Below are 114535 nucleotides of genomic sequence, written 5' to 3'. Positions count from 1 at the left end.
GGCTGCACGGATGAACGTTCTGCAAAGTTACTGGCCCTTGGGCAGCTCTCGGAGGATACTCGTCACATCCTCTGCCACTCGCTCCGGACACTCCCACAGCACCAGGTGACCGGTGTTCTCATAGATTTTCAATCGGGCGCCTTTGATGCGGCCAGCCAAGGTTTCTTGGTGCTGTCGCGGCACGAGGTGATCGTGGGCACCCCAAAGCATGAGAGTGGGGACGGAGATATCGCCGGTTTCCGTCGGAGGAACCGCCTCGTAGAATCCCCGCAAGGAAGCCTTCCAGATTGAGGCCGGCATGGCGAGACCGTCCTCGACCCGATCCTCGATATATGAGGTTGGCACGGCGTGCAGCAGCCGATACCACGCCAACGACTCGCGCATCCAGCTTTCCGAGATCGGGTCGCTGAGTCCCTCGACCTCGTTCGCAAATGGTGGCTTCCCATGCAGGCTCAGGGGTGCGCCAACCAAGGTCAGGGATGCAACAAGATCCGGATGAGTAACAGCGAGTTGCTGCGCAACATAACCACCGCTGGATGACCCGAGGACGTGTGCGCTTTCGACACCCAAGGCATCCATGAGAGCAACGAGGTCCTCAGCGACTTCGTACAGCGAGTAGCCGTCTACCGGTTTGTCCGCACCACCATGCCCTCGCAGATCAGGCGCCATAATCATGAACGTCGGAAGCGAGGCAATAAGACGACCGAAACTCCGCCAAGATTCGCCCCACGCATGCAATAGCAGCAGCGGCGCGCCGCCGTCGTCGGCTGTTTGCTCAAGGTTCCCTTGCACGAAACAGGGCACACTGATCCCGGCGCTTAGAGAGAAGGCCCTGACCTCGGCCTCCATGGCCCCAGCGTACGCTCGCCCCGCCGCTGACAGGAAGGTGAGACCTACCCCCGACCCGACTCCCACTCCCTAACCCCGTCAGCGATCTCCCCCGCGTGCGTGTGGTGCAGGTAGTGCTCGCCGGGGAGGGGAATAACGGTGCCGTTGGTGACGCTCGCGGCCTGGCGGTGGTGCAGCTCGAGCCATTCCGGGGTCTGCTTGTTCTCCGCCACAACGAACAGCAGCAGCGGCGGATCCTTCGGGAAGTCGATGCCCAGCGCACGTTCGAAGTTGCTCTTGATGCGGCCCATCTCGTTGAGGTAAGTAGCTGAGAGGAAGTTCCGGTGGGTGAGCATCTGCATCTGTTCACGGGCATGGTCGGTGTAGTTCCCGGAGGTGTCGTTGGCGTAGGGGACTGCGCTCATCAGGCGGAGCAGTCCGAGGTTCTTCGCAGCGGACAACAGGCCCGGGGAACTGGGCACAGCCACACGTTCAGCCAAGTCGCGGACGCTTGGGCAGCTCTGCGATAAAGCCCGCCGCTTCCCCTGCCACGCGCTCCGGACACTCCCACAGCACCAGGTGACCGGTGTCCTCGTAGACCTTCAATCGTGCGCCCTTGATCCGTCTAGCCAAGGTTTCTTGGTGCTGCCGCGGCACCAAGTGGTCGTGGGCGCCCCAGAGCATCAGTGTGGGGACGGAAATGTGGCCGGTCTCCGTCGGAGGAACGGCCTCGTAGAATCCGCGCAACGAAGCTTTCCAGATTGATGCCGGCATAGCGAGGCCGTCTTTTACCCGGTCGTCGATGTAAGAGGCGGGAACGGCGTGCAGCAATCTGTACCAGGACAAAGAATCCCGAACCCAGTCCTCTGAGATCGGATCCTTCAGCACCTCTACGGCGTCGGCAAAAGGTGGCTTCCCTTGCAGGCTCAGGGGTGTGCCAACCAACGTCAGGGACGCTACAAGATCTGGATGAGTGACAGCGAATTGCTGTGCCACGTATCCCCCGCTGGATGAGCCCAGGACATGCGCGCGTTGGACGTCCAAAGCATCCATCAGGGCAACTACGTCCATAACTATTTCGGACAACGCATAACCGCTTTCGGGCTTGTCCGCCTCACCATGACCTCGTAGATCGGGCGCCACCATCACAAACGTCGGAAGCGAGGCAATGAGGCGACCAAAACTCCGCCGGGATTCACCCCACGCATGCAATAGCAGCAGCGGTGCGCCGCCGTCGTCGGCTATTTGCTCAAGGTTCCCCTGAACGAAACAGGGCACACTGATCCCGGTGCTCAAAGCTACGGTCCTGACCCCGGACTCCATGACACCAGCGTACGCTCGCGGCTTGTCAGGCTGGCCCGGTTGCCTCCATAGGTGAAGCATGGTTCACTATTTTCACGGAGGGGAGTATCCCCCAATGTTCCGTCGTCAATCCGGCCGTCCGTGTACGGCCCGGCGGGACAGGCCACTTCTTGACAGTGGCTGGGAAAGACCTCCAGTTGGTTCACCGACTGGAAGAGGTTTCCTCATGAATGTTCCCCTATGGGCGTGGCTAGCCGTTCTCGGCGTTATTGTTCTGATGCTCGCCGTGGACTTATTCGCCCACCGAAAAGCCCACGTGATCGGCGTACGGGAAGCAGCCCTATGGTCAGCGGTGTGGGTTGCCTTTGGAGTTGGTTTCGGCGCGCTCGTGTGGCAACTCTTCGGAGCTGAATTCGGTCAGCAGTACTTCGCCGGATACCTGATAGAGAAGTCCCTGGCCGTGGACAACGTATTCATCTGGGCCATCATCTTCACCTACTTCGCCGTCCCCCGCGAGTACCAGCACCGTGTGCTGTTCTTCGGCGTGCTGGGGGCTCTCATTTTCCGCGGCATCTTCATCGCGGCAGGATCAGCCATCATCGCCAGCGCCGGATGGGTGCTATACCTGTTCGCAGCCTTCCTCCTCATCACCGGCTACCGCATGATCCGGCACCGCAACGAACACCTCGACCCCGAAAAATCCAAAACCCTGGCGCTGTTCAGGAAAAAGATCCCCATGACCAATGACTTCCACGGCCAAAGATTCCTCATCCGAAAGAACGGCGTCCTTCTTGCCACACCCCTGCTAGCGGTCCTGGCCCTGATCGAATTCACGGACATCATCTTCGCCGTGGACTCCATCCCGGCGATCTTCGCCGTCACCGACGAAGTCTTCCTCGTCTTCACCGCCAACGCCTTCGCGATCCTCGGCCTCAGAGCCATGTACTTCCTCCTCGCAGACCTGATCCACCGCTTCATCTACCTCAAAATCGGCCTCGCACTCGTCCTCATCTGGGTCGGCATCAAGATGCTCCTCAAAATCGACATCTACTACATCCCCACCCCCATTTCCCTCGCCGTCATCGCCACCATCTTGGGCGTATCCATCGGCATGAGCCTCTGGGCTACCCGAGGACAAGGCCGCAAGGAACTCCCAGCGCCAGCAAAACCGCCCTTCGGGACAGCCACACCCCAACAACTCGAAGCACTGGAACCACTCTGGCGAAACAGCTGGGCGAAGAAGCAGCACACCCCACAGGAACACCCTCAGGGCAGCGGGGAACACCGCCCCTCTGTGAGCGAAGGAGACAAGAAATGAGCGTTGACCCGCACCGGGCCATGTGTCCTTATCAGTCGCGGAAACGCCGGCAAGGCATCTGCGAACGCGTACTACGCATGCGTCGCTCCCAATGAGCTGGAAGGAAGCGTTGCCCGCTATGCCGCCTCCGCCCCTGCCTCCGCGGAAGCGGCATAGCTGGACCTTCCTGACGAACCACGGACACGTCCTGCTTTCCGTGGCCACAGACCCCGGGATCAGGGTCACGGAAATAGCTGAACGTGTTGGGATCACACCACGTGCAGCCCTTCAAATACTCAAAGACCTCGAAAACGAGGGGTATCTTCACCGCAGCCGAGTGGGACGCCGCACCCACTACACCCTGGAACCCCACCAACACTTCCGGCATCCCACCACATCAGCACATGAAATTGACGAGCTGATCCTCCTGCTCGCCCCTCATGCACCTTCGGCGTCTACCGAGGACGACTGACCTCACTCAGCGCGGGCGCTTGCAGTTGGGCGCGGGCGACGGCTAACCACGGCTCTTCGATTGCCTGGCATGCGGGGTTTGGCTAGGGGCCGGCGTGTCCGCATCTGCTTCGACCCATCGCAAGGGTCACGCGAGGGAGAGGAAGAGCTTCTCCAGCTCCTTCTTGTCCATGGTTGCGTCCTTCTGGACAATGCACTGTTCCAGCCCCGTGGCGATGATGGCGAACCCTGCCCGGTCCAGCGCCTTGGACACTGCCGCCAGCTGCGTCACCACGTCCTTGCAGTCACGGCCTTCTTCCAGCATGCGGGTAACCGCGGCCAACTGGCCTTGCGCGCGCTTGAGGCGATTGATGACGGGGGTCAGTTCTGAGGGATTGAGTTCCACGTACTTCTCCAATGATCAGGATCCTAACCTCGATTCTATACCCCCTAGGGTGTTTTGATTACCCCCGGGGGTATATGCAATACTCGGTGGGGTATCCACCTATCCCCTTCCGAGAGGTCAAAAATGACTCCCCCTTCCACGTCGCAAGCCATTACGGCCCTTGCCCCGGAAACCCTGCGGACCTGGATCCATCAACACCAGGACCTCATGGTGATCGATGTTCGCTCCGCGGCTGAGTTTGAGGCGATGCACATCCGCGGTTCCTACAACGTGCCCCTCCCGCTGCTTTCAGAACACACAGACGAGCTGGCCACCCGCTTGGGCTCCAGGGTGGTTCTGGTCTGCCAGTCAGGAGCACGCGCCGAGCAAGCCCGGCAGCGCCTGGGCAAAGCCGGCATGGAAGGTGCGTACGTCCTTACCGGCGGTGCTCCCGGTTTCGCCGCAGTTGGCGGGGACGTGGTCAGGGGCAAGAACCGCTGGGACCTCGAGCGCCAGGTCCGCCTCACCGCAGGATCCCTGGTGGTCCTAGGCCTGGCCGGAGGCAAACTCATCTCTCCCAAGGTCCGCCTACTCGCTGGCGCCATTGGAGCCGGGCTGACCTTCTCCGCCGCCACCAATACCTGCGCCATGGGTAAGGCTCTTTCAGCCATGCCGTGGAACAAAGCCGCCAAGGAACCCACCCGCGAAAGCGCAATCCTTCAGCTACCCCTGGTATCCCCTGGGGGTGCCGCAGCATGATTCCAGCCCTGGGCCTGGGGCTAGTGGTTGGCGTTGTCCTGGGTGTAGTAGGCGGTGGCGGGTCCATCATCGCAGTGCCGGCCCTGGTGTACGGGGTGGGCATGCCCCCCTCACAGGCTATTCCGACGTCGCTCCTGGTAGTGGGCGTGTCCTCCCTCGCCGCTCTTTTGCCCCGGGTCCGTGCTGGCCTGAACTGGCCCGTGATCGCATTGGTTGGAACAGCCGGCATACCGGCAGCCTGGGCCGGTGCGGCCGTGGGCAGACTGCTTGATCCCAGCATCCTGATGCTCGCTTTTGCCGTGATCATGGTGGCTGCAGGCATTCGGATGCTGATGAAAACCCGCGAATCCGAGGGGTCCTGCAGTACGGGCCCACACCGCGCGCTCCGATCCTGCGTTCCGAAAGCCGTAGGAGTGGGCCTGCTGGTGGGGTTCCTCACCGGTTTGCTGGGTGTTGGAGGAGGTTTCCTGATCACCCCCGCACTGACCATCCTTCTTGGCCTGCGCATGAAACAGGCAGTGGGAACGTCCCTGGCAATTATCGTGATCAACTCTGCCGCCGGGTTCAGCGCCCACGCAGCCGGCTACACCATTGACTGGGCCACCACCCTGGCATTCGCGGTCCCGGCCATCCTGGGATCCCTTGCAGCAGCCCGCCTGGCACGTCACCTGCATGACAAGCACATCCGCATCTCATTTGCGGTACTCATCTTCGCCGTCGCGGCATGGGTCACCGCCGGCACAGTCACTGCCTGACCCAAGCAACCCGATACAAGCAACCGGCCCCAAACAACTGGGCCTATTCAACCGGACCTATTCAACTGGGCCTATTCAACTGGCCCTATTCAACAAGGGAGCGAACATCATGCTTATTGAGCGTATTTACGACGAAGACCTCGCCCAAGCCAGCTATCTGATCGGCTGCCAAGCCAAGGGAGAGGCCGTTGTTGTGGACGGCCGCCGAGACATCGCGGTCTACCAGCAACTGGCTGAAAAGAACGGCATGAAGATTGTTGCCGTCACAGAAACCCACATCCACGCTGACTATCTGTCCGGCACCCGTGAACTGGCCGCCGCCACCGGCGCAACGATCTACGTCTCCGGCGAAGGCGGCCCGGACTGGCAGTACAAGTTCGACGGCGAGCGCCTCTACGACGGCCACAAGATCACCATCGGCAACATCAGCATCCAGGCCGTGCACACCCCAGGCCACACACCTGAACATTTGTCCTTCCTGGTCACCGACGGCGCATTCAGCGACCAGCCCGGCTACCTGCTCTCGGGCGACTTTGTTTTCTCCGGTGACTTGGGCCGACCGGACCTGCTGGACGAGGCAGCCGGGGGTGTGGACACCCGCTTCGAAGGTGCAAAGCAGCTGTTCGCTAGCCTTCGGGATAAGTTCCTCACCCTGCCGGACTATGTCCAGGTCCACCCGGCCCATGGTGCCGGGAGTGCCTGCGGCAAGGCCCTCGGCGCCATCCCGTCTTCCACCGTTGGCTACGAGCGGCTGTACGCCTGGTGGGGCCCTTACCTTGCCGCCAACGACGAGCAGGGTTTCATCAACGAGCTTCTGGACGGGCAGCCCGACGCTCACGCCTACTTTGGGCGGATGAAACGGGAAAACCGTGAGGGCCCAGTGGTGATGGGTGAGCGGACACCTCTGGCCGAACTGGCGGTAGACGTGGTTGCCGCTGGTCTGGCCGAGGACACTCTCACGTTCATTGACACCCGCTCCCACCGTGAGGTCCACGAGCGCACGGTGGACCGTTCCCTGAATGTTCCGGCCGGCAAATCCGTGGCGAGCTACGGCGCTTGGGTGGTGAACCCGGAGACGGACAAGAACCCCTTGGTACTTCTAGCACGGGACCAGGAGCAGGCCATGGACATGTGGGACCATTTGGTACGGGTTGGCATCGACAACGTGGCAGGTTACATCACCAGCATTGAAGGGCTTCCCCTGGTGACGCCAAAGCTGATCCAGCCCGAAGAGTTGCAGGGTTTTGACGCCGCTTTGGTGCTGGACGTTCGCAACCGCAGCGAACACGTGGCCGGGAATATTCCTGGTTCCTACCAGCTAAGCGGTGGGCGGATCATGTGGCATCTGGACGAGCTTCCCACCGAGGGAACGCTTGTGACGTACTGCCAGTCAGGTGTCCGGAATTCCGTGGCGGCCAGCGCCCTGCGCCGTGCCGGATACGACGTAGCTGAGCTGGATGGCAGCTATGCAGCGTGGAACGCTCAGCAGAACTCTGCCACGACGGCCTAACCAGCCACGTCCCTTCAGACCGCCCGGGCAGGTCCCCCCTCTTGCCCGGGCACCTTCACGGCGGCGGGGCCGGACACCTGTACCTGCGTACTGTGTCCGGCCCCGGCCTGCGGTTCGTACAACCGCCAACTATTGGGGGTTTATTGGAGGTAGTTCATGAGCCGCTGAGATCAGTTAAGTCCATGAGGTACTCACCGGGCACGAGTAGTGAGTACTCGACTTTCTGCCGTATCCGAGAGCTGGCTACTTGCTGTGGGAGCCCGTTTTCCTTGAAATCCCGCGGCCGAAAACATGCTACGGATTGATACAACCCGGGAACAGACCAGCTGAAATTATCAGCCGATGATGGGCCGCTCTTCGGGTAGCTGGAAAAGCCTTGGCCGGGATGCCAAGGCGATGGCTGAGGCAACAGTGACAGTGCCTATACGGCCGGCAAACATCAACGCCATCAGCACCCATTCGGCGGTGGGAGGCAGGTTGTAGGTAATGCCCGTGCTCAGCCCTACGGTTCCGAACGCCGAGATGGTCTCGAAAAGCACTTTCTCCAGGCTGTAGTCGGTGGACATGAGGAGCAACAGCGTCCCAAGGATCACCACTCCCACACCCAGCAGGGCCACGGTGAGAGCCTGGCGTTGGGTGGAAGAACTAATGGACCGGTGTGCGATGGTGACGTGCTCGCGTCCCCGAATTTCGTTCCACATGGCAAACCCCAAAACCAGGAAGGTGGTGATCTTGATTCCGCCGGCCGTTCCTGCGCTGCCACCGCCAATGAACATCAGGATGTTGGTGACCATGAGGGTTTCGGGAGTGGCTGCCCCGTAGTCGATGCTGTTGAATCCTGCCGTCCGGGGAAAAACTCCTCCCCCAAGCGCCCCCAGAATCTTGCCGCCAAAGCTCAAAGGACCTAAGGTCTCCGGACGGTTCCACTCAAAGGCACCGAAGAGCACGGTGCCTGCAATAAACAGCAGCACATAGCCGAAGATGGTCAGGCGAAGGTGAATGGTCCAGTTCTTGACGTTGAAGGGATTCCTGAATAACTGGATGATCACCGGAAACCGAGTCCCCCGGCAATGATGGCAGCGCAAATGGGAACGATGATCCAAGGGTCCTCCGCGAAGCCGGCCGTCAATTTCTTCCCGGCCAACGACGTCCAGCTGAACCAACTCATCACCGCCGCCCGGCTGTCCAGCCTCGCCGACGAAACCCCGGAGGGCCGTTCCATTGTGGAACTCGCTGACGCCAAGGGAGTAGAGGGCCCCGATCTCGCCGGTCTCCGCAACAGTTACTCGGAGATCGCCATAGTGGAGTTCACCGCCAGCACCCCTATGAGCGGCCTGGAGGTGGACGGGCGCCTTATCCGCAAAGGTGCGGCGTCCGCCGTCGGGAATTTTGTCACCGACGCCGGCGGCCACCTTCCAGCCGAAGTCCAGTTCCGCGTGGCAACCCCCGGCATCTGATCACCGAGCCGGGCATGGGCTACAGGTTTGTTCCGTAGCTGGTTTGTTCCGTTGCCGGTTTGTCCCGTAGCCGGCGGCAGCAGCGCCGTCGTTATTTCTTTTCCTTTTCGGCCGCCGCCTTCAGGTCTGCCGCAAACCGGGTGAAGCTGGCGTCAAAGGACGGGATCTTTGACGCAAAGAGCGGAAAGACGGGACCGCCGATCTTCTCGGCCATCTCAAAGAGGGAGCGCCCGTCGTTGGTCTCCGTGATGGTGTAAGTCCTGGTTCCCAGAGCGTCACCCCAGGCGAGCTTTTGTGGGGCTTGGAACTCTTTGACCTTGAGTGTGAAGGTACGGCTGGGATCCAGCGTGGAGACCAGCTTGATTTTTGATCCCGGGGCGATTTCACCGTCCACCGAAACCACCGTGGAGTTCCATGCGGGGTAGCCTTTGGCATCAGTGAGAAGCCGCCACACAGTGGACGGAGGCGCGTCGATGGTGGTGGAGACCCGGGTTTCACGGCTGAAAGTTTTACTGATTGTGGTGGCAGTACCGTCAGGTGTTTCAGGCATTTTCGGTCTCCTTAACGCGCTAAATGCGGTGGTGCTTCTGATGCTACAGCGGCGCTGCTACATTGAAAGCCATGACTTGGGGGCTCGGGAAGTTTGGCGCTGTGATCACTACCGGCGCGTTGTTGGGCGGCGTCGTTGTAGGTTGCGCCGGGCCGCAGCCGGGCAGCTCACCCACTCCCCTGCCGGTGTGTGAGCCTACGCGTCCGTTGGCGCCAAAGGACGGGATTCTTGCCGGCGTGAACCTCGATTGGGAGCACGAGACCCTGGAGCAGTATGCGGCCAATCTTGGCAGCCGCCCGGCCGTTACAGTCACCTTCACCGACTTTCCCATGTCAGAGAAAGACAAAGAGAACGTCGACGCAGCCTTCGAACAGATCCGTGCCAATGGTGGAACCATGCTCCTCACTCTGGAGCCCAAACAGGGTTTGGCATCAGTGACGTCGGAGAAAGCAGACGAACTCGCATCAACGCTGGCCCGATTCAACAACGCAGGCGTCCCTGTCATAGTGAGGTTCGCCCACGAGATGAACGGCTCCTGGTACCCCTGGGGTCAGCAACCGGCCGCATACGTCGCCGCGTACCAGCTGGTGGCCGAAGCGGTCCACACCAAGGCTGCCGGCACCGCCATGATGTGGGCACCCAACTACGGCGGCGGTTACCCGTTCAGCGGCGGCAAATATGAAGCCGTGACCGGATCCCCTGACTTCGCAGCCCTGGACACTGACAAAGACGGAGCCATCACAGGTACTGACGATCCCTACGCGCCCTACTACCCCGGCAACGATGCCGTGGATTGGGTTGGCATGTCCCTCTACCACTGGGGCAACACTTATCCGTGGGGCGCAAACGTCATCCCGGAACCGGGGAAATTCCTTCAGCAGCTCACCGGCACCTACGCCGGAGCCGGCGGAAACGATCTGGCCGTCCCCGACTTCTATGCCGACTATGGAACCGCCCGGAACAAGCCAGTGGCTATCCCCGAAACTGCAGCTCTCACAGTGGCATCCGGCGAGGGTGCCGACGTTTTGGCGATCAAGGAAGCCTGGTGGGGCCAACTCTTCGACCCCGCCATCCCCAAGGACTACCCCGCCCTGAAGATGATCAACTGGTTCGAGTGGGACAAGAACGAAGTAGAGGTCAAAGCCACCGTGGACTGGACAGCAACCAAGGACCCGCTGGTTCGGGAGGCCTACACGGCAGCGCTCCCCGACTGGTTCACCTTTGCCGAGACCCCTGAGAAGTGCACACCCGCCGAAAGCGCAGCTTCCTGAGCTAGGGCCACAGGACAGAACCAGCCGCCGTCGACGTTTGGCTACTCAGCGTTGAAAACAGGTTAGGACTTATCCCGGCGAGGGACCGGCTGAGGCGGAACGGCAGGGTCCGACGCCGGTATACAGAACCTCAGCCCGTCGCCCAAAAATCCGCTATTGGTGCAGAACAGTGGCACCGCCTCGTCGCCACTGATGTGGAGCGTGGGATTCCGCATGCGTTTAGCTGAGTAGCTCAACTCAACTGCGCCGTCGGCTGACTTGCAGCTATAGGCACCGTTCCACGGACTCAGGTCTTCGCAGGCGTTGAGATGCCTGGATACGCCGTCCCGGTCCACGTACTCCCACGTCCTGTCCGACTTCTCGCCCACCTGAATCACAGAGTTTGGAACGGACCGGGCATAGTCGCGGGTAAATGGGCGCTCGTCACAGCCCGCGGCCGTCAGAGTTAACAGCGCAAGCAGAGCAAAGCCTATTTTTGTTTCACAACGCATTCCGTTGTCCCCCAAGGCAGGTTTTGATTAGTGCTCCGACGGTATGTCTACCCTGCCGGTTGAACTCGGCTTAGGTGAACCCCGTAGCTTTCGGAGCTGCGAAGCCCGGAACTCCTGAACGGACAGCGTGACCGCATAGAACGTGAAGCCACCAGCCAAAGTAGTCAGAAACAGCGCACCCCACATCGGTCCCTGTCCTTGCCCCAGCGGCGCCAGCAACAGCACTACAGAGAAAACCGTGAGCATGGCGGCAACCACGGCCAGAATCCCCATGCCCCACCACGTGCTGACCTGCGCATGACCGCGGCCAGGCGCAAAACCAATCTCGTCCGCAGGGTAGCTGTGAAGTTCGCCGGTTTTGGTGTTGAGAAGGACGCGCTTCTCCCCTGCTGCTACCGCCGCCTTGTGCTCGGCATACACGGCGTCATTGTGGCGCTCGCGGTCTGAATACATGGTCCGTTTCCTTAATTGCTCTCGAACAGGGTGTCACAACAACCGGGCAACTCCCCGCCTCATTCGCCCGAGCTTGGCGTTGGCCACTTCCAGCGACCATCCTCAGTGATCTCGTAGGCCACCTGACCAAAGAGGAAATCACTCGTGCCGGCTGGGTTGCCACCATGCGCCCGGTATATGACCTTTGTGGCCACACCTCGCCGCCTCAGGGTTGTGACAAGCCACCAGACCGCGCCAGCCGCGCACAGCAGCGGGATGACGACCAAGGCCCACTGACGTACCCCAACCCAGTGCAGGGCAAACAACGGGAGCGCATATGAGCCGCCGCCAACGAGCGCTACCTGAAACCCGATCCAAAAGCGAAGCTCACCATTCGATGGCCGATCATCAATGTCGAACAGATAGTCATCCAGTGATTTCACGTAGTCAGTAAACCATCCACCAAGGTGGCCAGCGAATGTTTTTGGCAGACGTGTAATCAATCGGCCCCTGCCGGAAACAACATGTATGAGCAGAAGAACTGCTCCATCACTCCGTGGGGGAAGGAACCCAAAATGAAGTACCGTCGATCCGGACATGCCAAGTACGCCACTCTCGCAACGCTGACCCTGGCACTCACGCTCGCCGCCTGCGCACCGGCTACCCCGGTCGCCAGTAATTCATTCACCACTGCGGCAGCAGAAACCAGCAGCCTGGTGGATCTCCCCGCAGTCCCTTTGGAAGAAGTAGTTGCTGCTCCGGTTTCCGAACACAACCCCTCCGCACAAGTCAGCCAGCCGGAAGTCGCTGTTCCCCTGGCCAATGCTCCCGTCGTGATCACTCCCGTGCAGGAAGTAAACGTTCCGGCTCCGGCAGCACCGACCACTCCCGCAGTGTCTGCTGAACCTGTTGTTCCGGCGCCACCTGTTGTTCCCGCGCCGCCGGTGGAACCGGCACCGCAGGCAACCAATCCGCCGTCGACCGTTGCTCCTTCCGCGCCAGACCCAGCGCCGATAACACCCACCGAACCGTCAACCCCTCACGTCTCGCCCGACTACCCGCAGATCGGCTTGTACACGTTCCCGGACGGGCACATCTCCTTCCTGCTGCCGGCGGACTGGACCGCTCAAACCGAGCGACTGCCCTTCAACTTGAACGGTAAGCACTACGAAACAGTCACAGCGCACATCCATGACGAAACGGGCGCTGAGGTTGCGCAGATCACCAGCGGTATTTACGGCGGCGTGGTGGGCGGGCCCGTGAACCGCACCATCCTGGACTCCCAGCCACTGACCGGCTTCAATAGCCGACACGGAGCCTCCCACTTCGCCTTCTTCAAGGACGAATACCCCTTTGACACCGAATACACCCGCTACTTCATGGGTGTGGTGACAGATGACCTAATGACTGAGGGCCCGGACAGCACCTCGGCCAGCAGCTTCCTGATTATGGGCAACGGCGGAGCCCAAGCCACCACCAACATCGAAGTTTCCATGACACCCGAAAGCGCTGCGGCCTGGATGGAAACCGAGCAGTACAGCAAGCTCAAGGCCCTCCTGACGAGCCTGCAGTACGCCGAGTAACGGCTCAGGCCCCGCCCGATACCCGCACGCCCGTAGAAAGGTGTACGGGTATCGCGGTGGCCATGCTGGCCGCCGAGGAAACGCTGGAGTCCTCAGGCCGGAATCGCGCCATAGCCCAAGTGCGGAAAGCTCGCGGTACCAGGACCCTGCGCGGCAGGTTGAGGTGTCATGACACCCCTGTAGAATAGGACCGAAGAGGCCCCTGGAGGGAGGTCACCATGTCGGCAGGTACGCCCAGACGTTCGGTCCGTATTGAGGACGAGCTATGGAATCAAGCACACGCCAAAGCGGCCAGAGAAGGGACGACTGTCGCTGAACGAGTCCGCGCCGGCCTTCGAGAGTACGTCCACGGACCAGAGGCCAGACACACCATCGCCGATTCCCTCTTCTACCTCGTCCCTGATTCCCTTGAAGAACTGAACGGCCCATCATCCGGTGTTGTGGAACTACCCATCCACTTGGACTGGGGACCCGAGCGTCACTACGACGTCGCCGATGACGCCCGCTGCAGAACGCTCTACCAGCTGACGCTGCAGAACTCCGGCTCCACCCAGGAGATGGCCCGGATCATCAACGCCGGCAGACTGATCACTTTATGGCCCTCCATGCGCCTCCCGAACCGCTGCCGGCAGCTATGGAATGACGCGTTTGCCCAGCTGCCCACCCACCGTGAAAGCAAGGAACATCCGGCATGGACGACGCTCAACGCGCAGCAACAGAAATAGCCCTTTCCGTTCTCGCCGCTGACGGGTTCATCCTCGCCGTCGGTCAGGCACTTGCCGAACACGGTGTCACCAGCCGGATGTCCGATGACATTGATCTCTTTGCCCAATACCGCAGCCACACCCCGGAGACCTTCGCAGCCTCCGTGGACAAGATCACGGATACGCTAGCTGGGGCCGGGTACCTGGTGGAGGTCACTCGCCAATACCAAGAGTTCGCCAGCCTGACCGTGACCAAGGCTGAAACGACCGTCGTGATTGATCTTGGCCACCGCACCCTCGACCCCACGGAGTTCACCAAGTACGGGCTGCCCCAAGCTGAGCTCCCACAGCTGGACCAAACCCTCACCGGCTTCGCAGAGAACATAAGCCAACACCCCCGGTCGGGATCACCAGCAGAACCCGTGGACCTCATAGGACCAGCGCCCCTGACAGGAAAGACACAAACCACTCGTTGCCTGGCCCTAGTCGATGACGAGCAGGTCGCCGACCTCACATTCAAGTACCCGGCAGATGGCTGCCAAGGTGGAGAAGCGGATAGCCCTAGCCCTGTCATTTTTTAGGACGGAGAGATTTGCGAGAGTAACCCCTACCTCCCGGCTCAAGTCTGTCAACGTCATACCCCGCTGCTCCAGAAGCTCATCGAGCCGGCAATGAATCATGTCCTCGTCGGCTTGTTTAGCCGGAGCCATCGCTATACCAGCCCCTCGGTGTCGCGCTGCAGTTGCGCACCCTTCGCGAACACAGCGGCCAGGAGCAGAAGGGCGACCCCCAATACCACTGGCAGGAGGTCGACGCTGAAGACTATGTAGTAGTCCAGATTGCCCTTGCCAATTGGACTCTCGACAGTGAGCACATTGTCCAAGCTGTCTACGATCAAGAGTTTGCTGAATCCCTGAAGAATCGGAACAACCACCCCGATCAGGACAAGCACCCCACCCATGATGGAGATAGAACGAGTTAGTGTCGGTGCGAACGGCACCCCCCGCAGCAAACGCCAGCACAGCATGATCACGGCCGCACACACCAGCAGAGTGGTTAGCTGCCCGAGGACCGCGGCTGCGGTATTCAGGACCAGCGCGTCTCCAGGAAGGTCGTGGAGGACGAGGTCGATATTGCCTCCATGGAGAACCTGCTGAACTTTGGGGCCAAGAATGCTGGGAGCGGAGGGATCTGTCCTGCTGATGCCCAAGGTTGGCAATGCCACCGTGGTCACCCCGGCAAACGCATATCCAATTGTGGACACAAGCCTAAGGATCGCCGCCACAGCGACTCCACAGGCAGCTACAAGCAGGAGCCACAAGCCCACCTTTGCCACCACGTTAACCGACGTTTTGGTCGAGAATGCAGTTTTCACGCGCCCGCTCCTTATCGTTTATCAATATATTGATAAACGATAACACGTCTGCTTGCCGCATGTCCTTGGAATCGGAAAGTCCGCATCGAATACGCTGATCCAAACGCCAGCTGCCTAGAAGCACTGGAACTTTCATGCGCTGAAACCTCAAGGAGTCCTGTGCCGACTGACATCCCCTGGAACCGCGGTGAGTGGACCAACCAGCCAGCCGCCGTCGTCGAGCAGGAAGGCGACCTCCTGGTCACCGCCGCCGAAGGCAGCGACGCTTGGCGCGTCACGTCTTACGGTTTCATCCACGACACCGAACACGCCCTACTGGCCCCCTTCGCGCAGGAGAGCGCTATGGAGGTTGAGTTCACGGCCGCGTTCTCCCAACAGTTCGACCAAGCGGGCATCTTCGTCCGCATCAGCGCCGAGCATTGGATTAAGGCTGGCGTGGAATTCGCCGACGGCGCCGCTCAACTGGGCGCGGTGGTTACCCACCGCTTTTCGGACTGGTCCCTAGCACCTGTTCCGGGGTGGAACGGTGGCCGGGTCCGCATTCGTGTCAGCCGCTCCGGCGACGCCCTCACCATCCGTGCCGCTGCAGGCAGCAACGACCTCCAACTGGTGCGGGTTGTGCCGTTGGCACCCGAATTGGTGGCCGCTGCCGGGCCGTTCACCTGCGCACCAACACGCTCAGGGCTGACCGTCCCCTTTCACTCCTGGCGGGCTACGCCCCCGGACAGCCAGCTCCACTGAGGCCACCCAGCCCGGCGAACTTGCGGGCTTCACCGTTCATGAGATTATGGAGTTTCCGGCAGCCTGGCATTGACAGTGCTGCGACTCAGTTGGCTCCATAACAAGCCTATGGGGGGCACATCACGGTGGAAGATACTGCAAGTCTTTGGCGCACTGACCCTACGACGTTCCGCGACGTGGTGATCAACCGTCAAGCCTTGGAAGCTGCGCTGGAAGGCGATTGTCCACCCGTTGAACGAGTCAGGTACTTGGCATTACTCGGCCGGGACGCTGAAGCCCTGGACCAAGGCTTCAAGCTGCTACCGAACTCGCCTGACCGCCGGGAGCTGCTGCTGGTGCTTGCCCACATCCATCAGCGCCAGTACCGCTGGCATGATGCCGCCGTGCTCCACGAAAAAGCCTTGCGAACAGTCCGGTCCCCCGAAGAGGAAGCCTACGTTCGTCACCACATTGCCCGGAGGCTCTTCGACGAGGCCCGCTTCCGTGCTGCCGCCGATGAGTTTCAATGGGCGGCAGACCTATACCGCGTCGCCGGTCAACCTGACCTTGCCGAAGAAAACCGCCAAGCTATGCGGCACGCCCTCCATGTTCACAGTGCCGATCAAGGCGCAGGACGATCCGCGTACGAGCTCTCCTAGCCTGACACGCTCCACAGCGCTTTGCTCCGCTCTGAGGCCACCGACGGACTGCTATGCTCAGCTCAAATCGGAGCCTGAATGGGCGGAGCTGGGGGAATCTTGGGGACTTTTGCATCTGCCGTGAAATCGGCTGTACTTGCCGCAGTGTTGGTGGGACCCGCTGCCGTTGCCGGAGTAGCACCAGCCGCAGCCACAGCGCCATCAGAGGCCACACCGCCATACGTTTTTGTGCCGCCCATTGTGGGTTTGCCTTACGTGGGTTCCGAGCTGACCTTGGGCATCACTCAGTTCCAAAAGTGCAAGACCGAGGAAGCACCTAACGGATTCATCCTTGAGTGGCTCAGTAACGGCGTTCCTCTGCCAACCGAGCGGCAAGGGGAATTCCTCACGCTAACCCCGGAGGACCGGGGCAACCGAATCTCCATGAATGTCCACACCACGTGCGAAACACCGAGGGTCTTCCACAGCAGGGAGACGCGTCCCGTCGCCGCCTCCAACCGGGCCATGGGGTGGACGGGACGCGGCAACTTTGAACTGCTGGGACGGACTGACGACGGCGACCTTGTTCTCTATCCGCGGACATACGAGCCGAACTGGGTCTATTGGGGACCTGGCATGGAACTTCTCCAATTCCCCAGCTCCTGGGATGAACCCCGGGTGGTGGGAACGGGCTGGAATATCTTCAACATCGTCTTCTCCCCCGGCGACTTCGATGGAGACGGACACAACGACGTCCTGGGCCGTGACAGCACCGGCAACCTCCATCTTTATCCCGGTGATGGCGAAGGCGGCTGGCTGGCGCCCTCTCAAGTCGGTGCCGGCTGGAATATCTTCGATTCAATCGTGGGACCGGGTGATTTCGACGGTGACGGCATCAACGACGTCCTCGCTCGCGACCGTCAAGGCAAGCTTCATCTCTACCCCGGCGACGGCGAAGGCGGCTGGCTTGCCCCCTCTCAGGTGGGCTCAGGCTGGCAGATCTTCGACAAGATCATTGCCGCCGGAGACACCACCGGTGACGGGACAGCGGACATCTTCGCCCGCGACCGTAACGGCATCCTCTTCCAGTACCCCACGGATGGACAGGGCGGCTGGAGTACACCATCGAGGGTGGGCCACGGCTGGGACGAAATGCCCGAAATCAGCAGCGCCGGCCCCTTCATTAAGTCATACAACATTTCCCGCAGTGACCTCCTCGCTTACAACCGGGACGGAAATCTCTACAGCTACGCCAACCTCGGCGTGGAAGGAGACTACTCGCTTTTCAACCAAGGTCAGATCGGCAACGGCTGGAACATCTTCAGCAGCCTGATCTAAGAAGCCGCGGGACCCCATCGTTCACCGCCACGTCCGATTGCAGCACAGGCCTAATGTAACCTAGTAAGCAACCTGACTATTCGGAAGCGTGGGGGTGCCTGAATGCCTGATATGGAACGATGGCCAACCAGCCGGCTGCTGTCCACTGCGGCGCGGCTTGTGGAATTGGCATGGAACGACAAACTACGTCCGCTGGGGCTGACCTATCCAGCGGTGCTGACCCTTGACGCCGTGGCGACGGCAGGACCCATTACGCCCGGGGATCTTGCCCGGAGCGTCCGCGTGCAGGCCCAGACCATGGGCCCGCTACTGACCAGACTCGAATCGCGTGGGTACATCAGCCGTCAACCCAACAGATTCGACCGACGCAGCCAACTGATATCAATCACTGACCTGGGCCTGTCACTGCTGGAGCAATCCCACCAACAGGAGGACAACGTATTGTCCGTGATCAATCTGGACTCCGAGGGGCTCCGTGAAGAACTGCTGGCAATCGTGCGGCATACAAACTTCAACTAACGGTTGAGGATAGGCTGCGTAGACGAAACTCCGCCAAACAAGGCAGTATTGAGTCAACCGCTGATGAAGCCCGGCGATCCGAGGGGACAATTCTCTTCCCCACCCCGGGCTAGCCATAAAGAGCGTGATGCCCGGACAAGCAAAAAGGGCGTCATGAGTGAACTTCAAATAGGCGATAGCCTTCCGGTGGAACTTCTGAGTTTCAGGGCAGCAGAATGCCTGGTATCTACAAGCGCCAACGAATCCGAGCACGTGTGCGTCCTGGATGCAGGGCACACCGGCAACCATTTGTCTGCAGGGGCAGACATGGTGGTTCGGGCGGCCTGGAGCTGAGCAAGCCGACGGCTAGCGACCCGGCCTGGCGGCTGCGTCGCTAGCCTGTCAGCAGCTTCAACCGCCAACCGCCCTATGTACCGCAGAAAGTCCGGTACGGGCCAAAGCTCTCCGGTGCAGGCTCGGCGAACTTTTCCAAGCCAGGGCGTTCGCTGTAGGGGTCAGATAAAGCTGCGAGCAACTGTTCCGTTGGGACCATGTCCCCCGCAGTTGCAGCAGCAATAGCTTCCTCCACCAGGTGGTTGCGCGGAATGTAGATCGGGTTGACCCGGTCCATGGCATCGGCGTCCGGGACGGTATCCTGCCAACGAGCCAGCCACGAATCGAAGGCAGCCAAATCCAGGACCTGACGGCGTGCGGGTTCAACATCCCCGCGGGCCGCCTTGCCGAGACTGCGGAAGAACGACGTGTAGTCTGCGCGCGCCTCCTGGACCAGCTCAAGGAGCTCATCCACCAAAGGCGAGGCAACGGCGTCGTCAATTTCCTCAACCAGCCCAAGCTTGGCCTTCATGCCGTTGAACCATGTGGCGCTGTATTCCTTGCGGAATCCGCCCAGGGCATCAACGGCAAGTGCCACCGCCTGCTCCTCATCCTCATGGATCAAAGCCGCGATTGATTCGGCGAACCGGGCCAGGTTCCACTCCGCAATCAGCGGCTGGTTACGGTAGGCGTAGCGTCCCATTTCATCAATGGAGCTGTACACCGCCCCCGGATCAAAGCCGTCCATGAAAGCGCACGGGCCGTAGTCGATGGTCTCGCCGGACACAGTCATGTTGTCCGTGTTCATCACGCCGTGCACAAACCCAACCAGCATCCACTGCGCCAGAAGTCTCGCCTGGACAGAAATCACGTCCTTCAGGAGCGCGAGGTACCGGTTGCTCTCACCGCCCGACGACGGGTGGTGGCGTTCGATCGCATGATCAGCCAGGCGCCGCAACAGATCCATGTCATTGCTGGCCCTGGCGTACTGAAAACTGCCCACCCGCAGGTGACTGCTGGCCACCCGCGTCAGGACGGCTCCCGGCAAAAGAGTCTCCCGCTGAACCTGCCGCCCGGTGGCGACCACCGCAAGGGACCGGGTGGTGGGGATGTTCAGTGCAGACATCGACTCGCTCACGATGTACTCCCGCAGCATGGGCCCCACCGCGGCCAAACCATCCCCGTTCCGGGCAAACGGCGTCCGCCCCGAACCCTTGAGATGGACATCGCGGAGCTTCCCGTCAGCGCAGGCAACCTCACCGAGCAAAAGCGCGCGCCCGTCCCCCAAACGCGGAGAATAGAAACCGAACTGGTGACCCGAATACCCTTGGGCCACAGGTGTAGCTTCCTCCGGGATGGTATTACCGATCAGCAGCCGTACGCCCTCCGGGCTCCGGAGAAAATCCGGATCAAAACCAAGTTCGACGGCGAGCGGCTGGTTGAGCACCAGAAGCTGCGGATCCGGTGCTTCCTCCGCCTGCCAAGGAATGGCCAGCTCCGGGAGCTCCCGGGCGAAACGGCCCTCAAAGGCGACAGTGGAATGCGCGACTTCACTCATCTCTCAAGGATATAGATGCTGTACCCGGCGCGAAATGATGGTCCATCCCCGGCTAGCATGTGAACCACTGCCACATGGCGGGAGATCAGTGGGGGGCGGTTTCCGCCAAAAAGTTTGGCAATAAGTGGCTTCATCTGCGCAAGTGCGTCGTTTTCCAGAAACAAGAGGGTGGGCCGTGGGGCTCGCAGCTACATCCTTGCTCGCATTCCTGGGCGGTATGGCCCTCTTCTTCAGTAACACCTTCCATCTCCCATGGACAGGCCCTGCCCGCTTCATACTAACGGGACTCGTCGGCCCGCTCACCGCGAGTCTTTCCGCCGTCGTGCTGTTGCGTCTGACCAGCCGCGTACCTGCCGCTGGCGCCCGCTTTGTGGCGCTTGCCGCGGTGCCTGCGTGGGCGCTGGCGGCGACGGCCGCAGCGAGCGGGGCCGTCCGCTTTGACGAGGCGGACGCGAATCAGGGCTACAGCTGGTTTGGATCCTCCACGCTGCTCTTCATGATTCCGGGGTGGATCGCCGGGACCGCGTGCCTGGCTGTTGCCCTGTACTCCTTGATGGTAAGCCGGCGTTCGCGCTGGGACTGCTGGTGGTCGGGCTGGCGTGTGCGGTCTTTGCCGTTACGGGGAGTACCTGGGCACCCATTGCCACGGATTCCACCCACGCCATGAACCTCGGGTTGGCCTACGGCGCGTTCGCCAGCATCCCTTTGCTGGTTCTTGCGGGGCGGGTACTTGCCCCTCGCCTGGGGCCCACTACGCCGTGGTCTGTTCTTCTTGGATGCGCGTCCATGGTGGTCCAAGGGTGCGCGCAGCTCCTGGGAGCCGGCCACACCTTGCAGTGGAACGGCATCCTCATTGCAGCAACCCTTATGGGTTTTGCCATCGCACTGCCGTTGGGTGGTTTCGTGGCTGGTGGCCGACTTACGCGCGTCACTGTGGTGGCAATGATGGGTCTTGCTGCATCCGCGGTGGGACTCCCGCTTGTGATGATGTCCGCGTTCCTGGCGCCGCTTGGGTCCGCCGTCCTACTCGTCCGGGCTCTCATGGCCGGTAGCGTGCGGCAGCCGCGGCTCAGCTCTGAGCAGATGTGAAACTATCCACCCATTCGCGGAGCCTGGATGGAACCCGGCCCCGCGATTTCAATCAGTTTGTCCAATGATTCGGGGCTCGCGGCGAGTTCTATTTTGTTTGTCTCTGTCATCAGGGTTATGGCCCGGAACCCGTACGCTGGCATGTACTTGCGGTCCTTGCCGGTCACTTTCCGGCGCTCCGGCAAAACTTCCACCACGTTAAGCTCCGTGGACCTACCCGACAGTTCCAGGTTGTCGTACACAGCAGGCTGGAAACGCAACGACCCCGGAGCCGGTGTTGCAATACCTTGGTTCCATATCCCGCTGAGTGACCCCGGCAAAGAGTCGGGATTACGGATGAATGTCCTGAACTGGCCGGCTTCATCAAGCCGTTTCTGTGTTTTACGCAGATTTTTGATCTGGAACAGCGCCAGTAGAACGTAAATCAAGGAACTCATGAACGCTTTGGACAGGGAATCCGCCAAGTCATTCGAGCCCACAATGAGCCAGACACAGGTTGTGAACGCAAAGACCAAAAGGTAGCCAATGGCCAGTGCTAAATAGGGATGTTTGCGGACCCACATTTGTCCACGATAACTGCCCGCCACGCGGTCCATGAGCCGCGACGTACCTTGTCCAAGACGTGTCTGCGGGTAGCATCCCAAAGAATGCGCTGCTCAGAGCGCACAGAATCGAATATGGGGAACCCAGATGCCCAAGGCACTTTCGTGGTTGGCGATCCTTTCGCTGACCGCGTCGGCGGCTGTCTTCATGCCGCAAACCGCGATGGCCTCAGATACGGCCAGCGTTTCAACTCTTTTCTCATCGTTATCTGTCGCTTCAGAAACGAACACCGGCTATAACCGCGACCTCTTTCAGCATTGGATAGATGCTGACGGCGACGGCTGCGACACACGCTCCGAAGTGCTCCAACAGGAGTCCCTGACGCCGGTGACGTTCAGCTCGGGATGCACCGTAGCTACGGGGCAATGGAATTCCTGGTACGACGGCGGCACCTGGACTGTAGCGTCCGACGTCGACATCGACCATATGGTCCCCCTCGCCGAGGCGTGGGGTTCCGGCGCGAGCGCCTGGACGGCCGAGCAGCGGCGCGACTACGCCAACGACCTCACGTTGAACGTGGCCTTGGAAGCTGTGACAGACAATGTGAACCAGTCCAAAAGCGACCGCGATCCGGCAGAGTGGATGCCTCCACTGGCTGGGACTGCTTGCCGATACGTCACGGACTGGGTCCTCGTAAAATACCGTTGGCAGTTGACTGTGGATGCGGCTGAATCGGCGGCAATTTCGTCCACATTGCAGGGCGGCTGCGGAACCACCACGGTTGCTGTGCCAACCATCGCGGTTGAAAGCACACCCGTTGACCCAGGCCCCGTCACTTTCAGCGACGTCACTGGGTCCACACAATTCAACGTGGAAATCGCATGGCTCGCCTCGCAAGGCATCTCCACCGGTTGGGTGGAAGCGGACGGGAGCCGAACCTACAGGCCACTTACTGCCGTGAACCGTGACGCCATGGCGGCCTTCCTCTATCGACTGGCCGGCGAACCTGGCTTCACACCCCCGGCGACGTCGCCCTTCGCCGACATCACGCCGTCGAGCAAGTTCTACAAGGAAATCACCTGGCTCGCAGCGAGCGGCATTTCCACGGGTTGGACAGAACTGGATGGCTCCACAACCTATCGCCCACTCAGCCCGGTCAATCGCGATGCCATGGCTGCCTTCCTGTACAGGTTCGGGGGCAACCCCGCCTTCACTGCTCCTGGCACTTCTCCATTCGTGGACGTCCAGGTCGGAAGCCAGTTCTACCAACAAATCACGTGGCTGGCGTCCAAGGGCATCTCCACCGGCTGGGACATCGGATACGGCTGCCGCGCCTATAACCCGGTCCAGCCAGTGGCGCGTGACGCCATGGCTGCGTTCATGTACCGGTTCGTCAACGGCGGCAACGGTGGCATCACGGGCAGCACCTGTTCGCCTCCGCCGCCTCCCGTGACGCCGCCGCCGGTGACGCCGCAGCCTCCGGTCACACCTCCGCCGCCGGTAACGCCGCAGCCACCGGCAAATCCGGGTGACAGCGTAAACTGCACGAGTTTCAGTACGTGGCAGGCCGCCCAGGCATGGTTCGACAAGTACTACCCGTGGTACGGGGACGTCGCGAAGTTGGACTCAGACAAGGACCGCATAGCCTGCGAGACTTTGCCCGGCCACCCGTAAGGGGCCACCAAAAAAGCGGGTCCGGCTCACTATGAGCCGGACCCGCTTTTGCGACGCCTTAGCGGGCCTTGTCCGCGATTCGATATAGAAACGCCGCCATCGGGGACGTGGTGCTTACCGGCTGCCCAGCCGTTTGCTGGAAATTAATATCGAGCACTTTTATGGACTTATTTACTAAAAAGCCTTTATGATCACCGCACCAGCGTACTTACACACCCAGTGAAAAGATGCTGATACCAGCCCACCGCAATAGCTCAGTATTGCAACTAAAGCAACATAAAAATTTCCGTTCGCACCCAGGTCCATCACCAGTGAGGCAATTGGTGACGGCCACATGACGTTATATGAGAGAGCGCCCCTTGAGCAGATCGCCTTACCCCACCATGCCTATCCCCCCTGTGGGGCATCAAAAGAGGCAACGCTTTTCCCGATCCAGCCGTACCGTGATGGTTGGTTTTTTCTGTGCTTCGTTGGTGCTCACGGGCCAGACAGCGGCTACCGCCGCTGGTGAAACCGAAAAAGCCGTTACCTTCACCGATGTCCCCGCAGGCATGATGTTCGCCAAAGAAATGTCGTGGCTGGCAAATGAGGGAATCTCCACCGGCTGGTCCGATGGAACATACCGCCCCCTCACTGCCATAAACCGTGACGCGATGGCGGCATTCCTCTACCGGCTAGCAGGCAGCCCTGAGTTCACGGCACCCGGCACCTCGCCGTTCCAAGACGTCAGTCCGGGCCAGCAGCATTACAAGGAAATGGCTTGGCTGCATCAGCAACAAATCTCCACTGGCTGGGACGTGGGGAACGGCAAACGGGAGTACCGGCCCACATCCGCGATTAACCGGGATGCGATGGCGGCCTTCCTCTATCGCTTTGAAAATAAGCCTGAATTCCAAGCACCAACAACGCCTCCGTTCTCTGACATCAGCAGCACCACGCAGTTCTACACTGAGATTTCCTGGCTCCATGCGAAGGGAATCGCCACGGGTTGGGACAACGGAGACGGTACTGCTTCTTACCGTCCCCTTTCGCCCATCAATCGTGATGCCATGGCGGCCTATCTTTACCGGTTGTCTTTGCCGCCAGCCGAGGATGGCGTGGTCACCTCGCCGGATACGCTCATCATTGACAGCGCCACCTTGGCACAGAAGTACATTCAGGGCGATACCACCATCACCTTCAACTCCGTAGGAGCGGGGGCCCCGGATATCGACCCCGGAAACGTACTTGTATCCGGATTCTCAGAATTCACCCCAGACGGGATGCTGGTACGGGTCCAGCAGGTCACTAATGCCCCCGACGGCAAACAAACTGCCGTTGTTCAGCAAGCCACCCTGCCTGACGCCATCTACGACACCAACGGCCTGGTGACGCCAACCACCACCATCGTCAAGCAAGAGTTCCTTCCCGCCGACGGCGTCGAAGTGATCGACAACGCCCAGGCATCCGCTGCTCCTTTCAACCGCAATGGCGGGCGAATTCCGGCAGATGAACTGGCCACAGCCAGTGACGTGTCACTGCCCATTTTCGAGAAGACCTTCAAGTTCTCCGACACTCTGAGTAAATCCGTAACCGGCACAGCGTGGAAGACTGTGGATGTAGAAGGCACCGGCACGCTGGCACTCAGCAGCGAATTCGGCGTCAGTTCCAATGTAAACGCCGAAGTAGATATCCACTGGGCCTCACTAAAGCAGGCTAAATTCACGTTGGACACGGGCTTGTCCGCTGAAACGACAGCCAGGGCAACGGGTACTTTGACCGGAACGGCCGAGAAGAACCTGGGAACCGTCAACACCTGGGCTCACGTCCAAGTGGGACCTGTGCCTGTGGAAATCCAGTTCATTTCCTCCATTGATCTCAAGGCCAAGAGCGAATGGACGGCAGATACGTTCGTCACGGCGGCGGCGTCTGCGACCACCACGGTTGGTATGTCCTATAAAGACGGCAACTTCCAGCCTGTAGCTGAGTACGGCGGCAACGCTGAGGCAACGTTCCAAGGACCGCAGTTGACCAGCGAGTCTTCCGTAACCATCGGCCCCACACTGACTGCCAAGTTGTACGGAATTGCTGGCCTCACGGGTGGTTTCGATGCCTATGCAAAGTACGCCACCGGGCCTGAAACGTGCGCCCACGAGGTGGGACTGGCAGGGAGGATAGGCGTGATTGCCGGCGTCGAGGTCTTTGGCATGAAGCTGACAGATGAGTGGAAGAAGGAACTCACCAAGAACCTTGTCCTCTGGCAAGGCGACCTCTGCAAGCCCGTGACGCCGCCGGTTGACGACGTCACCGAAGAAGTCTTCGGTGACGGCATTGCAGTACAGGAAAAGGGCGGCGCCGGGGACTCGTCCCAGTGGGGCCGGGCCACTGACTACGGCCCCGGTGGTGCTGCGTGGATCCTGTCAACAGGCAACATGCAGAACTCTGTGGGAACACCCGGACAGGAGGCTTCCAGCGATTTGGGAACCCCTGGTAACACCACGTTGTCCGAATTCATTGGAGGTCTGCCCACGTTCGATGCAGCCTCGTACTGGGCAAAAGTTGTTCCCTCCGGTGACACTCTTCACGTTCGGTATTTCTTCGCCAGCGAAGAATACCCGGAGTATGTAGGCAGCAACTACAACGACGTCATGGGCGTCTTTGTCAACGGCACCAACTGCGCGTTGGTACCCGGGACACAAACCCCGATCAGCGTAAACAGCGTCAACGATCACACGAACCAAAGCTATTACATTGACAACACCGCCGGAGCAAGCGGATTCAACACCGCCATGGACGGTATGACCACCGCCCTTACGTGTTCAGTTCCGGTGCAACCAGGCGTTCCTGTCACCGTGGAAATTGCTGTTGCTGACACCAGCGACGGCATCCTCGACAGTGCCGTGGCATTGCTCGACGGAGGCATCTGGTCCGACTAGATCCGATCAACAAAACAGGGCCTTCCGCCATCAGGCGGAAGGCCCTGTTTTTTTGATAAGCCTCCGTAAATCGACTACCGCAGTGAAATTCGACGACGGCGGTCCGTCCCGCCGCGGAGGTCACGGTTGAGCCGGCGGTCACCGTGGTAGAGGATGGATTCCCAATCCACTTCCTCGGGAGTCTTGGGAACAACCAACGATTCCGGCTTGACCTTCTTCTTCGGTTCAACGTAAAGCCAGTTGACCGCCCCCAGGACAACATCCACCACGGAGTTCCACAAGCCGATGTATGCCTGGATGCACCACATGGCCAACACCGCGTTCAGTGAGGCGAAAGCGACGTTGCCCCAATTGCCCTGTTGGGCGTCCCGCCAAACCGTCAGGACAGAGAACGCGACGATTGCGTAGGGAATGAGAACGTAGATGGCGGGGGCTGCTGTGCGGTCCTTGACCTTGGGGGTTCGGACAAAGGGAATCTTGTCCCCTGTGAGGCCTTGCTGGAGAGACTTCAAAACACCGGCCAGGTTGACCGGCAGCAGGATGAGGTTGAAGCCATAGATGCGGAATATGTCGCTGAAGCGGTGGCCACAATCGCGGAGGTCCGACCCCATGCAGAGGAAGTACGGCAGGGCGGCAATGAAGACTGCAGGGCTGAGGAGCCTACTGTCATAGGGGTACGCCAAGAGGAATAGAAGCCCAAAGCTGGCCCAGGTAATAGACGCCATGTAATTGACGCGCAGGAGAACCTCGCGGATCAGTATCCGTTGGCGTTGACTTCGCCGCTGCGAGAGTTGGTTCCAGAGCTTGGGAAGGATCAGCAGTCCGCCATTTGCCCAGCGTCGACGCTGCACCACCAGGGAACCGAAGTCCGGCGGCGTGGCGCTGTAACTCAAACGCTCCGGATAATTCACCAGGGTCCATCCGTGGGTTCCCAGGTCAATGCTGGATTCCGTGTCCTCAATGACGGTCCGGTCCTGAATATAGGTTCGAATTTCGAACCCGCCAACCGTTTCAACTTCAACGATGTCCTCAATGGCGCATTTGCGGATAATCGCGTTGGCACCCACCCAGAAAGTGGCTCCATGGAACGTCATTCCTTGATGGAGGATGTGCTGAATATCCGTGGTGGCACCGGCAATCCTCTCGATGCGGGTGGGCGCACCGCGGAACGACGAATACGGGGTCTGCGTAACTGCCACACGCTCGTTGCCCGCAGATTCCAGGAAATAGACCAACCGCAGGCAGTAGTCCCGCAGCAGTAGAGAATCGGCGTCCAATGTCAGCAAATAGGTGCTGTCCGGAACCAACACATCGTCTTCACGCGGAACCAGGGACGGGCGAAGCACCACGCTCCCGGCTGTCTCTTCCCGCCGCCACCGCTTACCCATGAGGGAGATGTAGGCGTTGAGGTTCATGGCCTTATTCGCCTCGTGGGAAAGGCTGGCGTAGCGCTTACGTTCAAAAGTCTCAGTGCGGACATTGAAAATCCACGTGAGCCGTAGGTAAAGCTGCTCCATCCGTTCGGGGCTGGGCGCCGTGTTTTGGGCTTTTGCGGCGTCCAGCGCCAACAGAACGAGCCTCAGTTCACGTGCCAGTCCCATGATGACCAGGTCCACAAAGAACTCGTCCACATGGTCTTCTACAGTCTCGGCTTCAGCCATCGCTTCCAGCCACTCCACGGCCGCTTCATATTCCGCAATCAGGAGACCGAGCTCATGGGCTTTGTCTGCTTGATTTACGCCCCGGCTCCCCTCTTGAAGGAGCAATCCGCGCCTCTCCCGGAAGGTATTCAGGGCTTTGTTCGCACGTTCCGCCGGGGAGGACAAAGCATCCGCGATCTGACCCGCCAGCGCCCTGGTCTGTTCAAGGCGGTGAATCTTTTCCGGCTCAGTAGGGTGCGGTGGATCGTCCAAGAGCAAGACCACCCGCAAATCCGGAAACTCCTGGAGTGCAGCCGACCACAGCGTTCCCCTGACCACCTGCGGTTCTTCGGCATAGGAGGGCACCAACACCGTCACGGCCTCTTTATAGTTGGCAAAGTGGGCGTCAAGTTCGCCTCGGGGTACCCTGCGATGCTCCTTGAACCGGTACAGCGCCCCTTGCCGCGCCATAAGGTACATCAAGGCGGAAAAGGTCAAGAACGTCACAACAATGAGGTAGGAAATAGACTCAAATCCGAATCGGAATCCCGAGTTCGGGTTGTCAACAAACTGCCGAATAATGGTGGAAACCACGTAGTAGAGCCAAGCCCCTACCGTCACAAGCATGGCGAGCCTGCCGAGCACGATCTTCCGGGAAGACGGCGTCGGATGAACAATAGCCAACGGTTCAGACCGCCGCTCAGACCCCCATTGCCTCTTCCTACCTGCATTTTCCGGACGGTCCGCAGGATGCTCTTTAGGATCCCGCTCGACGTCGGATAAATCAACCAACTGGTCCGTCATTATTCCCCATCAGACTGCGAAACGCGCCTTCCGGCCGCATAGCCGGTTGAACGTCCGCTTCCGTGGCAGAAGCGTCGCCAATTGCCCTTATAGTAATCGATAACAGGAGCCTTGGATTCCAATGCGGTCTAGGGAAATTTATTATGTTGGGGGAATAATGTCGAAGCACTTTCCTGGGCGAAAGTTGTCCTGGGTTCGGCTCTCCGTGCTGCTGGCCGTCGTAGCGGTAGTTGTAGGTGCCGGCGTGGTTTCCTGGCGTAATTACACCGATACCCGTGCCGCGGCAGCGTCACCATCGCATTTCATGGGATACGTTGATGTGACGGCAACACCCCGGTACGCGTTTGAGCAACCGGCCGGCGCCACCAGCAAATCAGTAGTCCTGTCCTTCATCGTGGCCGATGCCAAGGACGGATGCACCCCCTCTTGGGGATCCTTCTACAGCCTGGACGCAGCCGCTTCAGACCTTGATCTTGACCGGCGCATAGCCCGCCTCCGGCAGACCGGCGGCGATATAGCTGTTTCCTTCGGCGGGTTGTCCAACCAGGAACTCGCCACCGCATGTACCGACGACGAACGGCTCCACCAGGCTTACGCAACCGTGGTGGACCGCTACCAACTCAACACCATTGACCTGGACATCGAGGGCGCTGCGCTGGCAGACAAGGCCGCCCTTGCACGGCAAAGCAAAGCCATTGCCGCTGTTCAAAAAGACCGGCAGGCCGAGGGCAAGAGCCTGTCCGTCTGGCTGACGCTACCCGTGGCGCCCACGGGCTTGACCCCTGACGGAACAGCCGCCGTCGAGCAGATGCTCTCAGCAGGCGTGGAACTGACCGGTGTGAACATCATGACCATGGACTTTGGTGAAAGCCGCGCGGCCGGGCAGTCCATGCTGCAGGCCTCCATCGCGGCAGCCGAGGCTACCCATGCCCAGTTGGACAATGTCTACTCGGCGGCGCGGCAAAGTCTCGGTGCACAGACCCTGTGGCGCAAGATAGGCCTGACCCCCATGATCGGCCAGAACGACATCGTGGCTGACGTGTTCACCCTGTCCGACGCCCAGGGTTTGCATGATTTCGCGCAGAGCAAGGGTGTTGGCCGCATGTCCATGTGGTCCTTGAACCGGGATGCCGAATGCGGGCCGAACTACCCCACCCTGACTGTGGTATCCGACGCCTGCAGCGGTGTGCCACAAGGCGCCGCGCGTTTCTCCGACGTCCTGGGCATGGACATTGACTCCAAAGCAACGGCCTCGCCCACCCCGCTGTTGCCAACCACCACTGCCACCGCCGTAGTGGATGACCCAGCCACCAGCCCCTACCCGGTGTGGTCGCCGGTAGCCACGTACGTGCAGTCGGACAGGATCGTGTGGCAAGGCAACGTCTACGAGGCCAAGTGGTGGACAAAAGAGGACGTTCCCAATGACCCCGTCCCGGACCGGGCAGCGGCCCCTTGGAAACTGATCGGGCCCGTCCTGCCCGGCGACCGGCCCCAGCCTGAGGTCACCGTGCCCCTAGGAACTTACCCTGCGTGGTCTGCCACAACCGTCTACCACAAGGGCGACCGGGTGATGCTGGACCAGCGCGTCTTCGAAGCCAAATGGTGGGTCCAAACGCAGAGTCCGGAAGCCGCATTGCAGGGCTCAACGGATTCGGCATGGATGAAACTAGGCAACGAAGAATTAGCCAAGGTGCTTGCCGGCCAGGCAGCAAAATAGGAGCAACACAGCATGAGGAAGTACCTGACAGCGGTGGCATTGCTTGCAGCGGCCACCCTTGTCCTGAGTGGATGCGCTCAGGGGCACGACGACGCCAAAGCCAGCGATCTCGGCACCACCTTCGCTTACTCGTTGGCGGGTCACAACGGCAAATTCTGCGAGCACCTGGACAGTTCCAGTGAACAAAGCGTGGACGACTGTAAGAAAAGCGAAGCGGAAGCAGCTGCCAAGCAAGAGGCCAACCAAGAGCCAATAATGTGGGTGCCCAAGATCTACCAGCTGATTCCCGGGAAAGAAAAGACTCTCGGAATAGTGGTGGAGTTCAACCGGGCGGGAAACCAGGAGTTTGTTGCCATTGAAGCAATACATCGGGGAGACGAGTACAAAATCCTTCGCTGGGCCTATCCGGATAAGGCCGACTACAAGACCGACCGTGCAATCACCAACACCTTCAGTTGGTGAATCCGAACCTTCTCAGCGCATGAAGAGTTTCGGTAGTCGCGGCCACGGCCACCAGTCACCCCTTGAATACGGGAGCCCGCTTCTCCTGGAACGCACGGAAACCTTCGGCGTAGTCGTCGGTTTTGCACAGCCGTGCCTGCTCCGAGTTTTCCTCGGCCATGGATGCCCACAGGCCCAGGCGCTGATCGCGGATGTGCGCCACCAGTTCCTTGGAAGCATTGAAGGCCTCAGTGGCACCAATGGCCACGCGCGCGACTATGGCCCGCGTCTCGTCCAGCAAAACATCCGCCGGCATCGCCCGGCTGAACATTCCTTGCTCCACGGCTTCCGCCCCGGAAATAAGGTCCGCGGTGTATATCAGGTCCAGCGTGCGGTGCATGCCCAAACGTTCCGTGAAGTACCAGTGCCCGCCCGAGTCCAACGTGGCCCCAAGCTTGGCAAAGGGTGAACCGAACTTGGCGTTGTCCGCCACGTACACCACGTCCGTGGCCAGCAGCAGTCCCAGCCCAACCCCCAGGCAGGCGCCGTGCGCGGCGGCAAACGTGGGCGCCGGGAACGCAGCCATCTTCCTCAGCAGCGGTTCAACAAGTCCGCCAAGATAAGCCTGGGCATCATCGGTTTCCGGTGTCACCCCTGAAATGTCGCGCCCGGCACAGAAGGCGCGGCCTTCTCCGCGAAGCAGCAGCGCCCGCACCTCACCGCGTGAGGCGGCGGTAGCAGCGTCGTCGTACGCTTTGTCCAGCTGGGCAAGCGCGTCCTCGTTGAGCGAGTTCAGCTTGTCCGGGTAGTTGAGGACGATTTCGGCAATGCCGTTGGCAAGGGAGAGCTCGATCATGGGACTCCTTAGACGTCGAAGTCGACGGTAACTTCTTCGCTGGTGGGGTGGGACTGGCAGGTGAGGACGTAGCCTTTGTCCAGCTCGTCCTGTTCAAGGGCGTAGTTCTCATCCATGGTCACCGTACCGGTGATCAGCTTGGCACGGCAGGTGCCGCAAACGCCGCCGGCGCACGCGAACGGAACGTCCGGGCGGACGCGCAATGCAGCGTTGAGGATGGACTCGCGGGCGTGGGTGGGGCTGGCAACATCACCGGTCAACCCATCCAGGGTGAAGGTGATCTTGTAGGTGTCCTGCGACTCGTCCTCCACAACCGGGCGGCCGGCGTTGCCCTCGGGACGATCCGGACGGCCCGTGGTGAACAGCTCGAACCGAACATGCTCGGGCTCCACGCCCCGGGCAGCGAGGGTGTCGCGGCACAACTGGACCAACTCAAACGGCCCGCACAGGAACCATTCGTCCACGTCCTCGGCACGGATGGCACTGCTGAGCAGGGCCTGAAGTTTCTCGGAATCGATACGTCCGGTCATCAGCGGCGCAATGCGCTGCTCGCGGGACAACACGTGGTGCAATGCCAGGCGGGACGGGTACTTGTCCTTCAGGTCCGCCAGCTCTTCGAGGAACATCACGTCCATGGCAGCCTTGTTGGCGTACACCAGGTCAAAAGTTGTCTCCGGATTGGCGGCCAGCAGCGTCCGGGCGATGGCGATGACCGGCGTGATGCCCGAACCCGCGGCGATCGCCACGAAGTTGCCCGGCTCCCCCGCCAGCTCCTCCGGGTGGTTCATGGAGTTCATGACGTTGTGCTGAACCGAGGCGCCGTCTCTGCCGTGCCGGGAGATGAACGCACCCTGCGGGCTCATCACATCCAGGACATCCCCGGCTTTGAGCTCGGCGTTGGCCCACGTGGAGAAAAGGCCGCCCAGGTCTTTTTTGATGGCCACGCGGATCTCGCTGCTGCCGTCCTCAAAGCTGCGCGGCTCTGCGCAAATCGAGTAACTGCGGCGGACCTCGTGCGGCTCACCGTTCTCATCCGGCAGCGTGGCGCGCAGGGCGACGTACTGCCCCGGGAGGTAGTCGTACTGCCCGGCAAGCTCGGCCGGAACACCAAACGTGACCTCAATGGCATCGTCCGTGAGGCGCCGGACTTCCGCGACGGTCAGGTTGTGGAAAGACGCACGACGGCGGCTGGCCGTCTGGGTTTCGGTGGTCATGGAATTCCTTATAGGACTTTGAAGTAGTCGAACGGTTCCTTGCAGTCCTGGCAGACGAACAACGCCTTGCAGGATGTGGAACCAAAGCGGGTGATTTCCTTGGTGTTCAACGACGAACACTGCGGACATTTCACAGCCAGGCTCAGGCGAATAGGACCGGAGTGGCCCCCGGCGGCAGCCATGCCGCTGGGCGGGGCAATCCCGTACTCCTCCAGCTTGGCCTTGCCGGACTCGGTCATCCAGTCAGTGGTCCACGCCGGAGACAGCACCAGGTTTACGTGCACGCTCGCGTAACCCTCCTTTTGGAAGGCTGTCCGCAGGTCGTCACCAATGGCATCCATCGCCGGGCAACCCGAGTACGTGGGCGTGATGGTGACCTCGACGGCGGTAGTTGCGGTGCCGCCGTCGTGCCGGCCGTCTGCGGTGGCCGCCTCAGTCGACTCAACAACCCGCACGCCGCGAAGAATCCCCAAGTCCTCGATGGTGAGGACCGGGATTTCCGGATCGCAGACCGTGGACGCGATGTCCCAGGCCCGCTGCTCAGCTGTCTTTGACTGCGTCGCCATGCTGGTCACCAGCTCGCGCCTGGATGCTCGCGGGCCAGGACCTGCATTTCAGCCAGGATGTAGCCCAGGAACTCGGAGTGCTTGCCGTGCCGCCCGCCGCCCAATGACTGCGGGACACCGGGAACTTCCAGCTCTGCCTCGGCCATGATGTTGCCGGTGAGGCGATCGAATTCCGCACGGAGGCTGGAAGGCTGAACAGTAACTCCAGCTTCAGCCAGGCGGGTGGTGAGATCGTCATCCTCGAAGAGTTCGTCCACATACGGCCACACCAGCTTGAAGCCTTGGATGATGCGTGCACGGGACTCATCAGTGCCGCCGGCGAGCCTAAGCACCCACTGTGCGCTGTGGTCGCGGTGGTAATCCACCTCTTTCACGGCCTTCGCGGAGATGGCAGCGATGGTGGGATCGGTGGACTCCATGAGCTTGGTGTAGAGCTCGAACTGGTAGAAGCTCACAATGAACTGACGGGCGATGGTCACCGCGAAATCGCCGTTGGGCTGCTCAAACAGGTGCGCGGAACGGAATTCGTGTTCGCGGCGGAAGTACGCGAGGTCGTCCTCGGACTTGCCCCAGGCGGCACCGGCATAGGTCAGGAACGATCTTGCATGGCCCAACTGGTCCAGTGCGATGTTGCCGAGGGCAATGTCTTCCTCAAGCTCGGGGGCACGGGAAATCCAGTGGCCCAGGCGCTGGGCGAGGATCAGGCCATCGTCGCCGATGCGCAGGGCAAACTCTGCAACATCGTCGGTGGGCTTGACCTGTCCCCGGCTGATCTCAAGGGCAATGTCCTCCGGGCGCAATGCGTTGCCCGGCGTGATGCGGGTGGCGCTTGCCGAACCGTCACCGGACGCACCTGCTCCGTGCACGCCAACGGAGATGTCGCCGTGGCCTTCGATTGCGAAGTCAGTATCTTTGGTAGTCACGTCTTTGGTGCTCACGTCTTTGGTGCTCACGTCTTCGGTAGTCACAGGTGCTTCACGCCCTCACTCTTGGTGTAGTACGTTGCGTGGCGGTAATCCTTGCCCTGCGGAGATTCGAAGAAGGAACCCTTGGAATCGGGATCGCTGGAGGAAATCGCCTCGGCCGGGACAACCCAAATGGAGACACCTTCATTGCGGCGGGTGTACAGATCCCGGGCATTCCGGAGGGCCATGGCCGCATCCGGTGCGTGCAAGGAACCGGCGTGCACGTGGGACAGGCCGCGGCTGGAGCGCACAAAAACCTCCCAGAGTGACCAGGGAGACTCTTCCTTCGCCCCATGCGAGGCGACGTCCGGGCCTGAGGCCGGTGCCGTCGTCGTGCTTTCAACGTTGGTGGTGGCCGCAACCTTGGGGGCCTCGCGGTTGATTTCGCTGGCGGCGCTGGCCGGTGCTTCCGGGTTACCGTGAGGAGCCATTATGCTGCGTTCTCTTTCTGTGCTTGCTTGCGGGCGTAGGCCACGGCGGCTTCGCGAACCCAGGCACCATTTTCGTGTGCCTCGCGGCGGCGCTCGACGCGCTGCGAGTTGCAGGGACCGCGGCCGGCCAGGACTTCCTTGAACTCGTTCCAGTCCAAAGGTCCGTGCTCCCACTTCTTGGTTTCTTCGTTGAAACGGATGTCCTTATCAGGCAGGGTCAGGCCGAGTACCCGGACCTGCTCCACCATCATGCCCACGAACCGGCTGCGCAGCTCGTCATTGCTGAAGCGCTTGATGTTCCAGGCCATGGATTGCTTGGAGTTAGGTGAATCGTCATCCGGCGGGCCGAACATCATCAGAGATGGTGCGTACCAGCGGTTCACTGCATCCTGGGCCATCTGCTTCTGGGCAGGTGTGCCGTTGGAGAGTTCAAGCAGGATTTCGAAACCCTGGCGCTGGTGGAACGACTCTTCCTTGCAGATGCGCACCATTGCGCGACCGTAAGGACCGTACGAGGCACGGCACAAGGGCACCTGGTTGCAGATGGCAGCGCCATCAACAAGCCAACCGATGGCTCCCATGTCTGCCCAGGAAATCGTGGGGTAGTTGAAGATGGACGAGTACCGGGCCTTACCGGCGATCAGGTCTTCCATCATCTGGTCCCGGGACTGGCCCAGGGTCTCAGCGGCCGAATAGAGGTACAGGCCATGACCGGCCTCGTCCTGAACTTTGGCCATGAGGATTGACTTGCGCTTCAAGCTCGGCGCCCTGGTGATCCAGTTGGCTTCCGGCTGCATGCCGATGATTTCCGAGTGTGCGTGCTGCGAGATCTGGCGCAGCAAAGTCTTGCGGTAAGCCGCCGGCATCCAGTCGCGCGGTTCAATGCGCGAGTCCTCCGAAATGATGCGATCAAAATACGCCTGACCGGCCGCCTCCCGCTCCTGCTCTTCCGGGGACAGCTCAGCGGGCACTGACTGCAGATTCTGCGATGCCATGGTTGCTCCTAATAAATTACCGACCGTTCGTTCAGAATATGCGGAGCGGGTGATTTCAGTCAAGCGTTCGTTCCCGCGTTTGGACTTGATTCAGCGGCTCCGCGTTGTTGACAAGATCCGCGCTGCCCGCCGTGTTAACTTGGGGTGGGACCTCAGTTGTCCCCCATCAACGCTAGAAAAGAGCCTTACGTGGAATCGCCCCAGCCGTTCAGGATTCTCACCGTCTGCACAGGGAACATCTGCCGCTCCCCCGTGGCCGAACGGTTGCTGCAAACGGGGCTCAACCAGGTAAGCCCCGGCTCCTTTGAGGTTCGCAGTGCCGGAACGCGGGCCATGGTGGGAGAACCCATCCAGCCGCTCTCAGCCCAAATCATCAGCACATTCCGCGGCAGCCCGGACGACTTCGCAGCCAGGCAACTGACCCCCCGGATCCTCAAAGAAACCGACCTGGTGCTGGCCATGACATCCAAGCACCGCGGCGAGGTCCTTCAGCTGGATGCGTCCCTGTTGAAGCGCACCTTCACCGTCCGCGAATTTGCCCGCATGCTGGCTGTGCTGGAGAACCGTGGCGATACTCCCCCGGCCGAAGACATCACGGACTTTTGGCGCGCACTTCCCAGCCGCGCGGCCTCAGTCCGCCACCTCGCGTTGCCCTCCGATCCTGCAGACAACGACGTGGTAGACCCCTACCGACGATCGGAAGAGGTCTACCACCAGATGGAGGATGAGCTGGCCCCGGCCATCCTGGGCATCCTCCGGTTCGCGCGCCTGACGGCGCCGGCCTAGTATTTCCTGATTAGTTGAGCGCAATCACCAGCATCTGACTGGTGCCCGGGATGCAGGTCTGCAGGACCACTGCGGGAAATCCGCCGAAGACTGCTGCCACATCATTGGTGCTTCCCGGATTGGGTACCTGGCCCCTGCCGGTGGCCGTGAAGGTTCCGTAACCCGGAATGGAGACGGTTTCCCCCACGCTGATGCCGGAGAACCGGCCCCATCCTCCACAGAAATCATGCTCCGTTATGAACGTGGCGTAGGCGTTGGTTGGCGTGTAGTGAATCGGCCCGATGCAAGCATCCACCATGGATTGCCCGCCGGCTCCTGCTACGTAGATGGTCCTGACGGCAGGCGCCGGAGCGGGAGCGGGTGCCGGAGCTGGGGCGGCAGCAGCGGGAGCGGCCGCGGCTGGTGCCTGGACAGGTGCAGCCTGAGCGGCTGGAGCCGGTGCTGGTGCTGGTGCTGGTGCTGGTGCTGGTGCGACTACCGCCACAGGCGGTCCGGTGAGCTTCAAGACCTGTCCCGGCACGATCACCGAATAGGCGCTGAGTCCGTTGGCAGCCAACATGGCAGTAACATCCACACCGTAGCGGGAAGCTATGGAACCAACCGTGTCCCCCGAAGCAACCGTGTAGAGGTTGGGGTCACCAGCCGGCGCTGCAGGGACGGCCGCCACTATCGGTGCCTCCACAGCATCCGGAGCCGGCGCTGCGGGTTCCGGCGCCGGGGCTGCGGGTGCAGGAACCGCTGCGGGCACTGCAGCTGCGGGCGGCGCAGCTTCTGCTTCCACGTCCTGGACAGGCAGGGCTGCAGGCGGTTGGGCCCCGTCGCCTTTGGAGAACGGGACTTGGTCCTGCGAAACAGTTTGGTCAACATCACCTGCCGGTTGCGTCGCCCAGTTCACCACGCCGAAAAGCAAGGGAATCAGAGCTAATATCGCGAGCACTGCGCCGGCAATCAACAGCTTGGATTTTGTGGACTGCGGCTGCCGAACATCGCCACCGCTCTTGGTTGTGAGGGAAGTTTGAAGATCTAAGTCATTCATATTCATGGGAAACCCCGGAATCCATGGCTCTGGACCGCGCAATGCAGGCTGATCTTGGCCCAAATGAGAAAGCGCAGCTACGTATTGGGAGGAGCACCACCCACAAAGGGCGGGGGTGCAGTCCACCGCTGAGCCGGAGGAACGGAAGTGCAATAACCCTACGAATTTCAATAGTAGGAATGGGCTGTTCCCGGTGCACGAGTAGGAACTACTCGACTTTCCTCCCAAGGGCCGGAACGGTTACTTGGGCATTACGCAGTTTCCGGAAATGGACTACTTGCTCCACCCGGCCTGGAACGTCGTCCAGCAGGCAGTAATCGTTGATTCCCGGGCATGGATCAAACGGATCAGCAATCGGCTCGTCAGCGCTCCGCCGCAGTACGTTGGGCCAAGCCCTCGCTGCTGCTGCCAACACCAAGGAACACATGACGCTCCCCACCCCTGCCCGAAACCGCTCCGCGGGACGACGTTCACACAGTCCAAAGAGTAGGAAGACCGCCAGGAATGTGCTTTTAGGATTCGCGGCGGCAGTGCTTGTTGTTGGGCTTATTGCCGGGGCCTATGTATTCACGCTGATACAAACTTTCAACTCAGGCTCTACCAGGATTGAGAATGCCTTTCCTGAAGAGTCCACCCGGCCGCAGAAAGCCGATGGCAACACGGCAATGAACATTCTTGTGATGGGCAGTGATACACGCGGTTCTGACGTGGACGTTGAAACCAATGCCGCAACTAACCAGCGCGCCGACACTCTGATGTTGGTACACCTTCCCGCCGACCGAAAAAAAGCCTATGCAATATCTCTGATGCGGGATCTGTGGATTGATATTCCCGGAAAAGGCGAATCAAAGATCAACGCCGCCCTCGCCTACGGTGGTGTCCCCCTGATGGTTCAAACTGTGGAGACGCTTTTTGATCAACGCATCGACCACGTAGCCATGATCGATTTCGAGGGCTTCAAGGGCCTCACCGATGCTCTTGGCGGCGTGGAGGTGGACGTGAAGATTCCGTTTGCGCCAAGCTCAGGACCCATGGCCGGACAGGCCTATAAGGCTGGCAAGCAGACCTTTGATGGAGATGAAGCCCTCGCCTTCGTCCGTGAGCGACTGGCGTTCAGTGACGGCGACTACCAACGTGTGCGAAACCAACAGGGATACCTCAAGTCCGTGATGGGCAAAATCATTGCCCGCGAAACACTGACCAATCCGGTGACCATCAGCAACATGGTCGCGGCGGTGTCCCCGTTCGTGAGCGTGGATAAGAACTTTGATGCTGCTGCGATCGGCAGTCTCTCCCTGTCCATGAAGGATGTCCGGGCCCAGGACATAGTGATGTTTACCCTTCCCACCCTTGGCACGGGAACCTCAGCGGACGGGCAGTCGATTGTCCTGGCTGACACCACGGCGATCGCGGACATCGCCACCGCACTCTCCAAGGACCAATTGGGCACGTACATCGTGGCGCATGCCCTTGATAAAGGACAGTGAGCAAATCGGGCCCTCATCGCTGGGCGCTGGTGAGGGGCTGTGTGATGGTGTGGGCGCTTCCCCACTTGGTGAACGGGAACAGGAATCCGTCCACACGGCCAATAATGTCTGCGCGGCCGGCAGTCTTGACGCAGCTACCCGTTGACCCCGCGGCCCGGCAGGCGGTAACGGAATCCTCGGACCGGGAGCGGTGGTCGCCCAAGAGCAGGTACTGATCCTCGCCAAGAAGGATGGGCCCGAAGCAGCGCGGCGACCTCACCGTCGTCGAACAGTCCGTGCTGCCGGTAATGAACGCGAGATCCTCGAAAACGTAGGGTTCCGCAACGGCCCCACCATTGACTGTGACGTGTCCGCCGACGTCACAGCATTCCACAGCATCGCCGGGCAAACCGACCACCCGCTTGGCCAGGTATTCGGTGTTGGCGGGGCCGATTCCGGTCACCTCACCAAACCAGCCAACTCCTGTGCGCAGGGTGCCGCGTTGGGGCGCTGGCCCCCATCCCGCCGGTTTCCTGAAAACAACGACGTCGCCGCGTTTGGGTTCCGAGCCGGTGTAAGCGGTGCGGTTGACCAGCACCCGGTCACCGACGTTGAGTGTCTGTTCCATGGAGCCCGACGGCACCGAGTAGACCTTCACAAGGAATCCCTGAACCAAGGACACTGCCATCAGTGCGAGCAGGACGTGAATCCATGGCGAGCGGAGCAGCGTACGGGCTTTCACCGTCTTGGGAGTCATGTTTGCGGAAAGGATCAGCGTTGAAGGTCTAGAGGATGCCCGCACCGATCGGAACGGAGATGCTACTGGTTGCGATCAGGGTGCGACCCCCAATGACCACGGTCACGGTGACCGGGAATAAGGCCAGCAAACTGACGGATACGCCGGTGCTGGTGCCTGCCAATCCGAAAACAATCGGCAGATTCAGTGTGCCGTTGCTCGCCACCGTAATGGGGACGCTGTTGCTCCACGTGGTGGAGGGAAAGCCGTACTGTCCGATGACCGGCGCGGACTGGTACGTCGTAGTGCGCTGGCCGGCGATGGTGGCTGTCCCGTTGAAGGAGTACACACCGAATCCGCGAGCCCGGCCAACCGGGATGTTGATGCCGGTAGGGCGGGAAATCGACACTGTCACCAGAGCGTTGTCCGTGACCGCTCCGGGGCCGTTGGTGAGGGTAAGGATGGTGGGGACGGTGACCAATGACTGGGCCGTGAGTGCACTGGTTCCGTCCAGTAGCCGGAGGCTGAGCAGCGATGTGGAGGAAGCTGTGAAGGCAAGGCCCAGGGTGTTCACGGAGGCTACCGCAGCGGGGGCCGCAACGGCGGCAGCAATGACGGGCATGGACCATGCCACACCCTTAACCACAGCGCGACGGGCATGCGGCTTGGAAACGGTACCTTCGTTGCTCATCGCTCTTCTTTCACTCATTTTGAGCCGACGTTACGATACCCGGGACGCAGGGCAACAGCTGCTGTAGTAGGAAGGGCTAGGCTGTCCAGCCCACTTCTACCGGATAGTGGACGCGAGCTTCTTGGCTACCACCAGGCCCGCCAAGGCCCCCAAGGTGTTGGCAACGATGTCCGACCAAGCAGTCACCCGCCCAGGTATCAGCAATTGAACGACTTCGATGGTCCCGGACGATGCAGCAGCGAGAAGGGCAAGCGGCCACCACTTCCACAGCGTTGGTTTCAGCAGCCGGACAAACACCCCGAAAGGGACAAACATGACGATGTTCGCCATGAATTCCACTCCGATGCCCGCCGCCTCCTGTGGAATGCCGAGAACCGAAAGCCAGCCGGCAATGACCCCCACAAAACCTGTGACCGTGCTGGCTTCGCGTGCGGGCAGGAAGACAACAAATGCGAGCGCAACCAGGTAGGCGATGAAAAGGGTCTTTAGCCACCACGTGGCGTACTGCCGTACAAGCACTTCTGGCCTTTCCTGAGGCTTCCGGCGCCGTCTGGGGTTTGCGGCAGTGAACTACACCAACTATAGGAGTGAACGGGCTGCCGCCCTGGTGGCCCAACACGCATGGACTATGAGTGTGATCCATCCCTCAACCGGGCTTTTCGGCGTATGCTCTCCTCAGCGCTGGATAAACGCGTTTGTTCGCTTTTGGTGGGGCCACTTTTGAAGGCGGGGGTTCAGTGGCAGGAGTGAAGCACGGGGTTCTTGCTACGCGCCCGGCTTTGCGGCATGGTTGGCCGTTCTTCCTGGTGCCTGTTGGGGTCTGTTTGGTTTTGCTGGCTTTCGGTCTGGCAAGCGGATCAGGAACCACGACGGCGCAACTCGCCGGCGACCTGGCAATCCTTCTGGCTGCACTCACCGCGCTCTCAACCCATACCCTCGCTGCTCTTGCTGGCCGGAGAAACCCGGACAACAATCCGGGTCGCTGGTTCATCGTGGCCGGCCTGGCCATCTGGAGCGCCGGTCAAACAGTCTGGACCATCAACGGCATCACCCTGAACCACCAGTACCCTTTCCCGTCCTTCGCGGATGTCGGCTTTGTTTGGTACGCGCTGCCCACCTCCATCGGATTAGTGCTGCTGCTAAAAGGCCAAGGGCGCCGCATCCCGCTGCGTCGCACCATCCTGGACGCAGGAGTAGTGGCAAGCTCTACGTTCTTCATTGCGTGGAGCTCCGTGCTGGGACCCTTGGCCGGGGCCACCGGCCAGGACGCTTTTGCCCAGGCCACACAGATGGCTTATCCCATCGCAGACGTCTTCATGGTCTCCGTGGTGATCGTCCTGACCATGCGCGCAGCCCGGGGCCGCAGGCTTCCCTGGCTGAGCCTGGGAATTGGCTTCTGGGTCCTCGCCATCACGGATATGGCGTATATGAGTTTCACGCTCCAAGGCGTATCCGGTGTCACGGGATCCCCTTTGGCGTTGGGGTGGGTACTGGCCTTCCTGTTGGTGGCCCTGAGCCCCTTGCTTCCGGAAGCCGGCACCACGCAAAAAGACGGGCGGGTTTACGCCGCAGCCCTTGAGCTGCTTCCCTACCTGCCCGTGTTCAGTGCCGTGTTCTTCTCGCGCAGCCGTCCCATCGGGGAGGACCGCGTCCTGCTGCTCACCGGGCTGGTGGTGATTGTCTTTGTGATGGTGCGGCAGGTGCTGATCGTCGTCGAAAATGTGACGCTGACCCGTGACCTCGAATCGAAAGTGGCTCAACGCACCGCCGAGCTGGAGGGTCTGGGGGCGATCGTGAATTCCTCCGGCGACGCCATCATCGGCGAAACCCCCGACGGCGTGATCACCAGTTGGAACCCCGGTGCCGAGAGGATCTTCGGCTACCCAGCTTCTGAAGCAATAGGACGGAAGGGAGACTTCTTCGTTCCGCAGGAACTGATGGAGAACGAACGCCTCGCCTTGGAAAGCACCGCACAAAGCGGTGAGGTGCAGAACTACGAAAGCCAGAGGCGACGCCGCGACGGCGAAGTCATTCCGGTGTCCGTGACGTTGTCCCCGGTGCGGGGTGAATCCGGCATCCGCGGCGTGGCCACCATCTCCCGCGACATCACCGAACGCAAAGCTGCCGAGAAAGAACTCCTGACAGCCCGCGAGGCAGCGTTGGAGTCCAGCCGCCTCAAGTCCGAGTTCCTGGCCACCATGAGCCACGAAATCCGGACCCCACTGAACGCGGTGATCGGCCTGACCTCGCTCATGATGGACACGCCCCTCAGCGAAGGGCAAAGGCAGTACGCCCAAGGAGTCAAAGGCGCCGGCGAGGTCCTGCTGACCCTGATCAACGACATCCTTGACTTCTCCAAGCTGGAAGCCGGGAAAGTGGACCTGGACATCAACGTCTTCGACCCACGGGCGCTGGTGGAGGAAGTAGCGGGACTGGTGGTGGAAGCTGCACAGGGGAAAAACCTGGAGCTCATTTCCTACTGCCACCCGGACGTGCCGGCACGTATGATGGGCGACGCCGGCCGCATCAGGCAGATTCTGCTGAACCTGTCATCCAATGCCGTCAAGTTCACCCCCACCGGCGAAGTGGAAGTCCAGGTCTCAGTCCTCGCCCAAGACGCGAACAACGCATCACTGCGCTTCGAGGTCAGGGACACCGGCATTGGCATCAGCGCCGAGAATCATCAGAGGCTCTTCGAATCCTTCGCCCAGGCAGACGCTTCCACCACCCGCCGCTACGGAGGAACCGGACTCGGCTTGGCAATCTCCCGGCGCCTCACCGAAGTCATGGGCGGCAAGATCGGACTGGACAGTGAGCCCGGAGTGGGCAGCCGGTTCTGGTTCGACCTTGAACTGCCCCTTGGCCCGGCCTCCTCCGACACGGAAAACCTACCTGCCACGCTGGCCGGCCGCCGGGTGTTGGTGGTGGATGACAACGCCACCAACCGTCTGGTGCTGGAAACACAACTGGCCAGTTGGGGCATGCTTCCAGTCTCCGTTGCCGACGCTGCGTCCGCCCTGGACGAATACCGTGCCGCTGCCCTAACAAGCCACCCGTACGACATCACGGTGGTGGACATGTGCATGCCCGACACCGATGGGCTCCAACTTGCCCGCAACATCAAGAACGACGCCAACGGCTCCGGCGGCCCGGGAATCATCCTGTTAACCTCCACCATGCAGGTGGAAAGAAGCGACCTCACCTCAGCCGGAATCCGCGAATACCTCACCAAACCCGTCCGCAGCTCTGAGCTCTACAACCGCCTCCTGCGCGTGCTGGCCACCAAGAGCGCCGGTGCGGCTTCACCGCCGGTGCTTGCCGTTGTTGAAACTTCGGATCCCAGGCCCCGCCTCGGGACGCTGTTGGTGGCCGAAGACAACGAAGTAAACCAGTTGGTGGCGCGCGGAATGGCCAACCGCCTCGGCTACGAAGTACATATTGTGGACGACGGCGAGCAAGCCGTGTCCGCGGCCCTGTCCGGCAAGTACGCAGCGGTCCTCATGGACTGCCACATGCCGGTCATGGACGGCTTCGACGCGACCCGGGCAATCCGTGCCCGCAACGGCCACGCTGCCAGAATCCCCATCATCGCCATGACGGCCGGCGCCCTGGACGAGGACCGCGAGCGCTGCTTCGCTGCTGGCATGGATGACTACATCAGCAAGCCCGTGGATCTGGCCAAGCTCTCTGAGGTCCTCTCGCGCTGGGTACCGCAACAAGAGCAAGAGTCGACGGCGGCTGGCGGGCTGGACGCTGTTGCGGCGCCGGACGCCGTGGTGGAGGCTGTTGCGGCGCCGGACGCCGTGGTGGACGCTGTTGCGGCGCCGGACGCCGTGGTGGACGCTGTTGCGGCGCCGGACGCCGTGGTGGAGGCCGCGCAGCAGCCGGCGGAAGCACCGGCGTCGGGCTCTGTTGTCCTTGACCTGGCGCGACTGGAGATCCTCCGGGAACTCGGGCCCGCCGACGGTTTGGGTTTGTTGCCTGAAGCCGTGAAGGCTTTCCGGCAGGATTCCCAAGGAGCTTTGGACACCCTGCGATGGGCGCTGGACACCGGGCACGCCGCAAGGGTGGAGGCCGCAGCGCACAAGCTTGCCGGTGCGTCCGCCAATATAGGAGCAGCCGGTGCCGCCGGCCTGTGCAAGGAACTGGAACGGCTGGGCCACGTTGCGGGACCAGACCTTGGAGCCAGCGGATTGCCAATACTGGACCAATTGCGCGCCGAACTCACGCGCGTGGACGAAGCACTGGAACGAACACTAACGGGGGCACACGTGCGGGAAGCACCACTGCGGGAAACGTCATGAAAATCCTCATCGCTGACGACGACCAGATCTCCAGGATGATCACCAAAGCCGCCGTGGAACAGTCCGGCCATGAGTGCATCGTGGCCGTGGACGGCGACTCGGCCTGGGAACTCTACAAGGAACACAGCCCCGAAGCTGTGGTGACAGACCTCATGATGCCCGGCCTCAACGGGCTGGATCTTTGCCGCGCCATCCGTGCGGCCGAGGCCGACAGCTACACCTACGTGATCCTGGTGACCTCCCACGGTTCACGGAAAGACGTTCTGGCCGGAATGGAAGCCGGAGCTGACGACTACGTCACCAAACCACTGGATCCGTTCAGCCTTCACATCCGTCTCCTTGCGGCCCACCGCATTACCTCCTTGCACGCGGACCTTGCCCGGTACCGTTCGGCGCTGACAGAGCAGGCACGGACCGATCCCCTCACCAAACTGCACAACCGCCTGAAGCTGGCCGAAGACCTCGGCACGCTGCACGGCGGGGGCAACAAGGATCACGACTATTGCCTGGCCATGGTGGATGTGGACAATTTCAAAAGCTACAACGACATCTACGGCCATCAGGCGGGCGACGCCGCACTGATTGCCATTGCGTCGACGCTGGCCGGCGCGGTACGAAAGTCCGATGCCGTCTACAGGTTTGGCGGCGAGGAATTTCTCCTTGTCCTGCGCGATCAGCATGTGGACGGCGCAAGGACTGTCATGGAGCGTGTCCGGTCCGCAGTGCAGGACTTGAGGATTGAACATTCCGGCGATCCCGACGGCGTCCTGACCATCAGCGCTGGAATCTCCGCCTTTACCGCCGGTCACCGGGCAGGAACCGAACAACTCCTGCGTGAAGCTGACCTGGCGCTCTACGCGGCAAAGGCCTCCGGCCGGAACCGGGTGTCCTTGGCTGGTGCCCTCCGCTCAGAATGACCGCGCCCTAGGCCCGCCACGGCCGGGCACAAAGTATGTTTCCGGTTTCAGTGGGATCACTCCGCCGGGAAACAGTGCATCTACCTGTGTGGGGTATTGCCTGATACGCCCAAGTTTTGCGTCAAGGCCCTCGTCCCAGGTCCACGGAACGAATCCCATAGCGGACAAGTACCTTTCATCCGGGCCGGCCGTCAGATCGTAGGGAAAGTCAGAGTACATCACCACGTTCTCAGGGTGTCCTTTGCCTACCGCGCGGGTGATGAGGTGGTCCACGTGCTTCCCCACACCTGCCGGGCAAAACAGCAGTTCGGCTTGGGTTTGCGCCATGAGAACTGCGACGTCGGTGCAGAGCTGGCGGATGAGTGTCCGATCCCCTTTGGCGACCCTTCCGTGCGCGATATCAAACCTGTAGGTGGGGTACCGGTGTGTCAGCTCCGGGAGCAGCCGGTCCCATGCGCCGCTCCCCATCGCTAATGGCTTGCGTCGGCGTCGGAACAATGCGTCCACCTCCCCCAAATGTATGGATTGCACTCCCATGTCCTCCAAGACGGCGCGGTCCTCGGACTGTCTCGCCTGGAACAGTTCCCCGGCGTCCGGAACGGTGCATTGGCGCATGAAGGACCGTGCTGCGCGCGTAAGCGGTGCTGGTGTTGCCTCGGTGAAGATCGTGGCCACGATGATCTCGCGTCCTTGGGCCTGTGCTTCAATCAGCGCACCGCAGGACAACACAGCATCATCAAGGTGGGGTGACAAAAACAGCCACGGCGCGTCGCCCGCCATGGAACGTTCAACTCGTGACGGAAACGGCATTCAGGACCTTTCAACGTGGCGGACAGGCTGCTGCCGGGTTGGAAGTTCATTGAGGTCGGCAAGCGCGCTGTGGTAGGTCCGCGCCTGCATCCCGGCGAGCGCATCCCAGTTGTAACCGGCGGCAAATTTTCGTCCCTGCTCAGCCACGTGCGCCAACCCTGCCTGTGAATAGCGGCGGGCAATCTCTTCTCCCAAAGCCTTAACATCGAACGCTTCCACGATCCACCCCGTGCCGGGCGGGACGATCTCCTTGAGGCAGGGAATATCAAAGGCGATCACCGGAGTGCCTGCCGCAAGGGCATCGATGGCCACCAGTCCGAAGGTCTCGTGCCGGGACGGAACAACCAACAAACGGGCGTGGCTGAGAGCTTGAAACTTCTTGTCGCCGGACAGCCATCCGAGCATCCGCACGCGATCGGAGAGGCCCGCTTGCTGAATGGACGTGCGCAACCGTTCTTCGTCCGGGCCCGTACCGGCAATCAGCAAGTTACCCTCCACCTGCTCGCAGGCGATAGCCCAGGCTTCCAGAAGGAGGTCCAGGCCCTTGTGCCCGTACTCCAAGCGCCCCAGAAAGAGGACGTCTTCTCCCAGGTGCGGCTGAGTGTTCCATATACCTGGGTCCACGCCGTTTCCGATCACATCCACCTGCACGTCCGGGTTCAGTTGTTTGAGCCGGGCTGCGATGCCCTGGGACACGGAGATGAGCCTGCGGTATTTCCGGACGCCCAGCCGCTCTATCCAGTGCAGAGGTAGCTTGTACTGCCGCGCCTTGTCCCTCGCGTGAAGCCATTGGACAACGCCGATGGTGGGGCGTTTGGTCCAGAGGGGTGCGGCCATGGTGGAAAAGGGCGCAAAGAAATCCTCCACCACCAGCTCGGCAGCCGAACGGCGTTTCCGTACCTCCAACGGCAGCCGGACAACATAGGCAACCAACCTGGTCAAACGGTTCTTTCCCGATCCGATGCCGATGGGGACATAATGCACGCCGTCCTCCACACGCTCCTGCCAGCCGGGATACCGGGTGGTCAGGACAGTGATGCGGAAGCCCTGTGCCGCCAGGCGGCGATTGATTTCGTGGGTCCTCACAGACCCTCCCCCTGCCCCGGGCATGCGGGGATCCTCGAAGCCCAGATGCAAAACTTTCATCTCTATTTTTCCGTCCCGAATTCTTTCGAAGGCTCGCCGATGCCATCCGCAGCTGCTGCATCAAGGGCTGCGGGATCCACCAACCAGATAGTGGTTTCCCCATTGGTGGGGCCAGCCGTTGTGACCATGGGAGTCGCATGCTCCTTCAGCCAGGCCAGCATGGTGGGGTTTGCATAGCCGTAACCCTGGCTGGTGGGCTTGGACTGGGTGAGGATGTAACTCACGCCGTTCTGTTTCATCAATGGTGCGGAGGGCCATATCCCGAACCGGGAATCATGCATATACGCAAAGTGACCGGTGCTGTTGGTAACACTGATCCTGGCGTCGGCAGGAAGGTTGGCCTGGATCCAATCATTTGCCCGGACGAAGCCGTTATCCGGGGTTAGTGCCGTGCGAAGCCCCAAGATCACGGTCAGCACGACGTAGCAGACACTGATAACGGCCAGGGTTCGACGGGTTTTGGGGTACCTCTCCCGGATTTCCACCACCACCAGCACTGAACAAATGGCTCCGGCCACCATGACGCCGTAACCGTACTGTTCCTCAAAAGTGCCGAACACTGCGCTGTATACGCCCGCTGCACCGAGAGCCGCGCCGGCCAACCCCATGAGACGGCGGCCGGGGTGGTGGCTGAAGCACAAGAGCAAACCCACCACCGGGCAAAGACCCAACAAGAAATAGCTGGTCCCAAAATGCCCGCTCTGTTCGATGAGCCTGGACACGATGCTCGGCGAGCCCTCGGAAGTGAACCCGGTGGTCTTCTCCACGCCGGACATGCGCACCAGACCATTGCTCTTGGCCCACACCCAGCTTGGAAAGTGCCCGTGTGCGGCCACCACCACCAAATAGGCCACGTAAGGCAGAAAGCCAAAGCCCGTGACCATCAGACCCTTCCGCCAAGGGAACGACTTCTTCCACACCATTGCCGCAACCACCGGCGCCACCGTGCAGATCAAAAAGAAGTCCTTGCAAAGGATGGAATACCCCAGCAAGAGCCCAGCCGTTGCGAGCCTGAGGAAGGAAAACGGTTTGTGCTGCGAACCCCGGGGTGAGACCAGGAGCAGCAGCCCAGCCAGTCCCGGCACCATGGCCGTGGTTTCAAGGAATGCATGGCTGTTGTTCCGCAAAATAAACGGCTCGAACGCCAGCAGCACCGCCGTGAGCCAGGCGGCGGTAGGAGTTGCCAGTTTCCGGACCAGCAGGAAGCCAAGACCCACTGTTACAGCACCCATCACCGCATTGAGCCAACGTAACTGAAGCGTCACCTCAATGATCTGGCCGGTAATCCCAAAAATCTTCACCACCCCGGCTTCAAGGAGGAAGTACCCGGGCGGGTGGAGGAAGAAAGGCCCGTCCGGCAAAGTAGGGAACTCTCCGGCGGCCACGGACTCACCGAGCCGGACGTACAACATCTCGTCCACCCACAGCTCGAAGCCGCGCTCGAGGCCCAGGGCACGGACGCCGAACGCCACAACAACCACAGCGATGAATGCTGTCAGGTTGCTGGAACGCCCCCGGAGCCTCCACCCGCGCACAGGGCCAGGGGACAGCGGTTGAGGCTTGGCCCGGCGGCCTGAAGCCTTGCTGCGCCTGCCAACCTGAGGCCGTCGGGAAATCCTTAAGTCATTCCTGTGCGGCAAAATGCCGCGCTGGTAGGCAAGAACGGTGATGCCACTGATGGCGGCGACAGCAAACCAGACCAGGGGCTGCACCTGCCCGACGAATGCCAGGATCACGATCAGGACGCCGGCCAGGACCAGGAACGTGGCGGCACCACGTCCGGGGCGGGCCGCAACCAGGACAGGACGCGCCAAGATGGTGAGGACCACGCCAGCCATCACCGCGCCAACAGCCGAGCCAACGGCCATGCCCGTGACAGCGTTCAACTGCCAACCAATCCACAGCCCGCCAATCACCAGGGCACAGGCGCACGCCAGACCTATTTGGCAGCGGCGATAAGCGCGCATGGCAAGGAGGATGGTGGAAAGCACCATCAGGACGGCGTAGCCGAGGCCGGAAGCCGCCAGCCATGGCAGGAGGTGGAGCGAGCCGTGGTACTTCAGCGGAACAATCAGCCCGGACATCATGGGCGGAGCAGTAGCGATGATGGCGAAGGCCACCACCGCAAGCTGCCCGAAGGAGGCAAAGGAAGCACCAAGCACCTCGCCAGGCTTCACGCCGGAGGCGCGCAAAAGCGGGAATGCTACCAATGCCGTGCCCGCGGCCACATAGACAGGGCCCTTGGCGATGGTGGCGAGCGCTTGGAATCCGGCCGCGTCAACAGAGCCGTTATCCAGGAAGCCGACCACCACCACATCCACACCCACCAGCACGGACACCACACACAGGACCGACGCGATATCACTGGTTTCAGCCCATCGCCACTTCTGAAGCAACACCCGGGGACGCCAGCGGAGATCCTGATAGAAGCCCCACGGCACCACCAACGGTGCCAGGCAACCCACCACAAAGCCGAGGACCGCTCCCCCTGCGCCCCATGCCATCACAATGACCAGCAGGCTGAAGAGCAACCGCAGGACCACCTCGCCCATGGTGGACACGGCGTACCACGTGAAGCGCAGCTCCCCCTGAAGCCAACCGGCGGGCGCGTTCACCACGAAAATGGCAAAAGCGGCGAGAGCCACCGCAGCAGCCAGCTCCGGCGTAGCAATGGCTAGCGTCACGCTGCCTGTGATGGTGGCGGCGGCCAGTCCGGCCAGGCAGGACACGAACACCGAGAAGGCCACGCCGTCCTGCCGCTCCCGGGACCCCTGCCGGTGTACGGCCACCACATGTGACAGAGGCAGCGGCACCAGCGCGTTGGCAACGATTCCCACCACCCCAAGGATCATGGCGGCGGCCGCAAATTGTGTGTAGTCCGCTGTGCCCAGCATGTTGGCCATGAGCAGGGAACACGCATAGCTCACCACTCCCACGAGGCCGGCTGACACAGCAAGGAAGCCACTGTTTTGGGCTATGTTGACGTCCTGATGCGGAGTCCCCTTCCTACCTTCCGCCCTGGGTCTCAAGCTCACTATCGGGGTCATTGTCTGATCGGATACAACCACTGATCAGTTACCGTTGCCGACCATCGAGGGCATCGGCCGGGGCGAAGACACTCCCTGGCCCGGCAAGCAGGGTACCGTGTCCCGCGGAGTGGATCTCCGCGGAAACCACCCCGAGCCGTTTCATCGCAGCGGAGGCCTCGAATTCATCGCGGCCTTTCATGATGATGGATACGTTGCCGTCAGCCACTGCATACTCATCCGTCGGCCTCAGTGCTGCGGCGAAATGGGCATCGCCGAATTCCTCAAGCTGAACCGGTAATTCGAACTGAACCAGAGTGGAAAGATCCGAGTGGCGGGCCAGGGGGTCTCCGCCGTCCCGCTGCATCATGATTTCCTCCAACAGCACCCCGGTGAGCAGCTTGGTGCTGCGATCCCATGTAAAGCAACGGGCCCATTCACGGCACTCACCGGAGACGATGATGGCGGCCTCCGGCGCAGCCAACTCGGTCATTGCATCAACTATGGCGGCGCCAAAATCCTTGGGATTGTCCACCAGCCATCCGGTACGGCCATCCACCACGGAATCCCTGATACCCGGAACCCTCAAAGCCAAACAGGGCACTCCCCAGGCTGCTGCTTCAATCACCGAGCAACCCCAACCTTCGGAAGCGGACGTGGAAGCCGTCATCCAGGAGCGGCTCAGCAAAGCATCACGGACGTCGTTGGGTTGGTATCCGTGGAAGGTGACGGCGTGGACCAGGCCGAGGTCCATTGCCAGTTGCTGCAGCCGTGCCCGCTCCGGCCCGTCACCGACGATGTCCATGCGCAGGTGCGGAAGCTTCCGCGCCGCAACAGCAAACTGGCCCAGCAGGAGGTCCAACCGTTTGTGGGGCACCAAGCGGCTCACGACGGCGATGGTGGGCTCAGCGGCCCGCGTGGAAACAGCCGGCGGGATACCGATGGTACCGTTCGGCACCACATGGATGGGGGCCGAGAATCCGAGCTTCCGCAATTCCATGCGCGTGGAAGGGGATACTGCCACCATTGCTCGCTGCCCATAGACCGTCTTGGCGCCGGTGCTTTCGAGAAAGCGGCCCACGGCGGCCATGGGCGGAGAAAACCGGGTGCGGAACTGATCCTGGTGAACGTGGTGGACCAGCTGGACGATCGGGATGTCTCTGCGCAGGAACAACGGAGAGAAGAACGGGATTCCGTTTTGGCAATCCACCACAGCATCGAACCGTCCGTTGGTGCGCAGGAGCCTCAGTGCTGCCTGTCCATAAAGGGAGAGCGCTCCGCCGCCGCGCAGAACGCGAATGCCGTCAATGATCTCCTCGGCCGCCTGACCGGCATCGCGCCCCGTGAACCACGTGACACGAACTCCGCTGTTCACCCATCGGCGTGAGATTTCATGCATGTACTGCTCGGCACCGCCGGCCTGGGAGTGCATGACGTCGCGCCAATTCAGAACCAACACGTGCTTTCCAGCGAGCATGGTGGGTGAACTCATGTCAGTTGGGGAGTCCGTCATGATGCTGCTTTCTGAAGTTGGATCACCGAGGCAAAGCTGGCAACTCCGTCCTGGAAGGGGCGGAACGTGGACTCTGCCCCATCGGTCCATGCCACGGGCAGTTCCACAATGCCGGCGTCGTTGTCCTGAAGCCTGAGGAGCAGTTCAACATCGAAGGCAAATCCGGTACTGCGGCACTGCACCATGGCAGCCGTGAGCGCGTCACGTTCAAAAAACTTGAACCCGCACTGGGTGTCCTGGATGCCTTTGACCTTTGACTTGGTCAGTGCCCGGAAAGCCGTGCCACCCATTCGGCGCCCAAGGTGTTGCGGCACAACAAGGGTGGAACCCGGGGCGTAGCGGGAGGCGATCACCGCCGCCGCGCCGCCGGCAAGGTAAGACATGGCCAATGTGAGCGTTTCCAAAGGAGTGGCGAGGTCGGCGTCAAAGAAACCCGTGTACTTGGACGTCCCGCTCAGGAGGCCGCGCCGGACAGCCGCCCCCTTACCGCGACGGGAGCAGCCCACCAGCGAGATAGGCACAGAGTCTCCCTTCTCCCGGGAGATCCGGCGGACAACCGAAGCGGTGTCGTCCACACTGCCGTTATCAACCACCACAACGCGCGAAGACCATGGCTGAACTGCCAGGAAATCCACGGTTTGAGTCAGGGTGCCGGAGATCCTTGAGGCCTCGTTGTAAGCCGGGATAATGACTTCGAGATCTACGTAGGAGCGACGCAAAGAGTCTGGATGCCGCTTTGCCTGAAAACTTTCCCTCCTGCCGATCTGAACACTATGCGCGTGAAGCGGAACCATTTGAATCTCCAATATCCGGGAACGGGGGCGTAAATCGTGCTCGCACTATGGAGTGTTGCCACCAGGCAAGTCATGACGCTGGTCCGGCGTGTTGTGCTCCAAGTCATGGGCCACTCTCACAATTCGCCCGCACCCCGGCCGCTCTGAGCGAAATTGCTGGTTCTGTGTCAGAGCCCGTCTATAGAGTGGGCCACATGAGCCACACTTCTTCCGTCCCTGCCGCTGCCAAGGAAACTACACTCCAGCCTCCTGTCGCCCAGCAGATTCCCACCCGCCGCGAACATCACGGCGATGTCTTCGTGGACAACTATGAGTGGCTCAGGGACAAGGAATCAGCCGAGGTTGTTGACCACCTCAAAGCAGAGAACGCCTACCAGGAAGCGGTCACGGCGCACCAGGAGCCACTGCGGGAGGCCATGTTCCAGGAGATCAAAGGCCGGACCCAGGAAACGGATCTCTCCGTACCCAGCCGCAAGGATGGCTGGTGGTACTACAGCCGTTCGGTGGAGGGCAAGGAGTACAGCATCCAGTGCCGTGTGCTGGCCGACAACACCGGCGATCCTGTGGCGGACTGGACTCCCCCGGCAGTTGACGCAGGCGTCGCGCTTCCCGGTGAGGAGGTACTCCTGGACGGCAATATCGAGGCAGAAGGCCAGCCGTTCTTCAGCGTCGGCGGTGCCGCCGTGACCGTCGACGGCAACCTGTACGCCTACGCGGTGGACAACTCCGGAGACGAACGCTTCACCTTGCGGATCAAGGATCTACGCACTGGCGAGCTCCTTCCGGACATCATCGAGGACATCTTCTACGGGGTTGCTTTCTCCCCGGACGGAACCCGCCTTTTCTACACGGTTGTGGATGATTCGTGGCGGCCCTACCAGGTGAAGGCACACCGGCTGGGTACGCCTGTGGCCGAGGATGAAGTCATCTATCAGGAGGACGACGTCGCCATGTGGCTCGGCTTCGACCTCTCCTCCGACCGCCGGCACTTGGTGCTGAGCGTCGGCTGCTCCGAGTTCAGCGAAACGCGGCTGCTCCGCTTCGAGGACTACGACGCCGGACTCACCACCGTCATCTCCCGCGACCACAAGGTTCTCTACGAGGCTGAGCCCTTCCTGCTGGACGGCAAGGAAACACTGCTCCTCACCCACAACAAAGACGCCATCAACTCGATGGTGAGCCTGGTGGACCCTGCCAACCTCACCAAGCCGCTGGCTGAGCAGGACTGGCGCACCGTCGTCGAGCACTCCGACGCCGTTCGTGTCAACGGCGCGGGAGTGACGTCCACCCACCTGGTGTTGTCCGTCCGCAAGGACACCATTGAGCGCGTGCAGGTGATCCCGCTGGCAGGCTTGGGCACGGCGGCTCAGGGGACGCCCGTGGAGCCTGCCTTCGATGAAGAGCTCTACACTGCAGGTGTTGCCGGCTCTGATTACGAAGCCCCGGTGATCCGCATGGGTTATACCTCGTACTTCACGCCGTCCCGCGTCTACGACTTCGTCCTGCCGACAGCCGAACAGCCCCGTGGCGAGTTGCTGCTCCGCAAGGAAAGCCCTGTGTTGGGTGGCTACTCGGCAGCGGATTACGTCGCCACCCGCCAATGGGCAACGGCCGACGACGGCACCCAGGTCCCGCTGTCAGTGCTTCGTCACGCGTCGGTCAAGCAGGATGGCACAGCCGCAGGGTTGGTATACGGCTATGGCTCGTACGAAATGAGCATGGATCCCGGCTTCGGCGTGGCCCGCTTGTCCCTTCTGGACCGCGGAATCGTCATGGTTATTGCCCACATCCGCGGGGGCGGTGAACTGGGACGCACATGGTATGAGGATGGCAAGAAGTTCACCAAGAAGAACACGTTCACCGACTTCATTGCGGCCACGGACTGGCTGGCAGGCTCCGGCTGGGTTGATCCTTCGCGTATTGCTGCAATGGGTGGATCCGCCGGCGGACTGCTCATGGGTGCGGTGGCCAACATGGCGCCGGAGAAGTACGCTGCCGTGGTGGCGCAGGTACCGTTCGTGGATGCTCTGACCACCATCCTGGACCCTGAGCTTCCGCTGTCAGCCCTGGAGTGGGAGGAATGGGGCAACCCCATCACGGACCCCGAGGCCTACGCGTACATGAAGTCCTACACTCCGTACGAGAATGTGAAGGCTGCGGCCTACCCCAAGATCGCTGCCGTGACGTCCTTCAACGACACCAGGGTGCTGTACGTTGAACCGGCCAAGTGGGTGCAGGCACTGCGCTCCGCATCCACCGGTTCCGAGCCGATCGTCATGAAGATCGAAATGGATGGTGGCCACGGCGGCGCATCGGGCCGGTACGTTCAGTGGCGCGAGCGGGCTTGGGATTACGCATTCATCGCCGATTCCCTCGGTGCCCCGGAGCTGCTCCCCGGGGCCGGACTCAAATAAGAGTTTTAGTACAGCTGATGCCCTCATGAAGCCTGTCCAGGGGCATCAGCTGCACTAACCTCAGCGTTGGCGTGCCCTGAGCAGTGCGTAGTAGCCAGGGATGAGATCCGGAGACGTTGGGTTGCTCAACGGGCGTGTCTCGATGCTCGCTGAACCGTCCCGCACGAGGTTCCAATCCGCCGTCGGGAAGGCCTTTGCCCGTTGCGTAGCACCGAAGCGGCCAGGCATAGGCAGTCCCCGGATGGCTCCCTCAAGCGGAGCCGGAATGAATTTCCGTGTGGCCCCGAGGTGGCTGACATAGTCCACGGGGGTGCCCGGGAAGTTGGTCTCGGCCAGGAAAACGCCACCGCGGGCCCCGACGACGGGCAGCAGGTTTGCGGCCAAAGCGGCCTGGCCATTGCGGTCCAGTACGTGCAGAACACCTCGGATGAACACGTTTGCGTTTCCCGTCCAGCCCGCAGCTTCAAGGGCCTTTCCCACCGTCTGCGCAGCGTCAGGTGCCGTCATGTCGCACACGGCGAACGACGCCGTCGTGATTCCTGCTGCTTCCTGCCGTGCGCGGTCCACTGCGTTGGCGGAGTAGTCGAGCCCCAATGCGTGCGGGAAATGCTGGGCCAGTAGCCGGGTGAAACTGCCGTTCCCGCACCCAACATCCACTATGGGGATCGTAGGATCCAACAGCTGCAGGTGGGGAAGATAGCTGTTCAATTCATGAGCGCTTCCCGAGTCCCACAGGACATCGCCGGCGGCACCGGTGGAACGGATTCTGCCCCAATACTGGTCCCAGGCCGTGAGCGGATCCTTGGGGGCGGCCGAGGAAAGCCTGATGAGCCGGGGTATCAGCAGGTACTTTCGGAGAGCGGAGATCATGCTCCAAATATATGGGGCGCTATGCCTCCACCAGCCACTCCAACGCTTCTGTTTCGGACGTGAAGAACTTGGTAGGGCATGGCGGCTTCATGATGCCCAGGAAGAAATTGGCAATAACCCTGTCCACCGGGGATGAACCCCAGAGAGCGATCCGGGACGCCTGGCAGGGTTTGGCAAAAACTGATCGGGCACCCCTGGTGACATCGTCCGTTGTTGCCATGTCAACAATCATGGGGTGCCTGTCCGTTCCGCAGAGTTCGTTGACCTTGTCCATGGCCCTCTGCGCGTCCCGTTCCTGGATCCGGGCGCCACGCGGCCATGTCAGGCGCAGTATCCCTGGCTGTTCGAGCTCCAATTCGAACATCACTTCCTGGTGGTCTTGCGGTGTAGCTGGGTAGTCCACAATTCTCCTCGCACATTCAAGGCAGCTGCAGGGAAACCCGGAATGGATCGCCCCTCGCTCATTCCCTCAAGGCTGTCTAATCCCGGAGCCAAAGTAAAGGTGTGACCCGCGACTCAAAAGCTCATTTCCGGTTGGGCGGCCGCTGGCCGCGATGCCGCTGATAGTGTGTTGCCAAATCCTGAAATAATGCGCACCAGTGGTGGAACGGAAGGGGCTCAGTGGGCGAGACCGTTGCCGGGGAACAGCATGCCTCGCGTTCGGCAGTCGTAGCGGACTCCAACCATGACCGCATGGCGGCCACTACATCCGCGCTACACGCCGCGGGTTTCCAGGTTTTTTCTGCCAAGGATTCTGCGTCCATGGCCCACCACCTTCAACAGCAACACCCCTCGGTGGTGGTGGCGGAGAACGCTCTCGCTCATGGACTGGGCATCCTTGGAGCTCCCGTGCTGCTCCTTCTTGATGAGCAGGAGTCCGTGGACCTTGAAGAAGTGGAGTCCTGGCGCGTAGCGGACTACGTCATCAACCCCCCGCGTCCAGGGGAACTGGTCCACCGGGTGGAGACCCTGATTGGCCGGGCACGGGAACGCTCACGTTCCCGGGGCGAAGTCGAAGCGCTGCGGGAAAGCCTCCGCAACGTCTCTTCGGCAATCCGGCAGACCAACGATCCGCAACTCATCGCAGAGCACGTGGTTCGAGGATTTGGTGAGGCCTTGGACGTGGACCACGTCTGGTTCGCCACTTTCCGTGATGAACGGGTACCCAGTATCCGGGCACAATGGAACCGGCCCGGTCTGCCGCTCCTGCCCGCCAAGTTAGGCGAGAGCGGGGACATCATCACCCAGACGGCCAACAAGCTATGGTCCGACGCCGATGTCCTGGCTGTGGAGGACCACCGCGAATTCCCCGACTCGGAAATCGCAAAGGCACTGAGGGGATGGTCCGGAGAGCTCAAGCCGGTCTCCACTGTGCTGCTCCCCGTGGGCGAAGGCGCCTCCGCCATGGGAATCATCCTCTTGTCCACGGTGAAGGAGCGGCACGACTGGACCCGCCCGGAAATCGCCTTGATGCAGCACGTCGCCGGAAACGTAGCCCACGGGCTCATCCAAGGCCACCTCATCAGCGCCCAACAGCGCGTCCTGCACCAGCTAAGGCAGCTCGATAAGGCCAAGACTGACTTCCTGGCCACCGTAAACCATGAACTGCGGACGCCCCTGACGTCCATCACCGCCTACTTGGACATGATCCAGGACGGTTCCGGCGGCCCGGTTCCCGACGGCATCAGGAAAATGCTGGAAGTCATTGCCCGGAACTCAAACCGCCTGCGCAGGCTCATTGAGGACATGCTCACCGTCTCCATGCAGGACGGCAGCAACTTGGACCTCAAACCGGTTGATATAGACAAACTCCTCCAAGTGGTGGTGGCAACGCTCCGTCCCCTGGCCGAATCCCGCCACGTTTCCGTGTCCTTCACGGAGGCCGCCGAGGACATTGAGGTCACGGCAGACGAAGCCAAGCTGGAACAGGTGTTCACGAACATCGTGGCCAACGCCATCAAGTTCACCCCCGAGGGCGGCCGCGTTGGCATCACCAGCGCCATGTCCGCGTTCGAGGATGGCGGCCCCGCAGCCCTCGTCCGGATAGCGGACAACGGCCTTGGCATCCCTGAGCACGACCTCCCCCACATCCTGACCAGGTTCTACCGCGCTTCCAACGCCACCTCAGCGGCAGTGCCGGGGAGCGGACTGGGGCTGGCAATCGCCAATGACATCATCAGCCGTCACATGGGACGTATGGCCTTCGACTCCATCCTTGGGTCCGGGACCACGGTGTCGGTGGAGTTGCCGGTGGGCGGGCCGTAGTTGTGAATTGCGAGCCAGCGGCTGTGACATCCGAGTCAACGCGGGGCCCAAAAAATTTGGGCTCCCGTCACTAATAGTCGACATCCGGCGAAACAAAACTGATGCCCCGGGCAGCAGCCCGGGGCATCAATTCAGCTAATGAGGCCTTGAGAGGCGCTCCCCCAATGTTTAGTTCGGCCACCAACCGATGCTGGTGGTGTTCGTCTTACCTGTGGTGGTGCTGTTCGGCCACCAGCCAATTGCCGTGCTGTCCTGCGTAGGCTCGGCATTGGCCGGGGCAGCGAAACCGGTGACTGCCAGAACCGCCGCCATGAGCAGGGTTGCCGCAAATTTTTTCATCCGCTATGCCCTTTCGTACTGATGCGAATTTGTTGACCGTGACTTGAATAAAGTCACGGGGCAAACTATACGAGCTTTTCTTCCGCAATGACATGGATAATGGGCATATGCAAAGTCCACACCTGGCCCCCCACCTTGTTGCCGGACTCAATGCACGCGCCAAATGGAAGGTGCGGGACTTTGACGAGGCCTTCAGTCTGGCTGCAGAGGCTGCCGAACTGGCCCGCGACGCCGGCGACGAAACCGCTTGGTGGAACATGCGCTACTTGCAGGCGGAGTGCCTGCGCGATCAAGGAAGCATCGAAGAATATCTGGCACTGGCCATCACACTGAATGAGCACAGTCTTACCGCTACCTCCCCCGAGCTCGGGGCCAAGGCTGGAACGATGGTGGCCATTGGGTTGCAAGGCCTAGGCCGGCTTGCCGAAGCTGCAACCGTGGCAGCAGACGCGGCAAAACTCGCTGCCGCGGACCCCGATCTCCTCTACGTCCAGGTCCTGGCCCAGCGCGCCCTGATCGCGGCCTTGGCGGAGAGCCGGCTGCTGGATGATGCATGGCGGGAATGTCTTGTCCTGGAGACCTTGATTACCGACGACGTTGATGAAGACACAGCGGGCAAGGGTTATTGGGTGATCGGTAACGTTGCTTTTCTGGCGGACCGGGTAGCGGATGGGGGCCGGTACCACGATCTGGCCGCCGAAAGGCTTTCACCGTCCAAAGATGTTGATTTGTGGGCACGTTTCAACCGCGCTTCAGCCGAAATGCGCCTGCAGGCAAAACTCGGTGACGCGGCCACACTTCGCTGCATTGAGCGGGCAGAACTGGCTACCGACATTGTGGGTGGATCCGAGCGGGACCACCTGGAAATGTCCTTGGTCCGCGCTCATTGGAATTACCTGGCCGGTGATATGCATGAAGCTTTGGCCATCCTGGAACCGCTGTGTGCCCGCTCCTCTATTTTGGCTACGCAAACATCCGCCGAAGCGCATTTTCTTTTTGGGCGGACTTTGCTGGAATCACAACGACTTGAAGAAAGCCTCACGGCATTCGAAGAAGCAGCCATACTCTTCGAACAGGCCGCCTTGCCGGAGCGCAGCGCAGCCGTCCGCGAACACCTTCGGCAAAGTGTCAGTCGCCGGGGCGGGCCACACGGGGAGTGAGCATGCCTGACGCAGAATCGTACTCCGCGAACGACCCCCGCTTGGGGCTACTTCTTGAGGGCATTGTGAGGTTGGCCGCGGGTGACCTGCACACCAGGATTGAAGTATCCGATGCCCGGGACGAAATTGACGCCGTGATCATGGGGACCAACCTCTTGGCCGAAGACCTGCAGATCGTCTACGAAGAACTCGAGCAAAGGGTGCAGGCCCGCACACGGCAGCTCAATGAAGCCCATCTGGCAATGCAGCGGATGGCAATGACCGATCCCCTGACAGGCTTGAGCAACCGCTCCGCTTTCGCCAACGCCCTGAGCGAGGCCCAGGCTCATGGCGTGCTGGGCAACCAACGGCCCGCAATCCTGTTGCTGGACATGGACGGGTTCAAAGCCATCAACGATTCCCTGGGGCACACCATCGGTGACAAGGTCCTGGAAACAGTAGCCACGCGTATCAGCGGCGCGGTTCGCGAACAGGACATGGTGGCGCGCATGGGCGGCGACGAGTTCGCTGTCCTGCTTCCCGGCGTGACGCCTTCGGAGGCCAGCGCCATCGGCAGCCGTATCCTCACCGCTGTGGCGGATGTGATGGAGATTGAGGGCCAACACCTTCGCTGCGGGGTCAGCATGGGTCTTCGAATGGCCGATCCTGGCCATCGTGCGGAGGAACTCATGATGGAAGCGGACATTGCCATGTACGAGTCCAAGGCCAACGGACGCGGCAAGCTCAAGGTGTTCGAACCTGACATGCTGCTTGCCCGGCAAATGCGGAATCAGATGGTGGGCGAACTCAAAGAGGCGATCGCCGGTTCTCAGTTGGTGCTCTATTACCAGCCGATCATCAGGCTGGACACCCGCGGGATTGAGGGCGTGGAAGCCTTGGTCCGGTGGAACCACCCCACCCGTGGGATCATCATGCCCGACGAGTTCATCCCCATTGCCGAGGAAACGGGCATGATTTCCGATCTGGGCGGCTGGGTGCTCCGCACCGCCGTCGAGCAGTTGAAACAATGGCGCAGCGACCCCCTGACCTCGGCCCACGACTTCAGCATGCGCATCAATGTTTCAGCGGCGGACCTGCAGCGGCTGGAGTTCATTGAGGACGTACGCGAGGCCCTCTCTTCAGCCGGACTGGACCCGTCGCTGCTGGTCCTGGAGCTGACCGAAAGTGCTGTTATTCAAGGCAACGACCTGGACCGTTACACGCTCAACAGCCTCCGGCGCCTCGGAGTGGGGTTGGAAATCGACGACTTCGGCACGGGCTACTCCTCCATCAGTTACTTGCGCCAACTGCCCGTGGACACGGTCAAAGTGGACCGGACGCTCCTTTCGGCCTTGGGCAGCGACCCCGCGCAACCGGCTCTCCTGGCTGCTGTCCTGCAATTGATCCGCGCCTGCGGACTGGCGGCAGTGTGGGAAGGCATCGAAAGCGCTGAGCAAGCGGAGTATCTGCTGAGCATCGGTTGCACCAGCGGCCAGGGATACTATTTCAGCCGTCCGCTGCCTGAGGCGCAGTTGACCGAACAACTGAAGCACCACAAGACCTGGCCCGTCAGCTGATGGTCCGCGTCCAAGGGTGGTGCCGGGTGCGCCATTCGGAGTCCAGGATCGCGTAGATGTTCTCCGTGGCCCACTTGCCCTTGTAGTGCCAGTTGTCCACCAGAGTTGCTTCAAGCCGCATACCCAGGCGTTTGGCGACGCCGGCAGATCCTTCATTGAGGGCATCCAGCTTGGCATCCACGCGGTGGAATGACAGTTTCTCAAAAGCCAGCCTCAGCACGGCCTCCGCTGCCTCAGTGGCGATTCCGTGGCCCTGGGCATCAGGGTGGAGGATCCAGCCCAGCTCAGCTTGCCCGGTTCCTTCAAGCCACTTCAGCACAACCTCGCCCATCAGACCCGGATGGTCCTGGCGCTCGATGGCAAGGCACACCCAGTCCCCTTCCTGCTGGAACTCGAAGTTCGCGTAGCGGCCAAGGACTTCCATGGACTTGGTTTTGCTCAGCTCGTTACGTAGGAGGAACCGCGCAGTTTGGGGAAGGGACTGGTATCCATGGAACCGCTCAAGGTCCTCGGCCTCGAAGCGCCGCAGGATGAGTCGATCGGTGGTGATGGGAAGCTCAATTTCGGGCATGCTTCCGAGGCTACTAGGTGCAGGCGATTCGTGGTCCAGCCTTGACACGTGGCGCGATCTGGGATTACCTAATGAACATTCGGTAAATAAAGCTGGAGGCAATGACGCATGGTTGAAACAACCCTCTCCGGTGCACAGCACCACATCCTGACGAACGACTACGCGTCTGAATGGATGGGCATTGAGGTCCTCAAACTCGACGACGGCCACGCCACCATCCGCATGCACCTCCGTCAGGAAATGCTCAACGGATTCGGCATGGCCCACGGCGGAATGATCTTCGCCTTCGGTGACACAGCCTTCGCCCTGGCCTGCAACCCGGCCAACCCCACGCCCAAGCAAGCCGCCAACATCACGGTGGCGTCCGGCGTCGACATCAACTTCATCAAGCCCGCGTTCCAAGGCCAGGTGATCACCGCCGTCGCCAACCGCCGTGCGAGCACCGGCCGAAGCGGCCTCTACGACATCCAGATCTACGCGACCAACGCCGACGCCGCCCCCGACACCGAGCCCGGAGAACTCATTGCTGAGTTCCGTGGCCGCAGCCGCACCATCTCCAAGAAGTAGGAATCCCATGACGCAGAACACCGTGGCCGCACCCGCAGCTTCCTCCTCCAAGGAGGCCGACGCCGTGCTGGACCGTGAAGAGACCATCTCCCGCGACGAACTCGAGGCCCTGCAGCTCACGCGCCTCCAGCACACGGTGGCGTACGCCTACGATCGCGTGCCGCTGTACAAACGGAAGTTCGATGAGGCCGGCGTGCACCCCTCGGACCTCCGCGAGCTCAGCGACCTTGGAAAATTCCCGTACACCACCAAGGAAGACCTCCGCCTGGAGTACCCCTTTGGCATGTTCGCCGTCCCGCAGGACCAAGTGGCACGCATCCACGCCAGCTCCGGAACCACCGGCCGGCCCACCGTTGTTGGCTACACCAAGAACGACCTCGCCAACTGGGCAACCCTGGTGGCCCGTTCCTTCCGCGCCTCCGGTGTCCGCCCCGGCATGAAGGTCCACAACGCCTACGGCTACGGCCTGTTCACCGGCGGCCTCGGCGCGCACGCAGGCGCTGAAGCGCTCGGCTGCACCGTCATTCCCATCTCCGGAGGCCAGACCGAACGCCAGATCCAGCTCATCCAGGACTTCAAGCCGGACGCCATCCTGGCCACACCCACATACCTGCTGACCATCGCCGATGCCATGCTGCACCAAGGCATCGACCTCACGTCAACGTCGCTCAAGTACGCCGTTCTGGGCGCCGAACCGTGGACTGAAGAGATGCGCCACGAGCTGGAAACCACCATGAACATCAAGGCCTCGGACATCTACGGTCTCTCCGAAGTCATGGGCCCTGGCGTGGCCGGCGAAGCTGTTGAGACGCAGGACGGCTGCCACATCTGGGAGGATCACTTCCGCCCGGAAATCATCGATCCGTTCGACCACTCCACAGTCCTGGCCGACGGCGAACCCGGCGAGCTCGTCTTCACTTCCCTCACCAAGGAAGCGCTGCCGATCATCCGCTACCGCACCAAGGACCTCACCCGCCTGCTCCCCGGAACCGCACGTCCCGCGCACCGCCGCATGGGCCGCATCACCGGCCGCAGCGACGACATGATCATCCTTCGCGGCGTGAACCTGTTCCCGTCACAGATCGAGGAAATCGCGCTCCGCATCCCGGAGCTCAGCCCGCACTTCCAGCTGGAAATCACCCGCCCCGAAGGCAAGCGCATGGATTCGCTGACCGTCAAGATCGAGCGCCGCGAGAACGTCCCGTCCGAGGCAGGCACGACGGCGGCACACACCTTGCGCGAACAGATCAAGATTCACGTTGGGTCATCTTGCGTAGTAGACGTTGTAGAGCCCGGTTCCCTGGAACGGTCCAACGGCAAGCTTCGCCGGATCTACGACATGCGACCCAAGGGCTGAGCACCTTCCGCCACTGAGATCGTGAGAAAATGCCAGCATGCCTACTGAGACCACCACCAAGCGCGGACGGCCCGGTTATGACCAGCAGTCGGTGCTCCGCATCGCCGTCGACGTCTTCAACCGCCACGGGTACGACGCAACGTCCATGGGCATCCTGGCTGAGAACCTCGGGATCTCAAAGTCAGCCATTTACCACCACGTGCCGTCCAAGGGCGATCTGCTGAAGCTCGCCCTGGACCACGCGTTGGGTGGCCTGGAAGCCATCCTGGAGGAGCCGTCCGCTACATCCGGGCCTGCTGATGCGCGGCTGGAGTTCGTGCTTCGCCAGACCATTGCCGTGCTGGTGGACCGGTTGCCGTTCGTGACCCTGCTCCTGCGTTTGAGGGGCAACACGGAGATCGAGCGCAACGCCCTGGAACGCCGCCGCGCCTTCGACCACAAAGTGGCCGAGCTGATTGCCGCTGCCCGGGAAGACGGCTCCCTGCGCCAGGACATTGATCCGCGCACCGTCACACGCCTGCTGTTCGGCACCATCAACTCGATCGTGGAGTGGTACAAGCCCGGCGGCTCGCTGTCCCCGGAGAAGCTCGCCGACGACGTGATCACCATGGCCTTCGACGGCCTCCACACGGCCGCCTAACGCTCTCTCACATCCCACCCCCTCTCGACCATCCCTCTCTCACATCCCACGGTGGCGGGCGTGACGAAGCCCTGTGCCGCCGTCGTCGTGAAATTCGTATCGGCCGCCCTCGTCCTGAACGACAAAGCGCCTTTCCACATCTGAGTGGAAAGGCGTTTTGCTGTTTGTTGCAGGAGGGACCCGCCCAAACCCGAGGGATGTGAGAGAGGGACCCGCTCAAACCCGAGGGATGTGCGAGAGGGTTACTTCTCCACGAGGGTCAGGACATCGTAGGTGGCCACGATTTCGTCGTTCTGGTTGGTCAGGACGGCGTCCCAGGCTACCTCTCCGTATTCGTCGGTCTCACGAGGCGTGATCTTCTTGGCTGTCAGCGTGACCCGAATGGAGTCGCCGGCGGCAACAGGGGTGATGAAGCGAAGGTTCTCCAGGCCATAGTTGGCCAGCACGGGACCCGGAGCGGGCTCAACGAAGAGTCCGGCAGCCCAGCTCAGCAGCAGGTAGCCGTGGGCCACGATGCCGGGGAAGAACGGGTTGGCTTCTGCGGCTTCCTCGTTGGTGTGCGCGTAAAACGTGTCACCAGTGGAGTTGGCGAAGGCAGTGATGTCTTCGAGAGTGACCTCACGGAGTTCCGAACGCACGGCATCACCGATCCGCAACGTGGACAGGTGCTTCCGGAAGGGGTGCTCGCCTTCGGTCTCCACGGTGAAGTTCCGGTCAGCGCCGGTGTGCCAAAGACCGGTAACTGCGGTCAGCATGTTCGGTGATCCCTGAATGGCTGTGCGCTGCATGTGGTGCATGACAGAGCGGATACCGCCAAGCTCCTCACCGCCGCCGGCACGCCCGGGGCCGCCGTGGACCAAGTGCGGGACCGGGGATCCGTGGCCCGTGGATGACCGGGCGTCTTCACGGTTGAGCATGTGGACGCGTCCGTGGTGGGCAGCGATGCCGAGCACCAGCTCCCGAGCAACAGCGGGATCGTTGGTGCAGACCGATGCCACCAATGAGCCGGAACCACGGGCTGCCAAGCGAATGGCGTCGGAAAGATCCGAGTACCCGATCACTGAGGAAACCGGCCCGAAGGCCTCCAACGAGTGCACCTCTTCGGCTTCGGCGTCTGCCCAGCTCAGGAGCACCGGCGACATGAATGCGCCGTCTTCCACCACGCCTACGGTGCCGCCCACGGAGGTGACCGACGGCGAATCGAGAGATCCGTACGCCAGCTCACCGCCGGCGTCGAGCATTGATTGAACGGCGGCGCGGACATCCGCGAGCTGTTCCAGCGACGCCAAGGCGCCCATGGTGACGCCCTCGGCGCGGGGATCGCCAACCACGACGCGCTCGTTGATGCGCGCGCCGATGGCGGCTGCGACGTCGGACGTCAGCTCCTGCGGGACGATGACGCGTCGGATGGCCGTGCACTTCTGGCCCGCCTTGACGGTCATCTCAGTGACAACTGCCTTGATGAAAGCGTCGAACTCGGGGGTGCCCGGAACGGCGTCTGGTCCGAGGATTGCGGCGTTCAGGGAGTCGGTTTCGGACGTGAAACGGACGCCGCCCTGGACCACATTCTTGTGGCCCTTCAGCGAGTTGGCAGTGGATGCCGAGCCCGTGAAGGAGACGAGGTCACGGTAGTCGAGCTCGTCCAGGATGGTGCGGGCGGAACCGGAAATCAACTGGAGCGAACCTGCGGGCAGGATGCCGGACTCGACGATTGCCTTGACCGCTGCGGCGGCAACGTAGCCCGTGGGCGTTGCCGGCTTCACGATGGTGGGGACACCGGCCAGGAACGCGGGAGCGAACTTCTCCAGCATGCCCCAGACCGGGAAGTTGAACGCGTTGATTTGGACGGCAACGCCGGGAATCCGGGTGTAGATGTGTTCGGCGACGAACGATCCGTCCTTGGACAGCGTCTCCATGGGACCGTCCACCACAACCTGCGAGTTGGGCAGTTCGCGCCGTCCCTTGGAGCCGAACGTGAAGAGCACGCCGATGCCGCCGTCAATGTCGATCATGTTGTCGATCTTGGTGGCACCGCTCTGCGAAGAGGATTCATAGAGCTCTTCGCGACGGCCGTTGAGGTACATGGCCAGCTCTTTGAGCTTGAGCGCGCGCTGGTGGAACGTCAGCTTGCCAAGTTCCGTTTGGCCGGTGGTGCGGCCGTGATTGACGACGGCGGCAAGGTCCAGTCCGTCGGTGCTGACGTTGGCCAGGACCTCTCCGGTGCTGGCATCACGGACCGGGACTCTCTTGGCATCGGGTGCCGGCGTCCACCAGGCATCCTGGACGTAGCTGGGAACGGTTGCAACGGCTGTGGTTTCCGGGGCGACTGCGGTAGTGGTCATCGTCGACGGGTCCTTCCAAGGCACGTGAAATCGGCACGGTCATTGCTGACTGGAGCCAACATTACTGACCGGCCGTTCGGTAATATATACAGGGTACATGAATGCCCGGTGGAGTACAGCAGGAATTTCTTATGCTCGCCCCGGATACGGCGAAGGGCCGGCCTCCATAGCGGGAGACCGACCCTTCGCATTGCTGGCACACGCAGTATGGCTACGAGGATCCGAACTTGGTGTTGTAGCGGAACATGAACGCTGCCATGGCATCACGGTTCACCGGGAGCAAAGGCTTGAACGCCTTGCCACCCCCTTCGGCCCAACCCGTGGAAATGCCCTGAGCTGCGAGCCAGGTGATCTCCTTGTAGAACTGGGCGCCGACGGGGACATCGTTGAAAGGCGACGTCACCGGCGCAATGAACTCGGGCTCACCAGCCAAGCGGTACATGAACGCCGCCATGGCGTCACGATTCACGGGCTGCAACGGCCGGTAGGTCCTGGTCTTGTCAGCCTCTTCCCAGCCGGTAGAAATCCCGTTGTCGGCAAGCCACGTGATCTCTTTGTAGAACTGCGCCGTCACCGGCAGGTCTTTGAAAGGGGAAACGTTGGGTGCCGTGAAGTCGGGTTTGCCCGACAACCGGTACATAAACGCAGCCATGGCATCACGGTTGACAGGAGTTAGCGGCTTATAAATCCTCGTCCCGTTGGACTCCCACCCCGTGGATATCTGTTTGTCAGCCAACCACTGCATTTCATTCTCAAACTGTGCGCCGATCGGGACATCATCAAAGCCCTGGACGCCCTGCGAAGCGGCGGCGTAGCTCAATGTTCCGACGTCGGTGTTTTGCCCTGCGAACGCGGAAACGGACCGGGCACTGACCTCCGTGAGAACATTGCCGGAGTAGATGGGGCCCGACTCACCGGCAGGTGTAGCCGACACGAAATAGAGCCCTGTACTGAGCCCGGTCACTTTGAATGCCCCATCAGCTGCCGTTGTCCCGCGACGGGCGACCAGAAGACCATCCTTGCTGTAAACCCGAACTGATGCATCCTTCAAAGGCGCGCCGTTGGCACCCATAAGTTTGCCCGTCAGGGTTCCTCCGACGCGTCTCACTTGGTTAATATTCGAGACGGTTTGACCCGGAGCAACAGTAATTGCGGCGGCACTTCCCAGACCGGCACTTTCGGGCACAGCATTGTAATACTGCCCTTCCTGAGCGGTCCGGTAAGTGTCATGGGTGTAGCGATTAAATTGGACCTTGTAAGTCCCCGGAAACAGCCCGCTGACCGCGTATTCCTCCGGTTTGAGCAACCTGACCGTGTTGACGTATTCTGCGAGCGAGCCGTCAAGGTTGACCACGTCCACACTTTGATAGTTGACGTCACCTGCCGTAAAGCCCCTGATCGTTGCCCCTTTTACTGCTGTGTCCGATAGTCCACTGAGATGCTGCGCATTCCCAACAGTTACGGATGGTGATGCAGCCGGTCCGGCAACACCGCCGTGCCACATGGACGCAAAAGTGGCCTCATCGGGACGGAATTCAAGTTTGTAGGTTCCCGCCTCAAGTCCTCCGATGGTGTAAGACCCACCTTTAACGGCGGCGTATCCTGCCATCTTTCCGAGGTCACCGATCGGCTTTGCGAAAACGGTGCCGCCGAACGGTACGGGGCTCGATAGGGTCCCTGAAATCAATGCGGACTTCCTCAAGACCTGATTTATGCCGGTAGTTGTCTGCCCATCAACAACCTTGACCCTTGTGGCCAAGTCTCCGTTGGGGACTCCCGGATAGTGCGTCTCAATAAAAGGTTCGGAGCCAAAAGCTTGCGTAAATGAGACAACATATTCACCAGGGGCCAAAGGACCAAGCTCGAAGTTACCCTCGGCATCGGAGGGATATGACCAATCGCTGTCTGCTTGATAGTCATTGTGAACCTTGGCATGTACGAAGACATTTCCGGCGTTGGTACCTGCCGGCATGACCACTCTTCCCTTGATTCTGCCACCTGGGGTCATCGTGTGATTGATTCCCGTGACCGCCGCACCCTGTGCCACCGCGATCTTTGTTGCGTCAGCAAATTTGAAACTACCGTAGTAGGAATGGATGACCAGATGATCGTAGGCAAAATTCACGAAGCGCAGCCGATACTCGCCCGCTGCTAGTCCTGAGACAGTAAACTGACCGCTGGCATTCGGCCGAGCGCTCGCAGAGGTCGGACCGCCTTCGGCATAGATGTAGACCGCGGTAACATCCACACCGGCGGGCACCGCGACAGTTCCGGAAATGCTCCCCGCGGGCGCGGCTGAAGCTGGGGATGCGAGCCCGACGGGGAGTGTACCCAAAATGAGTGCTACTAAGAGTGTGAGTGCGAGCCGAAAACGGCCGCGAGAATAACCCCTCATGGGTCCCCCATATTTATGCGAACGAAAGGGCCGCTTAATCAGCAGCCCTTCCGAGATCATAGGGCCTCAGGCACAGCACAGTCGATAGTCGAGGCTCACATGACACATCGAGCGAAGAACGCTTGCATGACCGTTTAGCTCCGGCGGAGCATCTTCCTCACCAACAGCATGGGCTTCTTCAGGAACTCACCCACACTGGTCCGCACCACCACGGTCTGGTTCAGCGCTTCGAGGCGTTCCAGAATGTGATCGAGTTTGGCTGCGGACTCATCCAAGCGGCGCTGCTGGGTAACGATGAGTTCCTCCTGCTCTGACAGCACCCGAGTCAGGTACAACATGGCTCCAAGTCCGCCCTGCGCGGCCTGGTCGCGGAGGTAGTCGTCACGGACCAAGGCATCGTATTGGGCGTGTTCGGCAACCTTCGCGAAGATGCTGTTGCTGTGATGACCATCGGATTGGGGCCGCTGCGACCAGAAGGCGAGCGGTTCGCCGTCGAGAAATCCGATGCGCGAGTGGCTCAGGACGCGGAGGTGGAATTCCCAGTCCCCCACCACCGGCAGGTTCTCGTTGTAGTAGCCCACATGATCGTGAAGGTTTCGCCGGTACAGGAAAGAAATGGGGACCGCACGGTTGATCTTGAGCATGTCTGCCAGCGTTATCTGCCGCATGTCAGCCCAGAAGATCTCACGGCGAATGGGCTCGATCTTACCGTCAGCAAGCTCTTCAATGACGATTTCCGTCCGCACCATCACGCCGCTTTCGGCAGCGTGCGCAGGATCGTCGAGGTAGGCCACTGTGCGGGCCAGGAACTCGGGAGCCCAGAAGTCGTCGTCGTCATGAATCACCACGAATTCGCCGGAACCGGCCTTGAGTCCAGCGTTCGATGCCCCTTCCATGCCAGCTGACTCTGTGTGGTGAAGAGTGGTAATGCGGGACCGTTCGGCTTCCGAACGCTGGGCGGTGAGATGGTCGACGTCGCCCGGGTCGCCGCCGTCGTTAACAATCACCAGCTCAAAGTCCTGGAACGTCTGGGCGAAGATGTCGTCCAAAGCCCGAGCCAGGAAGATGGGTCGGTTCTTGGTTCGCGTCACGATAGTGACGCGGGCGCCGGAAGTCATTTCTGGTCCGTCCGTTTCGGAATTAGTCAACTCTCCATTTTAGCAGCGGAGGTACACCCAGCTTGGCCCGGACGGCGTCCAGCTCCCTGTCCGAGACGCCGTTGGCCTTCAGGAACCCGATGACGTCCAACGTGGCAAGAAAGGCCCGCAGACTGTTCCGACGATCGGTCAGCATCGCCTCCAGGTCTTCGTGGGACAGGTAGGGATCGTGGGCGTGCGGCGCCCCGTGCGTACGATGCCGCTCATTGATCCCCCGCGCTGCAAGTACGTATCCGTGCATGATCTCCTCATCGTCGGCGCCGGCCAATCGTTGCAACATCACCGCGATCATGCCGCTGCGGTCCCTGCCCGCGGAGCAATGAACCACCACTTTGCCGGGCGAGGCGGCAATAGCCTTGAAGACTGCAGCGATTCTGTCCGCGAACAGTTCGAGGTAATCGCCATACTGGGCGGGATCTTTGAGGTACGGGCCGAAAAGTTCGCTGAAATCCTGATGGTCCGGATCTTCCGTCGGGCAATGCACGACGGCGATACGCGCCTTCGCCTCGTCAGGCACCTGGGGGTCGGTGTCGCGTTGCCGCCGCTCGCGCGAGGCGCGGAGATCGATCACGGTGCGGACGCCGTCGTCGTACATTTGCTGCCAACCGGACTCGGTGACCCATTCGTGGCGACCCATACGGTAAATGTCCCCCGCGATTCGCCAAGCGTTGACGGCGCCGTCCCACTGGACGCTCTGGTGAGCTGAAGTAGTCCCTTCCATAGGAGCCAGCTAAGCACATCGGCGCCATGGGGTGGGATGTGAGAGACGGTCGCGGGAAAGCACGCGGGATGTGAGAGACGGTCGCGGGAAAGCACGAGGGGGTGGCTCTCGGCGTCATAGCCTTCGATGACCGCCGAGAGCTCGCCCCCTAACGAATGGGCTATTGCTTGGCCAGCTGCGCGGGTTTCACCGCGGAGATGAGTGCTGAGGCATAGGCCTGGTGCCCCGCCACGTTTGGATGGAAGTTTGCGTCCGGAAGACGATCGAACGGGGCCACGGGAACGGGGACCAACACAATCCAAGGATCTGCGGAGTTGACGGCGTGTCCACCGAAGCGCTTGGTGACGTCGACGAAGACCACGTTCTTCCCGCTGAGTTGTACGGCTGCTGCGATGGCCTTGTTCAAATCATCAACGGCACTATTGGCCATCACCTGGTTAGCGACAGGGACAACGGTTACGCCCGGGATAACCAGATCACCCTGGCTCGGATCAAAGAGGCGAGGATAGCCCATCACGGCAATCGTCGCGTTGGGAGCCGCCGCACGGATGAGCCCGTACGTACCCGCAAGTGCAGTAGTAACAGAGCCGAGGTTGGCGCGGATCCCCGCAACCGTGCCCGCGCACGTGGCGGTGTCCGGTGAAGCGCAGGCCTGCAAAGCAAGAAGGCTTCCGGCATCTATGGCGCCGGCCGTAATGCTCACGAGCTCGGCTTTTTGGAGGTCAGCCTGGCCAGAGAAAATCTGCTCAACAACGGTTGGAGCGCCGTTGTAGAACGGGCTCGGATTCAGCGGATCAAAGGACAGTAAAGCACCATGGCAGGCTAAATTGCTCAGCAAATCCACGCGACCGGAAGCCGCCACAACGTCTACATATCCGGGTTCGCTTTGCCAACAAACCGCGTCCCGATACAGTCCGCCCGCCCCGGTCCCCGCCGTATACGAGTCCCCGAGCGCAACGTAGTCGACCGGTGGCGGTGGAGCGGCCGTCGCTGGACTGGCAACGAAGCCTAAACAAAGTGCCACAATGGCGAGCCCGCCTGCAAAAGCCGCGTGCCGCCGTCGTCCTTGATGAGTTGCCATGGTGAATCCCCTTTTTTACCGCTCGATGGGGCTCCGGTCCCGCATGTGCGGAAGTCGCGGCTCGCCCACCATTCGGCCGTGTACCGGGGCAATGTGTTGGCAAGATTACGCCTAAGGGTGTGCAGGGGAAAGACCTTGACACCATGCCGAGCTATGCGCCGTACTTGGCCAGCCGGAATTCCAGCCCGTTGCGAACAGCTGGCCATTCGTGGTCGAGGATGGAGAAGACCACCGTGTCGCGGAGGGCTCCATCGGCACTGCGGGAATGGCTTCGAAGCACGCCGTCCTGCTTGGCGCCGAGCCTGGCGATTGCTTCGCGGGACTGCTGGTTCATCCAGTGGGTGCGGAATTCCACGGCGGGGCAGCCCAAGGTTTCAAAGGCGTGGCGCAGTAGCAACAGCTTGGAATCCGGGTTGGTGCCAGTGCCGTGAGCCGACGCTGCGTTCCATGTGGATCCGATCTCCAAGCGAGGTGTTTGGGCGTCGATATTCATATAGGTCGTCATGCCGATCAGCTCGCCTGTGAGGTTTGATCGCGTCGCAAAAGGCAGCATGGATCCCTTTGCCTGTAGTCCCAGGCGGCGATCGATTTCAGCGGCCATACCCTCGGGTGTGGGGACCGAGGTGTACCAAAGTTTCCAGAGATCGCCGTCGCGTGCAGCGTCTACCAGTCCGTCATGGTGTTCCTGGCTCAACGGTTCCAGCGTTACGAACTGGCCGGTCAGGGTGATGGGTTCAATGGAAGTCACCCGGTTAGCCTAACCGGCCCGGCCGTTAGTGGTTCCAGTCGAAGAATCCCTTGCCGGTCTTCCGGCCAAGCTCCCCGCGCGCCACTTTGTCCCGAAGGATCTGCGGCGGAGCGAAACGGTCGCCCAACGTGGCGTGCAAATATTCGGCGATACCCAACCGAACGTCCAAGCCAACAATATCCGTGGTCTTGAGCGGACCGGTGGGGTGCTTATAGCCCAGGACCATGGCGGCATCGATGTCTTCCGCCGATGCCACTCCCTCTTCCACCATACGCATCGCTTCAAGGGCAATCGCGACGCCCAGCCTGGACGAGGCGAAACCCGGGGCGTCATTGACGACGACGGCGGTCTTGCCGAGTGCCTCGGTCCAGTTTTTGGCCGCCACAGCGAGTTCGGGGGAGGTTTTCATGCCCAGAACCACCTCAATGAGGGTGGAAGCGGGCACCGGGTTGAAGAAGTGCAACCCCACGAAGTTAGCCGGACGGCGAAGTTCGTCGGCCAGTCCGGTCACCGACAACGAGGACGTGTTCGAGGCCAGGTAGGCGTCGGCTGAGAGGTGTTCCTCTACGGCCTTCAGCGCTGTGACCTTGAGGTCGAAGTCCTCCGGCACTGCCTCCACCACGAGGCCGCAATGAATGAAGGATTCGTAGTCCGTGGAAGTGCTGAAACGGGACATCGCCTTTTCGTGAGATTCGTTCAGGGTCCCGCGGGCGACTGACTTGGTGACGGCGTCAGCAACGCGATCCTGGGCTCCGGCTGCTGCCTCGTGGTCGCGTTCTACAACGATCACATTGGCGCCTTTGGTGAGGAAAGCATGCGCGATGCCGGCACCCATCCGGCCACCACCGAGAACTCCAACGACGTGCGGGATGGTGGGAGCTTGGGTCATTTCCGGGTCCTGTCTTGCGAATCGGCGGTGTGGGTAGAGGTGTCGGGTGCGGCTGCGGTGTCTTGCGAAGCCTTGGCCGTTTTCTTGTCCAAAAAGGCCTGCATGCGATCAAACTTGGCTTGGGATTCAAAGAGGATTCCCTGCGCAAGGGTATCGATCAGCGGGTGAGCTTCAGCCGGGGCGTGGAAGACCGATTTGGTGATCCGCACAGCTAGAGGGTCCTGACGCCCGATCCGGTCCGCCAGTTTGTGTGCTGCATCCATGAGTTCGGGAGCCTCGTGGATTTCAGTAATGAGGCTGATGCGCAGGGCTTCCTCGGCACGGAGAACGGCACCGGCCAGGAGGATCTCCTTGGCTTTCGGCTCACCCACAAGCTCCTTCAGCCGCCAACTGGCCCCGGCGGCCGCGAGGATTCCCAGCCCGGTCTCGGGGTTGCCGATCCGAACGCTCGGTGTGCCAATACGGAAATCGGCGGCGTAGGCGAGTTCCGCTCCCCCGCCCAGGCAATACCCGTCCAGAGCCGCAATAACCGGCATGGGCAGTTTGGCGATGCGCACAAAGATGGTGGAGTTGATCCCCTGCAAGGCGTCGTCCCGGCGGCGTTCGCGGAGCTGTCCAATGTCCGCACCGGAGGCGAACACACCCTCAGTGCCTGCAATGATCAGCACTTTCGGGTTCCGCTCAAGCTCAGCGCAAACCGTGTGAAGCTCGTCCACCATGGTCTGGTCGATCGCATTACGGACCTCGGGACGGTTCAGCAAGACAGTGACGCGGTCCTCGCGTTCCTCGATCAGGAGGGTGGTGAAGTCTTTCGTATCCAAGGCCATTACACGCCTTCCAACAGCATCGCGGTACCCTGCCCGACGCCGATGCACATGGTCGCCAACCCGAGCTTAGGTCCGGTAGTTGAGGCGAGCTCCCGCTCCATACGGCCCAGCAACGTGATCGCGATACGCGAGCCGCTGGAACCGAGCGGGTGCCCCAAACTGATGGCACCGCCGTCGTTGTTGACGATGTCCGGGTCCAGGCCGAGCCGACGCATGCTGGCCAGCGACTGCGTGGCGAAGGCTTCGTTCAGTTCCACGGCGCCTAGCTGTCCGACCGTTAGTCCGGTGCGTGCCAGAACCTTCTGGGTGGCGGGGACCGGGCCGATTCCCATGATCTCCGGTTCGCAGCCGGCCGATGCGCCGTCCACGATGCGCGCGCGGGGTGTCAGGCCGAACTTCTTGATGGTGGCCTCGGAGGCAACGATGATGGCTGATGCGCCGTCGTTGAGCGTGGAGGAGTTACCTGCCGTGACCACTGAACCGCCGGCAACAACAGGCCGCAGGCCGGCCAAAACATCCATGGTGGTGCCAAGGCGGGGACCTTCATCGGTGTCCACCACGGTTTCCGACTTACGGGTCTTTACAGTGACAGGAACGATCTCATCCTTGAAGCGACCGCCCGCGATCGCTGCGAGCGCACGTTCGTGTGAGCGGACGGCAAACGCGTCAGCGTCCTCACGGGAAATGTTGTCCACCCGGCCCACTTCCTCAGCGGTTTCCGGCATGGAGTAGGTCATCTTGCCGTCGCGGGACAGCTCGCCCTTGGTGAACAGCGGGTTGGCGAAGCGCCAGCCGATGGAGGTGTCAAAGATCTGGCCCGGCTTGGCGAACGCCGTGGTGGGCTTCTCCTGTACCCAAGGTGCGCGGCTCATGGACTCGACGCCACCGGCCACTACGATGTCCGCAGCTCCGGACTTGATCATATGGCTGGCCATGATGATGGCGCTGAGGCCCGAGGCACAGAGGCGGTTCACCGTGATGCCGGGAATGTGGAGGGGAAGTCCGGCGAGGAGGGTGGCCATACGGGCCACGTTCCGGTTTTCCTCACCCGCGCCGTTGGCATTACCGAGGATCACCTCGTCAATGGTGTCAGGATCGACGCCGGCACGCGCCACCGCTTCCCGGACCACCAGCGCGGCGAGATCGTCCGGACGAACGGAGGACAGCGCCCCAGCGTAGCGACCTACAGGCGTGCGTGCGCCGCCAACAAGAAAAGCCTCGACCATGAGAACATCCTTCGCGAAGTGAAAGGGACCGGCCTGGAATAATATACCGACCGTTCGTTCTATAAAGATTACACGGCCCGGGGAGCCGGTCAACAGTTGAAGTCCTCAGTTACGGATCAGCTGAGACCGGCCCCTGCCGGCGTCAGAGCACTCGAATTCCCAAATGCCCGGCCAGCAGCGGTGCCATGCGGCTCAGCTGGTAGTCGTCGATCACCACTCCTGCCAGCCCGGCCAATCCGTTGATTCCGCGGAACTCCGAGGTCCGCAGATCCACGTCCTTCAGCTTGGCGCCCGTGACATCCAGCGTTCCGATGGTGCAGTTCTTCAAGGCCAACCGCGTACCCGTGCAGCCGCCAAGATCAAGTTCATTGATGATGCAATCGGAAATCTGAAGGTCCATGAGCTTGGAACCACGCAGGTTCACATAGTCCAGCTTGCCGCCGTCGATTCTGACAGAGCGCCAGTTACCCTCATAGAGTTCGGCCGACCCCCACCGCGGGTTGGTGATCTCCACGTCCTGCCAGGAAGTTCGCGCAGCCATGAAGACCGGGGCATACGGCTCGGAGAAGATGCACTCGCGGAACGTTGCCCCCCGCAGCTGAGCCTCGTTGAAGGAGACCCCGTTCAGCTCGCACTCTATGAAATCGGCGCCGCTGAGTTCCTCTCCGTCGGCAGAAACACGGGTGAGCCTGACGCCGTCGTACCGTTCGCCACGCTGGAAGTCCGGGGCGTCGTTGTCGCGTAGTTCATCCAGGCGCACCGGCGAAATCTTGGGCGCGGCAACCTTCGCAACCGCCATCAGAGCGATTCCGCTTTGGCAGCGATCTCGGCGAGGTCCTTGCTGAGAGCCTTACGGGTCATGCTCATCCCTAACTTCCCGAACAGGGCCATCCCCACCTTGCTGATGAGCGAGGGATTGATCACCTCGGCGCCGAAGGTCAGGGTCAGATCCGTACCGCCATCGCGCTCGGTGAGGTTGAAACGGGTGGTGTAGTCCGCACCGCCCTGAACTGCCTTGACCGTGGTGCTCCGCGGAGGGTCAGTCTCGGAAACCCACATCTCAACCGTCTCCTGCTTACCCATCATGGTCCGGGTTTCCTTCCAGCGCGTTCCCTCCCTGTAGGGGCCTTCACTGAGCATCTGGATTGAGTTGATGCCTGAGAGCGTGCCGGCCGAGCCGGGAATGTCCGAAATGACGGCCCAAACCTTCTCCGGGCGTGCGTTGACGTGCTGCGTCAAGGTGGTGGTGTGTTCCATACATCGAGCCTAGACCCGACCCCCGACACTCCAAACCGCAAAGGCCTAAGACGCCGGGCGTCCCCACGGAATCAGTCGAAGCAGCACCACCGTAAGCCACGTGACCACACCGCACACACCAACGCCCCAAGCGATGTCAGTCAAGGCCACCAGGGCAGGGAAGTCCTTGAGGACAGCGAGCGCCGTCAACGCCCAGGTTGCGTAGGTGAAGAAACCGAACAAGGCACCTGCGAAGATCCGCCGGCGCAGCGTCGAGTCCGCCCTCCCGGGCCGCACCCCGTAGTGCACTATCCCCGCAACGAAGACGAGGTAGAACAGCACGGCCGCGACCGGCTGCGGGCTGGCTGCCAGGAGATGCCCCATCTGGCTCTGATACTGCCGCTGCGCCACAGTGAGGATCCAGACGACATCGATCGCGGCGAAGATCACTGCTGCCAGGGCGTAGGCGAGCAACCACCGCTTCATGCTCGACTCCGGGGCTGGTTGTAGAGGCTTTCCACAATGTGGCTTGCGCGGCTGGTGAAAGCACTCCGTTTGAGCTTCATGGTGGGAGTGACAAATCCGTTGGCCTCACTGAGGTCTGTCAGCAACAAAACGAACCGGCGCACCTGCTCGGAGCGGGCAATTTTGGAATTGGCAGCGCTGACGGCCTTACCAATCACGGCCAGAAGCCGGACGTCGTCAATCTGGACAGCACCGCCGTCGTCCGGAATCGTGAGGCCCTTCAGCTCGGAGATGCCTTCGCGCTCAGCCCATGCGGCCACTGATTCGGGGTCCAGGAGCACCAGCCCGCCCAGATAGGGCTTGCCCTCCCCCACCATGACGGCGTGGGCCACCAAGGGATCACCTTCTACATAGCCCTCCCAGATGGCTGGTGAGATGGTCTTGCCACCGGCAGTAACGATCACATCCTTGATGCGACCCTTCAGTGTCAGGCGGCCCAAGTGGTCCAGTTCGCCGAGGTCGCCTGTACGGAAGAATCCGTCAACGAAGGCTTCCGCGTTGTCTGCGTCGCGGCGATACCCGGAGAAAACGCCCACGCCGCGCGCCAGCACTTCTCCTTGTTCCGAGAGCCGGACGGTGGTCCCCGGCATGGGAACGCCCACCGACCCGGAGTTGATGGCCCCGGGAAGGTTGCCAGTCAGCGGTGCCGTGGTTTCGGTGAGGCCGTAGCCTTCGATCACAGGAAGCCCTAATCCTCGGAAGAACAGGGATAGTTCGGCGTCAAGGGCGCCTGCACCGGATAGCAGGTAGTCCAGCCGCCCACCCACCAACTGCCGCAGCCGCGAGTAGAAGAGGCGGTCGAACAGGGCGCGTCTGACGCGGAGGCCGGCTGAGGCACGCAGCCGGGGGTCGGCGTCGTGCGCTTCTGCGAACCTGCCCCACTCCACAGCGGTGCGCTGCGCTGCAGACCATACCCGCCCCAGACGTTTCTGCGTTGCGGCAGCAGCCGCGGATGCCTGGATCTTCTGGAGGACCCTCGGGACCACCACCAGGAACGTGGGCCTCAGGGCACCCAGGGCTGGCACGACGTCGCGGGGATCGGACAGGTGGGCGATGCGCATGCCGTTGGCCAGGCAGATCAGCTGCAGCCCGCGGGCCAGCACATGCGCCATGGGCAGGAAAATGATGGTGTTGCCGCCTTCACGGACCACCTCGGTGTACGCGGCCGCCACATTCATTACCTGTCCCACAAAGTTGCCGTGCGTGATCAGGGCACCCTTGGGAGCGGCTGTTGTTCCGGAGGTGTACACGATGGTGGCAACGCTATGGAGGTCAGCAAGGAGCCGCCGTTCCTCTACGGTGTGGTCCGGAATGCCGGCGCCACGCGCCACCAGGTCAGACAGGTCAGCGCCCGGCTGGGCATCAAAGGTCCAGATCCCCAACACCGTCAGTCCGGCTCCCGCGAAGCCCTGCTCCAAAAGCGCCGCGTGTTCGGCGCTGCCCCCCACGGCGAGCCGGACGTCGGCATCGGCAAGGATCGCTGTCACCTGCGGTGCCGCGGAGGTTTCATAAACAGGAACCACGACGGCGCCGGCGAACCAGGCCGCCATGTCGGCAAGCGCCCATTCGTAACGGGTTGGGGACATGATGGCCAGCGACTCACCCGGTTGAATCCCGGCTGCGATGAAGCCCTTGGCGAGGGCGCGAACCTCATCCACGAACTGCTCGGTGGTTACCTGCCGCCACGGATCGGTGATGGCAGCACCGGGCTCGCGGACTTCGAAGGCAACATGCCCTGGGCTGGTCCGCAAACGTTGCATGAGAAGGTCGGTGGCATTGCGGTGAACCGTGGCGTCAACCATCGGCGGGGAGGTGAATTCTCTCATCGGACACCCTCTGTTGATATCGCTTGCAAGTGATCCTGCATGAGGTTCAAGACGGCGTCCAGGAAGTCCGTGACGACTTCCTGGCGGTCCTGCGGCAATGCGTCCAGTTGCCGGCTGGCGGCGGACAGCAATGGCAGCATCAGGTCCTTGACCTTGCTGGATGCCACCTCTGTAACGTTCACGTGCACTTGGCGCCGGTCCTCGGTACTGCGCATGCGTTCAACGTAACCATGCATTTCCAAGCGGCTGACCAGCGCTGTGGTGGTGGCCGCTGTTGCACCCAGGTCCGCGGCAAGTGCTCCAACGGTGACGGGTCCGGAGTCAGCAAGGACGGTCAGCGCCCTGTAGTCGGTGAGGTTGAGGCCCAGAGTCCGGGCTACCTCACGTTCCGTCTCGTTCGCGAGGCCGAATAGGCCCTGCAAGGTCAGGGAAACCGGATGTTCCGAGCCTTCGGTAGCACTTTCATGGTTTTGCATGGTTATATAGTAATCAAAATAGATTGAACATCAAACAGGCTAGGTAATCCTTCACGACTCGTCGCGAGGGACCCACCGCGAAAGGAACCACGCCGTGAAGGATTCAGACAGGAAGGGCCTCATTGCCCTTCCCGTGGTAGTGCTGCTGGGGGCACTGGTCGCTTGGGCAGGAAGCCAGCATGGGCAAGTCTTGGCAGGCATTCCACTCTTTGCGGCAGCAGTAGCCGCCGCCTTCATCATTCAATGGATCGTCTTCATCCCGTCCTTCAAAGCCCAGACGGAAAAATTCTTCGACCTCACCGGTTCGCTGACCTACGTAGCCATCACAGTGTTTTTGGTGCTTGCCACACCCGGAATTGACGCCCGCTCGCTGCTCCTCGCGGCCATGGTGACCGCTTGGGCACTCCGCCTGGGCACCTTCCTGTCGCGGCGGATCCACAAAGCAGGCAAGGACGATCGATTCGACGAGATCAAGCCCTCGTTCATCCGCTTTCTGAACGTCTGGACCATGCAGGGACTCTGGGTGGTCTTCACGGCAGCAGCCGCCTGGGTGGCCATCACAAGCACCAACCGGGTGGCCGTGGACTGGCTGGCCATCGTGGGGCTCTTAGTGTGGGCAGCCGGGTTCGCCATCGAAATTGTGGCCGACCTGCAAAAGAGCCGGTTCAAGGCCAACCCCGCCAACAAGGGCAAGTTCATATCCACTGGGCTGTGGTCCAAGTCCAGGCACCCGAACTACTTTGGCGAAATCCTGCTCTGGATTGGCGTTGCGATCGTCACCATCCCCGTACTCCAAGGCTGGCAGTGGGTTGCCATGATCTCACCGGTCTTCGTGGCCCTCCTCCTCACCAGGGTCAGTGGCATCCCCCTGCTGGAGAAGAAGGCGGACAAGACCTGGGGCGGCGAAGCGGGGTACGAGGCTTACAAGAAGAACACACCGGTGTTGATCCCCAAGCTCGGCTAGAACGCACAGCAGGCCTCACAACACGGACACCTCCCGTTGCGAGGCCCGCTCTGCACCCTATGCGCGAGGAATAACGAGCAAAGCAGGCCTCACAACACGGACACCTCCCGTTGCGAGGCCCGCTCTGCACCCTATGCGCCATGAATAACGAGCAAAGCAGGCCTCACAACGCCGGGTCCGCAAACGCAAACGGCGCGTGCCCCCGAAAGGAGGCACGCGCCGTCGTACGTTTGAAGCGTCTAAAGCGTTTGGAGCCTTAGCTGAACAACTCGCTCTTGGGCTCGTTGTTCTTGACCTTCTGCCACCCGAGCCACAGCACCAATGCGAAGAACGGGATCGTGGCAAGGGTCCACAGGCCCAGCAGGAAGACCTCGCCGGTTTCCTTGTCCGTCATGGAATCGAAACCAATCAGCACGGTGATGGCCAGCAGCGCAATGAGGCCGAGCCAGCTGGTCCACGGCGAACCGGGCATCGGCAGGCTGGAGACGTTGCCGCGCTTCTTTCGCAGGGCAATCTGGCTCGCGAAGATGGAGCCCCAGGTGAAGATCACGCCGATGGACGCGGTGTTCAGTGCGAGGTCGAACGCATGCGAGCCGCCCAGCCAGATGTTGAGGAGAATTCCCACCAGGTACACGCCACCGATGGCCAGGATGGCCGCGTACGGCACGTGGCGTGTGGACATCTTGGTGAGCCATTGCGGAGCGTGGCCGTTGTTGGCCATGGTGCGGAAGATGCGGCCGATCGAGTACAGGCCCGAGTTGCAGGAGGACAGCGCGGCGGTGATGACGATCATGTTCATGACGTCACCCATCCAGCCGAGGCCCATCTGGCCGAACACGGTAACGAACGGCGAGGTGCCTGCCACGTACTGGTCGGACGGCAGCAGCATAGCCAGCAGCGTCACCGAACCGACGTAGAAGACCACAATACGGATCACGACGGCGCGGATCGCCTTGGGAACTTCGCGTTCCGGGTTTTCCATCTCACCAGCAGTAATGCCGACGAGCTCGATGGCGTTGTAAGCGAAGATCACGGCGTTGAGGACCAGGATCATCACCAGGCCGCCCTTGGGGAACATGCCACCGTCTTCGTGGAAGAGGTTGGCCACAGACGCGTTTCCGTCGCCTACCTTGGCGTTGGTGACCACCATGAATGTGCCAACAGCCAGGAAGATCACGATGGCCGCGACCTTGAGGCAGGATGCCCAGAATTCGAATTCGCCGAACGCCTTGACGCTGAACAGGTTCACGGCCACCAGCAGCACCAATGCGGCAATGGCGGACAGTTCAATGGGCACGTTGGGGAAGAAGAACTGGAAGTACAGGCCGATCGCGATCAGCTCAGCAATGCCTGTCATGGCCCAGTTGATGAAGTACATCCAGCCGGAAAGGAAGGCGCCCTTCTTGCCGAACATTTCGCCGGCGTAGCTTACGAACGAGCCGGAGGTCTGGCGGTACATGATGAGTTCGCCGAGGGCGCGCATCAGCAGGTATGCGATGACGCCGGCAATGGCGTAGGAGAAGATCAGGGCCGGGCCGGTGGAGGCCAGGCGGCCACCGGCGCCCATGAAGAGGCCGACGCCAATGGCGCCACCCATGGCGATCATGGTGACGTGACGGCGGCTTAGGGTCTTCTGATATCCCTCGGCGCTGAGGTTGGAGTCCGAGGCTGCAGATGAGGCCTTGGGGCTCTGGAGATCTGTGGGAGTACTTTGCGGCACAGCTGTTCCTTGTGGGTTGGGGTGTTGCTGTAGGTGTTACGCCAGTGCCGGGACACAGGCGGCTTTGGCACACAAAATTCGATCTTTCCCTCTTTGGAGGGCCCGAAGTGTGACAAAGGACGCAGAACGCCGAAGCTTCGCGCAACCCGTCTATCTTACGGGATTAACGCGAATGCCCGTGACGCAGGCAACAGGTGGGTGCGGATAAGGCGTCTTCCGGCTACGCCGCGGCTCTGGTTCCCAGGTATATCGAGCTGCGATCCGAGCCCGTGATCTGGTCGGCCAACACGGCGGCCTGCTCCCACAAGGGCGCCACCATCCCGTACACCTCACCGCGGTGCTGGACACACTCACCTACTGCGTAAATGTCGTCCTCGTCCATCACCCTCAGGTGATCGTCCACCACGATTCCCCGCTCAACCGCCAAACCACTGACGACGGCGACGTCCACGTTCGGTCGGACGCCTGCGGAGACCACCACCATGTGGCAGTCGATATCAGGTTCGTTGCGTACGCTCAGTCCCGTGATGCGATCAGCCCCGAGGATCGCGGTGACCCGGCTTCCGGAAAGAACCTCCACCTCCAGACCGCAGGACTCCAGACCTCGGGCTGCTTCCAGAGCGAATGAGTCCCCGCCAATCACCGCTGCCCGTCGGTGGTGCTCCTGCTGAGCGAACGTGATCATCCTGCGGGCATCGTCCAAGCTTCGGAAGGTAAAGACTCCGTTGCGGATGGTTCCGCTGGGAGTGTGGAGCCCGGCCATGGGTGGCAGGAACGGGCGGCTGCCGGTTGCGATGATCAACTGGCGGTACTGGACAACGCGGCCATCGGCGGCGAAGACGTGCCGGCTGAACTTGTCGATGCATTCCACCCGGACCCCTGCATGAAACGTGATGTTGTTCTCCTGGTACCAGGGCAGGGAATGGATGAGTATGTCCGCCTCACTTTCCTTCCCGGACAGCACCCGCCCAAGCCTGGTCCGGTTGTAATTCCCATAGGGTTCGTCGCCGAACACCGTGATGTCGAAAAGATCCGCGCCACCCCTGGCCAGGACCTCTTCCACTGCCCGCGCGCCGGCCGTGCCGTTGCCGATCACCACCAGCCGCTTCTTCACCAGCACGCTCATCAGTGCTCCACCATCCCCAGGTCCACCACCACATATCCCCTGGTTCCCACTGGAGCCACGATGAAAAGCTCAATCACCGATCCGCCCTCGGTGTCTTCCACTACCCTGAGCGGGATATGAACATCGCTCTTGGCTCCAATGGGGAAATAGCGCATGGGAATGCGGTCCCGCATCAGCACCACGGTGACCAGTTCCGGGCTCGAATTGCCCCCGCGAAAGTAGAGCGTCTGGTTGATAACGCCATCGGGCACGAAGTGGGAGAGCTCGGCATGGAGGGGCACCGGTTTGTCCAGGCCAGCGCCGTCAAAGGTGTAGATGCCCTGCAGGAAGAGATTCTGAATGATCACGGGACAAGTCCTTTCGGCCGTTCCCTTCCCATGATCCATTGCCGCTGTTTCAGGACGCTCGACGCCGTGTTTCCACCTTCGGGCCATGCGGTAACCATCTCTTTGCCAACAGCTCACCGGCAGGGAAGCCGCCCGGGGACTACTGCAATTCGCCGCCCTGCATCCCGTACCGCACCCACGTGCCCGCAGCGGGGCGGGCATGGTGGGAAGCACTTCGATCGAACCACTCCCCCAACGCACGATCGTGGCTCACAATCACCACCGTGCCCTCAAAGGAAGCAAGAGCCGCTTCCAGCTGCTCCACCAGCACCGGCGCCAAATGGTTGGTCGGCTCGTCCACGATCATGGTGTCGAATCCACCCAGGAGAAGCCGGGCAAGGGCAAGTCGGCGCTGTTGACCTGCGGACAAACCGCCCACAGGAACGTGGAATTCGGCCGGCCGGAACAGCCCCAGCCGCAGCAGCCCCTCAGCATGTTCGTCGATGTTGCCGCCCAATCCCGCAGCGAACGCAGGGAGCAGCCGCAGCCCGGGCCGGGCGGGCACCTCGAGTTCTTGTTGCAGATAGCCCACCTTGCCGTTGACGTTCACAGTGCCTGCAGCGGGCTCCAGAGTCCGGGCAAGGACGGACAGCAGCGTGGACTTGCCAGCGCCGTTGGGGCCGGTGATGAGCACTTTCTGTCCGGTTTCCACCCTAAGATCGGTGGGCTGGAGACGCCCGGGGACACTCACACCTCTGGCTTCCAACGCGGGAGCGGACGCAATCTCCGCCACGGCCGCGGCCCGGGACGGTGCTGCCAATTTCAACGGCACTGGTGGCCGATCCACCGGGTTGTCCTCGAGCCTGCGCAGCCGCTCCTGGGCGTTACGGACTTTACTGGCCGCGGCGCTTTGCCAGGTTCCGGTCTTGAATCCGAACGCCATCTTGTCGTTGTCGCGTTTGCGGCCATAGCCCATGCCATCTGCAACCGTGGCAGCCTGGTGGCGTTCAGCAGCCATGGCGTCGAGCCATTGATCGTATTCCTGGATCCAGCGGACACGCTCGGCCGCCTTTTCGCGGAGGTAGCCCTCATATCCGTTCCCGTACCGGTTTACGGACCGCCGGTCAGCGTCAACTTCGATGATGGTGCTGGCCACCTTCCGCAGCAGCACGCGATCGTGCGAGACCACCACAACCGTGCCCCGATGCGCCGCCAATCTCGACTCAAGCCAGGCCGTGCCGTTCGCATCCAGATGATTGGTGGGCTCGTCCAGCAGCAAGGCCTCAGCCGGGTCGGCCAAAAGACAGGCCAGCGCTACCCGCTCCTGCTCGCCGCCGGACAAAGACCCCAGTGTTCGACGCCGGTCCAAGCCTCCCAGCCCCAGCTTGTCCAACGCTGATTCCACCCGGGATTCGGCAGCGTAGCCTTCACGGAGTTGGTACTCCGTTTGCAGGCTTCCGTAGAGCTCCAAATCCTCCGAATCGGCGTCAGCCAAACCCGACTCAAGCTCGGCAATACGTGCCTCCAGGGAACGCAGCGAACCAAGGGAAGCATCAATGGCGTCACCTACGGTCAGGGACTCGGAGAACCCGTGGGTTTGCGCGAGGTAACCCACGCGGTAGCCGGGGTTACCGGACAAACCCGCCGTGCCGTCGTCGGGCGTCTCCACACCGGCCAGCAAGCGAAGCATGGTGGATTTACCGGCGCCGTTTTCGCCGACAATAGCGACGTGTTCGCCGTGGTGGATGGCCAGGTCAACAGCATTCAGGAGTTGGCGGTCCCCGTAGCCGTGGGAAACGCTGGAAAGGTGCAGGTGGTTAGTCAAGAGGAATCCTCGCAAGTCCGCAGTGGGTGGCAGAAAGCCATGTGGGTACTCGGGATGCAGCCGTTGGGAGGGGGCTGCGCTCAAGACTTCATTGCTCAAGCCTGACGGCGGAAGCCGGATGCGTCAAGCCGACGCAACACCCCTTGGCGTCAGTTGTTCCGAAATACCATTGTGATGACACCAAAATGGCGTCACAATGGTGTCATGCAGCTAAACCAGTACATCACGGCGGTGCAGCACCAGCTGGAGACCGCCGCCGAGGCTGGCGGCCCGGAGGCTCGCGCCCTCAGCGAACGCCTCACTGCCGCTGTCGAATCCACGGTCCGTCTGATCCTCCTGGAGGCCCTCTCTGATGCCGCCAGCGAGATTACCTTGGAGCTCGCTCCCGGGTCCGTGGAAGTCAGGCTCCGGGGCCGTGACCCGGAATTCGTGGTCACAAATCCGCACGGCGGGGACTTCGAGGCCATGATCGAACAAACCATCCAAGGCACCATGGCACCAGAAGACTTTGATGGCACCAGTACCTCGCGCACCACGCTCCGGCTTCCGGATCAGCTCAAGCAACAAGTTGAAGAGGCGGCCGGCCGGGACAGCCTTTCCGTGAACTCCTGGCTGGTCCGCACCATCGCCGAAGCGTTGAACGGCGGCAACGCGCCCAGGAAAGGCACACGCCGCGAACCCGGCGAGCAAAACTTCACAGGATGGGCCCGCTAATGGCAACCTTCCAGACCCCCCAGCCAATCGCCGTCGTCATTGACGTCTCCGTCCGCGGCGATATCCAGGTGGTAGCCCAAGATCGCCACGACACCGAGGTGACGGTCCAACCCCGCAAGGCCACACGAAACCTGGACGTCAAAATGGCCGAGCAGACCACCGTGGACTACTCCGACGGCCGCCTGCAGGTAAGGCTTCACCCATCGTTCCGCCATAGCTGGTTCAGCGACGGCGGCGCTGTAGAGATCACGGTGGAGGTTCCTACCGGCAGCAGCCTGGAGCTGAAGTCCGCCATGGGAGACCTCCGTTGCGAAGGCGAATTCGGCGCAGCCGACCTCAAAACCGACCTTGGCCACATCCGCGTCGATCACTGCGGCGAGCTGCGGGCACACACGGACATGGGAGACATCACGGTGGAGCACGCTGTGGGCCGGTCCCGAATCAAGACGGGCTCAGGAAAAATCCGCATCCATCACCTGGACGGAGTTGCCACCGTCAAGAACGGCAATGGCAATACGTACATCGCCCACGCTTCCGGAGAACTGAGCGTTAGCGCAGCCAACGGCGACATTTCGCTGGAACGGGCCGGCCTTTCCACCACCGTCAAAACATCCAGCGGCGATGTCACCGTGGGCGAAGTGGCCGCCGGCAGCCTCACAGTTCAGACTGCTGCCGGCACGCTGGCCGTGGGTGTGTCTGAAGGCACTGCCGCGTGGCTCGACCTCAGCACCAAATACGGACGTGTGCGCAATGCCCTCGAAGCTACCAACGGACCGGGCGACACCGTGGACAGAGTGGAGATCCGCGCCCGCAACGCCTATGGCGATATCGCGGTGATGCGGTCCCCTGTCAGCGCGCGGTAGCTGTGGCGAGGGCCCGCTTCCTGCGGGCTTTGGCCAGTCGCGTACCGATCAGTCCCTGCCGCGGGCTGAACAGATACACAAAGCCGAACACCACTCCCTGAGTAAGGACCACCATGGCCCCGGAAGCCGTGTCCAGATAGTAGCTGAGGTAGATGCCGGCCACGGAGCACACCACTGAAATGACGGGGGCAATCACCAGCATCCGGGCGAACCGGTCGGTCAGCAGGTACGCGGTGGCACCCGGGATGATCAGCATGGCCACCACCAGCACCACACCCACAGTCTGAAGGGCAACCACGGAGGTCAGCGCCAGCAGCCCTAGGAGCAGGGCGCCGAGCCTGCGCGGAGAGAGTCCGATCGCGTGGGCGTGCGTGGGGTCAAAGGCATAGAGCGTGAGGTCACGGCGTTTGAGGATCAGGATCGCGAAGGCCACCACACCCAGGACCACCACTTGGATGAGGTCCGGAACACTGACGCCCAGAAGGTTTCCGAAGATGATGTGATTCAGGTCGGTCTGGCTCGGGGTCACGGAGATCAGCACCAGGCCCAGTGCGAACAGCGAGGTGAACACGATGCCGATCGCAGCATCTTCCTTCACCCGGCTGGTATTCCGTACCACGCCGATCAACGTCACCGCGATCAGGGCGAACACCAACGCGCCCAGCGCGAACGGCGCACCCACGATGTAGGCAAGGACGACGCCGGGAAGCACCGCATGCGAGACGGCGTCGCCCATGAGGGACCAGCCGATCAGGACGAGCCAGCAGCTCAGGACGGCGCATACCACCGCAGCGATGGCGGTGGTTGCCAGGGCCCGGACCATGAAGTCGTAGCTGAGGGGTTCCAGGAGGAATTCCATGGCTTAGCCCCTGTTCATGACATCGAGGCCGAAGGCCATGGCGAGGTTCTCCGGCTGGAGCACGGTGTCCGGGCTTCCATGCATGAGCACCTTGCGCATCAGGAGCACTGCTTCGTCACAGAGTTGGGGCAGGGCGTGTAGGTCATGGGTGGAGATGAGGATGGTGGCTCCGTTGTCCGCAAGCTCGCGGAGCAGCCTGGTGATAGTAGCCTCAGACCGTTTATCCACGCCCGCGAACGGCTCGTCCAGCAGCATCATGGTGGCGCCTTGCGCAATGCCGCGGGCAACGAAAGCCCGCTTTTTCTGCCCACCGGACAATTGACCGATCTGCCGGTCGGCGTACTCGCTCAGCTCCACGCGTTCCAAAGCATGCTCGACGGCGTCCCGGTCGGCTTTACGGGGCCGGCGCGTGAATCCCAAGTGCCCGTAGCGGCCCATCATCACCACATCCCGGACGGACAGGGGAAATGCCCAGTCAACGTCTTCGCTTTGGGGAACGTAGCCGATCCCCGCGTCCTTGCGCATTTTCACCGGAGGTTGACCATTGATGAGCACCCTGCCGGAATCCGGTTTGACCATGCCCATGATGACTTTGAACAGAGTGGACTTGCCGGAGCCATTCATGCCCACCAATCCGCAGATCCGCGAATGCTCCAAGGTGAGGGATGCCTTGTCCAGGGCCAGGACGTCACCGTAGTGAACCGTGACGCCCTCAACAGCGATCGTGGGTGTGCTCATGAGGTTCCTCCTGTCAGCGCCGTGGTGATGACCTTTGCGTCATGGCGCATGAGGTCCAGGTACGTGGGAACGGGCCCGTCCGCTTCAGAGAGGGAATCAACGTAGAGCACCCCGCCGAACTTGGCATCGGTGGCTCCGACAACCTGCTGCATGGGTGCGTCGGACACCGTGGATTCACAGAAAACGGCCGGAACCTGGTTCTCCTTGACGAATTCGATGGCCCGCGTGATCTGCTGCGGCGTGGCCTGCTGCTCCGCGTTCACAGCCCAGATGTACACCTCTTTGAGGCCTGCGTCGCGGGCCAAGTAGGAGAATGCGCCTTCGCAGGTGACCAGCGCCCTCTGTTTTTCCGAAAGGACGGACAGTTTGGATACCATCTCGTCCTGCACGGCCTGAAGTTGGGTGTTGTAGGCCTTCGCGTTGGCTTCGAACTCGGCAGCGTGGGAAGGAGCCAGCTTGGCGAAAGCCGTGGCCATGTTGTTGGCGTAGATCTGAACGTTCTTGGGCGACATCCATGCATGGGGGTTCGGCTTGCCTTGGTAGGAGTCCTCGGCAATGGGCATGACCTCCACACCATCGCTGACTACTACGTGCGGCACATCAAGGTCTTCGACGAACTGGGCGAACCAGGCTTCGAGATTCAGCCCGTTGTCAAGGATGAGGTCGGCTTGGGCGGCTTTCCGAATATCGCCTGGCGTCGGTTCATAGCCGTGGATTTCAGCTCCGGCTTTGGTGATGGACTCTACGCGCAGTTTGTCTCCTGCAACGTTTTTTGCAACGTCCGCCAGCACGGTGAACGTTGTGAGCACCACCGGTTTGTCATCGCTTCCGGCCGAGGAATTCCCTCCGCACGCGGTGACTCCCAGGGCAAGTGAGATCGCGGTAAGGACAGCAGCGAAACGGCGGACGTCTTTGGCGCGCCGAAACGAAAAGTTAGGCATACCGAAAAGTGTAGCCAAGCAACTGCCACCCGGCAAAGCTAGGCTGGTCACATGGGCTCTCTTTCCACCAAGGCACCGTTGTACAGGTTTACTGTCTTGGACGCCATTGCCGTGGCCGCATATGTTGGCTTCACCGCCTACTTCCTGCTGGCTGGCGAGACGCTCAACCGGCTCATGCTGCAGCTTTTTGCGGACCCTGCCACAGCGTCTTATGCCGTCAACGCGATCTTTTATGCCGGCGTCGGAATATTCGCCGTGGCGTCGGCCTGGCGCGTAGCCGGGCGCGACCTCAAAATCCTGGGGACCCGTCCATGGTTCACGCTGGGCATGGTGCCGCTGGCCATCGTGGTGATGCTGATCCTTACAGCCCTGCTGGTGGCGGCCTTCGGGAGCGCCCAAAGCTCTGAGAACCAGCTGGGCATCCAGGGCATGCTGCAACAGGTGCCGGCGTGGTTGATGGTGCCGCTGCTGGTGATCCTGGGCCCATTCGTGGAGGAGTACCTTTTCCGGCATCTCCTGATCGGCAAGTTGTCGCGGTACCTGAACATCTGGCTCTGCTGCGTCATCTCTGTGGTGGTGTTCGCGTCGATCCACGTGGTGGGCCGCGAAGGACTCGCACTGCCTGCGTTGGCTCCCTACCTGGGCATGGCCGTGGTGCTGGTGGCGGTGTACGTGTGGACGGGCAAGAACCTGATGTTCTCCTATTTTGTCCACGCCGCCAAGAACCTCATGGCCGTGGTCCTCATCTACGCCGTCCCGCCCGAACTCCTCCCCAACTAACTGGCATTAGTGGTAACGCGGACGGAAGCTGACCGCAAGGCCCTACCCGGCCACCCGCAGTCGGGAATAGCTTGAGGGCATGACACTGAACATCCAGGTAGTAGTCGACTGCAAGAAGCCCCACGAACTCGCCGATTGGTGGGCAAAAACCCTTGAGTGGACCGTGGAGCCCCAGGACGAGGCCTTTATCCGCTCCATGATCGAGCAGGGCCACGCCACCGAGGCCCAGACCATCACCCACAAGGGCAAGCTGGTGTGGGCCGAGGGCTGCGCAATTGTGCCCGCCGAGGACAAAGACCCCAAGACGGGCCGGCGGATCCTGTTCCAAACGGATCCCAACCAAAAGTCCGTCAAAAACCGCGTCCATTGGGACGTCCGCCTGGACGGCCGTGACAAGGACGACGTGCGTAAACAGCTGGAAGCACGCGGTGCCAAACACTTATGGACCGCCAACCAAGGACCCCACGAATGGCACACCATGGCCGACCCCGAGGGCAACGAGTTCTGCATCAGCTAAGGCCATTACTAGACTCAGGGTGTGAACAACCAACTCCCTGCCAAGGTTTCCGACGTCTTTGACCCCTCACGCTGGCGCACCGTTTCCGGCTTCGACGACTTCAAAGACATGACCTATCACCGGCAGGTTGAGCGTTCAACGGACGGCTCCGTCAAGGACCTCCCCACGGTCCGCATCGCCTTCAACCGCCCCGAGGTCCGTAACGCGTTCCGCCCGGGCACCGTGGACGAGCTCTACCGCGCCATGGACCATGCCCGCATGACACCCGACGTCGCCACCGTCCTGCTCACGGGTAACGGCCCCTCGGAGAAAGACGGCGGCCACTCGTTCTGCTCCGGCGGAGACCAGCGGATCCGCGGCAGGGACGGGTACCGCTATGCCGAAGGGGATACCCAGGAGACCATAGACCCCGCCCGCGCCGGCCGCCTCCACATTCTTGAAGTCCAGCGCCTCATGCGCACCATGCCCAAAGTGGTGATCGCTGTGGTAAATGGTTGGGCGGCCGGTGGCGGCCACTCGCTGCACGTGGTCAGCGACCTCACCATCGCCTCGCGCGAGCACGGCAAGTTCAAGCAGACCGACGCCACCGTGGGAAGTTTCGACGCCGGATACGGCTCTGCGCTGCTGGCCCGCCAAATCGGTCAGAAGGCCGCGCGGGAGATCTTCTTCCTGGCCCGCGAATACTCTGCCGAAGACATGGTCCGGATGGGCGCTGTCAACGAGGCCGTGGATCATGAACGGCTGGAAGAAGTGGCCCTGGAATACGCCGCGGACATCGCCCGCCAATCTCCGCAGGCCATTCGCATGCTCAAGTTTGCCTTCAACCTGGCAGACGACGGCCTCGCCGGGCAGCAGGTATTTGCCGGCGAAGCCACCCGCCTCGCGTACATGACGGACGAGGCCGTGGAGGGCAAAGTAGCGTTCCTCCAGAAGCGCGATCCCGACTGGTCCAACTTCCCTTACTACTTCTAGGACACCCGGTGGACATCGATCCCATACTCAAAGCCCTGATGGCCGCCCTCCACGGCGAGGGCCCCGCCGTCGAAATCGTCGTGGACGAACTCGGCGAGCCGCAAGCGGTTCCGGTGGAGACCGGCGTCGAAGAGGCAGCCGTTGTGGTCCGCACCTCCGGCTCCACGGGGACGCCCAAAGCCACCGTTCTGACCATTGACGCCCTGGCTGCGTCCTCCGTGTCCACAGCCATGGCCCTGCGCGGCGAAGGCCAGTGGCTGCTGGCCCTCCCCCTGCAGTATGTGGCCGGGGTTCAGGTGCTGGTCCGTTCGCTGTATGCGGGCACGCGCCCGTGGGTCATGGACCAGTCCAAGGGCTTCACGCCTGAGGCCTTCACAGCAGCGGCCGAGGAACTCACGGACAAGATCCGTTTTACCTCCCTGGTGCCCACGCAGCTCCAGCGGCTGCTGGACTCCCCCGCGCCCGAAACCCTCGCCGTGCTGCGCCGCTTCAACGCGATTCTGCTGGGCGGCGCACCCGCTTCGGCTGAACTCCTCAGCACTGCCCGGGAGCAGGGACTCAAGGTGGTGACCACCTACGGCTCAGCCGAGACTTGCGGGGGGTGCGTCTACGATGGCGAGCCGTTGGACGGCGTCGAGGTCCGCATCGGCCAGGGCGAACTGGAAGGCCGCATCCTGCTGGGTGGCGACACCGTGGCGGCAGGCTATATGGATGCTGCCCGGGCTTCAAAGGCTGCGTTCTTCGAGGAAGACGGGACCCGCTGGTACATCACCGGGGATCTTGGGGAACTGTCCGACGACGGCAAGCTTACGGTTCTGGGCCGCGCCGATGACGTGATCATCACCGGCGGCGTCAAAGCCTCCGCCGCATACATCCAAGGCAAGTTGGAAGAGCTCGACGGCGTCACCGCGGCTTTCGTGACCGGCGTCCCGTCGCGCGAATGGGGCCAGGCCGTGGCAGCCTACGTTGCCGTGACCGATCCCTCGCCCGAAGGCGTGAAGGGATTCACCGCCCGACGCGAAGAGGCACTGGGCGTCCTTGCACCCAAGACGGTGCTGGCCGAGAAGGAACTGCCGATGCTTCCCAACGGAAAACCGGACCGCATGGCCATGATTGACCTGCTTTCCAATCTGCATCAGGGACAATAGACACGTTCTTCCTCCCGAGCCTGACTCAAGATCAACCGCGAAATACACGAGGTACTACACGTGGCGACAGCTGCACAATGGATTCAAGGAGCCCGGCTCCGCACACTGCCCGCGGCGATTGCGCCGGTCCTCATCGGTTCGGCAGCGGCGTACGAGCTCCAGGCTTTCCGGCTGCCGAACGCGATCCTGGCGGCACTTGTGGCTCTCTTGCTTCAAATCGGAGTCAACTACGCCAACGACTACTCGGACGGGATCCGCGGGACGGACGAGGACCGGGTGGGTCCTCTTCGCTTGGTGGGTTCCGGCGCAGCCAAACCGGAGCAGGTGAAATGGGCAGCCTTCGCGCTCTTCGGGGCGGCGATGATCTGCGGCCTGATCCTGGTGATCATTACCCAGACGTGGTGGCTGATCCTGGTGGGCATTGGCTGCGTCCTGGCAGCTTGGGGATACACCGGCGGGAAGAATCCCTACGGGTACCTGGGCTTGGGTGACGTCTTTGTCTTCGTGTTCTTCGGTCTTGTGGCCACCCTTGGCACCACCTACACCCAGGCCGGGCAGGTCAGCCTCGCCGCGGTGATTGGTGCGATCGGCACCGGGCTCATTGCCTGCGCATTGCTGATGGCCAACAACGTGAGGGACATCCCCACGGATGCGGCAGCAGGAAAGCGCACCCTTGCTGTGCGGCTTGGTGACAGGCATGCCCGTGAAAGCTACGTCCTGATGCTGGCCGTCGCCATTCTGCTGGTGATCGTGCTGGCACCCACCAAACCGTGGATGCTCATTGTCCTGCTGCTGATCCCCGCGTGCCTCATGCCTGCCTGGCTGATGGTGAACGGCAAGAAGCGCAAGAGCCTCATCCCGGTCCTCAAGCAGACCGGCATGATCAACCTCGGCTACAGCCTGCTGTTCTCGCTGGGGCTGATCCTAAGCCGCGGCTTCTAAACCTTTATACGAGTTTTTGTACAGCTAACGCCCCCAAGAAGCCTTCTTAGGGGCGTTAGCTGTACAAAAACTCCTAGACAGAGCCCGGGCGTTTGTCGTTGTTAACGGCGATGTCCGGGTTTTTCTCTACCAAGCCGTCCTCGGCTGCGGCGTCTTCAACCTCACCCGCGGTGCGAATCGGCTTGGCCCGCCCGGAGAAACGCTCGCGCATGGCCGCAGTGGCGGCGTCGCGCTGTTTTTGGAAGAAGAGGTAGCTGATGGCGAAGGCAATCAGACCGGCGAACACCACAGCCAGGATCCAACCAACCCCCAAAAAGGCGAACAACACGAACAACGGCACGAACAGTGCCAGGCGGATGAGGGAATACTTCAGGAAAGCCACCATCCAAGTTTAGCCGCCCGGATGGTTGCACTCTGATCACAGCCGCAAGAGGGCGTCCAGTGATTGGCTTCCGGCGACTAGACTTGGTGCATGCTCCGGGTTGTAGGCGTCGTCATTGTATTGGTCATCTTTGTCTATGCCTTGGTGGACGTCATCCGCACCGACGGCCACCAGACACGCGGGATCTCCAAACCCGCGTGGATCATTGTGATGATCGTCCTCCCGCTGCTGGGCGCGATCCTCTGGTTCATTTTCGGCCGCCCTTACAACAAACCCAAAGCCGCACCGGTTCGACGCCAGCCCACAGCTCCGGATGACGACCCCGAATTCCTCCGCAACCTGGAAACCCGCCGCCGTAACCAGGCTGAAGACGATCGCCTGAAAAAGCTCAAAGCGGACTTGGAAGCCAAGGAACGCGATCTTGGCGAGAAGCCCGGCGATGGCAGCGGCGACGCCAAAAACAACGGATTCAAACCCGGCGATGCCAAGCGTACCGAGCCGGATCCGCATGATACGGACGAGCTGAAGTAGGGAACATGGCCCAGCAACCTGATGGATCACGGCAGACACCTTCCTCCACGCCATCAGTCAGCGGGCCCGCGTCACCCTCCGCACCACCGCCGCGCCCCGGCATTTCACTTTCCACGCCCCCGCCCATAGCAGCGGTGGTCAAACCTCCCGCACTAGCGCGATGGTCGCGCTCACTATGGGTGGCCAGCTTCGTGGCGGGGATAGCCGTGGTGGCCACAGGCTTTCTGGGCCGTGATTCCCACTTCGAACGCTTGAAGGGGGTCATCGGAGGCATGGTTCCCGAGGGCGACGCCAATGCAGTGGAGGGGGCCACTGCGGTGGTGTTCCTGGGAAGCCTCGCCATGCTGGCCCTGGTGGTGGCCATGGAAGCGACCCTGCTGGCGGCCCTGTTTAGACGCCGCATCTGGGCGCGCTGGGCCTTGGCCCCGCTGGTCCTCCTGCACGCTGTGGTCACCGTCATCACCGCCGACTTCGTGGTGGCGCCCGGAGCCGATGGCGTCCTGACAACTGTGCTCTTGGCGGCCCAATTCATCCTGGCCGCTGCTGGCCTGATCCTGCTGTTTCTCCCATCCACCACCAGCTGGCTGCTGAGCGAACGGTTTTCTTAGCGAACGGCCGGAATTGCGGCCAACATCCCTTCGCAACTGCGCAGGACTACGCGGCATGCGTCCAGTGCGGCCGGCTCAGTGAGCGGGTTTTCCGCGATTAACCGCCAACGGTTAAAGGCGTTCCGTGCCGCCTCACTGATCTGCTCCGGGGTTGCCCCGGGATCCAAGCCCAACCTCAGCTGGGGGGTACTGCCGTGGCCGCCTACCAACTGCTCGGCTTCCGCAGACAACTCCGGGGTCAGGCTTAGTCCCGTCGTTCGCAGCGTCCCTAGGAGTTTCAACTCCCGGAACTCGTGCGCGCCAGCCTGCAGCCTCTCCAAGCCGGCTTCCAGCGGAAGCACGGTATCCCGCGGTGAACCGCGCAGCAAAGCTTCCAAACCCACGACGGCGGCACGGGTCTTGAGTGCGTCCGCCCGGGTTTGGAACAAAGAGGCGATATTCTGGAGCAACTGGCCAAGTCCGCTGCGCCGTGCCAACTCATGGGCTAGTTCCGTGGGGTTGCTGATTCCGCCCCGGATCAGTGCAACACCAAGGCGAATGCCGAAAAGGCCGAATCTTTGCACGAGGAACGCTTTGGCTTCCGGTGTCAGCTCAGCGGGTTCGCTGGCCCGGACAAAGAGGTCCGCTGATAGCATCAGCCTTTCCCGCTGGTTCCTGTCCATCAGCGCCAACACCTGCATGGCTTCAAAATCCGTTTGGCGCATGGTCCGCGAGCTTTGCGCAAGCAGCCCGGCAACCGGCACGACGCCCAGCGCAAGCGGCCTGAGGTTCTGGTCCCTGCTGTATCTATCAGCGATCACCGCGGCGGAGATGAGGGAGTCGATTCTTCCCGCACCGATCTCGTCGGCCCGGGACAGGACCGCCAACGCATTGACAGTCCCGGATTGACCCGCGGCGGTGTCCTTAAAGGACTCGAGGAACCTGACGTCGGAGGCATGAAGATGCCGCATGAGATAGATGACAGCATCGGCAGCCATGGGGGCGTCCTCGGGTAGGAGGAATTCTGCGGAGCGCCCTGACACATCCCGGGACAACGAGGCGATCCCCGGGGTATCGATCAGCGTCAGCTCCCTCAGGCTCGCTGCCGGCCAATCCACCACCAAGCGTTCCACGTCCTCAGGCCGGACATCGCCCAAGCTGAAGATCAAACGGCCATCCTCACGGGTAACCGGGAGCGCAAGCGGCTCCCCGATGATGGGATGAAGCGTAATCCTGGGAGTATGCCCGTACCGGTACCAGGTGACGATTCGGGTGCATTCCCCGGCATCGGTGGGCGCGATTTCTTCTCCGATGATCGCATTGAGGAGAGTGGATTTGCCGGCCTTGACCATACCGGCCACGGCTACCCGCAACGGCCCTTCCAGCCTGCCCTCGAGCTCCTCCACCACTGCCAGAGCCGCTGCGTCGTGCTGGAAAGCCTCCCTTGCTTGCCGGAGCAGGTCAGATGCTCCGGCGATGCCCGAGTCCATCATCCTGCCGGGACCGCCGACGTTGACGTGGTGGATGGGGGCAGGTTGTTGGCCTGGGCGGTTGCGGGTGGCTCTTGGTGCAGTTGATGCGCGGCCTTCGCCAGGGCGTCCACTGCTGTGAGCTGGTTCCGTATCTCTTTGATTCTCATGTCCCGCTCAACCGCGTACGTGGCTGCCGCTTTCTGTGCGGCCGCAACGGATTCTGTCAGGGAACGGTGGTGCTCTTCGGCGATCTCCGTGAAATGGTCGCGTGTGGCACGCTGGACCAGCCGCAGCCTGTCTTTGAGCTGCTTGCCCACTTGGAACACAACATCATCAACGTGCTTCCGTACCAGCACCTTCGCTTCGGACTGGCGTTGTTTCAGGCGCGCTTCTTTGTCTTCCCTATAGGCTTTCCGTCCCAGCATCAGGCCGGCCCCAACCGATAGCGGATTGATAAGGGCCATCCCAAAGATGCCCGTCAGGAGGCCGAACATCAGTACGCCTCCGTAGGACCCGCGCATCCCGATCAGCACTTTCTGCAGCGGCCCGAGCCTGCCATCCTGCATCTCCTGGATGTCGGCTACAGGGTCCAGTACGCCGCCGGTGTCTGCCACTTTCAAGGCGGGGAGGGCCACCACTTCCTCTGAGAAGTGCTCCGCCACCTGGGTGGCCAACCATTGCGCACGTTCGCTGGTCCACACGAAGGTATCTGAAACCGCCGCTGCCGTGCTCTGTTCCAGCCATTGCGTGAACTGCTCCCACGCGGGTCCAGGGTCCCCTTGATCAATGGCAGTTTCGGCCTCGCGTTGTATCCGGCGGAGCCTGTCCCTCAAGTCGTACTCCAGGTCGGCGATCAGGTCACCAATGCCGTCATTGAGGGTGATCTGCCAACGGGCGGAGCGTTTGCGCAGCGAGTCCGCGTCCTCCTTCGCCGCGTTCAGGCCAGCGATCATTTGTGGTGTTCCTGCCGGGTTTTCCAAGGCTTCAAGTTCCGACTGCAAAGCCAGCCGAAGGTTTTCGGTGACAGACAAAAGGTCGTTGCTGACGGATCTGCGTTGCATCCTGGCCGCCCCGCCCACAATGTTGTTCCGCAAATGGCCGATCAGCGCGGGAAATCCTGATTCGGCGTTCAATTCCTGGTCCTGCAGCCGCGACGCATGGAGCCGCAACTCCGAGGACACTGGAAAGAGTGGAATATCGGGCCCGACGCTGGCCAGGTGTCTTTGATCCAGCTCAGCGATTTGGCGCCAACTGGGATAAAGATCTGTCTTGGACAACACACACAGGACGTTCGGGCTGATGCGCATCGCTTGACTCAGGAACCGCATCTCCGGTTCGGTGTATTCCTGCGATGCATCGGAGACGAACACCATGGCGTGGGCCGATGGCAAGGCAGTCAACGTGGTCAGTGTGTGTGTTGAGCCCAGTCCGCCAACGCCAGGGGAATCGACGATCGTCAGTCCACCGCTCAGCAGCTTCCGGGGCAGTGACACTTCTGCGGCCACGATGTTCTTCGCGTTGCCCGGATTACCTTTCTCTGAGACGTATTCCGCGAGTTGATCCAGGTGGACGGGTTGCCTTTCCAAGCCGTTTTCGCGTCCTCCGGCATCTCCTTCGGCCTCCGGTCCGCTGCTTTGTTGGGCGGGAACGAGAACGACCGCCGACGCCGGGTCCCCGTGCCGCACAACTGTTGGGACGGCGGTGGCAATGTCGTCATCCACCGGGCAGACAGGTGCGTTCACCAGCGCGTTGATGAGCTGGCTCTTCCCTTTTTTGAACTCGCCCACCACGATCACACGGACACTGGGATCGCTGAGGCGGGTGAGGGTATTTTCCAGACGACGCCGGAGGTCGTTCCGGTCCCCTGCCAGCGCCATGCCCTGTTCCACCAAGATGGTCATGCGTCCTGTTTCCGTCACCGTCTGTCCTTTGTCCCTTGTTTTCCAGCGCCGCTCCAGTGAAGAGGCCACGAAGTGCCCGGCAAACGTTATGGCGTCTGCCGGGCACTGCTGGGGTTTTCGTAAATGTTGTGTCAAAAATTCTTTACGACGTTTGGACCTTCCTGGTGCTAGTCGATTTCCACATCGTTCTTGGCGACGACGATCGAATCATCAATGTCGTTGTATTCAACCTCAACGTCGAGTTCGTTGTCGGCGATGACGGTGTTGTCCTCGACGTTGGTGTATTCGAGTTCCAGCTCGTTGTCCTGGATGACCGTGGAGTCGTAGTTGACCTGCACGTCCTCGACGTCGATGTCGGTGGAGTTATCAACTTCCAGCTCGTTGTCCTGTACAACGATGGATTCGTTGATGAGCTGAACGTCTTCGACGTCCACATCCGTGGAGTTGTCGTTGAACGAATCGGTGACGTTCACGGAGTTGTCCGTGACGGAGTTGTCGGAATTATCCGAGTTGTCCGAGTTGTCAGAGTTGTCGTTGAACGAATCCGAGACGTTGACCGAGTTATCCGAGTTGTCCACGGAGTTGTCCGTGTTGAACGAGTCCTCGATGTCCACATCAACATCAACATCGGTGTTGTAGGAGTCCTTGGTCACCGAATGATCGGAGTTGTCGTTGAACGAATCCTTGACCTCAATGTCCGTGTTGCCTACTTCAACATCACCGTCGCCGGACTCCGTAATGTTCACCGAGTTATCCGTTGAATGGTCATCGGTGGTGGTAGTGGTTGTAGTCGTGGTGGTGTTGCCCGAATTGCTGACGTCGTCGCCGGCAGCAATAGCGCCGTCGCCGGAGGCCACCACAGCGTCCTGGTTGAAGAGTTGCGTGACATCGCCGTCGGCCCAGATGTTCTGGTTCACCGACTGGTCAGTGATGGTGTCGCGGTCGTCGATGGTGGTGGTGTAGGAGTAATTGTTCACCACGTGGACCAGCTGCTGAACGGCATGTGCGTGGTCGTCCCAGTCGCCGCCACCGCCACCGCCGCCGTGACCGCCGCCGTCGTGGCCACCGTGGTCGCCGCCGTCGTGGCCACCGTGGTCGCCGCCCCCGCCACCACCGTGGCCGCCATGTCCGTGATCGTCGTCGTCGTGTCCACCCCAGCCGCCGCCACCGCCGCCGCCACCGTGGCCGCCATGTCCGTGATCGTCGTCATCATGGTCCGGGCGTCCGCCGCCACCGCCGCCACCACCGTGGGGGTGATCATCGTCGTCACGGCCGCCCCAGGCACCCCCGCCACCGGTGGAAGCATGATTGCCGCCAGTGTTGTATTCGCGGTCGAACGAGGAACGGGCGCTGATGGGTGCGTAGTCCAGGACAACCGGACGAACGGCGTCGACGTCGGCCGACGAGACGTCACGCAAACCCGCTGCAGCGAGCGCAGCTTCCGGATCACGGACGAACTCTTCAGCGGCATCAGGATCATTGAACAGGCTCATCAGGAACTGCACGAGCTGTTGTGCGAGTGTAGGCATTGGAGTGCTCCCTCAAATTCTGTGGTGTGTGGTTGGCCCGGCGCCTTTGCCGGGCTTGCATTCAACGTATTGCCGGGCCGGGGGTCCGGGCATCGGGGGTGGTCCCCCTACCCAGTCACCCACCGTTAGGGGATGGCGGGGTTTCCCGTTAGGGGGTGAAGGGGTATGCCGCCTACGGAGGCGGGTACCCCTCCCCCAACGCCAGCCGTAACCGGACCAAGAGCTCCGAACGGTTTTCCGCTCCCAGACGTCGCCGCATACGTGCCACGTGATGCTCCGCCGTGCGGGGAGAGATATAGATGGCCTCACCGATCTCCCGGTAGGTCTTGCCTTCAAGGATGAGTCGGCCCACTTCACGTTCCCGGGCGCTGAGCCCTGAGGTGTCGGGAGTTCCGGGACCACCATTGCCAAAGTCCATGACGGGTTGAGCTGTAGCGCTAGAGCGCGCGTCCTCTGGCCGTTGGGCCGCCCCGGCAGGCGGTGCTGCACTTTGGGGATGAATATCCCTGGCGCACGCCAGTAGTTTCACCATGTCTCGTCGCTCATCCGCGTGCGCGGCGGCGTGGCCCGCCAAGCGCGCGCCCTCCCAAGGCATCCCGACGGCGGCCAACCCACGGGCCGCTGTTTCGACGTCGGACGCTTCAAATCGGCCTGCCAGGACGGAGACCCACGCCTTGCCGCCTGTGGCGAGCACGGACGCCAGATGGCTGTGTTCAGAGGCGCGCACGAGTGCTGCAGCGTGTGGTGCCAGTCCGGCGGGGTCTTCGCTGAGCAAAGCCGCCTGCACCGCCGCCCAGTGCAATGGAACGGACCACAAGGGCGGTTTGCCCAGCCTGCCCAGCAGCTCCCAGGCGTTGTCCAGGTAATGGCCAACCCTCCTTGATTCCCGAAGCCGGGCCGCGGTGATCATGAGTTCGCCCCACGGCAGGAGGCTGAAGAGATCCACGGACACATGCATCATCGCTTCGCGGGCTCTCTCCCAGGCAAGCACGAGCTCGTGCATGTCACTGCCGCGCCGGGCAAGGCCCACCTCCAGTGCCGCAAGCAAAAACTCATCCCTTGGTGCCAAGGACCAATGGTTGGCTTTGAGGGCCTCGTTGATGGCCAGGATGGCGTCATCGGCGTTGTCCTGTTGCATGGAGGACCACGCCCGCAACAGGAACAGCCGTGGTCGCGCTGCGTCGCCCCCTTGACCGGCCGCCAGCGCTGCTTTGAGCACTGTGTCCGCCACCTCCGGCTCCCCGCTGTGGAGAGCGCATAAGGCGGCCAAGGCTCCGGGTGTTTCCGGGAGGGGGATGGATGTGCCTGCCGCGTTCATCATGTCCGAGGCCCGGATGAGCTCAGGCAGCGCCAGTTCCGGGGCCGGCCCCAAGGTTCGGCGGAGCCCTTCCTGGGTCAGTGACAACGCCACTGCCAGGAGCGTCGGAGAACCGCTCGGCGGAGCAGCTGCCAGAAACTCTTCGGCAGCCGCGGCATTTCCGGTCCCGATCATGGCCACAGCAGCAAGGGGTGCCGAACCATCGATCCTGTTCGGCCCAAGCCAGCTGTAAGTATCGGCGCTCCGGGACAGCATTCCGCGCTGCGCCCAGACCGCCGAGGCTACGTCTACTCCCAGTCGCAGGTCCGGTGCCTCGGGCACGGCCAGGAGTCTGTCCGCGATTCTGCCTGCAGCATCCAAATCACCAGTCGCGGCAGCAGCCTGGGCGCGTCTTGCGGCCTTGGCGGCCTCGTCACCCCCGGCCAAAAGAGCTTCGGCGTAGAGCTCTGCAGCCAGCCGCGGGTCATTTTCCAGCGCTTCATCTGCGCAGCGTTCGAGCTCAGCCACCACGCGGGGATCCTTGAAACCCGTCCGCGCAAGGTCACGGGCCAGTTCCCCCAAGTGCTGGCCGTCCTGAATGGTCTTGTCCACCAGCTCTTTTTGCATTGCACGGGTGCGGGCAGGTGGAGTTTCCTTCAGCAAGGCATACCGTGCCGTTGCTGCGTCCCAGGTATCGGTTGTCGCTGTGAGGGGGTGATCTTCTGCGCCGGGACCATAGTGGCCGGGCATATGGTCATGTCCCGTCATGGGTTAGACCGCCGAGAGCAGCGACGGATCCGCAGCGGGGCTGGTTTCCGTTGGTAACGGAGCCGGGTCAGGGACGGCCGGCGGTGTGGTCTCTTGCGGCAGTATTGGTTCCTGTGCCGGGGGTGGAGGGTCTTGGACCACCGTCGGCTCGGGCGCCGGCACGGTCGGTTCCGGCGTTGGGGGTGGAGTCACTGGGTCCGCGGGAGTACTCGGAGGTGTTGTCGGTTCTGTTACCGGTGGGGTGGTGGGCTCGGTCGTTGGCGGTGTTGTGGTCGGTGGCGGAGTCGGTCCGCTGGCGGCACCTCCTGTGGGATCAGGTGCAGGGGTCGCTGGCGGGGTCTGGGTACCTGGAGCCTGGGTACCTGGAGCCGGAGTGCCCGGCGTCTGAGTACCCGGAGCCGGTGTAGTCGGTGGGGTGGACGCCCCCGGCGCAACCGGTGGGGTGGTGCCGGCCGCGCCGGTTCCCGTCCCGGCAGTGGTTCCGGAGCCGGACCCGGCGCTTCCTGTACCACCGGTACCCGCGCTGGTTGACCCGGGGTTCGTACCCTGAGTGTTTGCACCTTTGGCTGGCGCCTTTCCGTTGGATCCAGCCCTCGTGACGCCCGCCCTGGCGCTCGCTTCGAGTCCGCCCGCCAGTCCTCCGACAACCGGGACCGAAGCACCTGCGCCTCCAGCGCCGTTGCCTTGGGCGCCGGGAACCTGTGCCCCGGCTGCCTGCGCACCGCCGTCGCGTATGACATCCGCTGCCTGATTGCCGAACATGGTGGCCAGCAGTCCTGAGCCTTCGGGGCTTTGGGCCGCCGTGGCAGTCGCGATGGTCAGCGCGGCAGCGGCCGCAGCGGCTGCTGCCGCCATCCGCACGCGGGGCCGCGGGGCATGCCGGCCTGGTGTGGTCACACCGGATTTGGGGTGGTTGAATGCCGGAGCCCTGCCCGGGACGTGCGGCCTCCGCATCGCAGCCGCCGCGCTTGTTTTTACAGGCCCGGATGGCAGAGCTGCAGCGGCCGGAGCTGAAGCGGCCGTGGCCGAGGCTGCCGCGGCATCCACTGCGTCCGCCCCCTGCGAGAGCAGGCCAGCGACAGCAGCGCCACGGCAGATAGACGATTTGGGATCGGCGTCAACGGCGATTGGACGGTCAAGTTCCACGGAAATCAGCTCTGCCACGAGTGGAATCCGGGAAGACCCGCCGATGAGCAGCACTGCGCTGAGATCCTGGGCTTGGAGGTTGACGGTTCTCAGGCTGCGTTGGAGGGCGTCCACGGTATCCCTGACAGGGGCCTCGATCATCGCCTCGAATTCGGAACGGACCAGCCGCACCGACGTCTGGGTTCCGGGCAGGGATACGGCCACGCTGGCTTCGCTGTCCAGTGAGAGTGCCTCCTTGGCTTCCCGGCATTCCCGCCTCAACCGTGCCAGTGCAGCCAAGGTCTCGGGAGAGGCCGGGTCCATGGCCGGGCCGTCGCCAAGGTGACCCATGACGTGGCGCAGGACGGCGGCGTCGAAATCGGCGCCGCCCAGAGTTTCAATGCCGTCCGGACGGCCCAATAGCTCAAAGTTGCCCGCTCCGGCTTTGCGAAGGATTGCGGTGTCGAACGTACCGCCGCCGAGGTCGTACACCGCGATGATGCTGCCGTCCTCCACGCGCGTTTGGGAGGCGTAGTGCAGCGCAGCCGCTTCCGGCTCGCTGATCAGGGTGATGTCCTGCAGGCCTGCCATGGTGAGCGCTGCCAGGACCAGTGAGGTGCGGTGCTGACCCCACGCTGCAGGGTGGGTCATGATGATCGACGTCGGCGCGGTGCCCTCGCGCTCTTGGGCCTTGTCCACCACCCATCGGGCCATGGTGGCGTACACGTCCTCGGGTGCCAGCCAGCCCTCGCCCACAGCGAGGGGAACGGAGTCACCTATGCGGCGCTTGAACTCCCGCACCATGCGTTGGGGGTCGTCCAGACCGCGACGTTCGGCGGCTTCTCCTACCAGCACCCGGCCGTCGCCGGCATAAAACAGTACAGAGGGCACGGCACTGCCATGCAATCCCAACGAGAGAATTTCAGGGGTTGGAGTGGGTCCTTGGCAGGGCTTGACAAGGGCTGCGGCGGTAAAACTTGTTCCGACATCGATGGCGAGAACATAGCTCATGGTTACCTCGAAAAGGTCACGGCGCGTCGCTAGCGGGCTGCATCACAAGCGGGTCCTGAACAAGGTAGCACCTGCCCCTGACGGGCAAAAGGCTTAGTTGCAACACCAAATTGTCATGATTGCTACACCGATTTGTCATACTCCGCGACCGTCATCCGCGTGCAGGAGCAAAGCCCCTGCTCAGAGGGCCAAAGCGGCAGGCCCCTCGGCCTAAAGCCCCGAGTAGGAGTGCAGACCGTTGAAAACGGTATTGACGAGCGTGAAGTTGATGATGACGCAGGCGTAGCCAACAATTGACAACCATGCGGCACGGGTTCCGGTCCAACCGCGTGTGGCCCGGGCATGCAGGTAGCCCGCGTAGACCACCCAGATCACAAAGGTCCACACTTCCTTGGGGTCCCAGCCCCAGAACCGGCCCCAGGCCTTCTCGGCCCAGATCGCCCCGAACATGAGGGTAAACGTCCAGCCGATGAAAGCGATGGCGTTAATGCGGTAGGAGAGATTCTCAAGGCTCAAGGCGTTCGGAACCAGGCGCATGAAGCCCAACTTGTCCGCACGGCCGGCAGCCAGGTTCTTTTGGCGATGCGATTGCAGCAACTGCAGCACGGACATGGCAAACGTCAGGGTGAACAGTGCAGAGGACAGCACCGCGATGGAGACGTGGATGATCAACCAGTAACTCTGCAGCGCCGGAACCAAATGGCCCACTGGAGTCCAGAAAGCAGCCGAAGCCGCTACCAGCATGATGATGGCCAAGCCGATCACGAACGTGCCCAGGAAGCGGAGATCCCTACGGATGAGGACTATAAGGAAGACAGCCACTGCCACGAAAGCACCGGTGGTGAGGAACTCGTACATGTTGCCCCACGGCACGCGGCCTGCACCGAAGGCACGCGTCACCACACCCGCACCATGGATCAGCACACCCAGCACGGTCAGCGCGACGGCCACGCGGGCAGGAGCGCGGCGTTCGCCTGCGTACTTCATGTCGCCGGCGGCGGTACCGCCCTCAACGGTGAGGCCCGACGTCGGACGCTCGGCGCGGCCAGCCGGCCCACCGGCGTCGGGACCTCCCAAACCTGCCGCGACACGGCCCGCAGCAACGCTCACCTTGTGGTCGGTGGTGCTGGCCGCAGCCTTCTGGTCCACGGCGCGGAGCATCTTGCTGCTCTTGGCCAGGTCCCAGGCAAAGGCGATGAACGCCACGGTGTACGTGCCGGCGGCCAACAGCATGAACAGCTCGCTGTACTGGCCCAGGGTTTCGTTGATGACGGGCATTACTGGTCCTTCGAGGTTGAGGAAGATCCTGCAGTTGTTGTAGCGGTGTCCGGCGTGGCCGGCGTTTCCGGGATGTTCCATTCCCGGGCAAAGATCTCGCGGAGGGCTGCTGCTTCACCGGCGAGGCGGTGGTCTTCGCCGCGAGCCAGCAGGCCGTATTCCACCATGGTGCGGCCATCGGAGTGGGTTCCGGTGCGGACCCAGACGCGGCGGCGGTTGATGTACAGCGACATGACCAGACCGGCGACTGCGAGGAAACCGAAGATCAAGGCGTACAGCTGGCCGGGGTTGTGGTGGATGTCCACGCCGATGTACTTCTTGACGCCATCGAATGTGATGCTGCCCTTGCCTTCGGGCAGGTCCACGGTGGCTCCGGGCGTCAAGGTGATGCCGCCTGCCGCGAGGTCGCGGGCGTTGAGTGGTTTCAGGTCCTTGACGTCCAGCTCGAACACGTTCTGGGGCACGCCCTTGTCCAGGCCGAGGTCACCATAGAAGGAATTCAGGCTCAGCTGGGGGTTGAAGAGTTCCGGGGAAGCGCTGAACGAGGTGCCGGTCTCTGTAACGAACGCCGTCGGAAGGAAGAAGCCCACAAAGCCCAGCTGTTCCGGCTTGGCATCCGGGACCTTGATGACCACGGACGAGTAATAGTTGTCGCCCTGGACCTTGGCAATCACTGGCCCTTCGAAGGAGACGTTGCCCTCCCCATCGCGGATAGTGACCATGGGCGCGTAGCCGTTTCCGGTGAGATAAAGGCTGGTTCCTCCGAGGGAAACGGGGTCGTTGACCTTCAGTGTTTCCTTCTTGCCCGGCGCATCAGGGGTTTCCTTGGTGGTCACCTCAGCGGTGTAATCGATGGGCTGGCCGGCCTTGCCGGGAGACTCACCGCGATCGAACGTGGCCTCGAACTTGTCCAACTGCATGGAGTACGGCTGGAGTGAACTGCTCTGGAAGTTGGTACCCGGAGTGAATTGGTCATAGCCCACCAGGGTGTTGACGAACGTGTCGCCCTCCACCAGGATTCGCTGGCCGCTGTACCCGAAAAGGCCACCAATGGCCACGGACACCAGCACCCCGATCAATGAGGTGTGGAACACCAGGTTCCCCACTTCCTTCAGGAAGCCGCGCTCGGCACCCAAGGACGGCAGGTCGCCGTCGACGTCCCTGACTTCCACGCGGTAGCCGCGCTTCTTGAGCAGCCCGGCGGCATCGGTGACGGCCTTCGACGCCGGGATCCCGGCGTCGGCGGGCAGCGCCAGAGTGCCGTATTCCGGCAGGCGCGAAAGGCGCCTGGGAGTGCGCGGCGGCTGAGACTTCATGGCCTTGTAATGGGCAATGGCGCGGGGAGTAACGCAGCCGATCAAGGAAATGAACAGCAGGATGTAGATGGCCGAGAACCAGGCCGAGGAATAGACGTCGAACATCTGGAGGGCGTCCAGGAATGGGCCGGTTGTTGGGTTGTTCCTGATCCAGTCAGTAACCACCACCGGATTGGCCGGCCGCTGCGGAAACAGGGAACCCGGGACCGCGCCAACGGCCAGCAGAAGCAGCAGGAACAGAGCCGTGCGCATGCTGGTCAGTTGGGTCCAGGACCACCGGAGCATGCCCTTGAAACCAAGCGCGGGCAGGGCAGCCTCGGACTTGGCCTGCTGGAGTTTTCCGTCCGCTGTGTTCTCAGCGGCTGGTGACTTCTTCTTGGCTTTCACGGACTCGCTCATCAGATTGGCAACTTCACATCGTTTTGGAACCAGTACTGCAACTCGGTCACCCAGGCTCCCCACACTCCGGTGGCCATCAGGATGCCGAGCAAAATCAGAATGCCTCCGCCGATCCGCTGGATGGCCAGCCGATGCTTTCGGAAGAAGGACATGACTCCCATGCCCCGGCGTACGGCCAACGCAATCAGGAGGAACGGAATGCCAAGGCCAAGGCTGTAAACGAACGCCAGGAGGGCACCCTTGGCCGCCGACGAACCGCCGGACAAGCTCAGCAACTGTACCGCGGAGTACGTCGGACCAATGCAGGGCGCCCAACCCAAGCCGAACGTCAGCCCCAGGAGCGGAGCACCCCACAAGCCTGCCGGCGGTTTGGCATGGATTTTCGCGTCCCGCTGGAGCCAGCCGAAACCACCCATGAACACCACGCCCATGATGATCACCAGGATGCCCAGCAGTTGAGTGATCCAGGCGTTTTGCGGACCCGTCAACAACGTTCCAAGCTGACCGAAAGCACCGCCCAAGAGGACAAAAATCGCCGAGAATCCCAGGACGAACAGCCCGATTCCGGCCAGCATACGGCCTCGCCGCTGCTTTTGGAGGTCGACGCCGGTCAGTCCCGTGACGTAGCCAAGGTAACCAGGGACCAGCGGCAGGACGCACGGCGAAAGGAAGGAGACCAGCCCGGCCAGCAATGCCACCGGCACAGCCAGCAGCAGTGATCCGTTGAGGATCGTCTCGGCGAATGGACTGTTCATGGGTGCTACTCCGCCGCTGCGGAGGTGATGAGGGCCTTTAGGGTGCTCTTCTCAATCTCGCCCAGCACGCGGGAGGCAACCTTGCCTTCCTTGTCCAGGACCAGGGTGGTGGGAACCGCACCTGGAGGGACAATGCCGGACACGGACAGCAGCACTGCGCCGTCCTTGTCATCGAAGCTCGGGTAGGTGATGTTGAAGGTCTTGTCGAAGGCCTCAGCGGTGGCTTTTTCGTCACGAAGGTTAACGCCGAAGAACTGGACTCCCTGGTCCTTGAAGTCCTGGTGCAGGGCTTCAAGCTGGGGAGCTTCGATGCGACACGGAGCGCAGGCGGCAAACCAGAAGTTGAGCACGGTGACTTTGCCCTGGAGATCCTCAGGCTTGACGGTCTGTCCATTAAACAAAGTGCCCTTGAGCGCCACCGGAGCTGCGCGGTCAGCCTTCGCGAATTCCGTCACCGAGCCGTCGCCTGCCACGTAGTTCTTGTTATCGCCGGCCTTGGCCTGCTTGGCAAGGGAGTCTTCCTGAGCGCATGCGGACAGGCCCATGGTCAGTCCTGCCAGGAGAACTCCTCCGGCGGTCAGCACGCCGCGGCGTGAAAGATTGTTGTCCATGCCTCTATGCCCCCGGGGTGCTCGCCGCGCCGGGGAGCAGAACGGCAGCAGGCTCGGAGTATTCGACGCGCACGATCTTGCCGGCATCGTCCAAAGTCAAGGATGTCAGGGAGGTGAGGGTGCATTCACGCTTGCGGGGATCGTGCGCGAGGCGGCGGCCCTCAGCGGTCAAACGGGTTGACCAAATGGGAAGTTGGTGGCTCACCAGAATGGCTTCAGCGCCGTCGCCACCGAGCTCGATCGCCTTCACCCGCGCGTCTTCCACAGCCGCCAGAACGCGGGCCGCCTGCTCTTTATAGGGCTCGCCCCAGGAAGGCCGCAGGGGATTCCGGAAGTAGAACCAGTGCTTGGGCTTGAGGAACTCGCTCTTGGTGGGATGGAGTCCCTCAAAGTGGTTCTCGGCTTCGATGATGCGCGGATCAGTGGTGATCTCCAGGTTCAGCGCCTCGGAGGTCGGCATGGCTGTTTCCTGGGCGCGGGTCAGCGGCGAGGCTACCAAATGCACAATCTTGGCACCTTCACTGGCGCGGGCCGTGAAGTGGTCCGCCAACATCCGGGCCATCTCCCGGCCACGCTCTGAGAGGTGGAATTCCGGCAGCCGGCCATAGAGGACGGCGTCGGGATTGTGGACCTCGCCATGGCGAAGCAGATGGACAGTTGCTTGGGGCATGTTTACCAGTTTCTCAAAGAAGCGGGGCGATCCGAAATCTTCTACCGCTAGTAGAACTCAAAGTTTTCCCGAAATGTTCCGTGGAGTTGGAATAAAAGATGCATATGCATGTTTATACTGGGTACGAAGCTCGGTTGACGCTTCAAGCAATGAGCTCGACCGGACAAGCACGCAGTACCCACCACTTGATATAGGAGCAACACCATGATGACTCTCCCCGCTTCCGTCACCACCGGCACCTGGACCCTCGACGCTTCCCACAGCGAAATCGGCTTCACCGTCCGCCACGCAGGCATCAGCAAGGTCCGCGGCCAGTTCAAGGACGCCACGGCCACCTTGGAAGTTGGCGAAACCCTGACCGATTCCAAGGTCACCGCCACCATCCAGACCGCCAGCTTCGACTCCGGCGACGTCAACCGCGACGGGCACGTCAAGGGCGAAGACTTCTTTGACGTAGAGAAGTTCCCGGAAATCACCTTCGTGTCCCGGCACGTCAAGGCCAACGGAAACAGCTTCGACCTCGTGGGCGATCTCACAATCAAGGGAGTGACCAAGGAAGTTTCCATCGAGACCGAATTCAACGGTGTAGCAGTGGACCCCTTCGGCAACACCCGCGCCGGCGTTTCCGGTGAAACCACCATCAGCCGCAAGGACTTCGGCCTTACCTGGAACGCCGTCCTCGAAGCCGGTGGCGTCCTGGTCAGCGACAAGGTTGTCATCAACCTGGAACTCGCTTTCATCGCACCGGCTGCCGCGTAGTCCTTCACCACCCGGCCGGCTTCTGCCGGCCCGCGTCCGCAATCGGCGCCCTGCACAGTCCAATCTGTGGGGGCGCCGTTTCGCGTAGGGAGAAGTCACCTCGCAATTGTTCGGCAAAAGGCCTGTATTTAGCTGCGCGTTAGCTCCGAATTTCCTATGCATCCTTCAACCTGCGGTCTAAAGTGATGCCATGAGTACCCCAGACGAAACACCACAGCCACAGCAGCCCGGCGCTCAGCCTCCGCAGCCCGGCAATGTTCCTCCTGCGGGTCCCCAACCTCCGCAGCGCGGCGACGTCCCTCCCTCCGGCTACCAACCGCCCCAGGGTTACCAGCCACCGCAGGGTTACCAGCCGCCGTCGCAACCCGGCCAATACTCACAGCCCGGACCGGCCCAGCCCGCACCCGGCCAGCCGGGTTTCCACTTTGAAATGCCCACTGACGGACCGCGAAACTTCAACGACGTCATGCCCCAGGGCGGATTCTCGGGAATGTTCAAAACCCAGGGCCTGCCAACGGAACTGAAGGTTTCCTACTTCATCTGGGTGATCTCCGGTCTCCTGGGATTGTTGTTTGGCCTCATCGCCTTCTTCGCGGTGATCGCCGCCTTCGCGTTCGCTCCAGGATTCGCTGCCATCGCACTGATCCTCCTTCTGCTCACCCTGGCCGTCTCTGCCGCCCAGGTGGTCCTGGCCATGAAGATGAAGGAAGGCAAAGAGTGGGCACGCCTCGCCCTGACCATCCTGGCCGGCATCTCCCTCCTGCTGGCAATCTTCGGTGCAGCAAGCGGCGGAGGCTCAGGGATGGGCTTGGGTGGCAACTGGTTCGGCTTCCTGGTCAGCGCCGTAGCCGTGGTACTGATGTGGCTACCTAATTCACAACTGTGGTTCAAGGCAGTCAAGGGCCACGCCTGACACGTACCCAGCTGCCGCCGTCGGGCGTTTTCGACGCAAATGCAGGCTGAAGGCCGCGGTTGAATCCCCAGGGATCCCGCGGCCTTCATCATGAAGGCGTAAGCCCACATGATGATTTTTCCCGCCAGCTGTAAATACCTGCGTGTGATCGTCTGCAGCGCAAGGACCTGGAGGTACGGTGGTAGCAGAACCACGCTGGGGGCAGGGTCGTTTTGCTGATCCCGGCGGCCGCACCAGCAGTCGAACAAGCAAAGGAATGCCATGAGCAACCCTCCGTACCCGCCGTCAAACCCGGGCGACACTAACCAGCCCGGCACAAACGGCTCCCAGCCCCCGGCACCGCAGTACGGTCAGCAGTCCCCCTCCGCACCGCAGTACGGCCAGCAGTCTCCCGCCGCGCCGCAGTATGGCCAGCCAGCCGCGCCGCAGTATGGTCAGCAGTCCCCCGCCGCACCGCAATACGGTCAGCAGGGCTCCCCGTATGGTCAGCCTCCCGCAGCTCCGCAGTACGGCCAGGACACCAACTGGCCAAGCCAGCAGCCCGGACCCACCACCGTCCCGCAGATGGTCAATTACGCCTTCTGGATGATCATCGCCGCCGGAGTTCTATCCGCCATCAGCTCGATTATCCTGGCCACCACCGGTGCGGATGCCTTCATCAATGCCATGAACCAGCAGGCGGCCCAGCAGGGTACCGATTTGCCTGAAGGGTCCATGGAAGGCATGCGTGGCGTCATTGGCGTCAGTGCCATCGTGGGTGCCTTTATTTCCCTGGGCCTCTACGCACTGGTTGCCTTCCCTGTCCGGAAGGGCAAGAACTGGGCAAGGATCCTGGGCACGGTCTTCGCTGCCATTTCTGTTCTGGGCCTCACCAGCTTGTTCCAGTTCGGTGCCACCTACGGCGTCCTGCAGCTCATTGTGATCCTGCTGGGTGTTGCCGCGATCGTTCTGCTGTACCTGCCGGCGTCGGCGCCGTACTTCCGCAAGGCACAGCCTTTCGGCAACCCGTACCAGAATCCGTACGGGCGCTAAACACCCACGCTTCCGAGCAGTACACGCGGGCGCGGACCCGGCGAAGGCTAAACAGCCTGGCCCGGTGTCTGCGCCCGCTGTGCGTGGTAGGCAAGGATCTGTAGCTCGGTTGCCATGTCCACCTTGCGGAGGTTGACGTGCGGCGGGACCTGCAGCAGTACCGGGGCGAAGCTGAGGATGCTCCGGATGCCTGCGGCAATGACGCGGTCGCACACGGCTTGGGCCACCGTGGCAGGCAGGGCCAGCACCACCATGTTGGTGTGGGTCCGTTCCAGGACCCGTTCCAGCTCGGCTGAGTCACTGACCCGCAACCAACCCACTTCATTGCCGATCACCATGGGGTCAGCGTCGAAAATGGCTACGACGTCGAAGCCTCGGGACTCGAAGCCGCCGTACCGGGCGAGGGCTTTGCCGAGGTTGCCGGCGCCCACAATCGCCACCTTCCAGTCGTGGGTCAGCCCCAAGGCTGCTGCTATGTGGCGGCTCAGGTTCTGGACTTCGTAACCTACGCCGCGGGTCCCGTAGGAACCAACGTAGGAAAGGTCTTTGCGGAGCGTGGATGAGCTAACGCCCGAGGCTTCCGCCAGTGCTTCAGAGGAAACCCGTTCAACGCCTTCGGCCAGAAGAGAGTTGAGCGCACGCAAATAGAGGGTCATCCGGGCCACGGCCGCGGGCGGGATCTGCTTGGCGGCAGGCTCATTGTCTCCGGTTGTGGCTTCCGGGGACGGTTCCAGCGCAGTCACGGTATTCTCCATTGCGTCGCTTTGTTGTTCCACTCTATGACCCTCGGGCGGACTCAACAAAAGCCATTACCTGCGGGTAACCCCACCCTCAGCCCTCCAGGACTTTCTTCAAGGTCCGGGTAAGTCGCTGCTCGTCGATCTTCCAGAAATCGCGCTGGATACCGTCCACCAGCACCACCGGGATCTCCTCTGCGAACCGCTCCTGCAGTTGGGGGTCGCCGTCAATCTTTTGCTCGGTCCACTGAACGCCAAGACTTTTTGTGACACGCTCGACGGCGGCACGAGCCTCCGTGCAGAGGTGGCAGTCAGCTTTGGTGAGGAGAACGACGTCGGGAATTGCCATGTCTCAAAGGTACCGGCCCCACGCTCTCTCACATCCCACCCCCTTCCGCCGTCCCTCTCTCACATCCCACCCCCTTCCGGCCGTCCCTCTCTCACATCTCACGCCCGTCCGGCCAACGCTCTCTCACATCCCATGCCCGTCCCGCCAACGCTCTCTCACATCCTGAACTGCTCCCCTGAAG

General features: G+C 61.7%; 111 protein-coding genes. 45 read left to right on the top strand and 66 right to left on the bottom strand.

What is annotated here, in order from left to right:
- Positions 1-27: 27 nt before the first annotated feature.
- From EU811_RS09285 to EU811_RS09275, 3 genes are read right to left on the bottom strand one after another with little or no spacing between them, the layout of a single operon-like run.
- Complete coding sequence (locus EU811_RS09285) at positions 28-849, bottom strand: alpha/beta fold hydrolase (protein ID WP_142938182.1); 822 nt, start codon at positions 847-849, stop codon at positions 28-30.
- 44 nt (positions 850-893) lie between these two features.
- Entirely contained in the window at positions 894-1328 is a 435-nt protein-coding gene (locus tag EU811_RS09280; protein ID WP_238703367.1) for a hypothetical protein, read from the bottom strand.
- Positions 1321-2151 (bottom strand): alpha/beta fold hydrolase, encoded by an 831-nt coding sequence (locus tag EU811_RS09275; RefSeq protein ID WP_142938181.1) that lies wholly within the window; start codon positions 2149-2151, stop codon positions 1321-1323. The genes EU811_RS09280 and EU811_RS09275 overlap by 8 nt, the downstream gene beginning before the upstream one ends.
- A gap of 205 nt (positions 2152-2356) precedes the next feature.
- Here EU811_RS09275 and EU811_RS09270 point away from each other — a divergent pair, with 205 nt between their 5' ends.
- Positions 2357-3448 carry a TerC family protein gene (locus EU811_RS09270; RefSeq protein WP_238703366.1) on the top strand — a complete coding sequence of 364 codons (1092 nt, stop codon included), beginning with the start codon at positions 2357-2359 and terminating at the stop codon, positions 3446-3448.
- A 118-nt stretch (positions 3449-3566) separates the two neighbouring features.
- A complete protein-coding gene (locus EU811_RS09265) occupies positions 3567-3899 on the top strand; it encodes a helix-turn-helix transcriptional regulator (protein ID WP_238703365.1) in 333 nt (110 codons plus the stop codon).
- Positions 3900-4025: 126 nt separating this feature from the next.
- Here the strand turns inward: EU811_RS09265 and EU811_RS09260 are convergent, their stop codons facing one another.
- Positions 4026-4283, bottom strand: a complete 258-nt coding sequence (locus EU811_RS09260; protein WP_017200146.1) for a metal-sensitive transcriptional regulator — start codon at positions 4281-4283, stop codon at positions 4026-4028.
- 123 nt (positions 4284-4406) lie between these two features.
- Between EU811_RS09260 and EU811_RS09255 the strand changes: the two genes are divergently transcribed.
- The 3 genes from EU811_RS09255 to EU811_RS09245 all read left to right on the top strand — a co-directional run bounded on the left by EU811_RS09255 (position 4407) and on the right by EU811_RS09245 (position 7286).
- Complete coding sequence (locus EU811_RS09255; RefSeq protein WP_142938179.1) at positions 4407-5021, top strand: rhodanese-like domain-containing protein; 615 nt, start codon at positions 4407-4409, stop codon at positions 5019-5021.
- The gene (locus EU811_RS09250; RefSeq protein WP_142938178.1) at positions 5018-5776 is read left to right on the top strand and encodes a sulfite exporter TauE/SafE family protein; all 759 of its coding nucleotides are present in this window, start codon (positions 5018-5020) and stop codon (positions 5774-5776) included. The genes EU811_RS09255 and EU811_RS09250 overlap by 4 nt, the downstream gene beginning before the upstream one ends.
- 109 nt (positions 5777-5885) lie before the next feature.
- Positions 5886-7286 (top strand): MBL fold metallo-hydrolase, encoded by a 1401-nt coding sequence (locus EU811_RS09245; RefSeq protein ID WP_142938177.1) that lies wholly within the window; start codon positions 5886-5888, stop codon positions 7284-7286.
- Positions 7287-7621: 335 nt separating this feature from the next.
- On the opposite strand, the gene EU811_RS09240 is transcribed toward EU811_RS09245, so the two are convergent.
- Positions 7622-8335, bottom strand: coding sequence for a potassium transporter TrkG (locus EU811_RS09240; RefSeq protein ID WP_238703364.1), 714 nt, complete (start codon positions 8333-8335; stop codon positions 7622-7624).
- Positions 8336-8371: 36 nt separating this feature from the next.
- Here EU811_RS09240 and EU811_RS09235 point away from each other — a divergent pair, with 36 nt between their 5' ends.
- Positions 8372-8743: a hypothetical protein gene (locus EU811_RS09235; protein WP_238703363.1), complete on the top strand. Its 372-nt coding sequence runs from the start codon at positions 8372-8374 to the stop codon at positions 8741-8743.
- Positions 8744-8834: 91 nt separating this feature from the next.
- Here the strand turns inward: EU811_RS09235 and EU811_RS09230 are convergent, their stop codons facing one another.
- Positions 8835-9293, bottom strand: coding sequence for an SRPBCC domain-containing protein (locus tag EU811_RS09230; RefSeq protein WP_142938176.1), 459 nt, complete (start codon positions 9291-9293; stop codon positions 8835-8837).
- A 71-nt stretch (positions 9294-9364) separates the two neighbouring features.
- On the opposite strand from EU811_RS09230, the gene EU811_RS09225 reads away from it, so the two are divergent.
- Positions 9365-10564 carry a glycoside hydrolase family 26 protein gene (locus EU811_RS09225; protein ID WP_165450176.1) on the top strand — a complete coding sequence of 400 codons (1200 nt, stop codon included), beginning with the start codon at positions 9365-9367 and terminating at the stop codon, positions 10562-10564.
- Positions 10565-11082: 518 nt separating this feature from the next.
- Here the strand turns inward: EU811_RS09225 and EU811_RS09220 are convergent.
- Both EU811_RS09220 and EU811_RS09215 read right to left on the bottom strand, forming a co-directional pair.
- On the bottom strand, positions 11083-11508 hold the full coding sequence (locus EU811_RS09220; RefSeq protein ID WP_142938175.1) for a hypothetical protein: 426 nt from the start codon (positions 11506-11508) through the stop codon (positions 11083-11085).
- Positions 11509-11567: 59 nt separating this feature from the next.
- Positions 11568-11930 carry a hypothetical protein gene (locus EU811_RS09215; RefSeq protein WP_238703362.1) on the bottom strand — a complete coding sequence of 121 codons (363 nt, stop codon included), beginning with the start codon at positions 11928-11930 and terminating at the stop codon, positions 11568-11570.
- Positions 11931-12062: 132 nt separating this feature from the next.
- Between EU811_RS09215 and EU811_RS09210 the strand changes: the two genes are divergently transcribed.
- From EU811_RS09210 to EU811_RS09200, 3 genes are all read left to right on the top strand, one after another.
- Positions 12063-13070 (top strand): hypothetical protein, encoded by a 1008-nt coding sequence (locus tag EU811_RS09210; protein ID WP_187697103.1) that lies wholly within the window; start codon positions 12063-12065, stop codon positions 13068-13070.
- A 218-nt stretch (positions 13071-13288) separates the two neighbouring features.
- Positions 13289-13795, top strand: coding sequence for a hypothetical protein (locus EU811_RS09205; protein ID WP_142938174.1), 507 nt, complete (start codon positions 13289-13291; stop codon positions 13793-13795).
- A complete protein-coding gene (locus EU811_RS09200; RefSeq protein ID WP_142938173.1) occupies positions 13762-14355 on the top strand; it encodes a hypothetical protein in 594 nt (197 codons plus the stop codon). Before EU811_RS09205 ends, EU811_RS09200 begins: the two co-directional genes overlap by 34 nt.
- Here the strand turns inward: EU811_RS09200 and EU811_RS09195 are convergent.
- Positions 14257-14484, bottom strand: a complete 228-nt coding sequence (locus EU811_RS09195) for a helix-turn-helix domain-containing protein (protein ID WP_142938172.1) — start codon at positions 14482-14484, stop codon at positions 14257-14259. The genes EU811_RS09200 and EU811_RS09195 overlap by 99 nt on opposite strands.
- Before the next feature lie 2 nt (positions 14485-14486).
- Positions 14487-15149 (bottom strand): hypothetical protein, encoded by a 663-nt coding sequence (locus tag EU811_RS09190; RefSeq protein ID WP_142938171.1) that lies wholly within the window; start codon positions 15147-15149, stop codon positions 14487-14489.
- 159 nt (positions 15150-15308) lie between these two features.
- Here EU811_RS09190 and EU811_RS09185 point away from each other — a divergent pair, with 159 nt between their 5' ends.
- From EU811_RS09185 to EU811_RS09165, 5 genes are all read left to right on the top strand, one after another.
- Complete coding sequence (locus EU811_RS09185) at positions 15309-15890, top strand: DUF1349 domain-containing protein (RefSeq protein WP_142938170.1); 582 nt, start codon at positions 15309-15311, stop codon at positions 15888-15890.
- 125 nt (positions 15891-16015) lie between these two features.
- A complete protein-coding gene (locus tag EU811_RS09180) occupies positions 16016-16528 on the top strand; it encodes a hypothetical protein (protein ID WP_142938169.1) in 513 nt (170 codons plus the stop codon).
- Positions 16529-16627: 99 nt separating this feature from the next.
- Positions 16628-17845: an FG-GAP repeat domain-containing protein gene (locus EU811_RS09175; protein ID WP_238703361.1), complete on the top strand. Its 1218-nt coding sequence runs from the start codon at positions 16628-16630 to the stop codon at positions 17843-17845.
- Between the two features lie 111 nt (positions 17846-17956).
- Positions 17957-18364: a MarR family winged helix-turn-helix transcriptional regulator gene (locus tag EU811_RS09170; protein WP_238703360.1), complete on the top strand. Its 408-nt coding sequence runs from the start codon at positions 17957-17959 to the stop codon at positions 18362-18364.
- 153 nt (positions 18365-18517) lie between these two features.
- Positions 18518-18697 carry a hypothetical protein gene (locus EU811_RS09165; protein ID WP_142938166.1) on the top strand — a complete coding sequence of 60 codons (180 nt, stop codon included), beginning with the start codon at positions 18518-18520 and terminating at the stop codon, positions 18695-18697.
- A 73-nt stretch (positions 18698-18770) separates the two neighbouring features.
- Here the strand turns inward: EU811_RS09165 and EU811_RS09160 are convergent, their stop codons facing one another.
- A complete protein-coding gene (locus EU811_RS09160) occupies positions 18771-20234 on the bottom strand; it encodes a protein adenylyltransferase SelO (RefSeq protein ID WP_142938165.1) in 1464 nt (487 codons plus the stop codon).
- Between the two features lie 175 nt (positions 20235-20409).
- Between EU811_RS09160 and EU811_RS24150 the strand changes: the two genes are divergently transcribed.
- Positions 20410-20901, top strand: a complete 492-nt coding sequence (locus tag EU811_RS24150; RefSeq protein ID WP_238703359.1) for a hypothetical protein — start codon at positions 20410-20412, stop codon at positions 20899-20901.
- Complete coding sequence (locus tag EU811_RS24145) at positions 20898-21323, top strand: hypothetical protein (protein WP_238703358.1); 426 nt, start codon at positions 20898-20900, stop codon at positions 21321-21323. The genes EU811_RS24150 and EU811_RS24145 overlap by 4 nt, the downstream gene beginning before the upstream one ends.
- Before the next feature lie 2 nt (positions 21324-21325).
- On the opposite strand, the gene EU811_RS09150 is transcribed toward EU811_RS24145, so the two are convergent.
- The gene (locus tag EU811_RS09150) at positions 21326-21919 is read right to left on the bottom strand and encodes a hypothetical protein (RefSeq protein WP_142938164.1); all 594 of its coding nucleotides are present in this window, start codon (positions 21917-21919) and stop codon (positions 21326-21328) included.
- Between the two features lie 94 nt (positions 21920-22013).
- Here EU811_RS09150 and EU811_RS09145 point away from each other — a divergent pair, with 94 nt between their 5' ends.
- Entirely contained in the window at positions 22014-23540 is a 1527-nt protein-coding gene (locus tag EU811_RS09145; RefSeq protein WP_142938163.1) for a GmrSD restriction endonuclease domain-containing protein, read from the top strand.
- 446 nt (positions 23541-23986) lie between these two features.
- Complete coding sequence (locus tag EU811_RS09140) at positions 23987-26455, top strand: choice-of-anchor L domain-containing protein (protein ID WP_238703373.1); 2469 nt, start codon at positions 23987-23989, stop codon at positions 26453-26455.
- Between the two features lie 74 nt (positions 26456-26529).
- Here EU811_RS09140 and EU811_RS09135 read toward each other — a convergent pair whose 3' ends face one another.
- On the bottom strand, positions 26530-28899 hold the full coding sequence (locus EU811_RS09135; protein WP_238703357.1) for a glycosyltransferase family 2 protein: 2370 nt from the start codon (positions 28897-28899) through the stop codon (positions 26530-26532).
- A 157-nt stretch (positions 28900-29056) separates the two neighbouring features.
- Between EU811_RS09135 and EU811_RS09130 the strand changes: the two genes are divergently transcribed.
- Both EU811_RS09130 and EU811_RS09125 read left to right on the top strand, forming a co-directional pair.
- Positions 29057-30616, top strand: a complete 1560-nt coding sequence (locus EU811_RS09130) for a chitinase (protein WP_142938160.1) — start codon at positions 29057-29059, stop codon at positions 30614-30616.
- Between the two features lie 12 nt (positions 30617-30628).
- A complete protein-coding gene (locus tag EU811_RS09125) occupies positions 30629-31078 on the top strand; it encodes a hypothetical protein (RefSeq protein ID WP_142938159.1) in 450 nt (149 codons plus the stop codon).
- 55 nt (positions 31079-31133) lie between these two features.
- Here EU811_RS09125 and EU811_RS09120 read toward each other — a convergent pair whose 3' ends face one another.
- The 6 genes from EU811_RS09120 to paaA are packed head-to-tail and all read right to left on the bottom strand — an operon-like array spanning position 31134 to position 36084.
- Positions 31134-31913 (bottom strand): enoyl-CoA hydratase/isomerase family protein, encoded by a 780-nt coding sequence (locus EU811_RS09120; protein WP_142938158.1) that lies wholly within the window; start codon positions 31911-31913, stop codon positions 31134-31136.
- A gap of 8 nt (positions 31914-31921) precedes the next feature.
- Positions 31922-33127 carry a 1,2-phenylacetyl-CoA epoxidase subunit PaaE gene (paaE, locus tag EU811_RS09115; protein ID WP_142938157.1) on the bottom strand — a complete coding sequence of 402 codons (1206 nt, stop codon included), beginning with the start codon at positions 33125-33127 and terminating at the stop codon, positions 31922-31924.
- An 8-nt stretch (positions 33128-33135) separates the two neighbouring features.
- Positions 33136-33693, bottom strand: a complete 558-nt coding sequence (gene paaD, locus EU811_RS09110; protein WP_142938156.1) for a 1,2-phenylacetyl-CoA epoxidase subunit PaaD — start codon at positions 33691-33693, stop codon at positions 33136-33138.
- A 5-nt stretch (positions 33694-33698) separates the two neighbouring features.
- The gene (gene paaC / locus EU811_RS09105; RefSeq protein WP_142938213.1) at positions 33699-34616 is read right to left on the bottom strand and encodes a 1,2-phenylacetyl-CoA epoxidase subunit PaaC; all 918 of its coding nucleotides are present in this window, start codon (positions 34614-34616) and stop codon (positions 33699-33701) included.
- Positions 34617-34657: 41 nt separating this feature from the next.
- Positions 34658-35089: a 1,2-phenylacetyl-CoA epoxidase subunit PaaB gene (gene paaB, locus EU811_RS09100; RefSeq protein WP_142938155.1), complete on the bottom strand. Its 432-nt coding sequence runs from the start codon at positions 35087-35089 to the stop codon at positions 34658-34660.
- Positions 35089-36084 carry a 1,2-phenylacetyl-CoA epoxidase subunit PaaA gene (paaA, locus tag EU811_RS09095; protein WP_024817856.1) on the bottom strand — a complete coding sequence of 332 codons (996 nt, stop codon included), beginning with the start codon at positions 36082-36084 and terminating at the stop codon, positions 35089-35091. The genes paaB and paaA overlap by 1 nt, the downstream gene beginning before the upstream one ends.
- A 189-nt stretch (positions 36085-36273) precedes the next feature.
- Here paaA and EU811_RS09090 point away from each other — a divergent pair, with 189 nt between their 5' ends.
- A complete protein-coding gene (locus EU811_RS09090) occupies positions 36274-36870 on the top strand; it encodes an arsenate reductase/protein-tyrosine-phosphatase family protein (protein ID WP_142938154.1) in 597 nt (198 codons plus the stop codon).
- 10 nt (positions 36871-36880) lie between these two features.
- On the opposite strand, the gene EU811_RS09085 is transcribed toward EU811_RS09090, so the two are convergent.
- Positions 36881-37912, bottom strand: coding sequence for a LysM peptidoglycan-binding domain-containing protein (locus EU811_RS09085; protein ID WP_142938153.1), 1032 nt, complete (start codon positions 37910-37912; stop codon positions 36881-36883).
- A gap of 500 nt (positions 37913-38412) precedes the next feature.
- Between EU811_RS09085 and EU811_RS09080 the strand changes: the two genes are divergently transcribed.
- Positions 38413-39393: an LCP family protein gene (locus tag EU811_RS09080; protein WP_342211715.1), complete on the top strand. Its 981-nt coding sequence runs from the start codon at positions 38413-38415 to the stop codon at positions 39391-39393.
- Positions 39394-39406: 13 nt separating this feature from the next.
- On the opposite strand, the gene lepB is transcribed toward EU811_RS09080, so the two are convergent.
- The 3 genes from lepB to EU811_RS09065 all read right to left on the bottom strand — a co-directional run bounded on the left by lepB (position 39407) and on the right by EU811_RS09065 (position 41318).
- Positions 39407-40129, bottom strand: a complete 723-nt coding sequence (lepB, locus tag EU811_RS09075; RefSeq protein ID WP_142938151.1) for a signal peptidase I — start codon at positions 40127-40129, stop codon at positions 39407-39409.
- Positions 40130-40157: 28 nt separating this feature from the next.
- Positions 40158-40799, bottom strand: coding sequence for a hypothetical protein (locus EU811_RS09070; RefSeq protein ID WP_238703356.1), 642 nt, complete (start codon positions 40797-40799; stop codon positions 40158-40160).
- A gap of 96 nt (positions 40800-40895) precedes the next feature.
- The gene (locus EU811_RS09065; protein ID WP_142938149.1) at positions 40896-41318 is read right to left on the bottom strand and encodes a VanZ family protein; all 423 of its coding nucleotides are present in this window, start codon (positions 41316-41318) and stop codon (positions 40896-40898) included.
- A 218-nt stretch (positions 41319-41536) separates the two neighbouring features.
- Between EU811_RS09065 and EU811_RS09060 the strand changes: the two genes are divergently transcribed.
- Positions 41537-45103, top strand: a complete 3567-nt coding sequence (locus EU811_RS09060; protein ID WP_142938148.1) for a hybrid sensor histidine kinase/response regulator — start codon at positions 41537-41539, stop codon at positions 45101-45103.
- Positions 45100-46020: a GGDEF domain-containing response regulator gene (locus EU811_RS09055; protein ID WP_142938147.1), complete on the top strand. Its 921-nt coding sequence runs from the start codon at positions 45100-45102 to the stop codon at positions 46018-46020. The genes EU811_RS09060 and EU811_RS09055 overlap by 4 nt, the downstream gene beginning before the upstream one ends.
- On the opposite strand, the gene EU811_RS09050 is transcribed toward EU811_RS09055, so the two are convergent.
- From EU811_RS09050 to EU811_RS09030, 5 genes are all read right to left on the bottom strand, one after another.
- Positions 46012-46830 (bottom strand): PIG-L deacetylase family protein, encoded by an 819-nt coding sequence (locus EU811_RS09050; protein ID WP_238703355.1) that lies wholly within the window; start codon positions 46828-46830, stop codon positions 46012-46014. The genes EU811_RS09055 and EU811_RS09050 overlap by 9 nt on opposite strands.
- On the bottom strand, positions 46831-47976 hold the full coding sequence (locus tag EU811_RS09045) for a glycosyltransferase family 4 protein (RefSeq protein WP_238703354.1): 1146 nt from the start codon (positions 47974-47976) through the stop codon (positions 46831-46833).
- Positions 47977-47978: 2 nt separating this feature from the next.
- On the bottom strand, positions 47979-50927 hold the full coding sequence (locus EU811_RS09040) for a glycosyltransferase family 39 protein (protein ID WP_142938146.1): 2949 nt from the start codon (positions 50925-50927) through the stop codon (positions 47979-47981).
- Positions 50928-51051: 124 nt separating this feature from the next.
- Positions 51052-52515: a glycosyltransferase family 4 protein gene (locus EU811_RS09035; protein ID WP_142938145.1), complete on the bottom strand. Its 1464-nt coding sequence runs from the start codon at positions 52513-52515 to the stop codon at positions 51052-51054.
- On the bottom strand, positions 52512-53309 hold the full coding sequence (locus EU811_RS09030) for a glycosyltransferase (protein WP_142938144.1): 798 nt from the start codon (positions 53307-53309) through the stop codon (positions 52512-52514). The genes EU811_RS09035 and EU811_RS09030 overlap by 4 nt, the downstream gene beginning before the upstream one ends.
- A gap of 194 nt (positions 53310-53503) precedes the next feature.
- Here EU811_RS09030 and EU811_RS09025 point away from each other — a divergent pair, with 194 nt between their 5' ends.
- Positions 53504-55723 carry a S9 family peptidase gene (locus tag EU811_RS09025; protein ID WP_142938143.1) on the top strand — a complete coding sequence of 740 codons (2220 nt, stop codon included), beginning with the start codon at positions 53504-53506 and terminating at the stop codon, positions 55721-55723.
- Positions 55724-55783: 60 nt separating this feature from the next.
- Here EU811_RS09025 and EU811_RS09020 read toward each other — a convergent pair whose 3' ends face one another.
- Positions 55784-56593 carry a class I SAM-dependent methyltransferase gene (locus EU811_RS09020; RefSeq protein WP_142938142.1) on the bottom strand — a complete coding sequence of 270 codons (810 nt, stop codon included), beginning with the start codon at positions 56591-56593 and terminating at the stop codon, positions 55784-55786.
- A 19-nt stretch (positions 56594-56612) separates the two neighbouring features.
- The gene (locus EU811_RS09015) at positions 56613-56996 is read right to left on the bottom strand and encodes a DUF7793 family protein (protein ID WP_142938141.1); all 384 of its coding nucleotides are present in this window, start codon (positions 56994-56996) and stop codon (positions 56613-56615) included.
- Between the two features lie 218 nt (positions 56997-57214).
- Between EU811_RS09015 and EU811_RS09010 the strand changes: the two genes are divergently transcribed.
- Positions 57215-58858 (top strand): ATP-binding protein, encoded by a 1644-nt coding sequence (locus EU811_RS09010; protein ID WP_142938140.1) that lies wholly within the window; start codon positions 57215-57217, stop codon positions 58856-58858.
- A 168-nt stretch (positions 58859-59026) separates the two neighbouring features.
- On the opposite strand, the gene EU811_RS23690 is transcribed toward EU811_RS09010, so the two are convergent.
- Positions 59027-59197, bottom strand: coding sequence for a hypothetical protein (locus EU811_RS23690; protein WP_017199100.1), 171 nt, complete (start codon positions 59195-59197; stop codon positions 59027-59029).
- A gap of 107 nt (positions 59198-59304) precedes the next feature.
- Here EU811_RS23690 and EU811_RS09005 point away from each other — a divergent pair, with 107 nt between their 5' ends.
- Positions 59305-60357 (top strand): hypothetical protein, encoded by a 1053-nt coding sequence (locus tag EU811_RS09005; protein WP_142938139.1) that lies wholly within the window; start codon positions 59305-59307, stop codon positions 60355-60357.
- A gap of 2 nt (positions 60358-60359) precedes the next feature.
- Positions 60360-61913: a putative bifunctional diguanylate cyclase/phosphodiesterase gene (locus tag EU811_RS09000; protein WP_142938138.1), complete on the top strand. Its 1554-nt coding sequence runs from the start codon at positions 60360-60362 to the stop codon at positions 61911-61913.
- Here EU811_RS09000 and EU811_RS08995 read toward each other — a convergent pair.
- Positions 61906-62484 (bottom strand): GNAT family N-acetyltransferase, encoded by a 579-nt coding sequence (locus tag EU811_RS08995; protein ID WP_142938137.1) that lies wholly within the window; start codon positions 62482-62484, stop codon positions 61906-61908. The two genes, EU811_RS09000 and EU811_RS08995, sit on opposite strands and share 8 nt — an antisense overlap.
- 108 nt (positions 62485-62592) lie before the next feature.
- On the opposite strand from EU811_RS08995, the gene EU811_RS08990 reads away from it, so the two are divergent.
- The 3 genes from EU811_RS08990 to EU811_RS08980 are packed head-to-tail and all read left to right on the top strand — an operon-like array spanning position 62593 to position 65048.
- Entirely contained in the window at positions 62593-63051 is a 459-nt protein-coding gene (locus tag EU811_RS08990; protein ID WP_142938136.1) for a hotdog fold thioesterase, read from the top strand.
- Between the two features lie 7 nt (positions 63052-63058).
- Complete coding sequence (paaK, locus tag EU811_RS08985; protein ID WP_142938135.1) at positions 63059-64408, top strand: phenylacetate--CoA ligase PaaK; 1350 nt, start codon at positions 63059-63061, stop codon at positions 64406-64408.
- Positions 64409-64445: 37 nt separating this feature from the next.
- Positions 64446-65048 (top strand): TetR/AcrR family transcriptional regulator, encoded by a 603-nt coding sequence (locus tag EU811_RS08980; RefSeq protein ID WP_062071921.1) that lies wholly within the window; start codon positions 64446-64448, stop codon positions 65046-65048.
- 242 nt (positions 65049-65290) lie between these two features.
- Here the strand turns inward: EU811_RS08980 and paaZ are convergent, their stop codons facing one another.
- From paaZ to EU811_RS08910, 14 genes are all read right to left on the bottom strand, one after another.
- A complete protein-coding gene (gene paaZ, locus EU811_RS08975; protein ID WP_142938134.1) occupies positions 65291-67390 on the bottom strand; it encodes a phenylacetic acid degradation bifunctional protein PaaZ in 2100 nt (699 codons plus the stop codon).
- 211 nt (positions 67391-67601) lie between these two features.
- Entirely contained in the window at positions 67602-69785 is a 2184-nt protein-coding gene (locus EU811_RS08970; RefSeq protein ID WP_142938133.1) for an MSCRAMM family protein, read from the bottom strand.
- 134 nt (positions 69786-69919) lie between these two features.
- Entirely contained in the window at positions 69920-70933 is a 1014-nt protein-coding gene (locus tag EU811_RS08965; RefSeq protein ID WP_238703353.1) for a glycosyltransferase family 2 protein, read from the bottom strand.
- Complete coding sequence (locus EU811_RS08960) at positions 70926-71663, bottom strand: tyrosine-protein phosphatase (RefSeq protein WP_142938132.1); 738 nt, start codon at positions 71661-71663, stop codon at positions 70926-70928. The genes EU811_RS08965 and EU811_RS08960 overlap by 8 nt, the downstream gene beginning before the upstream one ends.
- Before the next feature lie 160 nt (positions 71664-71823).
- Positions 71824-72744 carry an SGNH/GDSL hydrolase family protein gene (locus tag EU811_RS08955; protein WP_142938131.1) on the bottom strand — a complete coding sequence of 307 codons (921 nt, stop codon included), beginning with the start codon at positions 72742-72744 and terminating at the stop codon, positions 71824-71826.
- Between the two features lie 151 nt (positions 72745-72895).
- On the bottom strand, positions 72896-73492 hold the full coding sequence (locus EU811_RS08950) for a GNAT family N-acetyltransferase (RefSeq protein WP_142938130.1): 597 nt from the start codon (positions 73490-73492) through the stop codon (positions 72896-72898).
- A 25-nt stretch (positions 73493-73517) separates the two neighbouring features.
- Positions 73518-74381: a 3-hydroxyacyl-CoA dehydrogenase family protein gene (locus EU811_RS08945; RefSeq protein ID WP_142938129.1), complete on the bottom strand. Its 864-nt coding sequence runs from the start codon at positions 74379-74381 to the stop codon at positions 73518-73520.
- Positions 74378-75208: an enoyl-CoA hydratase/isomerase family protein gene (locus tag EU811_RS08940; RefSeq protein ID WP_142938128.1), complete on the bottom strand. Its 831-nt coding sequence runs from the start codon at positions 75206-75208 to the stop codon at positions 74378-74380. Before EU811_RS08940 ends, EU811_RS08945 begins: the two co-directional genes overlap by 4 nt.
- Positions 75208-76434 carry a thiolase family protein gene (locus tag EU811_RS08935; protein ID WP_142938127.1) on the bottom strand — a complete coding sequence of 409 codons (1227 nt, stop codon included), beginning with the start codon at positions 76432-76434 and terminating at the stop codon, positions 75208-75210. Before EU811_RS08935 ends, EU811_RS08940 begins: the two co-directional genes overlap by 1 nt.
- A 142-nt stretch (positions 76435-76576) precedes the next feature.
- Positions 76577-77233, bottom strand: a complete 657-nt coding sequence (locus EU811_RS08930; protein ID WP_142938126.1) for a pentapeptide repeat-containing protein — start codon at positions 77231-77233, stop codon at positions 76577-76579.
- A complete protein-coding gene (locus EU811_RS08925; RefSeq protein WP_142938125.1) occupies positions 77233-77691 on the bottom strand; it encodes an SRPBCC family protein in 459 nt (152 codons plus the stop codon). Before EU811_RS08925 ends, EU811_RS08930 begins: the two co-directional genes overlap by 1 nt.
- A gap of 45 nt (positions 77692-77736) precedes the next feature.
- A complete protein-coding gene (locus tag EU811_RS08920; protein ID WP_142938124.1) occupies positions 77737-78156 on the bottom strand; it encodes a DUF2177 family protein in 420 nt (139 codons plus the stop codon).
- A complete protein-coding gene (locus tag EU811_RS08915) occupies positions 78153-80021 on the bottom strand; it encodes an AMP-dependent synthetase/ligase (protein WP_142938123.1) in 1869 nt (622 codons plus the stop codon). The genes EU811_RS08920 and EU811_RS08915 overlap by 4 nt, the downstream gene beginning before the upstream one ends.
- A complete protein-coding gene (locus tag EU811_RS08910; RefSeq protein WP_142938122.1) occupies positions 80018-80497 on the bottom strand; it encodes a MarR family winged helix-turn-helix transcriptional regulator in 480 nt (159 codons plus the stop codon). Before EU811_RS08910 ends, EU811_RS08915 begins: the two co-directional genes overlap by 4 nt.
- A gap of 94 nt (positions 80498-80591) precedes the next feature.
- Between EU811_RS08910 and EU811_RS08905 the strand changes: the two genes are divergently transcribed.
- Positions 80592-81461 carry a DUF1295 domain-containing protein gene (locus tag EU811_RS08905; protein WP_142938121.1) on the top strand — a complete coding sequence of 290 codons (870 nt, stop codon included), beginning with the start codon at positions 80592-80594 and terminating at the stop codon, positions 81459-81461.
- Between the two features lie 256 nt (positions 81462-81717).
- On the opposite strand, the gene EU811_RS08900 is transcribed toward EU811_RS08905, so the two are convergent.
- The 4 genes from EU811_RS08900 to EU811_RS08885 all read right to left on the bottom strand — a co-directional run bounded on the left by EU811_RS08900 (position 81718) and on the right by EU811_RS08885 (position 86458).
- Positions 81718-83181, bottom strand: coding sequence for an amino acid permease (locus EU811_RS08900; protein WP_142938120.1), 1464 nt, complete (start codon positions 83179-83181; stop codon positions 81718-81720).
- Between the two features lie 220 nt (positions 83182-83401).
- Positions 83402-84307, bottom strand: coding sequence for an NAD(P)/FAD-dependent oxidoreductase (locus EU811_RS08895; protein WP_238703352.1), 906 nt, complete (start codon positions 84305-84307; stop codon positions 83402-83404).
- The gene (locus EU811_RS08890) at positions 84307-84654 is read right to left on the bottom strand and encodes a molybdopterin oxidoreductase (protein ID WP_142938119.1); all 348 of its coding nucleotides are present in this window, start codon (positions 84652-84654) and stop codon (positions 84307-84309) included. Before EU811_RS08890 ends, EU811_RS08895 begins: the two co-directional genes overlap by 1 nt.
- A gap of 139 nt (positions 84655-84793) precedes the next feature.
- Positions 84794-86458 carry an ABC-F family ATP-binding cassette domain-containing protein gene (locus tag EU811_RS08885; RefSeq protein ID WP_142938118.1) on the bottom strand — a complete coding sequence of 555 codons (1665 nt, stop codon included), beginning with the start codon at positions 86456-86458 and terminating at the stop codon, positions 84794-84796.
- Between the two features lie 204 nt (positions 86459-86662).
- Here EU811_RS08885 and EU811_RS08880 point away from each other — a divergent pair, with 204 nt between their 5' ends.
- Together EU811_RS08880 and EU811_RS08875 are read left to right on the top strand one after the other, a co-directional pair.
- The gene (locus EU811_RS08880) at positions 86663-87172 is read left to right on the top strand and encodes a histidine kinase (RefSeq protein WP_142938117.1); all 510 of its coding nucleotides are present in this window, start codon (positions 86663-86665) and stop codon (positions 87170-87172) included.
- Positions 87172-88035 carry a DUF4097 family beta strand repeat-containing protein gene (locus EU811_RS08875; RefSeq protein WP_142938116.1) on the top strand — a complete coding sequence of 288 codons (864 nt, stop codon included), beginning with the start codon at positions 87172-87174 and terminating at the stop codon, positions 88033-88035. The genes EU811_RS08880 and EU811_RS08875 overlap by 1 nt, the downstream gene beginning before the upstream one ends.
- Here the strand turns inward: EU811_RS08875 and EU811_RS08870 are convergent.
- The 3 genes from EU811_RS08870 to EU811_RS08860 are packed head-to-tail and all read right to left on the bottom strand — an operon-like array spanning position 88022 to position 90573.
- Entirely contained in the window at positions 88022-88894 is an 873-nt protein-coding gene (locus tag EU811_RS08870) for a metal ABC transporter permease (protein ID WP_142938115.1), read from the bottom strand. The genes EU811_RS08875 and EU811_RS08870 overlap by 14 nt on opposite strands.
- Positions 88895-88897: 3 nt before the next feature.
- The gene (locus EU811_RS08865; protein WP_142938114.1) at positions 88898-89632 is read right to left on the bottom strand and encodes a metal ABC transporter ATP-binding protein; all 735 of its coding nucleotides are present in this window, start codon (positions 89630-89632) and stop codon (positions 88898-88900) included.
- On the bottom strand, positions 89629-90573 hold the full coding sequence (locus EU811_RS08860) for a metal ABC transporter substrate-binding protein (RefSeq protein WP_142938113.1): 945 nt from the start codon (positions 90571-90573) through the stop codon (positions 89629-89631). The genes EU811_RS08865 and EU811_RS08860 overlap by 4 nt, the downstream gene beginning before the upstream one ends.
- 51 nt (positions 90574-90624) lie before the next feature.
- Here EU811_RS08860 and EU811_RS08855 point away from each other — a divergent pair, with 51 nt between their 5' ends.
- The 5 genes from EU811_RS08855 to EU811_RS08835 all read left to right on the top strand — a co-directional run bounded on the left by EU811_RS08855 (position 90625) and on the right by EU811_RS08835 (position 94932).
- Complete coding sequence (locus tag EU811_RS08855) at positions 90625-91353, top strand: CPBP family intramembrane glutamic endopeptidase (protein WP_142938112.1); 729 nt, start codon at positions 90625-90627, stop codon at positions 91351-91353.
- Between the two features lie 79 nt (positions 91354-91432).
- Entirely contained in the window at positions 91433-91870 is a 438-nt protein-coding gene (locus EU811_RS08850; protein ID WP_142938111.1) for a VOC family protein, read from the top strand.
- Positions 91871-91891: 21 nt separating this feature from the next.
- Positions 91892-92842 carry a 1,4-dihydroxy-2-naphthoyl-CoA synthase gene (locus EU811_RS08845; RefSeq protein WP_142938110.1) on the top strand — a complete coding sequence of 317 codons (951 nt, stop codon included), beginning with the start codon at positions 91892-91894 and terminating at the stop codon, positions 92840-92842.
- Between the two features lie 8 nt (positions 92843-92850).
- Positions 92851-93990 (top strand): AMP-binding protein, encoded by a 1140-nt coding sequence (locus EU811_RS08840; RefSeq protein ID WP_142938109.1) that lies wholly within the window; start codon positions 92851-92853, stop codon positions 93988-93990.
- A gap of 60 nt (positions 93991-94050) precedes the next feature.
- Complete coding sequence (locus tag EU811_RS08835; protein WP_142938108.1) at positions 94051-94932, top strand: 1,4-dihydroxy-2-naphthoate polyprenyltransferase; 882 nt, start codon at positions 94051-94053, stop codon at positions 94930-94932.
- 73 nt (positions 94933-95005) lie between these two features.
- On the opposite strand, the gene EU811_RS08830 is transcribed toward EU811_RS08835, so the two are convergent.
- Entirely contained in the window at positions 95006-95317 is a 312-nt protein-coding gene (locus EU811_RS08830; protein ID WP_142938107.1) for a DUF4229 domain-containing protein, read from the bottom strand.
- An 87-nt stretch (positions 95318-95404) separates the two neighbouring features.
- On the opposite strand from EU811_RS08830, the gene EU811_RS08825 reads away from it, so the two are divergent.
- Entirely contained in the window at positions 95405-95845 is a 441-nt protein-coding gene (locus EU811_RS08825) for a PLD nuclease N-terminal domain-containing protein (RefSeq protein ID WP_142938106.1), read from the top strand.
- 5 nt (positions 95846-95850) lie between these two features.
- Positions 95851-96453 (top strand): hypothetical protein, encoded by a 603-nt coding sequence (locus EU811_RS08820; RefSeq protein WP_142938105.1) that lies wholly within the window; start codon positions 95851-95853, stop codon positions 96451-96453.
- Here the strand turns inward: EU811_RS08820 and EU811_RS08815 are convergent.
- The 10 genes from EU811_RS08815 to EU811_RS08770 all read right to left on the bottom strand — a co-directional run bounded on the left by EU811_RS08815 (position 96450) and on the right by EU811_RS08770 (position 110564).
- Complete coding sequence (locus EU811_RS08815; protein WP_142938104.1) at positions 96450-97925, bottom strand: dynamin family protein; 1476 nt, start codon at positions 97923-97925, stop codon at positions 96450-96452. The two genes, EU811_RS08820 and EU811_RS08815, sit on opposite strands and share 4 nt — an antisense overlap.
- A complete protein-coding gene (locus tag EU811_RS08810; protein ID WP_142938103.1) occupies positions 97922-99823 on the bottom strand; it encodes a dynamin family protein in 1902 nt (633 codons plus the stop codon). The genes EU811_RS08815 and EU811_RS08810 overlap by 4 nt, the downstream gene beginning before the upstream one ends.
- A gap of 149 nt (positions 99824-99972) precedes the next feature.
- Complete coding sequence (locus EU811_RS23510; RefSeq protein ID WP_160147630.1) at positions 99973-101334, bottom strand: IniB N-terminal domain-containing protein; 1362 nt, start codon at positions 101332-101334, stop codon at positions 99973-99975.
- Positions 101335-101506: 172 nt separating this feature from the next.
- Positions 101507-103399, bottom strand: coding sequence for a LuxR C-terminal-related transcriptional regulator (locus EU811_RS08800; protein WP_142938102.1), 1893 nt, complete (start codon positions 103397-103399; stop codon positions 101507-101509).
- 3 nt (positions 103400-103402) lie between these two features.
- Positions 103403-105535 (bottom strand): Hsp70 family protein, encoded by a 2133-nt coding sequence (locus EU811_RS08795; protein ID WP_142938101.1) that lies wholly within the window; start codon positions 105533-105535, stop codon positions 103403-103405.
- Between the two features lie 210 nt (positions 105536-105745).
- The gene (ccsB, locus tag EU811_RS08790; protein WP_142938100.1) at positions 105746-106813 is read right to left on the bottom strand and encodes a c-type cytochrome biogenesis protein CcsB; all 1068 of its coding nucleotides are present in this window, start codon (positions 106811-106813) and stop codon (positions 105746-105748) included.
- A complete protein-coding gene (gene resB, locus EU811_RS08785) occupies positions 106813-108528 on the bottom strand; it encodes a cytochrome c biogenesis protein ResB (RefSeq protein WP_142938099.1) in 1716 nt (571 codons plus the stop codon). The genes ccsB and resB overlap by 1 nt, the downstream gene beginning before the upstream one ends.
- Entirely contained in the window at positions 108528-109283 is a 756-nt protein-coding gene (locus tag EU811_RS08780) for a cytochrome c biogenesis CcdA family protein (RefSeq protein WP_142938098.1), read from the bottom strand. Before EU811_RS08780 ends, resB begins: the two co-directional genes overlap by 1 nt.
- A 5-nt stretch (positions 109284-109288) precedes the next feature.
- Positions 109289-109894 carry a TlpA family protein disulfide reductase gene (locus EU811_RS08775; protein ID WP_142938097.1) on the bottom strand — a complete coding sequence of 202 codons (606 nt, stop codon included), beginning with the start codon at positions 109892-109894 and terminating at the stop codon, positions 109289-109291.
- A 4-nt stretch (positions 109895-109898) separates the two neighbouring features.
- Positions 109899-110564 (bottom strand): histidine phosphatase family protein, encoded by a 666-nt coding sequence (locus tag EU811_RS08770; protein WP_142938096.1) that lies wholly within the window; start codon positions 110562-110564, stop codon positions 109899-109901.
- 207 nt (positions 110565-110771) lie between these two features.
- On the opposite strand from EU811_RS08770, the gene EU811_RS08765 reads away from it, so the two are divergent.
- The 3 genes from EU811_RS08765 (at position 110772) to EU811_RS08750 (ending at position 113268) form a co-directional block, all read left to right on the top strand.
- A complete protein-coding gene (locus EU811_RS08765) occupies positions 110772-111323 on the top strand; it encodes a YceI family protein (protein ID WP_024817916.1) in 552 nt (183 codons plus the stop codon).
- Between the two features lie 190 nt (positions 111324-111513).
- Positions 111514-112236 (top strand): hypothetical protein, encoded by a 723-nt coding sequence (locus EU811_RS23870; RefSeq protein WP_166841798.1) that lies wholly within the window; start codon positions 111514-111516, stop codon positions 112234-112236.
- 261 nt (positions 112237-112497) lie between these two features.
- On the top strand, positions 112498-113268 hold the full coding sequence (locus EU811_RS08750; protein ID WP_142938095.1) for a hypothetical protein: 771 nt from the start codon (positions 112498-112500) through the stop codon (positions 113266-113268).
- Between the two features lie 47 nt (positions 113269-113315).
- Here EU811_RS08750 and EU811_RS08745 read toward each other — a convergent pair whose 3' ends face one another.
- Together EU811_RS08745 and EU811_RS08740 are read right to left on the bottom strand one after the other, a co-directional pair.
- A complete protein-coding gene (locus tag EU811_RS08745) occupies positions 113316-114023 on the bottom strand; it encodes a redox-sensing transcriptional repressor Rex (protein WP_142938094.1) in 708 nt (235 codons plus the stop codon).
- 76 nt (positions 114024-114099) lie between these two features.
- Positions 114100-114354 (bottom strand): glutaredoxin family protein, encoded by a 255-nt coding sequence (locus EU811_RS08740; RefSeq protein WP_142938093.1) that lies wholly within the window; start codon positions 114352-114354, stop codon positions 114100-114102.
- Between the last annotated feature and the right edge of the window lie 181 nt (positions 114355-114535).

The organism is Arthrobacter sp. TS-15, assembly GCF_006964045.1.
In the GTDB taxonomy this organism is placed as follows: domain Bacteria; phylum Actinomycetota; class Actinomycetes; order Actinomycetales; family Micrococcaceae; genus Arthrobacter.
This window is presented reverse-complemented; position numbering and strand designations above follow the sequence as displayed.

Coding starts and splice junctions, on each gene's coding strand:
- EU811_RS09285 (WP_142938182.1), bottom strand. CDS start 849: ATGGAGGCCGAGGTCAGGGCCTTCTCTCTAAGCGCCGGGATCAGTGTG.
- EU811_RS09275 (WP_142938181.1), bottom strand. CDS start 2,151: ATGGAGTCCGGGGTCAGGACCGTAGCTTTGAGCACCGGGATCAGTGTG.
- EU811_RS09270 (WP_238703366.1), top strand. CDS start 2,357: ATGAATGTTCCCCTATGGGCGTGGCTAGCCGTTCTCGGCGTTATTGTT.
- EU811_RS09265 (WP_238703365.1), top strand. CDS start 3,567: ATGCCGCCTCCGCCCCTGCCTCCGCGGAAGCGGCATAGCTGGACCTTC.
- EU811_RS09255 (WP_142938179.1), top strand. CDS start 4,407: ATGACTCCCCCTTCCACGTCGCAAGCCATTACGGCCCTTGCCCCGGAA.
- EU811_RS09250 (WP_142938178.1), top strand. CDS start 5,018: ATGATTCCAGCCCTGGGCCTGGGGCTAGTGGTTGGCGTTGTCCTGGGT.
- EU811_RS09245 (WP_142938177.1), top strand. CDS start 5,886: ATGCTTATTGAGCGTATTTACGACGAAGACCTCGCCCAAGCCAGCTAT.
- EU811_RS09235 (WP_238703363.1), top strand. CDS start 8,372: ATGGGAACGATGATCCAAGGGTCCTCCGCGAAGCCGGCCGTCAATTTC.
- EU811_RS09230 (WP_142938176.1), bottom strand. CDS start 9,293: ATGCCTGAAACACCTGACGGTACTGCCACCACAATCAGTAAAACTTTC.
- EU811_RS09225 (WP_165450176.1), top strand. CDS start 9,365: ATGACTTGGGGGCTCGGGAAGTTTGGCGCTGTGATCACTACCGGCGCG.
- EU811_RS09220 (WP_142938175.1), bottom strand. CDS start 11,508: ATGTATTCAGACCGCGAGCGCCACAATGACGCCGTGTATGCCGAGCAC.
- EU811_RS09210 (WP_187697103.1), top strand. CDS start 12,063: ATGAAGTACCGTCGATCCGGACATGCCAAGTACGCCACTCTCGCAACG.
- EU811_RS09205 (WP_142938174.1), top strand. CDS start 13,289: ATGTCGGCAGGTACGCCCAGACGTTCGGTCCGTATTGAGGACGAGCTA.
- EU811_RS09200 (WP_142938173.1), top strand. CDS start 13,762: ATGGACGACGCTCAACGCGCAGCAACAGAAATAGCCCTTTCCGTTCTC.
- EU811_RS09195 (WP_142938172.1), bottom strand. CDS start 14,484: ATGGCTCCGGCTAAACAAGCCGACGAGGACATGATTCATTGCCGGCTC.
- EU811_RS09170 (WP_238703360.1), top strand. CDS start 17,957: ATGGAACGATGGCCAACCAGCCGGCTGCTGTCCACTGCGGCGCGGCTT.
- EU811_RS09165 (WP_142938166.1), top strand. CDS start 18,518: ATGAGTGAACTTCAAATAGGCGATAGCCTTCCGGTGGAACTTCTGAGT.
- EU811_RS09160 (WP_142938165.1), bottom strand. CDS start 20,234: ATGAGTGAAGTCGCGCATTCCACTGTCGCCTTTGAGGGCCGTTTCGCC.
- EU811_RS24145 (WP_238703358.1), top strand. CDS start 20,898: ATGAACCTCGGGTTGGCCTACGGCGCGTTCGCCAGCATCCCTTTGCTG.
- EU811_RS09150 (WP_142938164.1), bottom strand. CDS start 21,919: ATGGACCGCGTGGCGGGCAGTTATCGTGGACAAATGTGGGTCCGCAAA.
- EU811_RS09145 (WP_142938163.1), top strand. CDS start 22,014: ATGCCCAAGGCACTTTCGTGGTTGGCGATCCTTTCGCTGACCGCGTCG.
- EU811_RS09140 (WP_238703373.1), top strand. CDS start 23,987: ATGGTTGGTTTTTTCTGTGCTTCGTTGGTGCTCACGGGCCAGACAGCG.
- EU811_RS09135 (WP_238703357.1), bottom strand. CDS start 28,899: ATGACGGACCAGTTGGTTGATTTATCCGACGTCGAGCGGGATCCTAAA.
- EU811_RS09130 (WP_142938160.1), top strand. CDS start 29,057: ATGTCGAAGCACTTTCCTGGGCGAAAGTTGTCCTGGGTTCGGCTCTCC.
- EU811_RS09125 (WP_142938159.1), top strand. CDS start 30,629: ATGAGGAAGTACCTGACAGCGGTGGCATTGCTTGCAGCGGCCACCCTT.
- EU811_RS09120 (WP_142938158.1), bottom strand. CDS start 31,913: ATGATCGAGCTCTCCCTTGCCAACGGCATTGCCGAAATCGTCCTCAAC.
- paaE (WP_142938157.1), bottom strand. CDS start 33,127: ATGACCACCGAAACCCAGACGGCCAGCCGCCGTCGTGCGTCTTTCCAC.
- paaD (WP_142938156.1), bottom strand. CDS start 33,693: ATGGCGACGCAGTCAAAGACAGCTGAGCAGCGGGCCTGGGACATCGCG.
- paaB (WP_142938155.1), bottom strand. CDS start 35,089: ATGGCTCCTCACGGTAACCCGGAAGCACCGGCCAGCGCCGCCAGCGAA.
- paaA (WP_024817856.1), bottom strand. CDS start 36,084: ATGGCATCGCAGAATCTGCAGTCAGTGCCCGCTGAGCTGTCCCCGGAA.
- EU811_RS09085 (WP_142938153.1), bottom strand. CDS start 37,912: ATGAATATGAATGACTTAGATCTTCAAACTTCCCTCACAACCAAGAGC.
- lepB (WP_142938151.1), bottom strand. CDS start 40,129: ATGACTCCCAAGACGGTGAAAGCCCGTACGCTGCTCCGCTCGCCATGG.
- EU811_RS09070 (WP_238703356.1), bottom strand. CDS start 40,799: ATGAGCAACGAAGGTACCGTTTCCAAGCCGCATGCCCGTCGCGCTGTG.
- EU811_RS09055 (WP_142938147.1), top strand. CDS start 45,100: ATGAAAATCCTCATCGCTGACGACGACCAGATCTCCAGGATGATCACC.
- EU811_RS09050 (WP_238703355.1), bottom strand. CDS start 46,830: ATGCCGTTTCCGTCACGAGTTGAACGTTCCATGGCGGGCGACGCGCCG.
- EU811_RS09045 (WP_238703354.1), bottom strand. CDS start 47,976: ATGAAAGTTTTGCATCTGGGCTTCGAGGATCCCCGCATGCCCGGGGCA.
- EU811_RS09035 (WP_142938145.1), bottom strand. CDS start 52,515: ATGACGGACTCCCCAACTGACATGAGTTCACCCACCATGCTCGCTGGA.
- EU811_RS09030 (WP_142938144.1), bottom strand. CDS start 53,309: ATGGTTCCGCTTCACGCGCATAGTGTTCAGATCGGCAGGAGGGAAAGT.
- EU811_RS09025 (WP_142938143.1), top strand. CDS start 53,504: ATGAGCCACACTTCTTCCGTCCCTGCCGCTGCCAAGGAAACTACACTC.
- EU811_RS09020 (WP_142938142.1), bottom strand. CDS start 56,593: ATGATCTCCGCTCTCCGAAAGTACCTGCTGATACCCCGGCTCATCAGG.
- EU811_RS23690 (WP_017199100.1), bottom strand. CDS start 59,197: ATGAAAAAATTTGCGGCAACCCTGCTCATGGCGGCGGTTCTGGCAGTC.
- EU811_RS09005 (WP_142938139.1), top strand. CDS start 59,305: ATGCAAAGTCCACACCTGGCCCCCCACCTTGTTGCCGGACTCAATGCA.
- EU811_RS09000 (WP_142938138.1), top strand. CDS start 60,360: ATGCCTGACGCAGAATCGTACTCCGCGAACGACCCCCGCTTGGGGCTA.
- EU811_RS08995 (WP_142938137.1), bottom strand. CDS start 62,484: ATGCCCGAAATTGAGCTTCCCATCACCACCGATCGACTCATCCTGCGG.
- EU811_RS08990 (WP_142938136.1), top strand. CDS start 62,593: ATGGTTGAAACAACCCTCTCCGGTGCACAGCACCACATCCTGACGAAC.
- paaK (WP_142938135.1), top strand. CDS start 63,059: ATGACGCAGAACACCGTGGCCGCACCCGCAGCTTCCTCCTCCAAGGAG.
- EU811_RS08980 (WP_062071921.1), top strand. CDS start 64,446: ATGCCTACTGAGACCACCACCAAGCGCGGACGGCCCGGTTATGACCAG.
- paaZ (WP_142938134.1), bottom strand. CDS start 67,390: ATGACCACTACCGCAGTCGCCCCGGAAACCACAGCCGTTGCAACCGTT.
- EU811_RS08970 (WP_142938133.1), bottom strand. CDS start 69,785: ATGAGGGGTTATTCTCGCGGCCGTTTTCGGCTCGCACTCACACTCTTA.
- EU811_RS08960 (WP_142938132.1), bottom strand. CDS start 71,663: ATGGAAGGGACTACTTCAGCTCACCAGAGCGTCCAGTGGGACGGCGCC.
- EU811_RS08955 (WP_142938131.1), bottom strand. CDS start 72,744: ATGGCAACTCATCAAGGACGACGGCGGCACGCGGCTTTTGCAGGCGGG.
- EU811_RS08945 (WP_142938129.1), bottom strand. CDS start 74,381: ATGACCCAAGCTCCCACCATCCCGCACGTCGTTGGAGTTCTCGGTGGT.
- EU811_RS08940 (WP_142938128.1), bottom strand. CDS start 75,208: ATGGCCTTGGATACGAAAGACTTCACCACCCTCCTGATCGAGGAACGC.
- EU811_RS08935 (WP_142938127.1), bottom strand. CDS start 76,434: ATGGTCGAGGCTTTTCTTGTTGGCGGCGCACGCACGCCTGTAGGTCGC.
- EU811_RS08930 (WP_142938126.1), bottom strand. CDS start 77,233: ATGGCGGTTGCGAAGGTTGCCGCGCCCAAGATTTCGCCGGTGCGCCTG.
- EU811_RS08925 (WP_142938125.1), bottom strand. CDS start 77,691: ATGGAACACACCACCACCTTGACGCAGCACGTCAACGCACGCCCGGAG.
- EU811_RS08920 (WP_142938124.1), bottom strand. CDS start 78,156: ATGAAGCGGTGGTTGCTCGCCTACGCCCTGGCAGCAGTGATCTTCGCC.
- EU811_RS08915 (WP_142938123.1), bottom strand. CDS start 80,021: ATGAGAGAATTCACCTCCCCGCCGATGGTTGACGCCACGGTTCACCGC.
- EU811_RS08910 (WP_142938122.1), bottom strand. CDS start 80,497: ATGCAAAACCATGAAAGTGCTACCGAAGGCTCGGAACATCCGGTTTCC.
- EU811_RS08895 (WP_238703352.1), bottom strand. CDS start 84,307: ATGAGCGTGCTGGTGAAGAAGCGGCTGGTGGTGATCGGCAACGGCACG.
- EU811_RS08880 (WP_142938117.1), top strand. CDS start 86,663: ATGCAGCTAAACCAGTACATCACGGCGGTGCAGCACCAGCTGGAGACC.
- EU811_RS08875 (WP_142938116.1), top strand. CDS start 87,172: ATGGCAACCTTCCAGACCCCCCAGCCAATCGCCGTCGTCATTGACGTC.
- EU811_RS08870 (WP_142938115.1), bottom strand. CDS start 88,894: ATGGAATTCCTCCTGGAACCCCTCAGCTACGACTTCATGGTCCGGGCC.
- EU811_RS08865 (WP_142938114.1), bottom strand. CDS start 89,632: ATGAGCACACCCACGATCGCTGTTGAGGGCGTCACGGTTCACTACGGT.
- EU811_RS08860 (WP_142938113.1), bottom strand. CDS start 90,573: ATGCCTAACTTTTCGTTTCGGCGCGCCAAAGACGTCCGCCGTTTCGCT.
- EU811_RS08855 (WP_142938112.1), top strand. CDS start 90,625: ATGGGCTCTCTTTCCACCAAGGCACCGTTGTACAGGTTTACTGTCTTG.
- EU811_RS08850 (WP_142938111.1), top strand. CDS start 91,433: ATGACACTGAACATCCAGGTAGTAGTCGACTGCAAGAAGCCCCACGAA.
- EU811_RS08830 (WP_142938107.1), bottom strand. CDS start 95,317: ATGGTGGCTTTCCTGAAGTATTCCCTCATCCGCCTGGCACTGTTCGTG.
- EU811_RS08825 (WP_142938106.1), top strand. CDS start 95,405: ATGCTCCGGGTTGTAGGCGTCGTCATTGTATTGGTCATCTTTGTCTAT.
- EU811_RS08820 (WP_142938105.1), top strand. CDS start 95,851: ATGGCCCAGCAACCTGATGGATCACGGCAGACACCTTCCTCCACGCCA.
- EU811_RS08815 (WP_142938104.1), bottom strand. CDS start 97,925: ATGATGGACTCGGGCATCGCCGGAGCATCTGACCTGCTCCGGCAAGCA.
- EU811_RS23510 (WP_160147630.1), bottom strand. CDS start 101,334: ATGCCTACACTCGCACAACAGCTCGTGCAGTTCCTGATGAGCCTGTTC.
- EU811_RS08800 (WP_142938102.1), bottom strand. CDS start 103,399: ATGACGGGACATGACCATATGCCCGGCCACTATGGTCCCGGCGCAGAA.
- EU811_RS08795 (WP_142938101.1), bottom strand. CDS start 105,535: ATGAGCTATGTTCTCGCCATCGATGTCGGAACAAGTTTTACCGCCGCA.
- ccsB (WP_142938100.1), bottom strand. CDS start 106,813: ATGCCCGTCATCAACGAAACCCTGGGCCAGTACAGCGAGCTGTTCATG.
- resB (WP_142938099.1), bottom strand. CDS start 108,528: ATGAGCGAGTCCGTGAAAGCCAAGAAGAAGTCACCAGCCGCTGAGAAC.
- EU811_RS08780 (WP_142938098.1), bottom strand. CDS start 109,283: ATGAACAGTCCATTCGCCGAGACGATCCTCAACGGATCACTGCTGCTG.
- EU811_RS08775 (WP_142938097.1), bottom strand. CDS start 109,894: ATGGACAACAATCTTTCACGCCGCGGCGTGCTGACCGCCGGAGGAGTT.
- EU811_RS08770 (WP_142938096.1), bottom strand. CDS start 110,564: ATGCCCCAAGCAACTGTCCATCTGCTTCGCCATGGCGAGGTCCACAAT.
- EU811_RS08765 (WP_024817916.1), top strand. CDS start 110,772: ATGACTCTCCCCGCTTCCGTCACCACCGGCACCTGGACCCTCGACGCT.
- EU811_RS23870 (WP_166841798.1), top strand. CDS start 111,514: ATGAGTACCCCAGACGAAACACCACAGCCACAGCAGCCCGGCGCTCAG.
- EU811_RS08750 (WP_142938095.1), top strand. CDS start 112,498: ATGAGCAACCCTCCGTACCCGCCGTCAAACCCGGGCGACACTAACCAG.
- EU811_RS08745 (WP_142938094.1), bottom strand. CDS start 114,023: ATGGAGAATACCGTGACTGCGCTGGAACCGTCCCCGGAAGCCACAACC.
- EU811_RS08740 (WP_142938093.1), bottom strand. CDS start 114,354: ATGGCAATTCCCGACGTCGTTCTCCTCACCAAAGCTGACTGCCACCTC.